General features: G+C 40.3%; 84 protein-coding genes, 3 tRNA genes, 1 other RNA gene and 2 riboswitches. Of the genes, 11 read left to right on the forward strand and 77 right to left on the reverse strand.

What is annotated here, in order from left to right:
- Positions 1–349 precede the first annotated feature (349 nt).
- From lysS to spoIIE, 15 genes are all read right to left on the reverse strand, one after another.
- On the reverse strand, positions 350–1,849 hold the full coding sequence (gene lysS / locus K3T81_RS15790; protein WP_238021003.1) for a lysine--tRNA ligase: 1,500 nt from the start codon (positions 1,847–1,849) through the stop codon (positions 350–352).
- Positions 1,850–1,921: 72 nt separating this feature from the next.
- On the reverse strand, positions 1,922–2,149 hold the full coding sequence (locus K3T81_RS15795) for a helix-turn-helix domain-containing protein (RefSeq protein WP_106895398.1): 228 nt from the start codon (positions 2,147–2,149) through the stop codon (positions 1,922–1,924).
- Positions 2,119–2,631 carry a 2-amino-4-hydroxy-6-hydroxymethyldihydropteridine diphosphokinase gene (folK, locus tag K3T81_RS15800; protein ID WP_238021004.1) on the reverse strand — a complete coding sequence of 171 codons (513 nt, stop codon included), beginning with the start codon at positions 2,629–2,631 and terminating at the stop codon, positions 2,119–2,121. Before folK ends, K3T81_RS15795 begins: the two co-directional genes overlap by 31 nt.
- A 1-nt stretch (position 2,632) precedes the next feature.
- Positions 2,633–2,992, reverse strand: coding sequence for a dihydroneopterin aldolase (gene folB / locus K3T81_RS15805; RefSeq protein WP_036578244.1), 360 nt, complete (start codon positions 2,990–2,992; stop codon positions 2,633–2,635).
- On the reverse strand, positions 2,985–3,815 hold the full coding sequence (gene folP / locus K3T81_RS15810; RefSeq protein WP_238021005.1) for a dihydropteroate synthase: 831 nt from the start codon (positions 3,813–3,815) through the stop codon (positions 2,985–2,987). The genes folB and folP overlap by 8 nt, the downstream gene beginning before the upstream one ends.
- 179 nt (positions 3,816–3,994) lie before the next feature.
- On the reverse strand, positions 3,995–4,927 hold the full coding sequence (cysK, locus tag K3T81_RS15815) for a cysteine synthase A (RefSeq protein ID WP_238021006.1): 933 nt from the start codon (positions 4,925–4,927) through the stop codon (positions 3,995–3,997).
- Between the two features lie 84 nt (positions 4,928–5,011).
- Positions 5,012–5,920 (reverse strand): peptidylprolyl isomerase, encoded by a 909-nt coding sequence (locus K3T81_RS15820; RefSeq protein ID WP_106895395.1) that lies wholly within the window; start codon positions 5,918–5,920, stop codon positions 5,012–5,014.
- Between the two features lie 31 nt (positions 5,921–5,951).
- Positions 5,952–6,821: an Hsp33 family molecular chaperone HslO gene (hslO, locus tag K3T81_RS15825; protein ID WP_106895394.1), complete on the reverse strand. Its 870-nt coding sequence runs from the start codon at positions 6,819–6,821 to the stop codon at positions 5,952–5,954.
- A gap of 22 nt (positions 6,822–6,843) precedes the next feature.
- Positions 6,844–7,617, reverse strand: a complete 774-nt coding sequence (locus tag K3T81_RS15830; protein ID WP_238021007.1) for a type III pantothenate kinase — start codon at positions 7,615–7,617, stop codon at positions 6,844–6,846.
- Positions 7,618–7,938: 321 nt separating this feature from the next.
- Complete coding sequence (gene ftsH / locus K3T81_RS15835) at positions 7,939–9,960, reverse strand: ATP-dependent zinc metalloprotease FtsH (RefSeq protein WP_238021008.1); 2,022 nt, start codon at positions 9,958–9,960, stop codon at positions 7,939–7,941.
- Between the two features lie 143 nt (positions 9,961–10,103).
- Positions 10,104–10,649, reverse strand: a complete 546-nt coding sequence (hpt, locus tag K3T81_RS15840; protein WP_106895391.1) for a hypoxanthine phosphoribosyltransferase — start codon at positions 10,647–10,649, stop codon at positions 10,104–10,106.
- 11 nt (positions 10,650–10,660) lie between these two features.
- Entirely contained in the window at positions 10,661–12,055 is a 1,395-nt protein-coding gene (gene tilS / locus K3T81_RS15845) for a tRNA lysidine(34) synthetase TilS (RefSeq protein ID WP_238021009.1), read from the reverse strand.
- A gap of 84 nt (positions 12,056–12,139) precedes the next feature.
- A complete protein-coding gene (locus K3T81_RS15850; protein WP_238021047.1) occupies positions 12,140–13,078 on the reverse strand; it encodes a protein kinase domain-containing protein in 939 nt (312 codons plus the stop codon).
- Positions 13,053–13,784, reverse strand: a complete 732-nt coding sequence (locus K3T81_RS15855) for a VWA domain-containing protein (protein WP_036578230.1) — start codon at positions 13,782–13,784, stop codon at positions 13,053–13,055. The genes K3T81_RS15850 and K3T81_RS15855 overlap by 26 nt, the downstream gene beginning before the upstream one ends.
- Positions 13,785–13,867: 83 nt before the next feature.
- A complete protein-coding gene (spoIIE, locus tag K3T81_RS15860; RefSeq protein ID WP_238021010.1) occupies positions 13,868–16,318 on the reverse strand; it encodes a stage II sporulation protein E in 2,451 nt (816 codons plus the stop codon).
- Positions 16,319–16,742: 424 nt separating this feature from the next.
- Here spoIIE and K3T81_RS15865 point away from each other — a divergent pair, with 424 nt between their 5' ends.
- From K3T81_RS15865 to K3T81_RS15875, 3 genes are all read left to right on the forward strand, one after another.
- A complete protein-coding gene (locus K3T81_RS15865; RefSeq protein ID WP_106895388.1) occupies positions 16,743–17,189 on the forward strand; it encodes a MarR family winged helix-turn-helix transcriptional regulator in 447 nt (148 codons plus the stop codon).
- Positions 17,186–18,721, forward strand: coding sequence for a DHA2 family efflux MFS transporter permease subunit (locus tag K3T81_RS15870; RefSeq protein WP_161464775.1), 1,536 nt, complete (start codon positions 17,186–17,188; stop codon positions 18,719–18,721). The genes K3T81_RS15865 and K3T81_RS15870 overlap by 4 nt, the downstream gene beginning before the upstream one ends.
- A gap of 284 nt (positions 18,722–19,005) precedes the next feature.
- Positions 19,006–19,079, forward strand: a tRNA-Met gene (locus K3T81_RS15875).
- 135 nt (positions 19,080–19,214) lie between these two features.
- On the opposite strand, the gene K3T81_RS15880 is transcribed toward K3T81_RS15875, so the two are convergent.
- From K3T81_RS15880 to yabG, 20 genes are all read right to left on the reverse strand, one after another.
- Positions 19,215–19,601, reverse strand: coding sequence for a S1 domain-containing RNA-binding protein (locus K3T81_RS15880; protein ID WP_036578227.1), 387 nt, complete (start codon positions 19,599–19,601; stop codon positions 19,215–19,217).
- Positions 19,602–19,721: 120 nt separating this feature from the next.
- A complete protein-coding gene (locus tag K3T81_RS15885; RefSeq protein WP_036578225.1) occupies positions 19,722–20,102 on the reverse strand; it encodes an FtsB family cell division protein in 381 nt (126 codons plus the stop codon).
- Positions 20,103–20,107: 5 nt separating this feature from the next.
- Positions 20,108–20,701: a spore cortex biosynthesis protein YabQ gene (gene yabQ / locus K3T81_RS15890; RefSeq protein ID WP_275949845.1), complete on the reverse strand. Its 594-nt coding sequence runs from the start codon at positions 20,699–20,701 to the stop codon at positions 20,108–20,110.
- A complete protein-coding gene (yabP, locus tag K3T81_RS15895; protein ID WP_036578223.1) occupies positions 20,698–21,000 on the reverse strand; it encodes a sporulation protein YabP in 303 nt (100 codons plus the stop codon). The genes yabQ and yabP overlap by 4 nt, the downstream gene beginning before the upstream one ends.
- Before the next feature lie 53 nt (positions 21,001–21,053).
- Positions 21,054–21,314 carry an RNA-binding S4 domain-containing protein gene (locus K3T81_RS15900; RefSeq protein ID WP_106895385.1) on the reverse strand — a complete coding sequence of 87 codons (261 nt, stop codon included), beginning with the start codon at positions 21,312–21,314 and terminating at the stop codon, positions 21,054–21,056.
- The gene (gene yabN / locus K3T81_RS15905; protein ID WP_238021012.1) at positions 21,311–22,765 is read right to left on the reverse strand and encodes a bifunctional methyltransferase/pyrophosphohydrolase YabN; all 1,455 of its coding nucleotides are present in this window, start codon (positions 22,763–22,765) and stop codon (positions 21,311–21,313) included. The genes K3T81_RS15900 and yabN overlap by 4 nt, the downstream gene beginning before the upstream one ends.
- A complete protein-coding gene (locus K3T81_RS15910) occupies positions 22,752–24,356 on the reverse strand; it encodes a putative polysaccharide biosynthesis protein (RefSeq protein ID WP_238021013.1) in 1,605 nt (534 codons plus the stop codon). The genes yabN and K3T81_RS15910 overlap by 14 nt, the downstream gene beginning before the upstream one ends.
- A gap of 205 nt (positions 24,357–24,561) precedes the next feature.
- The gene (spoVT, locus tag K3T81_RS15915) at positions 24,562–25,095 is read right to left on the reverse strand and encodes a stage V sporulation protein T (protein ID WP_106895382.1); all 534 of its coding nucleotides are present in this window, start codon (positions 25,093–25,095) and stop codon (positions 24,562–24,564) included.
- 228 nt (positions 25,096–25,323) lie between these two features.
- A complete protein-coding gene (gene mfd / locus K3T81_RS15920) occupies positions 25,324–28,845 on the reverse strand; it encodes a transcription-repair coupling factor (RefSeq protein ID WP_238021014.1) in 3,522 nt (1,173 codons plus the stop codon).
- A 67-nt stretch (positions 28,846–28,912) separates the two neighbouring features.
- Entirely contained in the window at positions 28,913–29,143 is a 231-nt protein-coding gene (locus K3T81_RS15925; protein ID WP_036578214.1) for an anti-sigma-F factor Fin, read from the reverse strand.
- A gap of 171 nt (positions 29,144–29,314) precedes the next feature.
- Positions 29,315–29,875, reverse strand: a complete 561-nt coding sequence (gene pth, locus K3T81_RS15930; protein ID WP_238021015.1) for an aminoacyl-tRNA hydrolase — start codon at positions 29,873–29,875, stop codon at positions 29,315–29,317.
- Positions 29,876–30,405: 530 nt separating this feature from the next.
- Positions 30,406–31,047 (reverse strand): 50S ribosomal protein L25/general stress protein Ctc, encoded by a 642-nt coding sequence (locus K3T81_RS15935; protein WP_238021016.1) that lies wholly within the window; start codon positions 31,045–31,047, stop codon positions 30,406–30,408.
- A 177-nt stretch (positions 31,048–31,224) separates the two neighbouring features.
- Complete coding sequence (locus tag K3T81_RS15940; RefSeq protein ID WP_238021017.1) at positions 31,225–32,178, reverse strand: ribose-phosphate diphosphokinase; 954 nt, start codon at positions 32,176–32,178, stop codon at positions 31,225–31,227.
- Positions 32,179–32,194: 16 nt separating this feature from the next.
- Positions 32,195–33,574 (reverse strand): bifunctional UDP-N-acetylglucosamine diphosphorylase/glucosamine-1-phosphate N-acetyltransferase GlmU, encoded by a 1,380-nt coding sequence (gene glmU, locus K3T81_RS15945; protein ID WP_106895377.1) that lies wholly within the window; start codon positions 33,572–33,574, stop codon positions 32,195–32,197.
- A 287-nt stretch (positions 33,575–33,861) separates the two neighbouring features.
- Positions 33,862–34,152, reverse strand: coding sequence for a septation regulator SpoVG (gene spoVG / locus K3T81_RS15950; protein ID WP_036578205.1), 291 nt, complete (start codon positions 34,150–34,152; stop codon positions 33,862–33,864).
- Between the two features lie 137 nt (positions 34,153–34,289).
- Positions 34,290–35,114, reverse strand: a complete 825-nt coding sequence (gene purR, locus K3T81_RS15955; protein ID WP_106895376.1) for a pur operon repressor — start codon at positions 35,112–35,114, stop codon at positions 34,290–34,292.
- A 63-nt stretch (positions 35,115–35,177) separates the two neighbouring features.
- Complete coding sequence (gene ispE / locus K3T81_RS15960) at positions 35,178–36,029, reverse strand: 4-(cytidine 5'-diphospho)-2-C-methyl-D-erythritol kinase (protein WP_238021048.1); 852 nt, start codon at positions 36,027–36,029, stop codon at positions 35,178–35,180.
- A 162-nt stretch (positions 36,030–36,191) separates the two neighbouring features.
- Complete coding sequence (locus tag K3T81_RS15965; RefSeq protein ID WP_036578199.1) at positions 36,192–36,374, reverse strand: small, acid-soluble spore protein, alpha/beta type; 183 nt, start codon at positions 36,372–36,374, stop codon at positions 36,192–36,194.
- Between the two features lie 164 nt (positions 36,375–36,538).
- Entirely contained in the window at positions 36,539–36,808 is a 270-nt protein-coding gene (veg, locus tag K3T81_RS15970) for a biofilm formation stimulator Veg (protein ID WP_036578197.1), read from the reverse strand.
- A 227-nt stretch (positions 36,809–37,035) separates the two neighbouring features.
- Positions 37,036–37,902: a sporulation peptidase YabG gene (gene yabG, locus K3T81_RS15975; RefSeq protein ID WP_238021018.1), complete on the reverse strand. Its 867-nt coding sequence runs from the start codon at positions 37,900–37,902 to the stop codon at positions 37,036–37,038.
- Positions 37,903–38,135: 233 nt separating this feature from the next.
- Between yabG and K3T81_RS15980 the strand changes: the two genes are divergently transcribed.
- Positions 38,136–38,363 carry a DUF3953 domain-containing protein gene (locus K3T81_RS15980; RefSeq protein WP_238021019.1) on the forward strand — a complete coding sequence of 76 codons (228 nt, stop codon included), beginning with the start codon at positions 38,136–38,138 and terminating at the stop codon, positions 38,361–38,363.
- A 551-nt stretch (positions 38,364–38,914) separates the two neighbouring features.
- On the opposite strand, the gene rsmA is transcribed toward K3T81_RS15980, so the two are convergent.
- The 5 genes from rsmA to metG all read right to left on the reverse strand — a co-directional run bounded on the left by rsmA (position 38,915) and on the right by metG (position 45,084).
- Entirely contained in the window at positions 38,915–39,793 is an 879-nt protein-coding gene (rsmA, locus tag K3T81_RS15985) for a 16S rRNA (adenine(1518)-N(6)/adenine(1519)-N(6))-dimethyltransferase RsmA (RefSeq protein ID WP_238021020.1), read from the reverse strand.
- Positions 39,783–40,352, reverse strand: coding sequence for a ribonuclease M5 (gene rnmV / locus K3T81_RS15990; RefSeq protein ID WP_106895371.1), 570 nt, complete (start codon positions 40,350–40,352; stop codon positions 39,783–39,785). The genes rsmA and rnmV overlap by 11 nt, the downstream gene beginning before the upstream one ends.
- A 353-nt stretch (positions 40,353–40,705) precedes the next feature.
- The gene (locus tag K3T81_RS15995; RefSeq protein ID WP_238021021.1) at positions 40,706–41,962 is read right to left on the reverse strand and encodes a G5 and 3D domain-containing protein; all 1,257 of its coding nucleotides are present in this window, start codon (positions 41,960–41,962) and stop codon (positions 40,706–40,708) included.
- A 270-nt stretch (positions 41,963–42,232) separates the two neighbouring features.
- Entirely contained in the window at positions 42,233–43,003 is a 771-nt protein-coding gene (locus K3T81_RS16000) for a TatD family hydrolase (protein WP_106898437.1), read from the reverse strand.
- Positions 43,004–43,122: 119 nt separating this feature from the next.
- Positions 43,123–45,084, reverse strand: coding sequence for a methionine--tRNA ligase (gene metG / locus K3T81_RS16005; protein ID WP_238021022.1), 1,962 nt, complete (start codon positions 45,082–45,084; stop codon positions 43,123–43,125).
- Between the two features lie 551 nt (positions 45,085–45,635).
- Here metG and K3T81_RS16010 point away from each other — a divergent pair.
- Positions 45,636–45,914 carry an AbrB/MazE/SpoVT family DNA-binding domain-containing protein gene (locus tag K3T81_RS16010; RefSeq protein ID WP_036578185.1) on the forward strand — a complete coding sequence of 93 codons (279 nt, stop codon included), beginning with the start codon at positions 45,636–45,638 and terminating at the stop codon, positions 45,912–45,914.
- A gap of 586 nt (positions 45,915–46,500) precedes the next feature.
- On the opposite strand, the gene rsmI is transcribed toward K3T81_RS16010, so the two are convergent.
- The 22 genes from rsmI to dnaX all read right to left on the reverse strand — a co-directional run bounded on the left by rsmI (position 46,501) and on the right by dnaX (position 63,604).
- On the reverse strand, positions 46,501–47,373 hold the full coding sequence (gene rsmI, locus K3T81_RS16015; protein ID WP_238021023.1) for a 16S rRNA (cytidine(1402)-2'-O)-methyltransferase: 873 nt from the start codon (positions 47,371–47,373) through the stop codon (positions 46,501–46,503).
- Positions 47,351–47,644 carry a GIY-YIG nuclease family protein gene (locus tag K3T81_RS16020; RefSeq protein ID WP_106895367.1) on the reverse strand — a complete coding sequence of 98 codons (294 nt, stop codon included), beginning with the start codon at positions 47,642–47,644 and terminating at the stop codon, positions 47,351–47,353. The genes rsmI and K3T81_RS16020 overlap by 23 nt, the downstream gene beginning before the upstream one ends.
- Complete coding sequence (locus K3T81_RS16025; RefSeq protein WP_238021024.1) at positions 47,637–48,377, reverse strand: tRNA1(Val) (adenine(37)-N6)-methyltransferase; 741 nt, start codon at positions 48,375–48,377, stop codon at positions 47,637–47,639. The genes K3T81_RS16020 and K3T81_RS16025 overlap by 8 nt, the downstream gene beginning before the upstream one ends.
- A gap of 214 nt (positions 48,378–48,591) precedes the next feature.
- Entirely contained in the window at positions 48,592–48,939 is a 348-nt protein-coding gene (yabA, locus tag K3T81_RS16030) for a DNA replication initiation control protein YabA (RefSeq protein ID WP_036578179.1), read from the reverse strand.
- 15 nt (positions 48,940–48,954) lie between these two features.
- A complete protein-coding gene (locus K3T81_RS16035; protein WP_106895365.1) occupies positions 48,955–49,779 on the reverse strand; it encodes a PSP1 domain-containing protein in 825 nt (274 codons plus the stop codon).
- Positions 49,780–49,783: 4 nt separating this feature from the next.
- Entirely contained in the window at positions 49,784–50,773 is a 990-nt protein-coding gene (gene holB, locus K3T81_RS16040; RefSeq protein WP_238021025.1) for a DNA polymerase III subunit delta', read from the reverse strand.
- A gap of 32 nt (positions 50,774–50,805) precedes the next feature.
- The gene (locus tag K3T81_RS16045) at positions 50,806–51,240 is read right to left on the reverse strand and encodes a YaaR family protein (RefSeq protein ID WP_238021026.1); all 435 of its coding nucleotides are present in this window, start codon (positions 51,238–51,240) and stop codon (positions 50,806–50,808) included.
- A 132-nt stretch (positions 51,241–51,372) separates the two neighbouring features.
- On the reverse strand, positions 51,373–51,702 hold the full coding sequence (locus K3T81_RS16050; protein WP_036578175.1) for a cyclic-di-AMP receptor: 330 nt from the start codon (positions 51,700–51,702) through the stop codon (positions 51,373–51,375).
- The gene (tmk, locus tag K3T81_RS16055; protein ID WP_238021027.1) at positions 51,702–52,352 is read right to left on the reverse strand and encodes a dTMP kinase; all 651 of its coding nucleotides are present in this window, start codon (positions 52,350–52,352) and stop codon (positions 51,702–51,704) included. Before tmk ends, K3T81_RS16050 begins: the two co-directional genes overlap by 1 nt.
- Before the next feature lies 1 nt (position 52,353).
- Positions 52,354–53,784: an aminotransferase class I/II-fold pyridoxal phosphate-dependent enzyme gene (locus tag K3T81_RS16060; RefSeq protein WP_238021028.1), complete on the reverse strand. Its 1,431-nt coding sequence runs from the start codon at positions 53,782–53,784 to the stop codon at positions 52,354–52,356.
- Between the two features lie 174 nt (positions 53,785–53,958).
- Complete coding sequence (locus K3T81_RS16065) at positions 53,959–54,150, reverse strand: sigma factor G inhibitor Gin (RefSeq protein WP_036578170.1); 192 nt, start codon at positions 54,148–54,150, stop codon at positions 53,959–53,961.
- Between the two features lie 79 nt (positions 54,151–54,229).
- Complete coding sequence (locus K3T81_RS16070; RefSeq protein ID WP_238021029.1) at positions 54,230–54,937, reverse strand: hypothetical protein; 708 nt, start codon at positions 54,935–54,937, stop codon at positions 54,230–54,232.
- Positions 54,934–55,641, reverse strand: a complete 708-nt coding sequence (locus K3T81_RS16075) for a fluoroquinolone export ABC transporter permease subunit (protein ID WP_238021030.1) — start codon at positions 55,639–55,641, stop codon at positions 54,934–54,936. Before K3T81_RS16075 ends, K3T81_RS16070 begins: the two co-directional genes overlap by 4 nt.
- Positions 55,638–56,495 (reverse strand): ABC transporter ATP-binding protein, encoded by an 858-nt coding sequence (locus K3T81_RS16080; protein WP_238021031.1) that lies wholly within the window; start codon positions 56,493–56,495, stop codon positions 55,638–55,640. Before K3T81_RS16080 ends, K3T81_RS16075 begins: the two co-directional genes overlap by 4 nt.
- On the reverse strand, positions 56,496–57,101 hold the full coding sequence (locus K3T81_RS16085; RefSeq protein WP_238021032.1) for a TetR/AcrR family transcriptional regulator: 606 nt from the start codon (positions 57,099–57,101) through the stop codon (positions 56,496–56,498).
- A 274-nt stretch (positions 57,102–57,375) separates the two neighbouring features.
- Positions 57,376–57,642: a pro-sigmaK processing inhibitor BofA family protein gene (locus K3T81_RS16090; RefSeq protein ID WP_106895356.1), complete on the reverse strand. Its 267-nt coding sequence runs from the start codon at positions 57,640–57,642 to the stop codon at positions 57,376–57,378.
- Between the two features lie 713 nt (positions 57,643–58,355).
- Complete coding sequence (gene glpT, locus K3T81_RS16095) at positions 58,356–59,720, reverse strand: glycerol-3-phosphate transporter (protein ID WP_238021033.1); 1,365 nt, start codon at positions 59,718–59,720, stop codon at positions 58,356–58,358.
- 495 nt (positions 59,721–60,215) lie between these two features.
- Positions 60,216–60,377, reverse strand: a complete 162-nt coding sequence (locus K3T81_RS16100; RefSeq protein ID WP_238021034.1) for a hypothetical protein — start codon at positions 60,375–60,377, stop codon at positions 60,216–60,218.
- 206 nt (positions 60,378–60,583) lie between these two features.
- On the reverse strand, positions 60,584–60,799 hold the full coding sequence (locus tag K3T81_RS16105) for a YaaL family protein (protein WP_106895355.1): 216 nt from the start codon (positions 60,797–60,799) through the stop codon (positions 60,584–60,586).
- Positions 60,800–60,815: 16 nt separating this feature from the next.
- Positions 60,816–61,412: a recombination mediator RecR gene (recR, locus tag K3T81_RS16110; protein ID WP_036578160.1), complete on the reverse strand. Its 597-nt coding sequence runs from the start codon at positions 61,410–61,412 to the stop codon at positions 60,816–60,818.
- A gap of 118 nt (positions 61,413–61,530) precedes the next feature.
- Positions 61,531–61,851: a YbaB/EbfC family nucleoid-associated protein gene (locus K3T81_RS16115; protein WP_036578159.1), complete on the reverse strand. Its 321-nt coding sequence runs from the start codon at positions 61,849–61,851 to the stop codon at positions 61,531–61,533.
- 55 nt (positions 61,852–61,906) lie between these two features.
- On the reverse strand, positions 61,907–63,604 hold the full coding sequence (dnaX, locus tag K3T81_RS16120) for a DNA polymerase III subunit gamma/tau (protein ID WP_238021035.1): 1,698 nt from the start codon (positions 63,602–63,604) through the stop codon (positions 61,907–61,909).
- Positions 63,605–63,894: 290 nt separating this feature from the next.
- Between dnaX and K3T81_RS16125 the strand changes: the two genes are divergently transcribed.
- Entirely contained in the window at positions 63,895–64,461 is a 567-nt protein-coding gene (locus K3T81_RS16125; protein ID WP_238021036.1) for a beta-class carbonic anhydrase, read from the forward strand.
- A gap of 51 nt (positions 64,462–64,512) precedes the next feature.
- On the opposite strand, the gene ffs is transcribed toward K3T81_RS16125, so the two are convergent.
- Both ffs and tadA read right to left on the reverse strand, forming a co-directional pair.
- Positions 64,513–64,778: signal recognition particle sRNA large type (ffs, locus tag K3T81_RS16130), an RNA gene on the reverse strand.
- 82 nt (positions 64,779–64,860) lie between these two features.
- Positions 64,861–65,346 (reverse strand): tRNA adenosine(34) deaminase TadA, encoded by a 486-nt coding sequence (tadA, locus tag K3T81_RS16135; protein WP_161464940.1) that lies wholly within the window; start codon positions 65,344–65,346, stop codon positions 64,861–64,863.
- A 76-nt stretch (positions 65,347–65,422) separates the two neighbouring features.
- Here tadA and K3T81_RS16140 point away from each other — a divergent pair, with 76 nt between their 5' ends.
- Together K3T81_RS16140 and K3T81_RS16145 are read left to right on the forward strand one after the other, a co-directional pair.
- Positions 65,423–65,956, forward strand: coding sequence for a cysteine hydrolase family protein (locus K3T81_RS16140; protein ID WP_106895351.1), 534 nt, complete (start codon positions 65,423–65,425; stop codon positions 65,954–65,956).
- A gap of 64 nt (positions 65,957–66,020) precedes the next feature.
- Positions 66,021–67,310, forward strand: coding sequence for a glycoside hydrolase family 18 protein (locus K3T81_RS16145; RefSeq protein WP_238021037.1), 1,290 nt, complete (start codon positions 66,021–66,023; stop codon positions 67,308–67,310).
- A gap of 188 nt (positions 67,311–67,498) precedes the next feature.
- On the opposite strand, the gene K3T81_RS16150 is transcribed toward K3T81_RS16145, so the two are convergent.
- The 3 genes from K3T81_RS16150 to K3T81_RS16160 form a co-directional block, all read right to left on the reverse strand.
- The gene (locus K3T81_RS16150) at positions 67,499–68,014 is read right to left on the reverse strand and encodes a type 1 glutamine amidotransferase domain-containing protein (protein WP_238021038.1); all 516 of its coding nucleotides are present in this window, start codon (positions 68,012–68,014) and stop codon (positions 67,499–67,501) included.
- 162 nt (positions 68,015–68,176) lie between these two features.
- A complete protein-coding gene (acsA, locus tag K3T81_RS16155; RefSeq protein ID WP_238021039.1) occupies positions 68,177–69,892 on the reverse strand; it encodes an acetate--CoA ligase in 1,716 nt (571 codons plus the stop codon).
- A gap of 236 nt (positions 69,893–70,128) precedes the next feature.
- Positions 70,129–71,358 (reverse strand): dicarboxylate/amino acid:cation symporter, encoded by a 1,230-nt coding sequence (locus K3T81_RS16160; protein WP_106895348.1) that lies wholly within the window; start codon positions 71,356–71,358, stop codon positions 70,129–70,131.
- Between the two features lie 316 nt (positions 71,359–71,674).
- On the opposite strand from K3T81_RS16160, the gene K3T81_RS16165 reads away from it, so the two are divergent.
- Positions 71,675–71,866 (forward strand): DUF6366 family protein, encoded by a 192-nt coding sequence (locus tag K3T81_RS16165; RefSeq protein WP_238021040.1) that lies wholly within the window; start codon positions 71,675–71,677, stop codon positions 71,864–71,866.
- 190 nt (positions 71,867–72,056) lie between these two features.
- On the opposite strand, the gene K3T81_RS16170 is transcribed toward K3T81_RS16165, so the two are convergent.
- Both K3T81_RS16170 and K3T81_RS16175 read right to left on the reverse strand, forming a co-directional pair.
- On the reverse strand, positions 72,057–72,824 hold the full coding sequence (locus tag K3T81_RS16170; protein WP_238021041.1) for a PAS domain S-box protein: 768 nt from the start codon (positions 72,822–72,824) through the stop codon (positions 72,057–72,059).
- Positions 72,825–73,074: 250 nt separating this feature from the next.
- Positions 73,075–73,147 (reverse strand) — tRNA-Arg (locus K3T81_RS16175).
- A 215-nt stretch (positions 73,148–73,362) separates the two neighbouring features.
- On the opposite strand from K3T81_RS16175, the gene K3T81_RS16180 reads away from it, so the two are divergent.
- Both K3T81_RS16180 and K3T81_RS16185 read left to right on the forward strand, forming a co-directional pair.
- Positions 73,363–74,007, forward strand: coding sequence for a deoxynucleoside kinase (locus tag K3T81_RS16180; RefSeq protein WP_238021042.1), 645 nt, complete (start codon positions 73,363–73,365; stop codon positions 74,005–74,007).
- Between the two features lie 36 nt (positions 74,008–74,043).
- Positions 74,044–74,727, forward strand: coding sequence for a deoxynucleoside kinase (locus K3T81_RS16185; RefSeq protein ID WP_238021043.1), 684 nt, complete (start codon positions 74,044–74,046; stop codon positions 74,725–74,727).
- A gap of 215 nt (positions 74,728–74,942) precedes the next feature.
- Here the strand turns inward: K3T81_RS16185 and proC are convergent, their stop codons facing one another.
- The 8 genes from proC to K3T81_RS16225 form a co-directional block, all read right to left on the reverse strand.
- Positions 74,943–75,758, reverse strand: coding sequence for a pyrroline-5-carboxylate reductase (gene proC, locus K3T81_RS16190; protein WP_238021044.1), 816 nt, complete (start codon positions 75,756–75,758; stop codon positions 74,943–74,945).
- Positions 75,759–76,267: 509 nt separating this feature from the next.
- Positions 76,268–76,360 (reverse strand) — tRNA-Ser (locus K3T81_RS16195).
- A 102-nt stretch (positions 76,361–76,462) separates the two neighbouring features.
- Positions 76,463–76,747, reverse strand: coding sequence for a hypothetical protein (locus tag K3T81_RS16200; protein ID WP_106895342.1), 285 nt, complete (start codon positions 76,745–76,747; stop codon positions 76,463–76,465).
- A 164-nt stretch (positions 76,748–76,911) separates the two neighbouring features.
- Positions 76,912–78,117 carry a M20 family metallopeptidase gene (locus K3T81_RS16205; RefSeq protein ID WP_238021045.1) on the reverse strand — a complete coding sequence of 402 codons (1,206 nt, stop codon included), beginning with the start codon at positions 78,115–78,117 and terminating at the stop codon, positions 76,912–76,914.
- Positions 78,118–78,167: 50 nt separating this feature from the next.
- Complete coding sequence (locus K3T81_RS16210; RefSeq protein ID WP_036578138.1) at positions 78,168–78,986, reverse strand: MetQ/NlpA family ABC transporter substrate-binding protein; 819 nt, start codon at positions 78,984–78,986, stop codon at positions 78,168–78,170.
- A gap of 185 nt (positions 78,987–79,171) precedes the next feature.
- Positions 79,172–79,822 carry a methionine ABC transporter permease gene (locus tag K3T81_RS16215; RefSeq protein ID WP_161464010.1) on the reverse strand — a complete coding sequence of 217 codons (651 nt, stop codon included), beginning with the start codon at positions 79,820–79,822 and terminating at the stop codon, positions 79,172–79,174.
- Positions 79,812–80,843 carry a methionine ABC transporter ATP-binding protein gene (locus K3T81_RS16220; protein WP_161464011.1) on the reverse strand — a complete coding sequence of 344 codons (1,032 nt, stop codon included), beginning with the start codon at positions 80,841–80,843 and terminating at the stop codon, positions 79,812–79,814. Before K3T81_RS16220 ends, K3T81_RS16215 begins: the two co-directional genes overlap by 11 nt.
- Before the next feature lie 81 nt (positions 80,844–80,924).
- A riboswitch (SAM riboswitch) is annotated at positions 80,925–81,027 on the reverse strand.
- 104 nt (positions 81,028–81,131) lie between these two features.
- A riboswitch (SAM riboswitch) is annotated at positions 81,132–81,238 on the reverse strand.
- Positions 81,239–81,425: 187 nt separating this feature from the next.
- On the reverse strand, positions 81,426–82,328 hold the full coding sequence (locus K3T81_RS16225; protein WP_238021046.1) for a glycine betaine ABC transporter substrate-binding protein: 903 nt from the start codon (positions 82,326–82,328) through the stop codon (positions 81,426–81,428).
- Positions 82,329–82,610: the final 282 nt, after the last annotated feature.

Consider the following 82,610-nt stretch of genomic DNA (forward strand, 5'->3'; position numbering starts at 1 on the left):
TAGTGAGTCGCTTATCAATTTGGCGACTTTATTAATATACCATGTTGAGAAGATTAAGTCAATGTTTTTTTGAAAATAATTTAACTGTTTATCTCTCAAAATGTTTATCTTGTTGCCGTCTGTTGAAGCAACGTTAATTAATTTACCACGATTCACTTTTGAATGCAAGTACATTTTAAAAAGAAATTAAAGGAAAGTATATTCATATTATTTAGCCAACTTTCCAACTTGCTTTTAAGTCCTTTTCACAATGGAATTTCACCTCTTCTTCTATAGTATATCCAACTATAGAAGTGTATATAAAAGCCCGCCGGAGTGTAACCTCCGGCGGGCTTTACCTATACTCATATTATCTATTACGCATTTGTGGAAACAATAGTACGTCGCGGATAGACGGCGCATTAGTTAGGAGCATAACTAACCTGTCGATTCCAATACCTAGACCACCTGTTGGTGGCATACCATATTCAAGGGCCTCCAAGAAATCGTCGTCCATAAGATGGGCTTCGTCGTTACCCTCTGCTCTTTCTTTCACTTGGGCTTCAAAACGTTCACGTTGATCAATTGGATCATTCAACTCACTAAATGCATTTGCATGTTCGCGTCCTACAATAAATAGCTCGAAACGGTCTGTAAACCGCTCATCTTCAGGATTTTTCTTAGCAAGTGGTGAAATTGCAACTGGATGTCCATAAACGAATGTAGGCTGGATGAGTGTTTCTTCTACCTTCTGCTCAAAAAACTCGTTTACGACATGGCCAAATGACATGGTCTCTTTTATCTCAATGCTATTTTCCTTCGCAAGCTCTCTCGCTTCTTCGTCAGACATTTCCTTCCAGAAGTCTACTCCAGTTGCCTCTTTAACAGCATCTACCATGTGCACCCTTCTCCAGGCTGGCTCAAGATCCACTTCTTCTTCCCCATAGGTCACTTTTGTTGTACCAAGAACTTCTTTGGCAATATGTGCAATTAAGTTCTCTGTTAAGGCCATAACATCCTTGTAATCAGCATAAGCTTCATACAGCTCAATCATCGTAAATTCTGGATTATGTCTTGTTGATACACCTTCATTACGGAATACGCGTCCGATTTCATAAACCTTTTCTAATCCACCTACAATAAGGCGTTTTAGATGTAGTTCAATCGCGATACGCATATATAAAGGAATGTCAAGCGCATTATGATGTGTCTCAAACGGACGAGCAGATGCCCCTCCAGGAATACCATGCATCATAGGTGTCTCAACCTCAAGAAACCCTTGTCCATCTAAATAACGTCTCATTGATTGAATGATTTTACTTCGCAATACAAATGTCTCTCTGCTATCCAGATTCGTTATAAGATCAAGATAACGCTGACGATAGCGTTGTTCAATATCTTTAAGGCCATGATATTTTTCAGGTAATGGGCGAAGTGATTTCGTCAGCAGTTGGAATTCAGCAGCTTTTACAGAAAGCTCCCCAACCTTTGTTTTAAACATAACACCAGTGATACCGACGATGTCTCCTAGATCAGTGGATTGGAATAATTCATATGCCTCTTCTCCAACAGCATCTTTTCGAATGTATAACTGAATTTGACCACTTAAATCTTGGATGTGGGCAAAACCTGCTTTTCCCTTTCCTCTTTTGGTCATCATTCTCCCTGCTATAGTCACTTGATCTGTCTTCTCTTCTAGTTCTTCTTTCGTAAATTGGTCGTATGAATCGAGTAATTCCTGCGCTAGATGCGTCCGCTCAAATTTACTGCCGAACGGATCAAGTCCTTGCTCTCTGTAATTATTCAACTTGTCACGTCTTACCCGCATATGTTCATTTAATTCTTCTGACACCACTATCACTCCTGTCATTAATATAAATCCATAATCTAATTTATAAAAGCCTGCAAATATTAAGCTAGCAGATCTATTTCTAATTCATTTTTATGGCCGGACATCTTCTGTCTCTTTATCCAGCACTAATTCTTCTCTTGTAATTTCAAGGAAATCTGTAATTCTTTTAAGTAATTCATCGTCTGCCTTCTTCGTTCCTCTTTCTACAGCCCCTATTACAGCAATAGGAACATCTGCCTTTTCCGCAAACGTTATTTGTGTGTACCCTTTTAACTTGCGAAAGGCCTTTATTCTTCTACCGATCCGCTTTGCATCCATATTCGTACATCCTTTATGTCTGTTTCTGGAAGTTCTCTTACTAATTCCTTCACATTTTTCCCAAGTGCCTGTATCAATATCGTTGGTGCAATTTCATATAATGGTATAAGAACAAAAGCTCGTTGATGCATTCTTGGGTGAGGAATTATTAATCGTTCCGTTTTACTATTTTCATGATTATAAAGCAAAATGTCAAGGTCTATCGTGCGAGGGCCAAAGCGAACTCCCCTCTTTCTACCGAGTTGTTGCTCAATTTCCTGGCACTTGTCCAACAACTCTACTGGAGAATCAGAGGTATGGACATGCACCACCATATTTAGAAAGTCTGCCTGATCGGTATAACCAACAGGCGCTGTTTCATAAATAGAAGAAACCTTCTCTATTGTTATCTCCGAATGAGCCATTAGCAACCGCAGTGCCTCTTTGAGATGGTCTTCTCTCGGTTCAATATTTGTCCCTAATGCAATATATACTGTGTTCATCCTATCTCTCCCTATATATTTCCACGGCAACAGAATGATAATGCCCTGGTATCGGCGGATCAGGCTTTATCACCTTCACCCTACAAGCCGTAAGCATGGAAAAGGAATGAAGCAACGTTTCTGCAATGCCCTCTGCAACGGATTCAATTAGGTTTTTTGCTTCTCCCTCAACAACTGCTTTGATCTTCTCATAGGCCTGTCCATAATGGATGGAGTCATGCATGTTATCTGATTGCCCCGCTTTCTGCAAACTAACGTATAACTCGACATCCACATTAAACCGCTGCCCGAGCTTGTTTTCCTCAGGGAGTAATCCGTGATACCCATAAAACTGGAGGTTTTGCAGAACTATTTTATCCAATTTCTTCACTTCCTGATCTAAGCATTGCATCCATCATTGTGGCCAATTCTTTGTTCATTCTTACATTGTGGACCCGTACAATCTTTATACCTTTCGTTATGCCGAGGCAGGTCGTTGCACCTGTCCCCACATCACGCTGCTTTGGCTCATTATCCAGTACATTTCCAATAAATCGTTTTCTGGAGGTACCTAGTAACATCGGAAAACCTAATTCACGGAATGCCTCAAGGTTATTCATCACCATAAGGTTATGGGCTCCTGTTTTCGCAAAGCCAACACCCGGATCCAATATTATATTCTCTTCCTTTACTCCTGCTGAGCGGGCAATATCAATGCTTTCTTTAAGGTCCTGCTTCATATCCTCGATGATGTCATCATAATCCATATTATCGCGGTTGTGCATCAAAATAATCGGCACATCATATTCTGCCGCAACTTGTGCAATTGCCGGTTCTTTTTTTGCTCCCCAAACGTCGTTAATCATATCAGCTCCGGCCTCTAGTGCTCTTCTTGCAGTTTCTGCCTTATAGGTATCGATTGAAATTGGTAACGATACCTTTTCCTTGATCGCTTTGATAGCAGGAATGACCCTATTTAATTCCTCTTCGAGTGCTACGGGATCATGGTCCGGCCGAGTGGATTCCCCGCCGATATCAAGGATGTCCGCCCCTTCGCCTTCCATAAGAATTGCTTGCTGCACCGCCTTATGAACAGAATCATAGCTACCTCCGTCTGAAAAGGAGTCTGGTGTTACGTTCAGTATTCCCATAATATGTGTTCGTTCTGTTAGATCGTATATAGTATGTTTTGTTTTAATTTTCAACTAAATCGGCCCTTCCTTCGCACCTTTAAGTCACCTACTATCGTACCATAAACCCGCATGGCAGGCGACCTGTTTCGCCATACGCTAAACATGAACCATCGTAAGCTAACCGGTATCCACTGTTCTCCCAGACAAAAGGCCAGCACCTCCGCAGGTGCTGGCCTTACATCAAAGAGTTCTTAGTTATTATCCTCTTCAAATTGGTAAAGCGGTGTAGACAAATAACGCTCTCCATTGTCAGGGAATACAGCTAGAACTTTTTTCCCTTTGCCAAGCTGTTTGGCAACCTTTTTGGCTGCTGCTATCGCGGCTCCAGCTGAAATCCCGCCGAGTATTCCATTTGTAGTAGCTACTTCACGAGAGGTAGCAAAGGCTTCCTCATTTGAAATACGAATCACTTCATCATAAATTTTTGTATCGAGTATTTGTGGAACAAAACCTGCTCCGATACCCTGAATCTTATGAGGTCCAGGCTTATCCCCAGATAGTACAGCAGAATCCTCTGGCTCGACTGCGTATACTTTAATCCCTTTAAAATGTTCTTTTAATACTTTTCCAGCTCCTGTAATTGTCCCACCTGTTCCAATTCCAGAAACAAACCCATCAAGTTCTTCTCCCATTTGCTCGACAATTTCTTTCCCTGTTGTCCGGGCATGTATCTCAGGGTTCGCTTCATTGTTAAATTGTTGTGGCATAAAATAGCCATTTTCTTTCTGTAATTCTGCTGCTTTACTAATAGCACCTTTCATTCCTTCGGCTCCTGGCGTCAGGACAAGCTTCGCTCCATATGCACGCAGTAGATTTCTTCGCTCTTTACTCATTGTGTCTGGCATGACTAGAATCGCACGGTACCCTTTAGCAGCTGCTACCATCGCGAGGCCAATTCCTGTGTTTCCACTTGTTGGCTCGATAATCGTATCGCCCGCTTTTAAAGCACCCTCTTTTTCAGCTGCCTCTATCATTGCTAATGCAATTCGGTCCTTGACTGAACTTCCAGGATTCATAAATTCAAGCTTTACATAAATGTCAGCACTGTTTTCTTCCGCAATCCCATTTAGTTTCACAATAGGAGTCTGACCAATCAGTCCAGAAATATTATCAGCTACTCTCATTAAAACCCCTCCTAATTCCTAGTCATTTTGTATGATTTAATTCTAATGTACGGTTTATCACAGTAAATGTCAACCTATAGTAGTTTATTCATCATACACCCATTCAATGTCCAGTTCCTCCCATAAAGGGTTCGCGTTTAGGGTTTGATCGAGTTCATGCATAGCTAGCTCACTTCTAATATATGGCTTCATTTCTTCATAGGTAAAATCGATTGCTGATAACCTTTTGTGCAGGTAAACAATGGCATAACCGCTCCCCACTTCGAAAGGTTCGCTATATGAATGTTCATCCATATCGGCAACTACATCTTCATAGCCTGCAGGGAAGAATTGACTAGTAGTAAAAATGTATCCCATATAGCCGCCATCATCCCTTGTTTCTTCATCAGTAGAGTACTCTTTTGCAAGCATGTTAAAAGAGGCTCCATTATCCAACTCTTCTACAACTTTATTAGCCGTTTCTTCATCCTCAACTACGATATGGGAAAGCTGCATAGATGGTGTAACATTATACTGGTTGCCGTAGGTTTGATAATGGCTCTCCATATCTCCCTCAGGGATTTCGGTTCCTTCCGTTAACAGCATTTCTAATTGGTAACGGTAACGGATATCCTTACGCCACCCTTCTTCTGCCTTATCAAGTTCTTCCTTGGTCATGACACCTTGCATAGCGGTCAACATTGCTACTTCTCGGTCTATTACTTTCTCGTCTATCTCAATTCCCTTTTCTTCCGCCAATTGACTTACAACCTGGTGGTCAATTAACGTTTTCAATTGTTTTTCTCCATGGTTGGAACGCAAGCTGCTCATCCAATTTTCGTAAGTGATTTCCACATCACCAACAGTTGCAACTGGCTTTTTCGCATCAATGGCAGGAACACCTTCATCCTCTTCACTTACAGATGTTTGCTCCCCGTTATTCCAAAAAGTTAAGGTAGCGATATTGGTGATGAGTAGGATAACGATGATGCTAAGCAATAATTTTTTGGACATTCCTCAATTCCCCCTGTGTACCTTGCTCGCTTTACTGCTTTAATGTCTTTAACTCTTCCTCAGTAAATACGTATTTCTCATTGCAGAAGTGACAACTTGCTTCAGCACCATGGTCCTCCTGAATCATGTTTTCTATCTCTTCATTTCCCAATCCAATGATAGCTTGTTCAAGTCTTTCTCTCGAACATCTACAACGGAATTCGATTGGTAGCTTTTCATGAATTTTTAGCTCTTCTTGACCAAGTAACCGTTCTAGTATTTCCTCTGGGCTATTCCCCTCTCTAATTAACGAAGAAATAGGTGGGATTGATTCAATTTGCTTTTCCAATCGTGTAATAATGTCATCATCCGCGCCTGGCATAATTTGAACAATAAAACCACCAGCAGCCAAAATAGTGTGATCAGGGTTCACAAGAACTCCTGCACCTACCGCAGAAGGGACCTGCTCTGAGTTAGCAAAATAATACGTGAAGTCTTCACTAATTTCCCCGGAAATAACCGGTACCTCTCCTGTGAAGAAATCTTTAAGCCCTAAGTCTTTAATAACGCTTAAGTTTCCTTCTGTTCCTACTGCCCTTGCTACATCGAGTTTTCCTTTATCATTTAAATCAAAATCCACATGCGGGTTCGATACATAACCACGGACATGGCCATTCGCGTCAGCATCTGCTATGATAGCGCCGATTGGTCCTCCACCTTCTACTTTTACAGTTAGTGAATCTTCACCTTTTAACATAGCCCCCATCATAGCTGTAATGGTCAACGTTCTCCCCATAGCAGCAGATGCAGTTGCCCAGGTATCATGTCTTCCACGAGCCTCTTCCACTGTTTCCGTAGATGTCGCAGCATATGCTCTTACTTTCCCCTGGTATGCCGTTGCTTTTATTAAATAATCCTTCATGCTGTTTTCCTCCTTTTGTACATTACGCTTTGTAATTCTTTTGATAGATCAGGTAAAGTCCTTTTAATGTTAAATGAGGGTCTACATGATCAATCGTGTCTGATTCATGGGAAATTAACGCTGCCAATCCCCCAGTGGCTATAACTGTTGCTTTTACATTGTGTTGTTTCTCAATACGTTTTACTATTCCATCGACTTGACCAACATATCCATAAAACACACCAGACTGCATTGCTTCCACTGTTGAAGTTCCTACTACACGCTCTGGTGGTACAATTTCTATTTTAGGCAACTTAGATGCTTTGCTATAAAGTGCTTCCATTGAAACATTTATGCCCGGGGAAATAACGCCGCCTACATATTCCTCGTCCTCATTAACATAGCAATACGTTGTAGCTGTACCAAAATCAATTATGATTAATGGTCCCTTGTATTCCGTGATGGCGCCCACCGCATTGACAATACGATCTGCTCCAATCTCATGTGGATTCGGGTACTGCATTTTAAGATGGGACTGAACATCTGCCTTCCCGATAACCAGGGGTTCTATATTAAAATAAAGCTTGCACATTTTCTCCAACGCAAACATTATCGGCGGAACAACAGATGAAATGATAACCCCATGTATATCTGAAAAGGCTATCCCTTTATGATCAAGTAAAGACTTAATTAGCATTCCAAATTCATCTTCTGTTTTATAACGGTCTGTCTTAATCCGCCATTCGTGTTTAAGCTCGTCCTGTTCAAACACTCCCAGAACCGTATTCGTGTTTCCTACATCCAGTACAAATAGCATAACGTATCCAGACCCTTCTATATAAAGTGAAACTTCATTTGGTGGGGGTAAGGCGGGATAAGCCTCTTAAATCCCAATTTCACCTTATAATATAACATAATTCAACATGAAATGTGCAATGTCTAGATTCGCTACCCCTGTTGGATAAGGCTTTCTTTTAGGCTCGCTAAAATATTTCTCCTCCTTGCCTAAAATCACCTCTTAGATAATGTGTTATAAATACTGCAAAACCATAAAGGGACCAGAACAAGAAAGGTAACCTAGATAAGCAAAAAGGCAGCCCTCCAATTTGGAGAACTGCCTTTCATTTATCAATTAATCTTATTTATTCTCTTTATCGTCATCATCACCGGAAGCAGGTTTGTTATCCTGCATAATCGGATCATTAATATAACGATCTTTTTCTTCTTTATGTTGTACCTCTTCCTTTGCTTCTGTGTAAGATTCCGGCTCTTCGTCTTTAGATTGAATGTTTACTTTCACATCTTTAGATTCCGTACCGTAATCTTCTGGCTCAGGAAGCGTGCCATCTTCAAAGAGTGCTTTGATTTGTTTCGCATCAAGTGTTTCTACATCAAGAAGCGTTTTGGCAACTAATTCAAGCTTATCGCGGTTTTCCGTAAGAATGGTTTTCGCGCGCTCATAACAATAATTGATGAAATTCTGCATTTCCTGATCAATATCATGTGCAATGGCATCACTATAATTCTGCTCATTGCCGATATCTCTACCAAGGAATACATCGCCACCGCCGCCACTAGTAAACTGGAGCGGTCCTATTTTATCACTCATACCGTACTCGGTGATCATCTTACGAGCAATTCCTGTTGCACGTTGGAAGTCATTATGTGCTCCAGTACTTGCTTCTCCAAAGATTAATTCTTCGGCAACACGTCCACCAAGTAGCCCTGTAATCTTGTCAAACAGCTCTGGCTTTGTCATGAAGTAACGATCTTCTCTTGGGAGCATGACAGCATATCCGCCAGCCTGGCCACGAGGGACAATGGTTACCTTATGAACCATATCTGCATCATCTAGGACCATCCCGATAATCGTGTGACCACTTTCATGGTATGCAACGATATTACGTTCTTTCTGTGAGATAACTCTGCTTTTCTTCGCAGGACCTGCGATTACTCTGTCAATCGCTTCATCGACATCAAGCATATTGATCTCCGTTCGGTCTGAACGAGCCGCAACAAGTGCCGCTTCGTTAAGAAGGTTTTCCAGATCCGCACCAGAGAATCCTGGGGTACGCATCGCAATAACTTTTAGATCCACTGTGCTATCTAGTGGTTTATTTCTTGCGTGAACTTGCAATACTTCCTGACGACCTTTTACATCAGGGCGGTCTACCGTAATTTGACGGTCAAAACGTCCTGGGCGTAAGAGGGCTGGATCAAGAATATCTGCACGGTTTGTTGCAGCAATGATAATGATACCTTCATTTACACCAAAGCCGTCCATTTCAACAAGTAATTGGTTCAATGTTTGCTCACGTTCATCATGACCACCGCCGAGTCCAGCACCACGCTGTCTACCAACAGCATCAATTTCATCAATGAAAATGATACATGGCGCATTCTTCTTCGCGTTTTCAAATAAATCACGTACACGGGATGCCCCGACACCAACAAACATCTCAACAAAGTCAGAACCACTAATAGAGAAGAATGGTGTTCCGGCTTCTCCAGCAACTGCACGTGCCAACAATGTTTTACCTGTACCTGGAGGTCCTACAAGCAGTACCCCTTTAGGAATTCTCGCACCAACGGCGGAGAATTTACGTGGATCCTTCAAGAAGTCCACTACTTCAACGAGCTCTTGTTTCTCTTCATCAGCACCTGCTACATCTTTAAAACGTACCTTTTTCTTTTCTTCACTGTACATTTTAGCTTTGCTTTTACCAAAGTTCATGACACGGCCACCGCCGCCTCCACCTTGTGCCTGGCTAAGTATAAATAAGAAGAACAGTCCGATAATTAGAAACGGTATCATAGTAGTTAGAAAAGTTACCCAAGCACTTGGCTGTTCCTCTTCTTCTACTTTAAGTATACTTTGTTCCTGAGCCTGATCTGTGATCGAGGCAACTATATCTGTATTATCTGGAACCTGTGCTACGAATTGTTTTTCTTCATCCGTAAGTGTTCCGGAGTAGCGGATAATACCATTTGCTGGCTGCATCGTCATCTCTTCGATTTCACCATTATTTAAAGCATCCGTAAATTGTTTTACATTAAATTCTTCTGCTTCTTCATTCTGTCCGTTAAATACTCCTATTACGCCGACAACGACAAAAAATATGAGTACCCAGAAGAATACATTGCGAAATATCCGATTCATTGCCTACCTCCTCCCAAGCGGGAAAAACTATATAACATCGTACCATAAGAAAAAGTTGGAATACAACTAATTTCCCTTATTCAACCAGTTTAATCCATGAATTGTTCTTAACGCTTTTAAATCCCTATTTTATTGAAGAAAAACTATTCTTCTCCACCATAAATTTTCGGCTTAAGTACACCGATATATGGAAGGTTGCGGTATTTCTCTTGATAGTCTAAACCATAACCGACAACAAACTCATTAGGCACTTCAAACCCAACTATGTCTGCTTTCACTGCTGCTGTTCTGCCAGACGGTTTATCAAGCAGTGTTACAATTTTAATGGACTTGGCTTTACGGTATTTAAACAGATCCACTAAATAACTTAAGGTTAAACCACTATCGATAATATCTTCAATTATCAGCAGGTCCCGGCCTTCTACCTTTGTATCAAGGTCTTTGACTATTTTAACTTCACCAGAAGATCTCATTTCACCCCCGTAGCTGGAAACATCCATAAAGTCCATTTCCAAATGAACCTCTGTGTAACGAAGGATGTCAGACATAAATGGCATTGCCCCTTTTAGGACACCAATTGCCAATGGGAATTTCCCATCATATTCCTTAGTCAGTTGTTCCCCAAGTTCTTTACACTTATTAGTGATATCTTCCTGGGAGATTAAAATTTCCTTAATATCGTCGTGCATGTTTGCTCCTCCTACATGTTGCCATTTTCATAGTGTAATTGAATATACGAAGCAGAGTTCGACTTTCTTTTGGGGTATCCCTTTTTAAGGCCGATAAGCCAGAGAATTTCCCCATTATTATCTGTTACAATTGGCCAGGTATCCCTCTCATTTCTTGGGATTTTTGCATCGATAAAGATGTCTTTTACTTTTTTACTTCCATTCAAACCTTTCCAACGCATCTTATCACCAAATTGCCGTGTTCTAATATGTAATGGTAAAGCTACCTGATCCATACTACAAAAATATGTAAGCTCGTCCTCCTCTGTACACTTATTAACGGACAAAGCCGTAACGGTCGATCCGTCTGGTAAGGAAACCTTCCCTGGTATCTCCATTATGTTATGAAACGTGTCGCCTTGCTCCTGTTGCGTTTCAAAATAAAACCGTACATTTGCATAGGACTTTTCCAACTTTAAATGGTGGGGGAAATCAATTTGGACATTGCTTTTTTCACTTTGTAATAATGAGAAAAAATGCGCTTCGTGTACATAAGATAGGTTCTTTGGCAAATCTTCATACAGATAATTTAATATTAGATGAAAGGCACGTCTTTGTAAAGCGCGGGGGTACTGCTTGAAGCTATTAATTTCAAACATGGCTTCACAATTGGAGAGATTAGTTCCAACCACAGCTTTAACCATATTTTTAGCTTCCATCTGGAGGAAGTTTTCATCCTCTTGAAGGGTTTCACTTAAGTGCTGCATTGTTGTATGTATATTACTGTTTTTTTCTTTTATTAATGGTAGAACTTGTTTTCTAAAATAATTCCGTGTGTAATTTATCTCATTGTTAGAAGGATCTATTCTCGGAACGATTTGTTCTGCAACACAGTAGGCTTCAATTTCTTTTTTGGTGACACAGAGAAATGGTCTAATAATTCTACCTGTCGCAAAGGTTCTTTTAACAGGAATCCCTGATAAAGTGTTTGAGCTTGCTGAACGGACAAATTCCATTAACATTGTCTCGACTTGGTCATCCCCGTGATGACCCAACGCTAGATAGGATGCATTAAAACGTTGCATTTGTTCAGCAAAGAACTGATAACGAAGCTCCCTCGCAGCAATTTGGGTTCCAAGGTGGTGTGTTTCTTTATACGCAGGAACGTCCAAAGAAGTTCCAACAAATTGAATATCCCACTGCTTGCACATTTCCTTTACATAGTGAAGGTCCTCCAAGGACTCCTCTCCCCGTAATTGATGGTCTACAGAAATTGCAATGAGTTTAAGCTGCCACTCCTTTCGCAAACTTTTAAGAAAGTGTAAAAGCGCCATGGAGTCAGGCCCCCCGGACACCCCTATAAGGACGGTAGCATTCATTGTAAGTAACTGTTTTCCCTTTATAAAAGAAAGGATTGTGTTTTTCATTATGTGCATCTCCAACTAACCCATTTTTGTTCATCCTATCACAGAATTAGCAGGGAATAAAGCAAGCTCCACTGCTGAACCAGACTATAAAAGCAGGGATAACAAATAGTAGCCAACAGCTAAGAAGGTTAAGCCGCCTATTTCCATTGCAACCGGTTTTGTCGATTTCGTCTTTTTCCTACTCTGGGTACGAGTTTGTGTTTGTTTATGGTGTTGAACCCTTTGTAACAGCTGTATTAGTTCTCTTTTCATATCAGCACTTGAAGTGTATTTGCCAATTAACGCTTTTTTCAATACATGACGATATGGTGTAAGTGCTTTTACCTCATTGATTTTTCGCATTAAAGTTGCTTCTGGGTTGGCCCCTTTTTCAAACCGCTTTGGATAATATACATGTAAGAACACCATCACAAAGGCGAATAAATCATAGCTCGGTTCAGCCTTTCTTGTCCCCATTCCCCAATATCCCCGATCATAAAACTCAGTGTACTCCTTAATTGCTCGACCAATTTGTGTGGTTCCTCCCACATCCACCCACCGAAGCCTTGGCGGTGTCTGGATGACCATCAAGTTCTCTGTCTTTAAATCACCGAAAACCCATCCAGACTGATGAAGTTTGTTTAGATCCTCCAAAAGCTGGAGCATGAAAACGCCAAGCCATTCTTTCCCCTGCTGTTGAATAAAGGCACCTAAGGGTTCTCCCTTTAAGTATTCCATGACATAAAAGGAATACTTTGCCCCAAGCGGGGATGCCCAATCATCGACATCCAATAAATAAGGCCCAAGACGAGTACCCTGGACCTTTTCAAGTGATTTTAGTACATTGACCTCTACCGTCATTGATGTGCTATTGTCACTAATTTTTAGTGCGGCAGGTCGTCCATTGACATCACATAAGTAGACGGAGCCGATTGCACCTGCTCCAAGCTTTTTCTTAATTAGATATTTCTTTTTGTGCCATTTACCTTCAATGAACATCCCTGGTCTAACTTCCGAATCATGCTTCTTCCAATCCTGCTTCATCATCCCTGAAGCTCCTTAATAAGGTTTTCTTTCCAAACTGATACATTGCTTCCCTAATCGCTGGACCTGTTGGTGTAATACCACCACTCGTTAGCTTTGGAAAGATAGTGGAAATGGAATCAAGTCTCGGAGACCAGTCAAATACTTTTTCCATATCCTTGCGTTTACCAGGGAAACTAAAAATGCTGAACCGATTCCGTCCGATTCTTGCATTTAAGCTGAGCGAAAGATCGATTAATGCTTCCTTCACTGTCTCAAGTTTATCATGCATACTGGCGCTTGTATCAACGAGTACAAGTACTTCCAGGTCACATGTCTCCCCCATATCCTCCACAACTTCCATAATTTCTCCTCGTTTTTCCGGATCAAGGTCTTCCATGGATTGCTCTGAGCCGAGTATTTGCTTTAGTTCCTTGTTTACAAAGCCTTGCAATGTTTGCGTCATAGCCTGTTTTGTAACCATCTGTACAGTTTGGGATAGGGATTGCTTATAGACAAGCTGACTTACCCCGCCGCCTGATTGCGCGATCTCCTCGACTTCTTGTAACCCTTCTGTCTCTTCTGTGTGTGTATCTTCCATAATCCCAATTACATTTACGGTGATACCTTGCTGATTTGCAAGCGCAGCAGTAGCAGCTGGGTCTTCCCCCTTATTAGAACATCCGTCTGTTATAAGTAATATTTGCTTTATCGTACCTTTTTTCAAAACCATCTACCTCCCGTTTATTCCAGTAACATCATCGCCAGAAAAAGGAAGGTTTATACATTTTCACAAGCCATATTCCTACTCTATTGCGCTTTGTCACGATAAACAGGAACTGCTGCCCATTCTGGTTTGTTCTCGGTAATCTTAGCCACAAGCACGGTCATATCATCTTCAATTTCACCAGCGCGTGTCCGAACAACCTCCTCTAGTAATAAATCAGCAATTTCTTGAGGATCCTCTGTCTTCATTTCACGGATTTTTCGTTTTAACCACATATCTGTGTTTTCCACATGCTTTGGACCATCAAATATTCCGTCACTCATCATAATAAGGACATCCCCCGCCATAAGCTGATCATTCACGATGTCTACATCGAACTCCTGAATAATTCCCATTGGTAAATTGCTTGCCTCCACGCGAATAAGCTTGTCTCCTCGTTTAATGAAACTTGGTGATGAACCAATTTTTAAAAAGCGAACAAACGCATTATGCAAATCGATCACTGCTAGGTCTAATGTGGCGAACATCTCATCCGTTGTTCTTAAGGAAAGAATAGAATTAATAGACTTGATAGCTACCTTCTCTGGAATACCGGTCTGCAAAATTTGCTGTAAGAGTCTTAATGTTTCCATGCTTTCCTCTCTGGCACGTTTTCCGTTCCCCATTCCATCGCTAATTGCCATAGCGTATTTCCCTGCACCAAGCTCTATTGTTGTAAAGCTATCACCTGATACAAGTCCTCCACCCTTCGCTGCATTGGAGGCACCTGTTTCCACAACAAACGCTTTTGCTGAGCCAAAGGAGATGTAACTATACCCATTTGGGAATGGCGAAATCTCCTCTTCCTTCACGATAATCATTTCGTTTAATATATCTGAGAGAACAGGTGCAATCAGCTTAGAGCCCTCTCCGTTATAACTATAAAAACTAACCGTCATATCGATGTCCACACTGCCTTTTTCAAGACGGTAGATGTCAAGCTTTTCAAGATCTATTCCCATATGCTTCAGTGCATTAATAATTTGCACCTCCTGCTGCTCATGCTGCTGCCTTTCTTTTAAAATCTCTTTTGCAAAGTCATCCATTACCTCCGAAACACCTTGTAATTGATCTGCTACCAACCGCTTGCTTCCCATTACTTGTTGTTTCAACCTTCTATTTGCTTCCAAGAAGGACGTTTCCTCTTTCATTGCTTCTACTACCTTCTTAGATTTGACACAGTAATTTTCAAACTCCCTGGCTACTTTTCGGTTTGGCTCATTTCCTTCCGCCATATCCTCTTTCATTTCTTCCATATAAGCATAGGTCTTATCAAACTGCTTCTGCCAGCAGCGTTCCTTCATAAAGCAGGTCTGACATGTTTTCTCTGTCACCTGGCTTAGAAAATAGTCTGTTTCTCGCTTTGAATCCTCTTCTTCCAGTTCGGGTGGATCCATGGTGTTAAAGCTTTTCGATAGGGCTTCAAACACATCGGAAAACTGCTCGACACGTTTTGCCGTCACATTGCGGACTTTTTGTAAATACTGTTCTTGCTCTTTCGTGTATTCTTCTGTTCCAGGGATATAGCGGGCAATCCGTTTAAAGATACTTGCTGGCGTTAGTAGGAATAAGACGATCGCCATAGATGACTCTATGATGGATGGTACAACATTGGCAGCATCACCATAAATGCCAATTAGAAAAGTACCGACAAGTAAACCAGCAGCCACCCCTGGCTTCTTCCCTTCCTTAAGTAAGCCACCAAGTAGGCCAGAAAATGCGAGCAAGCTCATCTGATAAAGATTGGCTACATTCGCAAGGGATAGAATTAGCCCCGCTACTACCCCAACGGTAGAACCAATCGCTGCACCTCCAACAAACGATAATAGCAATACAAAGTATCTAGACAAAACCTGCTCCGCCGAGGCACCATATAGCTCCCATCCAATTGTACCTGTGAGAATGGATGCTATAAGAATAATCACACAGACAATTTCTTCATTTTTCAAACTCGGTTTATAACGTTTAGGGGATAAAAGTGGGATACTCTGCATAAAGATTAATACAAGGACCGTTCCCAGAACACCCTCGACAAAGAGTAGCAACCATTCATAGGAGCTTAACTGCCCATTAAGAGAATATAGAAATAGACGGGTTGCCACTGTGGAAGAAAAGACAAATAGAGGAATAAGGATCTGCTGCCTTTTGACTTTCTTAAAAAACCCGGCCATTAAAATAAATAACAATATAGCAATAGAAAGAAAAATACTTTGCGGGATTGAATAAGTTAACGCACCCGCTAAAACAGCGAGAAGGGATCTGGCTGTTTTTTCTCGATGAACAAACCACATCGTTGCGAGAAACGCTACTGCAAAAGGCGATACTGCAGAAAGGATAACAGCTCGTCCCAACAGAAAGCCAACAATGTAGTAGAGTATCCCTTTATCCAAAAACAGCGTTGAAACTTTAGTATGGACCTTTCTTCGAAGCGCTTTCACCTTATTACCATTCTCTGCTCCATATACACCAGGATCTATCCCAGAAATTGAACTCATATAAAACCACTCCCGTCATTAGTGAGGTTAATTAAACCACATTATGACTTCTTTTTTTGTCAAAACAACAGAGCAGGTCCCATAAATCGTTCGACGTCTTTTTAGTACTTCAGCAGAGTTCTACATGGTAAGAAGTTTTTTGTCTGCAGGCAGTAACCCATTACATAGCGCAATTTAGTCGATAAACCACCTAATTATGATTTCGCTTTAAGAAAATTTCATTGCCGAATCAGCTGAGGTTATGGCGAAACGAAGTATTTATAACTTCACATGTTACATAAGCTGCGTAATTCCCTTTCACAGAAAATAATTACTTTTATATTTCTAGTAAAAACCCCTTGCCAAAGTATCCACTATTTCATATAATACTTCTTATGCCGAAATGTTCGTGCATGAACTAATTTACAACTAGGAGTTGAATTGCATGGATAACGAAGAAAAGATCAGGCACATTACGTATTCCTTTCGCAAGATGCACAATATCTTCCATAAGCAGATGTGGCATCATGCCAATGAGCTTGGTGTTACAGTAGTGCAGTTACAAATCCTTAAAATATTGGATGATGAACCAAACCTTAGTTTGGCTCAATTATGCGAACGAATGAATAGTGGAAAGAGCGCTGTTTCCACTACCGTTGATCGATTAGTAAAGGCAAATTACATCCAGCGAGAACATTCTAAAGCTGACAGAAGGGCCATTGTTCTGAGTTTAACCCCGCTCGGAAAAGAAAAAAAAGAGGAAACGCATGCATTATATTTTAAACGGCTGGATCCGTTAGGAGAAATTAGTGAACAAGACTTAGAAGAACTGTTGCGTTTGCATCAGTTAGTTCAAGAAAAAATGAAATTAATCGGAGATGATATACAATGAAAGATCGTTCAGCATATGTAGAGGCTTCAGAGGTACCTAAAAAACCCATAATATTCGTTATGGTCATGGGTGCATTTGTTGCTATCTTAAACCAAACACTTTTGAATATAGCATTACCAGTCATGATTGTAGATATGGATATGTCAGCAAACGCTGCACAATCCCTGACGACGATTTTCATGCTGGTTAACGGAATTCTTATTCCCATAACCGCTTTTCTTATGGAGAAGTTTTCAACAAGGCATTTGTTCCTTACAGCAATGTCCTTATTTGCTCTCGGAACACTAATTTGTGGATTATCATTTTCTTTCCCAACGCTTCTGGCCGGACGTGTCGTACAAGCATCTGGTGCTGGAATAATGATGCCACTCCTAATGAATGTCATCCTAAGCCTATTTAGTATTGAAAAACGTGGTGCAGCCATGGGATATATTGGTCTAGCAATGATGTTTGCCCCAGCCATTGGTCCAACACTATCAGGGATCATTGTGCAAAATTATTCTTGGCGTGTACTATTCTTTATTGTATTCCCAATTGTCGTAATCGATATTATCCTTGCCTATTTCTTATTACGAAATGTAACCAAACTATCTAATCCAAAAGTAGATGTTAAGTCCATCGTCCTTTCCACATTCGCCTTTGGCGGCCTGCTTTATGGGTTTAGTAGTGCAGGAGAAAAGGGATGGGGAAGTCTTACTGTTATTTTGACACTTGCAATTGGTGCAGCTATTATGTTTTTCTTTGTTCGAAGACAGCTTCGCATGAAAACACCAATGCTTGAGTTTCGCGTATTTAAATACAATATGTTCTCTCTAACTACAGTTATCAGCGTAGTAGTAACCATGGCCATGTTTGCAGCCATGATCCTAATTCCAATCTATTTACAAAACATCCGTGGTTTCTCACCACTTGAGTCTGGTCTATTGCTATTGCCCGGCGCTTTAATTTCAGCAATCATGTCACCTATTACTGGTAAACTATTTGATAAAATTGGCGCCCGTCCACTGGCTTTAGTCGGTTTATTCCTTACAGCAGTGACAACCTATTTCTTTGCAAACCTGACTGACAGCACAGGATATTATTCCATGATGGCATTATATACTGCACGAATGATCGGTATTTCCATGATTATGATGCCCATTATGACCGCTGGGTTAAATCAGCTTCCAAGACGACTTTATTCTCACGGTACCGCGATGGCCAATACCTTACGCCAAATGTCTGGTTCAATTGGTACAGCCTTTTTAGTTACAGTAATGAGTGCCCAAACAGCCAAACATATACCAGAATTTATGCCGGCTACTGGGATGCCTACAGAAAAACAAATGGGGGTTATCGAAAACCTTGCTACTATCGAAGGAATTAACGATGCCTTTACAGTGGCAACCGTCTTTGCATTAATTGGGTTCGCTCTCTCCTTCTTTATCAAAAAGACAAAACCAGTCGAAGAAGATGAAGCCTACAATAAGCAAATGGCAGATAAAACTGCAGCTAAAATGCAAACCCGTACGAATCTACAAACAGACAAGTAAGAAGGGAAATGTCAGCGTTGGCCGGCAAGGCCGGTTTTAGTCGACCTACCTTTATAGGATGAATCGATGATACGCTTTTCGCCGGGAATCCCCTTGCGATTTGAACGTCATGCCCCCGCCATGATGGGCATACGTGTTAAGGAGCAAAACCCTTATCAGGGAAGGGCGATGTGTGCGACATTGTAGGATGCCTCCTTCAAATGGGAGGCATCCTATCATTTTTTCTCAAAATCTATTGACACATGGGCTGTCCTGATGTATTATATTTTTTGTTGACTTATTTTGGCGGCGTAGCTCAGCTGGCGAGAGCGTACGGTTCATACCCGTGAGGTCGTGGGTTCGATCCCCTCCGCCGCTATCACTTACCCCTCTGCATGATGCAGAGGGGTTTTTATTTTGCCATTTCTAAGTTATAAATTAAAAAACAGGAATCACCACAGCTGGTGATTCCTGTTTTTTATCTTCATAGAGCATTGTCTATAGACAGCAACTGCTATCCTCTCTTAGCACCCCGTCCTCCGCGTTTGGATTCCGTGTGTTTCTTCAAAGAGGATAAACGGTCTTCAGAGTCTTTAAGGAAACGATTCATTTTAGATTCAAATGACTCTGTACGCTCCCTCGTATCACGTTGCGGACGCTTTGGTTTGTCTTTTGCTTTCTTGATCGACAGTCCAATCTTGCCATCCTTCCCGACATTAATTACTTTGACCGTAACTTCATCACCCACACTCAGGTGTTCGTTAATGTCTTTGACATAGTTATCGGCAACCTCACTAATGTGTACGAGCCCAGTAGTGCCTTCTTTCAGCTCCACAAAAGCCCCAAAATTAGTGATCCCTGTTACCTTTCCCTGCAACTTGCTGCCTACTTCGATTGACATAAAAAAATGCTCCTCCTTAAAATTTTAAAAAAAACGAGCAATCTTTCATCCTCGTTTTTAATGTGCTACATAAAACACAAATGCTTTGTATTATATTATAGCGAAGCTTTCAAAAGTGTGTCAATAAGAGGGGTCTTCCTCAGGTATCTTAAAAATAAGCTCTCCCTCTTTTGAGAAGAAGTAGTTCGTACGGGCTATTTCTAACACGTAATCCTCATCATTTAACAAGGATATTTCTTCTTTCAGGTTCACTTCTTTCTTTTCCAATACCGACAGTTCCTTTTCAAGCTCCTCATATTGGTCAAGCTTCTCCGCATAAACCGTTCGTTGTTTCACATGGTATGCAGCAATGCCTCCTATTACAATGGCGACAACAATAGAGAATAATACCAGCCTACGGACCAAACGTTGCTTCTTTCTCTTCTGTCTTTGTATGTAAACATCATATTGCTGCGTATAATTTGAATTTAGTTTTGCTACCGATTCTTTGTTAGAAGACAAAGCTTCTACCTCCTTTTCAGGCGTTTCATTAGCTTTATACATATATTCTTCATTTTACTATAAAATCCTGCAAGTTTGCGAATGTTTTTTTTAAAACCTTCTGGTAATAGCCGATAGATGAATCCGAATATCCAGCCAATCGGGGCTATGATAACGGTTAGTAAAAATAAAAGTACCGTCCCTAATAATTTAAATACATGAAAGGTAATCGTCCAGAGGAGTTTTAATATCCATTTAATGGGGGTAATTATCAACGCTATCACACAACGTTCAACGAAGCGATAGACAGCTGTCATGATACGAATAATATGCTCAAGAAGCTTTTTATAAGAGTCAGCGGCTAAGGCTTGATAGGTAGCAAAACCTAGCAAACAAGCTGCAAATATATAAAAGCGCAACTCTCCCCCGTTTACCCGAAATAAGACATAAAACACAATAAGCGTCTGGGTTAACCAAAAACTTATTTCCATGGTATAGGTGAGGACAACCCTCTTTTTCCAGTATGGTGTAAATCGACGAAAGGTGTCCTGTACTATACCCAGATAGAAACCGCTTGAAACCATTGTAAGCATTGTCAAGAACTGCGTGCTAAGGGTCATTTGAAAAGCTTGCTAAAGAACCCTTTAGCTTTCTCCTGCTGTTGCTCATCGACATAGGAAAGCTCATAAATTTTCCCCTTAATGGTAATCAGGCCTTCCCCTACATCAAGGTTTTTCAGCTGCAGGTTCTGCCCTCTTACAATCAAATACCCCATAACTGTTTCTAAAAGAAATTCCTCATTATCAAAGCTGTCCACTTCTTTTACACCACTGATCTCAAGGTTCTTCCGATTATTAATTTTCACCGCATGATCTGCTTGTACACGCGTAGTAGTTTCTTTATTTTCATAATAGTTCATTGTAAAACCCTCCTTATCATTATTACTTTATGACAGGAGGGACAAGGTTAGAACTAGCTGTTTACTTTCTCTTCTTTAATTACACTGTATAACATTTCCGCTTCATCTTTTCTCACGATTTCCTTTAACTCATTGACTTTTACGGTCACAAGCTTCTGGCCAAATCTAATAACCAGTTCATCACCTTTTGATAAAGTTGATGATGCTTTTGCCGTAACACCATTTATTGTAATACGTCCCTGATCAGCAACTTCCTTTGCCAGCGTCCTTCGCTTAATCAATCGAGAAACCTTTAAAAATTTATCTAGTCTCAATTCAATCCCTCTCTTTCCTTTGCTTTATCCCACAGTTCATCCATTTCCTGCAGGGTTGCTTTTTGAATATCTTTTTGTTGCTCCCCAAGCTGTTCTTCAATAAATGCAAACCTGCTAGTAAACTTCTCATTTGTGCGATTTAGAGCAACTTCAGGGTTTATTTTATAATACCTTGACAGGTTGGCAATGACAAATAGAATATCGCCAAATTCCTTTTCTATTTCTTCTTTATTGTCATCGGATATTGCTTCTTTTACCTCATCTAACTCTTCCGTCAGCTTAGCCCAGATGTCTTTTACTTCCTCCCAGTCAAACCCTGTTTTGGCAGCCTTTTTCTGTAGCTTTACGGCTTTTGCTAGAGATGGTAGATTCTTTGGAACGCCATCTAGAACGGAAGTGCGTTCCCCTGGTTTTTCCTCTTTTTTAAGCTCTTCCCAGTTTTTATATACCTCTTCAACAGAATCAACGTGACGGTCAGCAAATACATGTGGATGGCGGTGTATCATTTTATCTGTAACAGCTCGAATTACATCATCTACTGTAAAGTATCCATCATCTTCCCCAATCTGGCTATGAAGCATCACTTGAAGGAGAATGTCGCCAAGCTCCTCAATGATATTTTCATCATCTTGGTTGTCGATCGCATCAATTAGCTCATACACTTCTTCTATAGCATATTCCCGCAAGCTTTCATGGGTTTGCTTACGATCCCACGGACAGCCTTCAGGACTTCTTAATACAGCAATAACCTCACGAAGTCTATTGAAGGTATGATTTAATAACGTTTCTGACACTGGCGGTACATACACACTTGTTAGGTTACTAATTTCCATCGCATGATCGAGTTCTTCCAGTGGAACTTGGCGAATCTGCTCTGCCTCGCTGCCTGCTGCTTCCATGATAGTCACCATATAATCGGCAGGCAAATCCTCTAATAGACTTAACTTTACTTCCGAAGCAATGAAACGATCATACACCTGACAAAAAATCAGATGCTGCTGATAGTTTAAATCACTTCTTGAAAAAGCCGTTCCATCGACAAATTGAAACCCTTCTATCGGGTCAATTCGTAGTGCTGTGAATAGATCATCAAGATAGCTTTGGCCCCCTAAGACATTCACCTCTACTTCCTCTTGTTCAAGGAGGAGCTGGACGGTTTTCTCTGCTAACATCGGATGGCCTGGCACCGTATAAATGAGTGATCGATGCTTTGCATGCTCAAGCAGGGCATCTACTATGTTTTGATAAACCTCTTGAAATCGATCCTCTGCCTCATAGAGCTGATCAAAGGCTTCAAAGGACACACCCTCTTCTTTTAGTGAACGTATCACGGGATGGTCTATTGTGCGGGTAAAAATTGTTTGATTTTCTTGTAGTAACTTTTTGTAGAGTCCAAGCTGGAGCTGATCAATATCTCCAGCACCTAGACCAATAACATCAATTCTGTTCATTTTTTTCCCTTCCTTTATAAAAACGTAATAAATAGGTGGAAAATGGCAGCATACTCAGTTCACTTTTGTTAAATGCCCGAAAGCGTAACAAACAAAATAAGTACAATCCTCCCCCAGTAAAGGCGATAAATATAACATAAAGCAGCAAAAGCCATCTGCTTGATTGAAATAGGTCTGCTAGCAATGCATGCATGCCGAGCACATAAACAATCATCGCTCCAATCGCAGTCAGCATTGCCCGTAGATTCACGACTTTCATAAAGTTCAACTTTGGAAGCTTGCGCTTTAATTCATATAAGGTAACAGCACACAGCAGGAGCAGACTTAAGACGGTGGCCAATGCACTACCCGTAATACCAAGGGGAGGAACCAACAGTTGATTGGCAATCCACTTGATAAAAAATGCTCCAAGGATAAAGCCTGCTGTCCTTTTCACATGTCCAAGACCTTGTAAAATAGACGCCGCCGTAACGGATAACGAGCAAAGAAGGATCGAAACGACTAATAGTCGTAAATCAGCCGTTCCTTGTTCATTTTGAAACAATAATACATTCACTTCTCTAAAAATAAGAACCAAACCGATGGTAGCTCCCAATGCTAAATAAAAGCTAAAAAGAAGGGCCCCTCTCATATATTGGTAAAATAAAGCTGGCTGTTGTTTTAGACGTTCCTGAGAGATAGTTGGCAGGAGGGCCAAAGCAAAAGAAGAGCCGAGGACCGTTCCTAATTGAATTAAGGGTTGGCCCCGATCAAATACCCCCTTTGCCTCCATTGCCTCCTGTTTAGCAAGACCAGATTCAATTAACCCTGGGAGCAATGTAAAGGTATCAGCAAACTGTATCACGAGAAGGACCATATGGTTTAGCGCCGCGACTGCTCCGAACAATAACATTGTCCGGACATAATAGTTCCAGGGGATTTCTATTATTTCTTTTTCCCGACTCCTTGGCATGTCCTTCATAAAGAGCACAAATAATACAGCTGTGCCCGCTAAAGCCCCTACAATGGAGGCAATTGCCGCTGCATGTCCTATTTCATAAATATCAAGTTGTTTTACACTTATTACGATAGCAGCTGTAATAAGTAGCGTGACGCGTATTAATTGCTCCGTTACTTGTGAAATGGCCGTTGGGGCCATTCGTCGCTCCCCTTGAAAGCTCCCCCGCAAAAGCGCCAAAAAAGGGACAAAAAGAAAAATAATTGCCGTTACGCGGTATGTACTTACAAGTTCAGGGTCCCCAATCCATCTTGCCAGATTTGGTGCATTAATAAATAAGAAAAGGAACAAAGAACCGTTCAGAATAACCAATATAAGGAACAATGGAAAATAAAAATTACGTATTGTTTGCACGTCCGCTTTGCCAGCAGTTTCGGACCGTATCTTTGATATAGCGGCAGGAAATCCATACAAGGATAGTACCATAACTATTCCAAGTATCGGGTAAACCTGTTGATACACATAATACCCTATGTCTCCCGTGAGGTTTTGCAATGGGATTCGATACCCCGCACTTAACAGCTTGCTGAGTATACCAGCTGCCGTCAGCAGAAGAGCACCCTTTAACAGCTGATTTGTTTCGTTCCTGCTCATGACTAACGCCCTTTAATTCCGTTAAATTTGTCTCTATTATAGCACACCTGTCAGGCTGATAATAACCACCTCTCCTAAGCGCTTTAGCCTGTCAAACCAAAGCCGTATACACAAAAGTACCCTATAGGAGACATCGTAACCTGTCCACTCTATAGGGCCTTTTCCGAGATAGTTTTAGTCACCTGTATCTGGTGCCTCTGCTCTATTACTCCATTTGCCTGGCCAGAAAGCTTGCAGCTGTTTCAATTGATTTTTGTTCTACTTTAGTTAATTTCTCTTCCTTGGAAAAGACCATCACACAACCGATTGGATCCCCATTTGCAATAATGGGGCTTATACAATAGGAATGTAGTTCAAATTCTTTTCCATCAATAACTTCCATGTTTCCTTTTTCTGTTTCAAAGACCGGGGAGCGATTTTCAATAATTTTTGTAATATCAGGGCTAATATTTTTGTTAAGATAATCTTTTTTCGATTCTCCTGCTACCGCGATAACTTCATCCCTGTCACAAATTATAACTGGTGAATGTAGGGAATCAAATAGCGCTTCAGCATATTCTTTGGCAAATTGTCCAAGTTCATTAATAGGAGAATATTTCTTTAAAATAACTTCGCCTTCTCGATCCACAAAAATTTCAAGTGGGTCGCCTTCCCGGATCCTTAGAGTTCTTCTGATTTCTTTGGGAATAACTACTCTTCCAAGATCATCAATACGACGAACGATACCTGTTGCTTTCATTCTCAGTAGCCTCACTTTCCTTTGGTGAAAATTGGTGATAGTAAATTTCTTTTTTCTGTTAATCCTTTTCTCACGGGGTCATCATTCACCAACTGTGAACTTAGTATGAATCAACTTAGGAAGACTATACATGATGAACCAATTTTTCACAGCTACAGGAAAAAAAGTATAGGAATTTTTAAACTTACTGCATGGGTATAAAAGCATTCGTCGCCAAATCGTAGTCCATTATTCCCGATCAAGCTTATTTAGCTCTTGAATAAATTTTGAAACGATCTCATACCGTTGATGTTTTGAGTCCTGTGTGCTTTTAAAGACGATTTTCAGTTTATTACTTTCTGTTCCTAACTGGACATTCCTGCCATAATTATTTGCAAGCTCAAATAATTTGGCACCGTCAATTTGTTGACTGCGGTTCTCTTCAACAAGTAACTCAATTTTGGTATTTTTTTCGCTAATCGATTCGACTCTTTCCTGCTTCGCACTCATCTTGAGCTTCGTTACAGTAAATAAATTCTCTACTTCTTCAGGATAGTCACCAAAACGATCCATTAATTCATCTGTTAACTCTGTAATATCCTCTGATTCTTCAATGGTTTGGAATTGCTTATAAATATCAATTTTTTGCTTCTCATCAGGGATGTACGTTTCTGGAATGTAAGCATCAAGATTTAAGGCAAGCTCCGGCTCAAATGGCGTGATATCCTCAAGTTCCTTACCTGCTTTTCTTGCATCAATGGCATCTTTTAACATTTGTGAATACATATCAAAACCAACAGAATCAATGAAACCATGCTGCTGAGAGCCTAGCAAATTACCAGCCCCACGAATGGATAGGTCGCGCATAGCAATTTTAAACCCGGATCCAAGCTCGGTAAACTCTTTAATTGCCTGAAGCCTTTTTTCTGCTACCTCTGTAAGTACCTTATCTTTTTTATAGGTAAAATACGCATAAGCAACACGATTAGAACGTCCGACTCGACCACGCAGTTGGTACAGCTGACTTAGTCCCATACGGTCTGCATCGTTTACAATTAAGGTATTCACATTCGGTATGTCCACACCTGTCTCAATGATGGTTGTGCTTACCAATACATCATATTCTCCTTCTAAAAAGGCAAAAATAACGTTCTCCAGCTCCGACTCATTCATTTGACCATGTGCCACAGCAATACGCGCATCTCCTACAAGTGTACCTAAATCTCTTGCTACCTTATCGATATTCTCCACACGGTTGTATAGGAAGAAAACCTGTCCACCTCGGGCCATTTCTCGCTCAATGGCTTCTCTCATAAAGATTGGATTATATTCCATAACATAAGTCTGGATTGGAAAGCGATTCTCGGGTGGTGTTTCAATAACAGAGAGATCTCTAACACCAAGCATCGACATATGAAGCGTACGTGGAATTGGAGTAGCCGTAAGCGTTAAGACATCCACATTTGTTTTCATTTGTTTTATCTTTTCCTTATGCTTTACTCCAAAGCGCTGTTCCTCATCAACTATTAATAGTCCAAGATCACGGTATTCCAAATCCTTGGAAAGAATTCGATGTGTTCCAATTACAACGTCAACCGTACCCTTTTTTAATCCTTTTGTTGTTTCGGTTTGTTGTTTTCGCGTGCGGAATCTACTCATTAATTCAATGTTAATGGCATGGTCCTGAAATCTTTCCCGTATTGTTTCATAGTGCTGCTGGGCAAGAATCGTTGTTGGTACAAGGATAGCAACTTGTTTGCCGTCAGCCACCGCTTTAAAGGCAGCACGGATTGCCACCTCTGTTTTACCATAACCAACATCCCCACAAAGCAAGCGATCCATTGGTCTTTCTCGCTCCATATCAACTTTAATTTCTTCAATACATCTTAATTGATCCTCTGTTTCCTGATAAGGGAAGGACGCTTCGAATTCACGCTGCATCTCCGTATCCCCGGAGAATGCATAACCTCTTTGTGCCTCACGCTCAGCATAGAGTTTAATTAAATCATCCGCAATATCCTCGACAGAAGACTGTACCTTACGTTTAACCTTGGACCATTCACTCCCACCAAGCTTATATAACTTAGGCTCCTTACCTTCTGAACCAACGAATTTTTGAACCTGATCAATCTGATCTATTGGTACAAACAGCTTGTCATCACCGGAATACTTAATAAGCATATAATCCTTATGCATATTGTTTAATTCCAATGTCTCAATACCAAGATAGCGGCCAATCCCGTGATTGGCGTGCACCACGTAATCGCCTACCTTTAACTCTTGGTAGTTTTTGATCCGCTCGGCATTAGATATCTTCTGCTGTCTTCTTTTTCGCTTTGTCTGCTTTTTAAATAATTCCTTCTCGGTAATTAAAACAAGCTTATGCATAGGCAGTTCAATACCGCCATTCATATTTCCTACCGTTATAACGGGCTTTTCAGCAGGCAGTTCAAGGTTCTTCGTTACAGACGCCTCAATGTCATAGTCTGTAAGGATGGAATGAATTTTCTCTGCCCGTTTTTCATTTGGTGCCAGAATAACAACTGAAAATTCACCTTTTTCCCAGCGAAGCAATTCATTCTTAAATAAATGCATTTGCCCATGGAATTCCTGCATCGCCCGTGATGACAGATTTATAATGTTTTGTGGTTGCGTGTTTGGTATATGTCGCAGGAAAACAGACATGTAGAGACGTTGGTGCTCTAGATGGTCCCAAACCTGGTTCCAGTCAAAAGAGAACTTACTGTTTTTCACCATCCTGTTCGTCTCCAGGAGGCTGCTATACCATTCTCCTTCTTCCGTATCAAGGTTTATTGCTGTTTCCTGAATACGGCTCATTTCATCCATGATAATCAAACCATTATCTGGTAAGTAATCTAATAAACTAGCAGGTTCTTGATAAAGATACCCAATATATTTGTACATTTCCTGAAAACGTTCAAGGTTTTTTAATCGATCAATATCATGAGATAGGGATTCATTGAGTGTTTCCTTTGCTTCAGAAGACTTAAGACTCTTCATGCTAACTGCCAGGGCTTCTTCGAGGCGTTCCCCTCCTGATAGAATATCCTCTTGTGTGAGCAATAACTCTGTTGCCGGGCCAACCATTACCTCCTGTAATGTATCCAACGAACGCTGTGTCCCTGCATCAAAATAGCGTATTGAGTCAATTTCCTCATCAAATAACTCAATACGAATAGGATGCTCTTCTGTTATAGGATAAATATCAATAATACCGCCACGTCTACTAAACTCTCCTGGTGAAGCAACCATGGAAGCGTGCTCGTAGCCCATATCAATTAAAGAGGACAGATAGTTATCGATCTTTATCTCTTCACCAAGCTTAAATTCGAGCTGGTAGTTTTCCCAGTAGTGTGTGGGCGGGAGTAAGCGCTTCAATGCGGCTACTGGCGCAATCAAAACTCCTGTCTCACGGTTTGCCCAAGCTGTTAGAGATTCAATTCGCTGACTCCTCAGCTCTGGGCTGGCAATCGCTATCTCGGAGGCTATTAACTCGTTAACAGGATAAAGATGGACAGTATCTTCTTCCATGATTTCGGATAAATCATCATATAATTGCTGGGCCTGGACAAGCTGATGGGTTACTAATAAAACAGGCCGTTTTGTCGATTCGTTTAAGATGGACACAAGAATACTCCGCGCAGAGCCAGAGAGCCCTGCTACGAGCTGTTCCTTCATGCCACTTTCTATTCCACTTATAATAGATTGGATATCTTCTTTAGATTTTAAAAACTTATTAATACCTTTCATTCCTAAACCTCCGCCTGCTGAATAAACGCAAAAATGCTTTGGCTTGAGCACCAAAGCTTTATTGCTTCTACTGTATAAAAAAGTCTAGCTCATGATAATGAGGATTGTGACCTAATGTATCTTCACAACTTTCACATATGGACGTTATCTCGACGTCACCGTTCGTCTTGTATTTTATCATATCTTCTTTTTCCTTTGTGGTTAATTGATCAAAACCAAGCATGGTTGACTCGACGATTTGATGATCTAACCTTCCAATCTCCTTCGTGCAATGTCTACACTTATAAATAATAGGCACCTTTTAACCTCCTTGGAAACCAACAAGATGTCTTGTTTAGTTTAACCCCAAGGCTGTTTCCTTATACCTATGTAAGAATAACACCAACTAGCACAATAAAGTGAAACTTCAATTGGTGGTGTGCCTACTGCAAGTTATGGCGGAACAAACTCGTCCTAACTGATACAGGTGTCAACTATTATAGTCATTCATTACCTCTAAAAATGGCTTATCTAGCCAAAGTTCGCATGCATCAGCAGCTTTCTCAATACTTTGCTGTACATCGCTTTGCTCTGCTTTATGAAATTGTCCTAGCACGTAATCTACTACGGGTACAGGTGTAGTTGGTCTGCCTACACCAATTCGGATTCGCTTAAATTCTTTGGTTCCTAAATGAGAGATAGTCGACCTAATACCATTATGACCACCATGTCCACCTTTTTGCCGTAATCTTATCTTCCCTGGGGGCAAGTCAAGATCATCATAGATAATAAGCACATCTTCAACACCAATCGAATAATAATCAAGCAATGGTCTAATTGCATCACCGGATAGATTCATATATGTCTGTGGTTCGACAAGAAGCATTTTACTTCCGTTAAGCGTCTCCATCGCATAATCAGCATTAAATTTGGATTTATTTAAAGACCAGCCGTGGCGGCGTAGCAATTCATCTATCACCATAAAGCCAGCATTATGCCTGGTATCTTTATACTTTTTCCCTGGATTACCCAGTCCAACGATACACTTCATTTACACTCGTCCCTTTTTAAATTATATACGTGCGCTCTTCGCTTTTGTTTCGGCTAGCTACGAGCACACAGCGACTAGCGCAACTTCCTTTACCTCCGTACAATAAAGAAGACTTGCCGATTGGTGTTAACCAGAGGCTTAGTCGCACTTATACCCGGAGGGTGAAAGTCATCATCGATTGCAAATTAAGGTAGGTCGACTTAGTTCGGCCTTGCCGGCCAACGTCGACATACCCCTTTTGCAGGGGCATGATTCCTTTAACGTGCGCTCTTCGCTTTTGTTTCGGCTAGCTACGAGCACACAGCGACTAGCGCAACTTCCTTTACCTCCGTACAATAAGTCATCATCGATTCGTACCTCATCGTGATTCCTTTATCTCCTACGGCTCAGTCCAGTTCGTACGTCGCTAAACGTGCGCTCTTCGCTTTTGTTATAAAATACAACAAACCTCCCTCTTTGGAGAGGGAGGGTCTATATATTTTTTCTATTAATATTAAAATTAAGTTTAGCAATGCCTAACGATAGACGTACTACTTATTCTCTTTGTTTAGAGTCTCTGCTTCAGGATCAACTAGTTCAGGCTTGTCGCCCTCTTCTGGTGCTTCTTCTACATCATCAAGCGTATCTGGAGCAACGATCGTTGCAACCGTAGTATCTTGCTCATCTAGAATTTTGTAGCTACCAGATGTTGATAGGTCTGCAACTGTTAAGCTATCGCCAATTTCAAGGGAGCTTACATCAACTGTAATCTCTTCTGGAATACTGCTAGGCTTAGCACGAACCTGTAATGTGTATAATGGCTGTTGTAGTACACCGCCGTCTTTAGCGCCTTGTGCCTCTCCTTCAAAGCGTAGTGATACCTCTACATCCATCTCTTCAGACATATTTACAACATAGAAGTCAGCATGGATGAGCTCGTCCTTAATCGGATCAATCTGATAATCATGCAGCATCACATCGACAGATTCACTATTCTCTAAGTCGAGTGAAATGATAGCATTTCTACCTTCATCGCGAACTGTCTTCACAAGCTCAATGCTATCAACAGATATAGACTTCGGTTCTTTACCTTGACCATATACAACAGCTGGGACTCCCCCACTGTTTCTCACTTGTTTTGTAGCTGATTTTGTAAGATCTTCTCGGTTTGTTGATTTTAGCTTTACTGCCATATTCATCACCCTCCAAATTAGTTAAAAAACTTAGCCGTTTTCTCTCTTTTATGTTTCGTGTGTATATTCTACGCAGTGTCTAGCAAAGCCTTCTCATCAGTTTCATGTGACACTCTACTAGTATTTCTAAAATACGCTCCATTTAGATATTACCCATTAAATCAGTCTGCTAAACATTTAATCAAATAAAATACTTACCGATTGTAATTCGTGAACTCGAATAATTGCTTCCCCGATTAACGGTGCAACAGATAGTGGCGTGATCTTATCACTCTTTTTATCTTCGGTTAAAGGAATTGAGTTTGTAATAACTAATTCCTTAATCTTTGAGTTATCAATCCGTTCAATTGCCGGACCGGAAAGAACAGGATGTGTACAGCATGCATACACTTCTTTCGCTCCATTTTCTATTAAAGCATTTGCAGCAAGTGTGATGGTACCAGCTGTATCAATGATATCATCAATTAATATCGCCGTCTTGCCTTCAATGTTACCTACAATATTCATTATTTCAGCAACGTTTGGACGCGGTCTACGTTTATCAATAATTCCAATTGGTGCTTTTAAACGATCAGCCATTTTACGGGCACGCGTAACTCCTCCATGGTCTGGGGAAACGACAATGATATCCTCTAAGTTTTTAGTCTCAAAGTAGTCAGATAGGATAGGGACCCCTTGTAAGTGGTCAATCGGAATATCAAAGAAACCTTGAATTTGCGGTGCATGGAGATCAAGTGTGATCACCCTTGTAGCACCAGCTCTTTCCACAAGGTCTGCTACTAATTTCGCAGCGATTGGTTCACGGGATCTTGCTTTACGGTCCTGACGGGCATAACCATAGTAAGGCATCACAATATTGATAGATCTTGCTGATGCACGTTTAAGCGCATCAATCATAATTAATAACTCCATTAAATGTTCATTTACAGGGGAGCATGTTGACTGGACAACATAAACATCACAGCCACGAATACTTTCTTCTAGGTTGATTTGAATTTCTCCATCACTGAATCGTGTAACCGAACATTTACCTAAAGTAGTGCCAATGTGATTAGCGATATCTTCCGCCAATTTAAGATTTGAGTTTAAAGAGAATACTTTCAAAGATGAATCTTTGTAAGTAGATGCCATGAGTTAGAACCCTCCGTTAATCTTTTTGTCTGTTTTTGATTTTTGATGCGTACCCTTCTTTATTCGTTTGTCTGGCACGCGCGACAGACAGCGAATCCTCAGGGACATTTTTGGTTATAGTAGAGCCAGCAGCGACGTAAGAACCTTTGCCAATTGTGACCGGTGCAATTAAGTTGGAGTTACATCCAATAAATGCATCGTCCTCTATCGTTGTCAAAAATTTATTCTTTCCATCATAGTTCACTGTAATTGTACCACAACCAACATTAACATTGCTTCCAACATGCGCATCGCCAATATAACTAAGGTGAGAAACCTTGCTACTATGCTCAAGGGTGGTTTTCTTTATTTCAACAAAGTTACCGATCTTCGCTTCATCTCCAATAGAAGATTCAGGACGAATATGGGCAAATGGTCCAACCTTAACGCGGTCGCCTATATGGCTGTCAGACGCAACGCTTTGTTTAATAACCGTATTCTCTCCAATATAACAATTCGTTATTTCTGTGAAGGGACCAATCTCAGCATCGCTTTTAATGGTAGTATTTCCTTTAATTACCGTTCCTGGGTGGATGATAGCATCCGGTTCAATTACAACGTCAGGATGAATGTACGTATTGCTTGGATCAATGATTCCAACTCCATTACGTAAGTGCTTTTCATTAATTCGTTGTTTCAGAATTCCCTCCGCTTGCGCTAAGGCAACTCTGTCATTAATCCCAAGTGTTTCTTCAAAATCTGGCGTTAAAAATCCACTTACTACGTCAGACTGTTTGCGAAGGATTTCAATGACGTCAGGCAAATAGTACTCTCCTTGTGCGTTATCATTTGAAACATGCTCAAGCGCTGCAAACAAGGCCTGATTATCAAAGCAATAAGTACCTGTATTTATTTCATCTACCATAAGCTCCTGTTCACTTGCATCTTTATGCTCGACAATTCTTTCTACTTCGTTGTCTTCATTTCGAATGACCCTTCCATATCCAGACGGATTTGGTGCCTTGGCTGTAAGAATCGTTGCCTTTGCTCCTGTGCGCTCATGGTGTGCAAATAATTCCATGTACGTTTCACCTTTAATTAAAGGTGTGTCACCACACACAACAATAGTAGTTCCCTCTTTATCTCTTAGGCGTTCCTTTGCCTGAATAACGGCATGTCCTGTTCCTAATTGCTCTTCCTGTACTACTAATTCACTTTCATGTCCTATGTATTCCGCAACTTTGTCTGCCCCAAAGCCAACCACAGTAACGACACTTTCAAGGTTGACCGCCTTCACTTGTTCTAATACATGCTGAACCATAGGGCGGCCCATTACAGGATGAAGTACTTTATATAACTTTGATTTCATTCTAGTTCCCTGACCCGCTGCTAGGATTACCGCATACCGATTTGTCATTAAGGAGACCTCCATGTTTGTATTAAGCTCTATTATTCATTCATTACGATATTAAGAATAAAAATTGTACGTTTATAATTTAATCCATAATGAATATATCCTAAATAGCCATGGATTTCAACACTAATTGCTCTACTACCTGCATATAGAGAGGAATTGATAATGAAGGGTGGAAAGGGCGGGGAACATTCACATAGATCTTCCATTTCAGCCCCTTTTTCGCAAAAAAAGAAGGCTAACCTGTTGTAAGATTAGACCTCTAGTTGTGATCATGCAGGATTAACGATTTAGGAAGCGCCCGCTTCTTCATACTCTACATCTTCTTCCCCTGCACGACGATATTCTTCTAATACAGCATCTTGAATCTTTCCACGCGTCCCGGAATTAATTGGGTGTGCAATATCTCTGAACTCTCCATCCGGAGTCCGCTTGGAAGGCATTGCTACAAATAAACCGTTGTTTCCATCGATGACACGGATATCATGAACGACAAACTCTTGATCCAGTGTAATCGACGCAATAGCACGCATTCTTCCTTCTGTATTAACGCGGCGTAATCTAACGTCTGTTACTTCCATGATGTTTCACCACCTTTTCCCATTAGAACTTAATTAACAAGTTCAACAAATAAAAGGAAAATCCTTCTTTTTCTTAGAAAAAAATTTATTATTTTCAAAAAAAGTGGGAAAAGAGGCTTTGTTTGTTAAAAAAATCGCTACTCAGAGGACTTTTCTCCTATGTTTCCAGCCTGTACTTCGATCTTTTTACCCTTAATATCTACATGGGAAATTTTAATTAAGGAAGTGTAGTTGTCTACAACCCGTTCCTCTTCCTCGTCATCCGCTTCTGCAAGTACTCCAATAGCTTTTACATTGGCATTAAACTCTTCAAGCAGGCTTACCATGCCGGTAATAGTTCCGCCAGCTTTCATGAAATCATCAATAATACAGACATTGGCACCTTCCTGAAGACTTCTTTTTGGCAGGACCATTGTTTGTATCTTACGTGATGATCCAGAAACATAATTAATACTTACAGAAGATCCTTCTGTTACTTTCGGGTCTCTTCTCACAATGACAACAGGGACATCGAGAAATGAAGCTACCGCATAAGCTAGGGGTATTCCTTTTGTCGCTACCGTTACGACCACGTCTATGTGAGACTTTGAAAATACCGAAGCAAAGACACGACCAATTTCTTTTACTGTTTTAGGGTTTCCTAAGAGGTCGCTCATATATAAATATCCACCAGGGAGAATTCTACTTGGATCCTCGAGTTTTTGTCTTAGCTTTTCAATAAACTGAAAGCTTTTCTTTTGGGAAAATTCAGGTATAAACTTCACTCCGCCAGCAGCTCCAGTAGTACGATTTAAATAGCCCAAACCTTCTTGCTGAAATACTGCATCAATTATATCCATATCCTCACTGACAGAAGCTTTCGTTGTTTGCAGAAGCCGGACAAAGTATGGTAATTGTACATGCTCTCTAGGATTTTCCAAAAAAAAGTTAGTCAATGTAACCAAGCGATTGCTTCTTTTCATTTCCACACCTCAAAACCGAATATTTGATACATATTATAACATTAATATATGCATTTAGGAAGATCATCCTAAAAGTCGTACTAAAAAGACCTCCTCACAAAATCCACGCATCCCGTTATATATACGTTGCGCTTTACTTTCTTGCATCGCAAGTCCATAAACAGTCGGCCCACTTCCGCTCATCAAGGTCCCGGTAGCACCTGCTTGCATCATCGTCTCTTTAATATGACGAACTTCTGGATGTAACGCCATCGTTATACTTTCTAATGCGTTCCCCAAATGGGCACAAATCATGGAAAAGTCATTTTTATCCAATGCTTTCATTAGCTTCTCGATATTTGGATGTTCAATCTCATGCAACTTAATTTGTTGGAATACCGCACCTGAAGAGACGCCAATATTTGGCTTAGCAAGCACAACCCAACAAGCCGGGGCCGTTTTAAGCAGTTCCACGTTCTCTCCACGTCCAGTTGCAATCCCAGTACCTCCGTAGACACAAAAAGGGACATCCGTACCAAGTTCAGCTCCAAGACATGCTAATTCCTTTAAGGATAAATTCTTTGACCAAAGCCTATTCAATCCCCGCAATACTGCAGCAGCATCTGAACTGCCACCACCAAGTCCTGCAGAAACTGGTATATTCTTTTCAATTTTTATATGCACCCCAGCTTTAATGCCATAACGTTCCTTAAACAAAGCCGCGGCTTTATATGCCAAGTTCCGTTCGTCACTTGGGACAAACCTGCTTTCAAGGGAAATGGTTATCCGATCCTTTTTCAATTCATGAAACTCAATCCGATCAGAAAGGTCGATGGTGGTCATAATCATTTCAACATTATGGTAGCCATCATCTCGTTTACTTAACACATCTAGTGATAAGTTTATTTTGGCGGGAGCTTTCTCAAAAAGTACCAACACCGTCACCTTCTTGTACATAGATAAACAAATTGTAACATATTCAAAAAACAGTGGCGACCTATGCGCCAAGCACCTATAATGTGAAAAGGAACCAGCAAATTGATTCGGCAACGAATGTAATATTATATATTGAACAAAAAAACCAAAAGGCAAACCCTATTAAGGTCTGCCTTTGGTTTGCATATTCTGTTCGGCCATTTCAATTGCACGTTTCACCATATTACCGGCATCCCTTGCCTTGATACCGCCCCAGCCCTCTTGCTTTACTGTGTCGTAAAATCCTAACTCTTTTGCAATTTCTTCTTTCAATTGGTCTGACATCATCCCTCTACGTCTAGCCATGAAAGAACAACCCCCTTCTGCATGAGTTTTTACGACATCTATAGTTTATGCCAAAAGGTCAACTCAACACCAAGCAGAAGTATGTAAAAAAGGAAAATAATACGCTGGGTTTTCCTTCCATTACTCGGGTTGCTTGTAAAAAAATAAAAGCAGTAAACGAATGTCTACTGCTCCATGATTGATGCTATTGCTGCTCGTTCTTCTGCAAAACTTAACTCTACTGTCTCTGTTAACACGTCCGCATAGCTGTATGAAACACGTTCGAATGCATTTTCTTCTTGGTCCAGCTCCACAATAAAAACTGAAGGATACGTCTCTGCTAGTACTCCGGACCGTTCAATCGTTTTCCTTCTACCACCGTTGGCTTTAAGCTTTAATCGCTTTCCAACGTGACCTTCAAGACCTTGCTTAATTTCGATTAATGTTTTAGCCACTATACTCCACCTCACTGTTAACATCGTAACATAAGCTTGTTTAATAGTCAAATAAAACTTTTTATTATAACAAGATATCATTTTTAATGTCAACAATTTATTTTGTCGATTTTCAGTATTATTTGTAAAACTTAACAATTTATGTACTGTTTTTTGAAATATATTACTTTTATAGGTGCATGTCCTACTGCCAAGAGGAGCACACTTACCCTTAGGTAAGGAGCTCCTTACATTTCATCATCCTCCATATATGGCATACCTGTTCTGAGCAAACCTCTTGTTTCCACACCGCCCATTCCTTTTTCTCCACTTAAAGTGTTCCGCAAAGCTTCCCATACGCTTACCTTCTCCATAAACGGCGTGTAAGCGATTCTTGCAGCGATATAGACAGGATCTAAGGCATGTATGTTAACTCGCCGTGGCGAGCTCGCAAAGTTGGCTCCAGCCCTTATTAAGGATTCAAAGTGTGACTGACATGCGCCAGCAAAGATAACGAGTTGGTCTAAATTAGGGTTACTTCTCCTCGCCTCTCTTACTGTCTCCACAAAATACTTTGAATGCCTGTAGGCTCGTAGGTCATTTTTTATCCCTTTATTTTTCGAGAAGGAATCGTGTCCCGTGATCACGAGGATATCAGGCTGTATTTTATCAATGAGCTGCCCGATTTCATGTGGCATGTCTTTTTCATTTAAATGAATACCATGCACTTGAAGCCCCATTCGTTGATAAAGCTCAATACATTTCTGTAAATACATTTGATCCCCATCTAAATGAAGCACTTTTGCGGGCAGTTGAAAGATTTTCGCTTCATATTGGTAGCCATCTGTTGATTGATATTCTCGTTTTTCCTTTAAAAGTTGATAGTCCTGGCGAAACAAACGATAGGAAAACTCCTCTTGCTCTTTGCCTTTCTTGCGGTGCTTTTCCAGTTCTCTCTCTGCCACAATAGTAAGATCATTGACTGGTGCGTCTGCCTCGAGTCGGATATCTTCGCCGAACAAAGCCGCCACCCCTTTTTCCACCTTGTCGACCCGAAAGAGAAGATCATGGTTATATGACTTTCTTGTTACTAGTCCGCCTTTCCTTAAATCCATTTCCTTCACAGCCTTCCGTTATCCAAAGCATTGCTTCTATAGCCTATGAAGCAATACCGAGAACCGTGCGGAGGCAAAGTGGGCTAACGGGCAATGTGTTACACTGGAACAAAAAGGAAAGACGGCAAATACACGTTAAAAAGGGTTAACTTGGTTTGTATTCTTAGCACACCACTCTAGGCACTGAATTAGTTTAATTATCGAGCGATGATCATTTATAAGGGGGGCTTTCTTTGCTAACAGTATTCCGTTTCATTTTTGCGACTGTAGCTATATTATTTGCAGTTTATGGGTTAATTACGGGGGATTTTAAATTTCAGCCTTACATGGTGTTCTTTCTAGGTTTAATGATGTTGGTAATGGGATTAGAAGAATTCAAGAATGAACGAAAATCATATGGTGTGTTACTCGTTATTATTTTTTTATTATTACTATTTGTTTCAGTAAAAGGGTACTATTAATTTAAGGTTTTCACATTAGAGGGGATAAGGAGTATGTAGCTTCTTACTAAAAATTGTCGTCCCTTGTTTTAATGCATTAACTATAACAAAGGGCTGAGACATAACGTCTCAGCCCTCTATTAAGACAAGCAAAAATAAATATGAAAAAAGACTGCTCAATTACCGCTACTGAAAATACTCCACTTTCCGTGGGCACGGCCTTAGTCTCGGGCCAACAGGATGTTGGTCACGAAGGCGTTGCCACAGGACGTGGCGCCCTTAGCCTTTGTTCCTTTACCTACCTTACGGGGCCTTCGGACTCGTGCTGTTTCCACTGGACAAGTAAGGCTTCGTCAGCGATTCATCGCACGCAGAAAATGCGAATGCATTTTCAAGGAGTTTCCGCATTTTCCTTCGCTAAATTGTAATTAGATACAAAGAGATTAGGGACTATCCGAATTTATTTGGATTTTTTACAATAATTCGTTTGAGCATCCGACTTTTTGTTTAATTCTCTTTTCTCTCACCCTATGTTTAAATTTACCTCACCTAACTTCAAGGTGTGTCTTTCTCTATCCTAATCTATAGAAGGCATTAGCTAATGTAGCGAATTCCTGGATATCTAGAGATTCACCACGTCTTGTTCCATCAATGCCGATGCTTTCTAATGTCTGATTAATTGCTTCTTTATCTATTGCACCATTGAAATAGCTCGTTAGGTTATTTCGTAGCGTTTTACGACGTTGAGCAAAACTTGCCTTAATTAACGCAAAGAAGTATTTTTCATTATCCACTTCTACTGGGGGCTTGTCCCTTTTTACTAATCGCAAGATGCTTGAGTCAACATTCGGCTGTGGCATAAAGACCTGCTTGGGAACATCCATCACGACAGCAGCCTCTGTGTAATATTGAACAGCGATGGTTAAAGATCCATAGCTTTTATTATTCGGTCCTGCTGCCATCCTCTCTGCAACCTCTTTTTGGATCATTACGGTTAGACTTGTTACAGGAAGATCTTCATGAAGCAGCTTTAACAATATAGGAGTCGTAATATAATATGGTAAGTTAGCTACAACATGGACAGGTTGCTTTTTCGGGAAATTAGCTGCAATGGTTTCTGCCACATCTGCCTCTAATATGTCTTCATTTACAATTTGTACATTGTCATAATCGCCAAGTGTGTCTTGAAGAACCGGCATCAATCTTTGATCAATTTCAAAGGCAACGACTTTGTCTGCATGTATTGCAAGTTGTTCCGTTAAGGCGCCAATTCCCGGCCCAATTTCAATCGCTCCTGCCTGTTTATCAATTCCAGCATGCGCAATAATATTTTCAAGGACATTGCTATCAATAAGAAAGTTCTGTCCAAGGCTTTTTTTGAACGTAAATTTATATTTATTTAGAATCTCTTTCGTGCGGGTGGGTGTTGCGATATATTTATTATTTGTCATGACGATCCTCCTGTTGCAGTTGCTTCATAGCTTCTTCAAATTGTGCTTTTGTAATTTGAAACATGGTCAAACGTTTTAAGAGTTGTTTTCCATTAGTATGCCCTATTTGTAAAAGCTCACCAAGTCGCTTCCGCCTATTACTTGCGCCTGCGCCTCCGATAAGTCCTTCTTGCACAAGATCTTCCTTTGTTATGTCACTTTGTTCTACTTCCTTTAATTCATACACATCTGCTAATGCTTGTTGAATTGCGTCTAGAGAAGCATGTTCAATCCCTAAACTGCGTCTCCGAATAGAGTTGGCTCTAGCCTGATCTGGAGTTAAGAATGCATGCTTACAGCCAGGTACAGCCTGGTTAACGATGTGACGGATTCGTTCACCGGGATAATCCGGGTCTGTAAAAATGATGATGCCCCGTTTTTCTTGTGCATGTCTGATCTGCTCAATAGTCGCGCTATTAATGGCAGATCCATTTGTTTCAATTGTATCGGCATTGACAGCCTGCGAAATCTTGGCTGTGTCATCTCTACCTTCCACAACAATGACTTCTTTTATTTTCATTATATTCCTCTTTCTTCTAACAGTATCTCTTCACGGAATAGAGGTAAAGCGCCATCTCCGCTCCGGACAGTCGCTTTCCGCGGGCGGCTGGTGAGCCACCGTGTGCTCTGCACTCCGGGGTCTCACCTATGCCTTTTCTCCCGCAGGAGTCGACGGTCCTCCGCTTCAACTAATGTAATATCAGGCTAGAATGACGCAATCCTAGAAAGGATTTACTCCTTTCTATTCTGCCATATCCATTCCATTTTGCTTCATTTGGTAGGGTTTACTGCCAGTTCAGGCAGGATATGCTTTTAATTATCGCTCTATATAAATAATGCTCTTACCACTATACCATGGTAAGAGCATAAATATTAATCAAGAACTTTTACTGTTACTGTTTTTCTTCCCCAGCTATATGCTGCGCTTTTGCTTGGAACGTGGACATCAATCCGATTTCCGACGATGTGGCCACCTGTGTCGCCTGCTATGGCTTCTCCATAACCTTCAACCCAAACCCTCGTGCCTAATGGAATGACGCTTGGATCTACAGCAATTACTTTCATGTTCGGATTTGCATTTAGGTCAATTCCAGTAGATGTATGGCCAGAACAACCACTACATCCTGCTGTATACGCGCTTGCAGTCATTGTGAACACTTTGCCATTAGAGCTTGGTTTCTTGCTCTCTTTCGGCTCCTCTTTAGCTAAGGTAACTAGGTTGCCTTCGCTCTTTGATTCCTGCTTTTTCGCTACTTGTGGCTGTTGCTCTTTTGTACCGATCGCAACAACACGATTTTTGGATTCTTTCGTTACTTCTTCACTGAGTAACGCGCGACTTGCTTCTTTTCCGTTCTCTTTGACAATCTCGTATACCTTTTTAATCGTTCCTTCTTCACCTTCAGAAACAACACGCTCCTCCCCTTTTGGGAGGCTGCTATCCTCTTGTTTCTCCGTATCAAAGGCAACCGTCTCATTTACTTCTTCTTTATCTTTTTCAACACGAACGATGGATATGGAAGTTTCTGCAGAAAGCGCTTCGTCTAGCTTTGGTTCAATTCGATCATCGCTTTCTGGATCGAATGCAATGCCAGCTTCATTAAGCAAATCTTTTACATTTCCGCCAGTAGTCCATTCTTTTACTTCTTTCTCGCCGTCATGAATAGTAACTTGGTATGCTTGCGTTACGTCAATATGTAGTCCATCTTCTAATGCTGTCTGCGAATCATGTGATACATCATCACGATCGGCAAAGGAGAGATCGTTCTCCTCTAAAAATTCATCTATTGTGTCCGCAGTTGTATAATACTCCTGCTCTGCTCCATCTATTGTAACGATTATCTGTTTAGCTGTTTTGTAGTTGATTTCCATACCGTTTTCAATAGCCGTATCTGTTTTATGTGACAACAGATCATGTTCCCCAACGGTAATCCCTGTCTCTTCTAACAGTTGGTCAATCGTTGTTGCATGTGTTCTCACTTTCTGTTTTTCCCCATTATCATTTAGTACAACTTCTGCCTTTGTGGCATCAAATAGCACTAAACCTGAAAATACTACAAGTGCTAAAACACCAATGCTTGAAATAACCAGCTTCATTTTCGATGCCGGCATTAGCTTTGAAATAATTCGCATGCTTCTGCCCCCTCTCAATGCATTTTTGATTATAGATACAGTTATATGCAAAGTCAAAGTAAATCCGATTACGGTTAAGTTACAATTAGATTACAACTATATCTGGCATGGGATGTACGAAGCTTACAAGCAGCCACAAACCTTGGTATATAAGAGATTATCCTGTTTATCCTTTTCATAAAAAAAAGCCTGGCTCTTGTGGCCAGGCTCTCTTGATAATTCCATACTTTTCCTATATTTTAACATATTATGTTATTTGTTTTACAACCCTCATAATTCGAGTTTGAAGAGAGAAAAGGCATTTTGTGTCGTAAGTTTACTAAGTTCCTCTAAACTTACTCCTCTTAAATCTGCAATTTCCTCTGCAACCAATTTTACATAGGCAGGCTCATTTCGCTTTCCCCGGTTCGGGTGTGGAGCAAGAAATGGGGCATCTGTTTCCACAAGTAATCTATCCCCTGGCACCTGTACTGCCACTTCCTTGGGAAGGGGGGCATTTTTGAATGTTACAGGACCTCCAAGCGAGATATAAAAATTCATATCTAAGCATGCTTGGACATATTCCACTGAATCGTTGTAACAGTGCATAATACCGCCAACGGCTTGAGCATCTTCTTCCTGTAATATCTCAATAATATCCTCCGTGGCTTCCCTGTTATGAATGATAATGGGCAGCTGTACTTTTTTCGCGAGTTGGATTTGTTTACGGAATACTTCTTTCTGAATGTCCTTAGGAGACTTGTCCCAGTGATAGTCCAAGCCCATTTCGCCAATAGCGACAACTTTGGGATGTGCAGATAATTCCTCAATCCATTTTAAATGGTCCTCCGTCATGTCAATGGCGTCAACGGGGTGCCAGCCTACCGCTGCATAAATCGTGTCATATTGTTCAGCGATTTCGATTGCAAGCGGGATTGTTTCACTGTCAAACCCGACTACAACCATGTATTTTACTCCGGCATCAAAAGCTCGTTGGATCGTTTCTTCACGGTCCTCCATAAATTGTCGGGCATTTAAATGGACATGTGTATCAAACAACAATTCTTTCATCCTCCTTAACAACGTAACAGTTTTCTGGCATTGCTATCGTATTAGCTATGCTACGATAACAGAAAAGGCCACCTCCCAATAACGGGACCTGACCTTTCCTCTTTTGTTTATTATTTTACAACGGAGCCATTCGGTAAATCTTGTTCTACAGAGGCAAGGACTAGTTTTCCTTCTTCGTCTTCCCCACATAGAATCATACCTTCAGACATTTCACCCCGAAGTTTTACCGGTTTTAAATTAGTGACACAAATTACTTTTTTACCTTGTAATCCCTCTGGGCTATAATGCTGTGCAATACCAGAAACGACTTGGCGCTTTTCTGATCCAAGATCCAGTTGCAATTTCAACAGCTTGTCTGCTTTTTTAACTGGCTCTGCCTTCACCACTTCTGCTACGCGCATATCTAGCTTCATAAAATCATCAAAAGCAATTTGCTCTTTCGCTTCTTCTTCTTGTTTGGCAGGCTTTTTCTCTTCTTCCTGTGCTGGGCCTTGCATCATCGCTTTAATAGAAGCTACTTCTTTTTCTACGTCAAGTCTAGGGAAGATAGGCTCCCCTTTTTGTACCTTGGTTCCTGCAGGGATATTGCCTTCTTCATAGACACTTTCCCATTCATGCAAGGAATCGTCAGCTACATTCAACTGACGGAAAATTTCAGTCGGTGCTTCTGTTAAGAATGGTTGAAGCATAACAGCAGCCTTACGCAGATACTCTGCTAGATGTGCCATCACATTGCCTAGCCGCTCTTTTTGAGATTCATCCTTCGCCAATACCCATGGCGCTGTTTCATCAATATATTTGTTTGTGCGGCTAATCATCTGCCACAAGGACGATAATGCCACAGAGAACTGCATGTCCTCTAATGCATCCTCTACTTTTTTAATCGTTTCTTTTCCGAAAGCTTCCAGCGATGCATCCACTTCCGTCTCGCTTGCCTTATAAGCAGGGATTTCACCATCAAAGTATTTGGTAATCATAGCAATTGTACGGTTTAGTAAGTTCCCTAAATCGTTTGCTAAGTCATAGTTTGTTCTTTCCACAAACCCTTCTGGTGTAAAGACACCATCTGAACCAAATGGCACTTCACGAAGCAAATAATAACGTAATGCATCTAGACCATAGCGATCTGTCAAACTTACTGGGTCTACTACATTCCCTTTGGATTTTGACATCTTGCCGTCCTTCATCAGGATCCAGCCATGCGCAAAAACTTTTTTCGGCAATGGCAAATCAAGTGCCATCAGTAGAATTGGCCAGTATATCGTATGGAATCTGACAATCTCCTTACTCATTAGATGTACATCTGCTGGCCAGTATTTTTGGTACTTTCCTTCATCATCTGTACCATAACCGAGTGCTGTAATGTAATTAAACAATGCATCAACCCATACGTAGATAACATGTTTAGGGTCTCCTGGAACCTTAACTCCCCAATCAAAGGTTGTTCTTGATACAGCAAGATCCTCAAGACCCGGTTTTATGAAGTTATTCAGCATTTCATTCTTACGACTCTCAGGCTGAATAAACTCCGGATTCTCATCATAGAATTGGACAAGTCGATCAACGTATTTACTCATTTTAAAGAAATAAGATTCTTCCTTAACTTTTTCTACAGAACCGCCACAATCAGGACAATGTCCATGGTCTAGCTGTCTTTCTGTGAAAAAGGATTCACACGATGTACAATACCAGCCTTCATATTGATCAAGATAGATATCTCCCTGCTTTACAAGCTGATCAAATAGCATAGCTAGTACTTTTTTATGTCGTTCCTCTGTAGTTCGAATAAAGTCATCATTTGAGATCTTTAACTTTTTCCAAAGTTCTTGAATTCCTCCAACAATTTCATCGACATACTCCTGAGGAGTCTGTCCATTTTCCTCAGCCTTTTTTTGGATTTTCTGCCCGTGCTCATCCGCACCTGTTAGATACATTACATCATAACCGCGCATTCTTTTATAACGGGCAATTGCATCTCCAGCTACTGTCGAATATGCATGCCCAATATGCAAATTACCACTTGGATAATAGATTGGCGTTGTTATATAAAATGTCTTTTTATTTGATGGCATTATGTTACCTCCTTCAATTGCTAACATCTATTATTAAACTATTCCTATTGTAGCTTTTCTTACGTATTTTGCCAAACCCCTTGCAAGATTCAGTATAGCCATGTTCTCAATTCTTCATTAAAAAACTAGCATTCGCTCGTCTTTTACCAAATGTGTATGTATTTCTTATACTTGGTACTTCAAAATTTTAACTATATCGTAAATGCTCCCTGGCTAAAATTTTACATTCCGAACGTGTAAAAAAGTTTATTTTGTCGAATTATGTCGAATAATTTTAAGTTGATTTTCCTTCGGTACATGGAGTCACTTGCTTATTAGGTTAAGGCAAAGTAGTTGACGACTTTGCCTAATGGCTAGTTTATAGGCGGTTTATCAAATTTTCCCACTAATTTTATTTTTAGGTAAATATATATTGACAGGCGTGAAAATCGTTGGTATTCTATTGCTTAGAAACATGTCGAAATATGGCGATTTATTTTACGGAAAGTTTGTTCAACACAATACATCCCATTGTGATTGAAGATACTTTCCAACCTATGAGGGGGAGAAAAATGAAGTCTACTGGAATTGTACGTAAAGTCGATGAGCTTGGTCGTGTTGTAATCCCTATTGAACTCCGTCGCACACTTGATATTCATGAAAAAGATGCAATGGAGATCTACGTGGACAACGATAAAATTGTCCTTAAAAAGTATAAACCAAACATGACTTGTCACCTAACTGGGGAAGTATCGGATGACAACCTTTCTTTAGCTAACGGAAAACTAGTTCTAAGCCAAGAAGGCGCTAAAGAACTTGTGAACGAAATACAATCACGTTTTAATAAGTAATCGCTTCTTTAAGAAGTGTTATAAAGCTTGGTAATTATAAGTTTAAAAAAGGGCTGACGCTTGCATATGCACGTCAGCCCTTTTTCCTTGTATTGCTTTCCGGTATTCTTGTCTAGCTCCAAGCGCCAAAAACTAGGTGACTTCGCACATCGCCCTACAATAAAGAATACTTGCCGACTGGTTTTAACCAGAGGCTTAGTCGCACTTATACCCGGAGGGTGAAAGTCATCATTGATTCATCACATAAAGGTAGGTCGACTAAAATCGGCCTTGCCGGCCAACGCCGACACACCCCTTTTGAAGGGGCGTGATTCCTTTATCTTGGTTGATTCACTCCAGTCCCTACGTGGGCCCGGAGGATCCGGGTCATGCCGACGTTGATCCAGGACGGAGCGTTTTTAGTCGGCGTTCCCTAGTAGAAGCTTTCCACTTTTCTCTTATCTAGCTCCAAGCGCCAAAAACTAGGTGACTTCGCACATCGCCCTACAATAAGTCATCATCGATTCGTTTCCTCATCGTGATTCCTTTATCTTGGTTGATTCACTCCAGTCCCTACGTTTTTAAACAGGCGCTTTCCGCTTTTCTCTTAATCAATGTGATAGGTCTGATAAACGTCGCGCTTTGGCATCTGCCTTTCCGAAGCTACCTTTTTTATCGCCTCTTTACTCGGAAAATTTTCTTCTTCTATATAATAGGTGACATGATCTCGTACTGGAAGATGGCTCCACCATAGTACAGTGTTTTCCTCTATATCACTACTACTACCTTCCACCACAATACAGCATTCTCCCTTTAGCTGATTTTCAGATACATATGTCAGCAATTCTTCTGTTGTACCACGACTATATTCTTCGAAACGCTTTGTCAGTTCTCTGGCAATCACAGCTTGCCTTTGCCCCAACTGGTCTCGCAATGCTTTTAAGGTGTCCTTCAGTCTATGAGGAGATTCGTAAAACAGCAAGGTGTCTTGTAGACCCTTTAACCGCTCAAGCTCTGCTTCCTTATCCTTCTTTTTCCTTGGCAGAAAGCCGTAAAAATGAAACGTTTTGGCAGATAGGCCCGAACCTACTAGCGCACAAAGCGCTGCATTGGCACCAGGAAGGACGACAACTGGTAGGTCGTTTTCAATGGCGGCCTGTACGAGCTCATAGCCAGGGTCGGAAATGGCCGGCATTCCAGCATCACTTACTACCGCAATGGATTCCCCATCAATCATTCTTGGAAGGAGTTGCTCCTCCCGTCCCAGCTTATTATGTTCATGATAACTAATCAATGGTGTATTTATTTCAAAATGGTTCATTAGCTTTTTCGTGTTTCTCGTATCTTCTGCTGCTATCACAGCAACCTCTTTTAATGTTCTAAGTGCGCGAAATGTGATATCTTCCAGGTTACCGATTGGGGTAGGTACCACGTAAAGCGTTCCGCCCGATCCATCTTCATAGCTCTTTTGTACTTTCACCTTGCACCCCTTCTTTCATCCTGTCCCGTATTAAGACATCCTTTTCCTTACGGGGCAGTTGTTTTATCCGATACTCTCGTTGCATTGCCTGTTCCTTTGTTGGAAAGCGTTCCATATAAACGACTTCAAGCGGCCCTCTGCCACGGGTGTACTTAGCACCCTTGCCTTCTCGATGCATTTGAAGACGTTTTGTTAGATTGTTAGTATACCCTGTGTACAAGGAACCATCTTTACATTTTAGTATATAAACCGTGTGCTTGGCATCATCCATAAATAATCTCCGCCGCTTCTTCCGTATACATACCGTCTTCATTATATATATACAAGGGTGGTAGAAATTTTAAGCCTGGCTTCCCATCCCGCGTTCCTTCTACAAGCAGCATGTTCGCTTCCTTACCGTTTTTAGGATAAACCAATTGTATCCGTTTCGGCTCCAGTCTATACTTCCGGAATAATTCAATAATGTCGACAAGCCTGTCCGGACGGTGAACCATGGCCACTTTACCGCCTGGGCGAACGTATAGCTTACATGCTTTGACAACATCTTCTAACGTACAATAGACCTCATGCCTAGCAATTGTGAGGTATTCATTATGGTTATGTTCATTTTTAGAGGGGGTTTTAAAATAAGGTGGATTACATGTCACAACATCAAAACTGCTCTGTTGCAAAGTTGGTCCTACATCCTTTAAATCAGCATGAAGCACCTCTAACTTTTCACCCAGTTCGTTCAGCTCAATATTTCGTTGTGCCATTTGGAAAATGCGTTCTTGTATCTCTACCCCTGTAATTTTTGCCTGTGACCTTCTGGATAAAAGCAGAGGAATTACCCCATTTCCTGTGCATAAATCCAAAATTGCTCCTCGTTTAATGGGAACATAGGCAAATTGTGCAAGTAGTACGGCATCAAGAGAGAAGGAAAATGCTGTTGGGCTCTGGATAATTTTCATACTCTCATCTGCCAGTAAATAATCGATTCGTTCATCATCAAATAACGCTACCATTGTCTTACCCTTTCTATGTAAAAAATCCCGCAGGAGTCTTCGTGTATTTTCTACGCTAAGTTAAAATATTACTAAAAAGCAGGAATGTTAAGTGTTTCTTATACTTGGAACTTTAAAATTTCACAGCGTCGACTATGCTTCCTTTGCTCAAATTTTATCCTTTCCTAACTTGTAAGAAAGGCTGCCCCGTGATTGGGACAGCCGCTCTTGTGTGTTATTTTTTCTTGTTTAGGAAGTCGAGGCAAAAGATGCAGTCTTCATTTTGCCGTGGACTACCAAATTCAAGGTTACATATATGAAATCCTTCTTCATACAGCCTCGCCAGGTTATCATAACCTTCTCCAGGAAAACTCTTGGAAGGCTTGTCCTCACCTGATTCTGTGTCTTTCTGCTTATCCGTTTGTTCCAAATGATTGCGTAAATTATGGTTCTCTGCAGCAAGCCTGTGATTCTCTTCTAGCAAATCACGTAAGCGACCCTTTAAATCGCCAAGCTGCTCATATAATTCCCCAATTTGCTGCTCCATATCCGATACCTGGTCAAAAATCTGTCTCTTCTTCACGCCTAACTCACCCCATTATTCTGTGGCTTGCGCTAATATACCTTCATCAATTAGTTCGTCTAAAGTATATTCAATGACACGTTCTTTTTCTGGAATTTCGATCTGGATAAGTCGTTCCAGAATGTTTAAACCGACTACTTTCCCTTTACCATGTGGTGTCTTTATAGATTGCCCAATATCAGGAAGTTCACGCTTGGCCGTTTCATAATCGTCGTTCTCATATTTCAAACAGCACATAAGCCTTCCGCATAGCCCGGAGATCTTTGCCGGGTTAAGGGATAAGTTTTGGTCCTTCGCCATCTTAATGGAAACTGGTTCAAAGTCACCTAAAAAAGTAGAGCAGCAGAGCATTCTGCCACATGGACCAATCCCACCAAGCATTTTTGCCTCATCACGCACACCTATTTGTCTAAGTTCAATACGTGTTTTAAACATAGCTGCTAAATCTTTTACAAGATTACGGAAATCAACCCTGCCATCTGCTGTAAAATAAAAAATAATTTTATTACGATCAAATGTATATTCTACCTCTACTAGATTCATATCAAGCTTATGTTGAATTATTTTATCTGAACAGGTTTGAAATGCTTTTTCAGCATGCTCCTGATTTTCCACAACGTTTAATTTGTCCTTTTCGTTCGCTACACGAATTACCTGTTTCAGTGGAAGCACAACATCTTCCTCATCCACTTGTTTCTTAGCAATTACCACTTTCCCGAACTCTATTCCTCTCACTGTCTCGACAATGACATAACTGTCCAGGGAAATGGTATGTTCTCCAGGATCAAAATAATATATTTTACCCGCTTTTTTAAAACGGACTCCAATAACATCTATCACATAATCACCTCTGAATATGAAGTGTAAGTTGTTCCATCACTAATGTGGGATTAACATTTTGCTTCAATTTTCTTTTTGCCTGCATAATCGTGTTTAAATGTGTTAATAGTTCTTCCTGCGAAAAGGAAAGGGCCGCTTTTTCGAGCAACTGGTCCTGATTCGTAAAGAAGACCATCTCCGTCTCATTTCCAATATGGTAATAAAGTACATCTTTAAACGCTAATAGCAGTAAATCAAGTCCTTCTTCTTGCTCGTTTCTTTCTTTAAAATGTACCACCCAATGGTTATGAATAAATAAGTAAACGTCTTGTGGGTTATCGGCAAACATTTCTATCAATTGTACCACTATCTTTCTAGCAGTGGCAAACCACTCATCATTGCTTCGAGCGATCGCATCGTCCAAATTATTCGTTAGGGCCCCCATCAATTTGGCCGTACTTTCACTCAAGCCATTCTCCACTAATTTCCGCTCAAATTGAACAATATTCAGGGGCTTTAAGTCAATAATTTGGCACCTAGAACGAATGGTTGGCAAAATAGCATGGCTATTCTCTGTAAGCATGATGGCCGTTGTTTGTTTACTTGGTTCCTCTAAAAACTTTAAAATACGGTTGGCTGCATTAACGGTAAGCGTCTCAGCACCCTTTATGACATATACTTTACGAGTTGATTCCATACCAGAATAGCTGAATTCCTTCTGTAAATTACGGATCTGCTCTATTTTAATGGACTTCCCTTCTGGTTCTACCCAATGAACATCAGGATGGTTCCCAGAGGCAATTCTTCTACATGCATTACACTGATTACAAGGTTCTACCCCTGCCAGCTTTTCACAAAATAAATTTTTGGCAATCAATTGTGCAATTGCTTCTTTACCTGTCCCACGTGCCCCGTGAAGCAAATACGCATGAGAAATACGGTCTTTTTTTATGCTGTTGGTAATAATTCTGCTAGCCAGTGGCTGTACTTCAGCAATTTCAGACCAGTTCATCATTGTATTCACTCCCTCATTTACGGCATACCTTGTTACGTATATATATTAATCAATAGTCCTTTAATTTCTCCGATTAAGCCAAGGATATCTACTGTCTTTTTTTCCCGATTCATTATTTCTTCTGTTAGCTCTAATAATTTCTCATCTACTTGCTTCACAATAGCCAGTTTACGGCTTTGGCCATCTAGACTGAAGCTGTGAGAATGTTCAAGGTCAAGTCCATTTGACACGGTCTCTTGCAAAAAGCTTTTCACCATTCGCCTAAACTTTGCAAGATCACGAAAGGACCGAAACCGCGCTAGCTTATTTCCCTGAAGCGTTATATTTTTCATTAATTGCTGTAGTTCCTGCTGTTTCAGGCTTTGAGTTTGGGACCGCAGGTTTTTTTGAAACGAATTAGATTCGACTACATTCGTCCTGGTATAATTCGGCTCTGTTTGTGTCCGTATTTCCTGGCCAATTTTCATAAAATCAGTCCCTTAAACGATTTTCCTTGGAATGCGTGTTTGAACAATATCTTAAGAATAAGGACGACCAGCATCAACATTTCATATCTGCTGGCCGCCTTTCCCTCATTGTATATCTAAGACGAGAGCTTTCTAAAATTGATAGAACGACTCGATTGGCAGAATAAAGACGGTTGCGCCACCAACTTCAACTTTAACTGGCTTCGGAATATACGAATCAGCATTCCCTCCCATAGGGGAAATGGGTGCTACCATTTGCTCACGGTGAGAGCAATTGTCTTTAATAATTTGTAATGCTTCGTCTATATACTCGTCCTGACAACCAATCATAAGCGTCGTATTACCTTCTTTTAGGAATCCACCTGTAGTAGCGAGTTTGGTTGTTTTAAAGTTCTCTTCTCCCAATGCATCTACTAGACGATTGGAATCTTTATCCTGAACGACAGCGATAAGCAATTTCATTATACGTAACCCCCTTTACGCTTTATTTTTAGTAACGTGACAATGCGATCCATCGCCTCATTCTCAACAGCTTCCATAGGCTGGTCCGCATTGATCGCCTGAATTCGGCGAGGAAATCTTTTCACTAGAATATGATAGGCATCATAAACCTGTTCATGAAAATGGAGATTTTCCAAATCCAGACGATTTCGTTCTCTATCTTTATTCGCCGCGATCCTTGCCAATCCCTTGTTTGGCTCTATATCAAAAAATAAAGTTAAATCAGGCATACAGTCACCAATGGCAAATTGATTGATAGAGAATACTTCATCGATGCCCAATCCTCTAGCATGTCCCTGGTATGCGAGGCTGCTATCAATGAAACGATCACATAGTACTACTTTCCCCGCTTTGAGAGCAGGTAATACTTTTTCAATTAAATGTTGGCGTCTAGAGGCTGCATACAATAAAGCCTCTGTGCGCTCTTCCATTTCCGTATTGGCAGGATCGAGTATAACCTTCCTGATCTGTTCCGCAATCTCAATGCCTCCGGGCTCTCTTGTTGCTAGAACGTCATAACCCTGGTCACGTAAATGCTTGCTTATACGATGAAGAAGAGAGGTCTTACCAGCACCCTCACCGCCTTCAAATGTTATAAAGATTCCGTCCACGTCATTCTTCTCCTTCTGTTGACCCTATAAAGACAGCTACTCTTTCAGGGTCCCTTTGTTGCAATCGCACTCCATTACCCTGGAGTTGCGTTATATGTTCAAGCTGTTTCTCTTTAATACGCTCTCCCTTAAGTATAAGCGGTATTCCCGGCGGATATGGGATAACGGCCTCTGCCGCTATATGTCCCGCTGCCTCGGTGATAGGCACATGCCTTGTTTCCAACTGATCCATTTTTGCATAAGGAATAGCCAGCTCTGTTATGGATTCAAGCCCCGTTAAAAACGGTACTATATCTATTGTATCATGCATTCGACTATTTTTTAATTGCTCATTCACTGTTTTTATTGCTTTTTTCAATGTTCCTGTTTGACTAAAAGGAGACAGCCCGTGAATAAATAAAATTTGATTGTCTGTTTGAAGCTCTGGGTAAATATTTTGTTCTTCAAACAGTTTTGCTACTTCATTGGCAGAATGTTTCACGTGTAACGTTATTTTTAATGGATCCTCTGCAGGGACAATGGACCAGTTTTCCGAATCCCCAAATAGTCTCTTTACTTCTTGGACACTTTTCATAACAGCGTCCACATTTTCTCTGGGCATAGTCGCTAGAAATGCTCTTGCAATATCTAGTGAGGCCATCAACGGGTAGGATGGGCTACTTGATTGCAAGAGTTGCAAGTAATGAGATAATCTCCCTCGCGACACCAAGGAAGAGTTGTGATGCAGGAAGGATGCCATCGTCATGGCTGGTGCCATCTTGTGTGCCGATTGAACAACAACATCTGCTCCTAAGCTAATAGCGGAAGCAGGAAAAGGGTTACCTAGAGAAAAATGCACGCCATGCGCCTCATCTACGAGTACAGGGATTTGATAATCATGTGCAAGTTCAATCATCTCTTTTAAGGGGTACGTTCCTCCGAAATAATCAGGGTATGTCAGCACCACTGCCTTCGCATCTGGATGTCTTTTCAAAGCTTCTTGTAATGTATCTTGCTCGGGGTTGGTGAAGCGACCGACACTTTCCTCATATGCGGGAGAAATAAAAATCGGATTAGCTCCCCTTAACTCTAAACCATTCATAATAGATTTATGGCTGTTTCGCTGAACAATAACTTTATCCCCGCGTGAACAAGCTGCCATAATCATGGCCAAATTCCCCGCTGTACTCCCTCCAACAAGGAAGTAGGTATGTTCCGCCTGAAAATAATCTGCAGCAAGACGTTCTGCTTCTGCGATAGGGCCTTCTGGGGCATGCAAGTCATCCAGTCCAGTCAGTTCTGTCATATCGAATTTTAATATTTCATTATAAAAGTCACTTGCCTTCTCTGGAAAAATGGTTCCATTTTTATGCCCTGGCACATGAAAGGAGACAGGGCTGTTCTTAGTGAATTGTTTTAATGCTTGGAATAAAGGGGTCAATTGCTGATCCATGATGAGATGCTCCTTCTTTTATTGTTTATGTAGGCCGAAAATCATTTCTATTTGTTCATGCTATTTTACTATAACAAAATGGCAAGCGCCTGTTTTTATGGAACGACGATTACCCCTCTAGTTAAACCATTAGGAAATAAAAAAAGTCTCTGCAAAAAGCAAAGACTTAGGTATCTATGAATATAGTTTTGGTTTGGTTGCATTCTTTAATTTTCTCACATAATAATTGTACTTTTCTTCTCGTGGCTCTGTATGAATCATATTATGCTCGCACTCTGTACAAATGAATGTCGTGTACAAATGGATCCCTCTAGCCTTTTCTTCCTCACAGATCCCACATCGTTGCGAATATGTTGTTTGTTCCATCTCCCCACCTCCGTTAGAAACTAGTATCTCCCAATCTAACGAAATATATACGAAAAATCTTTGAAAAAATGCGAAGCTATTAATCTGTTTTTCTAAGGAACCGTTTGGACAATTGAATGATATAGAAGATGTGAATACCTGCTCCCAAAACCCCAATAAAGAGGCTATTCATCAAATGGACGCCCTCTATAAGAAATAGCTTTGCCGGCCAAAAAGTTGGCAAGATACCACCAGCCCAGTTCCAGGGCTCTGAAACAAAATAGATGATGAATGGGACAAATACAACAAGACCGACACCTTTAGAGAGAGCTAACCCTTCTATTTTATTGGCAGCAATGGCAACAAGAAACAAACAGATAATCGGAGCCTCCATTGCCAGCATTACTGTTACCAACAGCTTATCTAAAATGGGTAAAGCAACAGGACTCGCCCACTCCAGATAAATATATCCATACAACACGGTTAACACTCCTGGTAATAACAAGCGATACAACAGGTAGCCCTGTTTGCTCAACGGCGTCACAGCAAAGTAGTCTATCATTTTGTCATCTCTTTCATCAAGCATAATAAAGCCTGCCATGATGCCTAGTAATAATGGAATTAATAGAATAAAGAAGCTCGCCAAGAGTCCATTATAGGCTCCTAACGCAAACTGTGCAGTAGCAAACGGCAATATGAAGCGAACAAGTAAGATGAGTAAGAGGGGGCCAATCAAGGAAATCAAAAGCATTGGATCCCTGTATATTTGCTTCATGTCCCCTTTTATTAAATGGAAGACGGACTTCATAATGTTTTCCCCTCACTTGCTTTACGTATAATCATGTTATAAAAAGATTTCCTTGCCCAAATAAATGCTATGACACCCCATGATAATAGCATTACCACAGAATATATTGCCTCCCACGTAGTAATCGAATGAAATCCTGAGCTGATCAAAAGAAGAGCACCTTTTGTTGGCAAAAGCATAAAAAGGAAATGGTCCATCCCTGTTATTTCTAGTAACGGAAGTAAAAATATCAGGCTGTAGATAGAGGACAGGAAAAAGAATCCATTTAGCGTATGGCAACGCACCGCTACCCCTAAACCAAAAATAGTGAAAAACATGGATGTTAAAAACACACCGACCAGAAACAGCACCAGATAATGAGATACACCAAAAACACTGATATGAATGATATAACTTGTTAGAACAGATAACACCGTTAGTGAAAGTGCTTTGGAGAAGATGTACTCTTCCACTTTGTACGGCGTAATGAATAGATTGTCTAAAATATTCTGGTTCTGTTCTAAAAGGACGAGCCCACCGATAAAGAAAAATCCTAATACACCAGGATCAGAAAATGTAATGAAGATCCCAGCAATTTCTCTATACTGTTCCGGGATCTGATGGAGCGCAATAATGTAAAACAGACTGACTAACATATAGACTGCATACAGTCCGTGACGAAATTGAATTTTTATATCATATAGAAAGGCTGCAGGAAATCTCATTTCAATCCTCTCCCTGTAACATTAATAAAGATGTCTTCGAGTGTTGCCTCCTGGGTATGGATCGTCTCCACATTATGTGTTTGGAGAATACCTAAAAAATCATGATTTGTCCCGATTCCTTGTAAGTCAAATTCACTTGTTACTAACTGATGATCCTTTCTGCGATACTCCAAGCGGACTTTTCTTTTATTATGAAGCACCCGTAAATTTCTAGGGGAATTAATCAATTCGATCTTTCCATCTACTATAAAAGCAACCCGATCACAAATCTCATCAGCAGTGCTCATATTGTGTGTGGTAATTAAAATCGTTTTCCCTTCTTCTTTTAAGCTTATAATTTTATCTTTTACTTTCTTAGCGTTAAGTGGATCCAATCCTGAAGTCGGCTCATCTAGAAAGAGGATATCCGGATTATTTAATAATGCACGACATAAATTCAACCTCATTTTCATTCCTTTAGAGTAAGCGGCCACTTTCATATGAGCGGACTCCATTAATCCCATTTCTGTAAGCAACTGCGCTGGTACAGCAGTATCCCCTGCATAGAGATTGCGGAATAAGGAGAGGTTTTCTATTGCCGTAAGCCGCTGATAGAAATTAGGAAATTCAAAAGCTACCCCAATCCTTTCATAATAGGAGCGCCTTACCTGGCTTACTTCCTGGTCAAAAATGTGAACCCCGCCCTGATAGTTTTTCAGCATTCCAATTAGTATTTTTTGGGCCGTACTTTTTCCCGCACCAGATGGACCAAGAAACCCAAAAATCTCCCCTTTCTTTATTGTAAAATCCATCCCTTTTAGGGTAGGCTCTTTACGACCTGGATAGGTGAAAAACAACTTTTCTACTTTTATCATCTAATCCACCTTCTTAATTAAGCCATTAGATATAAAGGTAAGGAGTAAGTCCATGGATTCTGCAAAATGCTCCTCACCAATCTGTTGCTTTTGGAGAAATAATAAGAAAACCATGCGCAGTAGTTGGATTACAACCTCAGATTGTTCCTCTACTATGACGTTTTCTCTTTGCAATTTTTCAACTAATGGTGTGAAGAAATCCACATCACTATTAACAAGGTGGGCTACTTTCTCCTCTGGTAATTTTCTTAATAGCGATTCCATGATTCCCTCGTCAAATAACTGGCGAATAAATGCATTAGTCTCCATTACAGAAAAAGCCTCCATTAAAAAGGATTTAAAGCTTTCTCTCGTGACATTCCCCGACTGGAAAAATGGTAGCACAAGTTGTTCTCTAATCTTTTCTTCTTCCTGCTCCAAGATCTCTAAATAAAGCACTTCTTTGCTTTCATAAAAATTGTAGAAAGAACCTTGCGCTATCCCGACTGATTTCGTGATATCCGAAATACTCGTTTTCTTCAGTCCTTGTTTCACAAACAAGTCCCTTCCTTTTGTAAGAAGATCTTGTTGAATCCATTCCTTTTCCCTTTGCCCAAACTTTGGCATCCCAACATCTCCTTGTTTTTGAATATATGAATAAAATTATTTTATATTCATATATTAATCAAAATCGTTACGTTGGTCAAGCCATTTACGGCATTAAAAAACTCGCATTCGCTTGTCTTTTAGAGAATGTGTACATTTTTTATACTTGGGTCTACAAAATTTTAGCTACGTCCCCATTGCTTCCTAGCTGAGATTTAATAGTTTCCTACAGTGAAATAAAAACTGCCATAGGGGATAACTCGTCCCAATGGCAGTTTTTTATATGTGGTAGGCATTATGGAAGAATAAATAAGTGAATAGCTGCTAGGGAGGCCATTCCAAACAATCCTAAAAATCCGGATACAACTACTGTGAATACGTTAATTGGAATGTGTAACCCCATTGCTCCACCGAACACATTGAAAAAAAACAAAAATAAAATCCCAATTCCTAATTTTACTGTCCCCTGCGCCAAAAAACGCATTGGCTTAATGGGGGCCCCTACCAGTAACAAAACAATGATAAGTGCAATCATTACTGTTATAACCACTGTAGAACTCATCCAAATCCCCTCCTTGTCCCCTTTCTTGAAATGCAAGAAAGTATAAAATAAACGCCGTTATCTAGCTCGCTACTACACCAAATACTCGGCGCCCCCTAATTGCCTGCGATAAAGAAGACTTACCGACTGTCCTTCGCCAGAGTTTCCGTCGCCCTAATGCTTGTCTGGAAGGCGAAAGTCATCATCACTTCGTTTCCTCTCACTTGGACTCTGCGCTTTTCTTATTTTTATGAAGAAAAGAAAGAAAAAAGAACATTAGTTAGAAAAACTCATGTTTGCTCGTCTTCCAAATATGCGGATGCGCTGGATTTTCTGAGTCGGATAGTCATGAACACTTGTTGTGTCGTGGCACGATGAGGGCACCTGTGGGGCTCTATTTCTTTCTCCAGAAATAAGCGATAAACTCATCAATTTCTTCTGTATTCTGAACCGTAAACTCTTCAAATCCTGGAAATTTAATGGTAGGAATTCAATTACACGCATCTCCTTTTTGTTTGGTTGTTTGAACTGCACCCAGTTTAACAAATAATGAGCTTGCGTGATTTTTTTTATATTCAGAAGATTATCCTCTCCCCAACAAATATTTTAGAGCCATATTTTCCGAAACATTGAAGAACCCCAACATACATTAGAAACTCAAAATAAAAATACCTGCCATTGTGGAATGGCAGGTATTTCGTCTTTTAATAAATTCGAAGGTTTCCTAGCATGAATTAATGATTTTTTACAACTTCATGACCTCGGACATTCCAAGTGATTGCAAACAATACTACTGCAAGCGCACAAGAAACTGTTAATAACATGAAACCAGCATCCCAGCTGAAGTGCTGAACTACAAAGCCCATAATTGCATTTGCTGATACAGCACCACCGATATAACCAAAGAAGCCAGTTAATCCAGCAGCAGTACCAGCAGCTTTTTTAGGTACAAAATCGAGAGCTTGTAAGCCAATTAGCATAACAGGACCATAAATCAAGAAACCAATGGCGATTAATGCAATATTGTCTACAAGTGGGTTACCAGCAGGATTGAACCAGTACACAAGAACTGCGACTAGCACGCCGATCATAAACACAACACCAGCTGGTCCGCGACGGCCTTTAAAGACTTTATCGGAAATATAACCACATAACAGCGTACCAGGAATTCCTGCCCACTCATATAGGAAGTAAGCAATTCCGGACTCACTCATATTAAAACCTTTTTCTTCACTTAAATAGGTTGGAGCCCAATCCAACACGCCATAACGTACAAAATAAACAAAAATATTAGCAATAGCAATAGCCCAAACCCATTTATTATTTAGTACATATTTGAATAGAATTTCTTTTGTAGTTAGTTCTGTTTCAAATATTTTTTTGGATTTACTTGGATAATCATCTCGATGTTCTTCAATTGGAGGCAAACCTTCTGATTGTGGAGTATCTCGAATCAATGCAAAAGCAATAATTGCAACTACGACAGCGACTAACGCTGGTAAAATAAATACTCCTTCATAGCCTATAAAGGTTGCACCAAAATAGGTTGTGGCAAGCGATACACCACCAATAGCCAATGGAGCCATAAGTCCTCCACCCACATTGTGTGCCACATTCCAAATAGCGGTCTTACCACCACGTTCACTCACACTAAACCAATGTACAAGAACACGTCCAGAAGGCGGCCAGCCCATCCCTTGAACCCAACCGTTAAGGAATAACATAATAAACATAATGGTGATGGTTGATGTGAAAAAAGGAATAAATCCCATTAATAAATTTATAATTGCCGACAAAATTAAACCAGTGACTAGAAAAACTCTAGCATTACTTCGATCTGAGATCGTTGCCATAACAAATTTACTTATTCCATAGGCAATGGAAATAGCAGATAAAGCTAGACCTAATTCACCCTTTGAGAAACCTTCTTCTGTAAGATAAGGCATAGCAAGTGAAAAGTTCTTCCGAATTAAATAATAAGCTGCATAACCAATGAATATTCCCATAAAGACTTGAAATCTAAGTTTTTTATACTCAGCATCTATCTTATCCTCTGGTAATCTTTCTTTGGCTGAAGCAGGTTTAAAAAATTTCAACATAAAAGCCCCTCCTTGTTGTATATAAAAATAGAAAACAAACTCTCAAAAAATCCATTAAAATAATGGTTAACTAACCCTCCTTCGTTAGTAAAGCTGAAGTCGCTAGATAAGTAGATAGGATTTCACACAAAAAAGCCATACTAAAACATATACATCCCAAAAGGAATGTATATAAATAGTATAGTCTCCTCGTCTCCGCCACCTCTTAACTTGTAGAATTAAGAATAAATGATTTTTTAAAAAATGTCAACGCTTACAATGAAACATTATAAATAGAAATAGAATTCCTTCTTGATAGACATAGATTCATTGTCTACACTAAAAATCAGTCTATAAATCTATAAAAGCATGCACCCTTCTGTATATAGAGTAATAAATCAACTAGGTTATAGAATGGTTTTGTAGAATGAGAAAAATCTCTTTACAAAAAAAGATACTAGTCTTCATAATTAGTCTAATTTTATTTGTTATTATTGCTATTACAGCCATAAATAGCTATCTTGAGTCTAAGGAAGTAGAGGAACAAATGGGGGAAAGAGCTATACAGGCTGCTCGAACTATTTCTTTCAACACAAATAAGCGATAAACTCCATCTATTTCTTCTGTATGCTGAACCGTAAACCCTTCAATTCCTGGTAATTTAACGGTAGAATTCAATTACATGTTTCTCCTTTTTGTTTGGTTGTTTGAACTGCACCCAGTGTAACAAATAAGGAGCTTGCGTGCTTTTTATTTATATTCAGAAGATTATCCTCACTCCACCAAATATTTTAGAACCAAAAAAGGCAAGGGAACACAATAGGTTCCCTTGCCTTTTTGGAATAGAAATGTAAAGAAATTTTGCTCTTAGAAATTCTCTGTGGTTAGCGGAAACTCATGGCACTAACTTTACGATGCCTTGCCTCACGGAGTAAAAATAAATAATTCGCTTGAGCAAGTGCTTCTCTATTTACCGCGTGTACCGGTCGATCAATGCTTTGTTCTAGCAAAGAAGAGATGTGCTTCCATTCGTTTTCCAATTTGAATATTGAATCTAATAATTGCTCATCCATATCGCTTTTTTTAATTTTTTTGGCCATGTGTCCCACCTAATCCCTACAAATCTCTTCTACCTTCCAACGCTTTTGATAGTGTTACTTCATCTGCATATTCCAAATCCCCACCGACTGGAAGACCGTGCGCGATACGAGTTGTTCGTACCCCTGATGGCTTTACTAGACGGGAGATATACATCGCCGTTGCCTCTCCCTCGATATTTGGGTTAGTGGCAAGAATCAGTTCTTTTACCTCTTCGTCTTTAAGGCGATTAATTAAATCTGGTACGTTAATATCCTCTGGGCCAATTCCGTCCATTGGAGAAATAGCGCCATGAAGGACATGGTATTTACCGTGGAACTCCTTCATCTTTTCCATTGCTATCACATCTTTAGGATCTTGAACTACACAGATGATGGACGCGTCCCTTGATGTATCCTGACAGATGGAACATGGATCTTGATCCGTAATATGCCCACACACAGAACAATGCGTTAGTTCACGCTTGGCATTTACGAGAGCCTTGGCAAAGTCCATTACGTCGTCCTCTTTCATATTCAAAACAAAAAATGCCAGTCGGACAGCAGTCTTAGGTCCAATCCCCGGCAATTTTGTAAAACTGTCAATAAGTTTAGATATTGGTTCTGGATAGTACATCATTTTCCTCCTAGAAGCGACACAAGCAAGGGCCTAGACTAACATTGCTATCCACCCACTTGCTATTAAGCCCAGCATGCTGCCTCCCCGCTTCACAGGTGGCAGCGCTGATGTGAAACTAGAACATTCCTGGCATATTCAACCCTTTGGTGAATTGTCCCATCGTGTCATTCGTTTTATCTTCAATTTGCTTAATTACATCGTTTGTTGCTGCAAGGATGAGATCTTGTAGCATATCAATATCATCTGGATCTACAACTTCTTCCTTAATCTGTACATCCGTAATTTCTTTTTTACCATTTGCAGTAACAGTAACCATTCCCCCACCTGCTGATGCCTCAAACGTCATTTCATGGAGTTCATCCTGTGCCTGCATCATTTTTTTCTGCATTTTTTGCATTTGTTTCATCATTCCGCCCATATTTCCCATACCTTTCATGGAAAACGCCTCCTTTAAATTAAACTTAGCATTATTTTACCAAACTTTAGTAAAGCTAATCATGTATTTCAATCAGATCATCTCCAACAAGCTTTCGTGCCTCTTCCACCAGTGGATCAACCTGTTGTTCCTCAGACTCGTTGCTTTTTTCTTGGTTATTTATATAATCTGTTCTAATTTCCGACCAATTCAATTCGGGAATAGGAATAATAGTCAGCTGCTTGTTCAGTACACTTGCAAGTACTGATTCGACCGTCTCCCGGTTATCAAGAAATAAGGAACAGTGAATCTCATACTTAAATGCCACAATTATCGCCTGATCTGATGCTGCTACAGGCTTACTATCCTGTATTGTAGCATGTGCAGGAGCATTTGATGACTTAAGCTTCGAAAGAAAGTTTGCCCACTGACCGTGCACATTTTTCAATGCGGCTTTTTCCGCCTGCTTTAACACATCACGAATGCGCTCATTCGGAATTTTATAGCTATTTTTCGTTGCCCTTGCCTGTGGTCTGCGCTGCTCTCTTGGAGCGGCAGCTTGCACAGCTGCTTGTGGGTTTTGTTTTAAAGCAGCTACTTCTTTTTCTAGCGCTGATAGCTTACTGGTCAGTTTCATGACGGCTTCGGAATCCTCGTTTCTTTCCGTTACCGTTGCTGCTTCAGTTTGCTGTTGTCCGTTTGTAAGAGACAGGACTGCTATTTCAATAAACACCTTGGGACTGTTCGTCCACTTCATCTCTTGCTGGCATTGATTTAGTTCCATGATTGCCTGTTGTACCCATTGGACCGACACAGCTTCTGCCAAAGAAGTAAAGCTTTCATCTGTCCTCGCCCTCTCCAGTAACCCTTCAAGCGATGGAGCACTCTTAAATAGCAGGAGATCACGCAAGAAGTAAATCATGTCATAGACAAAACGGCCTGGATCTTTACCACGACTTATCAATTCATCCAATTGTTTTAATGCATGTTGGACGTTTTTTTCGTGCATGGATTGTACCATATCCGTTAAAATCTGTTGCGAAACACCGCCAGTAACTGCGAGGACATCCTCCAGTTCAACCTTTTCTTCACTATAGGAAATTGCCTGATCTAGTATACTTAGCGCATCACGCATTCCGCCTTCTGCTGCAAGTGCCACTGTTTCCATTGCTTCCTGAGAAACAGAAATACCTTCTGCATCGATAATCGACTGCATACGCTCCACAATCGCTGCATTGGAAATTGGCTTAAAGTCGAACCGTTGGCACCTTGAGAGAATCGTTAATGGAATCTTATGTGGCTCTGTTGTCGCAAGAATAAAGACAACGTGCTTTGGTGGTTCTTCCAATGTTTTCAATAAGGCATTAAAAGCATTCGTAGAGATCATATGCACTTCATCAATAATATATACTTTATAGGGAACAGAGCTGGAAGCGTACTTCACCTTATCCCGTATGTCACGAATATCCTCCACACTTGTGTTGGAGGCCGCGTCAATTTCAATTACATCCGAAATCGACCCATCCTGAATTCCGCGGCATGCCGCACATTCATTACAAGGTTCCTTTGCGGGCGCTTGTTCACAGTTTATCGTTTTGGCGAAAATTTTTGCAGCACTCGTTTTCCCCGTTCCACGTGGGCCCGAGAATACATAAGCATGCGAAAACTTCTCCTGGACAATCGCATTTTGCAATGTACGTGTAATATGTGTTTGTCCGACTACGTCCTGAAATTTTCTAGGACGCCAAACGCGATATAATGCCTGATAGCTCATAATACAAAATCCCCTCTATGATCTCTTTCTAATTATACTCTATTTACAGGGTGAATGTGAACCGTAGCTTGTTACAGTTTTAACAAAAATTATGTGTGCAAGACAAAAGGTTATACTGTCTAGCCACAAGCCTCCCGGTTACTGCATGATTGAAGTTCTTCTGCCCCCTAATAATAGGGAACAAAAAAGATTAGTGCGTACGTAAATTCTCTATATAAAGTCTATTCTGTTTTGCCTGCTTGCTATTTTCCTTTATAATAAATAAGAAACAAGTATGAAGGAGAATTGATATGAGTCTATTAAATGATATCTTATCCTATAATGAAGAATTTGTAGAAAAAAAGGAATATGAAGCATACCAGAAAGGCAAGGTTCCCAATAAACGCTTACTAATCTTATCATGTATGGATACACGATTAGTCGAACTTTTACCAAAGGCAATGAATGTTGGGAATGGGGACGTGAAAATCTTAAAAACAGCAGGCGCGCTTGTCTCCCACCCCTTCGGCAGTATTATGCGGAGTATTTTAGTTGGTGTCTATGAACTTGGCATTGACGAAATATGTGTAGTAGGACACCATGATTGCGGGATGTCCGGGATCAAAGTAGACGCTACACTACAGAAAATGAAAGAGCGTGGTGTGACAGAAGAGAAACTGGATACACTCGCATTTTCCGGTATTGACTTTGAACAATTCCTACAAGGTTTTGATAAAGTAGAGGACAGTGTTAAACACAGTGTTTCCACTGTACATAACCATCCACTGCTGCCAACTGATGTACCCGTACACGGACTTGTAATCAATCCGGATACAGGAAAGCTTGATCTTGTCGTTGATGGATATGCAACTAAATAAAAAGAAAAGCCTTCAGCCCTTAATGGACTGAAGGCTTTCTTTATATGTATGCCGTGCACCCACCGTCGATTTGACGGCCCTATGCGTTACCTAAGTTCATGGCTCGGCCCAGGCTTCCCCGCGGCACACGGAGATAACCACTTACTGCTGCTTCCTTCCGGACCTGACAGAATTCATGGGTCTCTGTTGCGCAGGACCTGGACGTCAACACCACTCCCTTAGGGCAGACCATAAAGTCGCCAAACCTTGGGTGGGAATTCGGCCTCGCTATAGCGGATTGCGAGTACAGGGCACCGCTACCTCCCCGCTTAGCACGACATTAACTATTATAACGACTTTTTTAGTAGAATGCAATGATTGTCCCATACAAAAATATGGGAATAAAAGCTGGAGGCGGTTTTAGTCAGACAACGACCCATCCCCAATTTTTCTTTGCCTCCGTAGATCACGAAAGAAATCACGTAAAAGGGAGCCACATTCCTCTTCCAAAATACCACCTGCCACCTCGACTTGGTGGTTAAATCGTTTTTCATCTAATAAATTCATAAGGGTTCCAGCACATCCCGCCTTTGGATCTGGCGCCCCATATACCACTCGCTTTATTCTTGATTGTACAATTGCCCCAGCACACATCGGACATGGTTCTAACGTGACATAGAGTGTGCAGTCCTCTAGGCGCCAGCTCCCTATCTTTTTATTCGCTTCCTCAATCGCAAATAATTCTGCATGCGATAGCGTAGTTTGGGATGCCTCCCGTTCATTATAACCAGTGGCAATGACTTCATCTCGAAAAACAATTACAGCGCCGATCGGAACTTCTTTTTTCGCACCTGCTTTTTTCGCTTGTATAATTGCCTGTTTCATAAAATGATCGTCCATCTTCATACATGACACCTTCTTAAGTTTGAATTAGTTCAAATAGGTAATAAATAGAATATGACGTTAAAAAGGAGCTGCTAGCATGGAAACGCCACAAAATGATACTGCTGTATTATTTGTAGATATTATAAATCATTTTGATTTTGATGGTGGAGATGACTTACTCGCCAATACTAAAGAAATTTTACCGAACATGAAAAGGCTTCGTCAATATGCGAAGGATCATGACTTGCCTCTTATTTATATAAATGATCACTATGGCTTATGGCAGGCTGACTTTAAAAAAGTAACAGACTACTGTAAGAATGAGAAGAGCCAAGAAGTGATTGATGCGATTGGTCCAGATGATGACGACTATTTTCTTATTAAACCACAGCATTCGGCCTTTTTCCAAACCCCTCTCCAATCGCTTTTAACAGAGCTCGGAAAAACCAAATTAATTATATCCGGTATTGCAGGGGATATTTGTATTTTGTTTACAGCCAAGGATGCCTATATGTATAAATTTGATTTAAAAATACCAAAAAATTGTATGGCCTCTGAGAATAAGCAAACAAACGACTATGCCCTTTACCTCATGGAGTCTGTAATGAAAGCAGATATTGATACTTTCTAATGACATAAAACGAACCCTTCCTTCATAATTTGTAAGTAGGACATCTATGAAGGAGGGATTTTTTATGCAAATTCACGTGGTCGAACAAGGACAGACCTTATACGAAATAGCAAATACATATAGTACTTCTGTAACTGCAATTTCACAAGCGAACGAACTAGACGCTCCAGATAGCCTTGTAGTAGGTCAGGCATTAGTCATTCCTATTATAGGTCGATTTTATTTTGTACAGCAAGGTGACAGCTTGTACTCGATCGCACAGCAATTCAATATGTCACCAGAGGAGCTAGCACGTATTAACCAATTTCCAATTGGAAACATTCTCCCTGTTGGGTATCGACTTTACATCCCCCAGCAGCCTCGAAGATCCATTCAATCCGCTGCATACATTGAGCCAATGGGCGACACAGTTTCACAGACATTAAAAAATGCCGCAACTAAAAATTCTCCATACCTAACATACCTTTCTATTTTCAGTTATAACGTGAATCGAGATGGAACGCTAACACCCCCGCCACTTAATGGGCTAGCAGCAATTGCGGAAGAAAATAATACCGCACTCATGCTTGTTTTAACCAATCTTGAAGAGGGATCATTCAGCGCGGAGCTTGGTCATATTATTTTGACAGTGCAGGCAGTGCAAAATACCTTACTGGATAACATTATGAATGCTGCTGAAGAAGGTGGATATACGGATATTCACTTTGATTTTGAATTTCTCCGTGCAGATGACAGGGAAGCATATAACGCCTTTTTAAGAAAGGCAAAGGAGCGCTTCTCCCAGGCTGGCTTAATGCTATCTACAGCCCTTGCACCCAAAACCAGTGGAACACAGTCAGGGCAATGGTATGAAGCCCATGATTACGCTGCCCATGGAGAAATTGTTGATTTTGTTGTTCTCATGACTTATGAATGGGGATATAGCTATGGTCCTCCACTAGCAGTTTCACCACTCAACGAAGTAAGACGTGTGGTAGAATATGCCCTAACTGTAATGCCCTCTGAAAAAATTATGCTCGGTCAAAATTTATATGGGTATGACTGGACACTTCCTTATGAAGAAGGGGGAGAAGCAGCTCGCGCTGTAAGTCCGCAACAAGCTATAACCATCGCGCGGGAAAATAATGCTGAGATTCAATTTGACTCGGGTTCCCAGGCTCCATTTTTCATATACACAGATGGCGAGGGAAATCAGCATGAGGTGTGGTTTGAGGACGCTCGATCCATTCAAGCAAAATTCAACTTAATTAAAGAACTAAACCTACGAGGAATCGCATATTGGAAACTAGGGCTAGCATTCCCGCAAAATTGGTTGTTACTAAACGACCAATTCGAAGTAGAAAAGCTCGTTTAGGTATAGTAATGAAAATGTGCCAACTAAGCAAAGACTTTTTTACATTAAAAAGCCGAATGGTCATTCGAATTTTGGATAGATATCGAATGCCTCATTCGGCTTTTCCTTATATTTAGAAGTTTTTAAACCCAATTCAGCGTCTTTTCTGTAACGCTAAATTAGTACGTCGTTTCTAATATCCCATTACCTTATTTTAAAAGATTTAGGGATTCACGGTTAAATGCCGGGATATCATCAGGCTGACGGCTTGTTACAAGCTGATTTTGGCAAACTACTACTTCTTCGTCAACTACTGTTGCGCCAGCATATTCCATATCAACTTGAATGGATTTAAAGCCTGTCGCTTTACGTCCCTCTAAAGTCTTCGCTGTAATAAGCAACTGCGGACCATGACAGATTGCAAATACTGGTTTCTTTTCATCCATAAAATGCTTCGCAAACTTCACAAAGCGATCATCTGCACGTAATTGGTCTGGTGAAAAACCACCTGGAATGAATAACGCATCGAAATCACTTGGGTTTACATCATCAATACCATAATCAACGCTTAAGCTTTCTTTATTATTCTTTCCTGTTACTTTTGCGCCTTTTTCTTTTTCAATGGTAACCACTTCATGGCCAGCATCTTTAAATGCTTTAGCTGGATCTGTATATTCTACATCCTCAAACATGTTTGTAATCACTGTTGCGATTTTTTTACCCATGAAATATCCGCTCCTTTTAGTAGTATTACATAAATAAGTGTTCCCACTTTCCAGAAAATAAAACATCCTAGTCCTTCTAGGAAAAATTGAAAAGACCACGAAACGTTACTGCTTCGCGGTCTTTTCTGCAAAGATGCCTTTTAAAAGCTATCTTTAAATAGATTATTCTTCTAAGGTTGATGTGTCCCCTGTTGGAAGACCCAGTTCCCAAGACTTCAGAAGTCGACGCATAATTTTACCGCTTCTCGTTTTAGGGATAGCATCCTTCACTTCTATTTCTCTTGGTGCAGCATGGGCACTTAGCCCATTTTTTACAAATTTACGAATGTCTTCAAGCAATTCGTCCGACTCCGTATAGCCATTGTTCAACGTGATAAAGGCTTTAATTATCTCTCCACGTTCAGGATCTGGTTTCCCTATTACGCCTGCTTCCGCAATCGCCTCATGTTCAATGAGCTTGCTTTCTACTTCGAATGGTCCAACGCGTTCACCCGAGGTATTAATCACATCATCCAAGCGACCTTGGAACCAGAAATAGCCGTCCTCATCCTTATACGCACTATCCCCGGAAACATACCACCCATTTATAAAATAGCTTTCATACTTGCTTTGGTTATTCCAAATTGCCCGCATCATAGATGGCCATCCTTGTTTAATCGCAAGGTTGCCCATTTGTTTTGGTGGGAGCTCATTCCCTTCGTTATCGACAATGGAAGCTTCAATTCCTGGTACAGGTTTACCCATCGACCCTGGTCGGATTTCCTCTGATGGAATATTGGCAACCAACATGGCACCCGTCTCTGTCATCCACCATGTGTCGTGAATCCGCAGGTCAAATGCCTTGAGCCCCCATGTAACAACTTCAGGGTTTAGCGGTTCACCCACACTTAAAATATGACGCAGCGAGGATAAAGCAAACTTATTGGCTACCTCTGCTCCTGCACTCACAAGCATGCGCAGAGCTGTTGGGGCAGTATACCAGACACTCACTTCATGATTTTGAATTGTTCCATACCAATCCTCTGGGGAAAATCTCCCTCCCCTAATAACATTGGTAACGCCATGTAGCCATGGTGCAAAGATGCCATAGCTTGTGCCTGTAACCCAACCAGGGTCAGCCGTACACCAGTATATATCATCCTGCTTCAGATCAAGCACCCATTCTGCCGTAGCGTAATGTTGAATCATGGCATTATGCACATGGTAGACCCCTTTTGGCTTACCAGTTGATCCGGAGGTGTAATGCAATAGCATGCCATCCTCTAAATCTACCCACTCAATTGAAAATTCGTCAGATGCTTGCTTCATTTCTGCCTCGTAGTCAACAAATACAGAAGAGCTTTCTTTACCATTGCCTACAAGCACAATTTTTTCCAAGCTCGGTAAATCATCCTGTGGAACACGTTCCAATAAATCAGGCGTCGTAATCAATACCCTCGCTTCACTATCTTGTAGTCTATCCCGAACAGCTTGCTCCATAAATGCTTCAAATAAAGGTCCTGCTATTGCACCAACCTTCAAAATACCGAAGAAAGCAGCATAAAATTCAGGACTACGCGGCATAAAGAGAAAGACGCGGTCTCCTTTATTAACATCATGTTTTTTCAGGACATTTGCAAAACGGTTACTTTGATTACGTAAATCTTGAAAGGTTAACTTCTCCTCCCTGCCCGGAGCAGAATATAAAAGAGCGGTCTTGTTTTTCTTTTCTGGGTTCTCCGCATGACGATCAATGGCTTCATAAGCTGCATTGACCTTACCCGTTTCATTCCAGGAAAAGTTCTCTTTTACCTTATCCCAAGAAAAATTTTCTTTCACCTGCTTGTAATCTTTTAAATTGTGATCCCCTTCTCTTGACGGTACTTTCTGCATATCCATCCAATCACCTCAGCATTCTGTTTTTTGTAAACGATTGCATTTTAACGATCCGAATTGTTCAAAGATTTAGGTAACTAATCCTATTTTAGACTATATGGAAAAAATTTTAAAGTGATTAGATATAAGAATACGAGAATTAGTCCAGAAGAAGGAGAAACTTGTGTATAAGCAAGATAATATAGCAGCACTCTTTGTAAAAAAAGCATCTATCGCGATTGCGATAGATGCTTCTTTCGTCAGGTAAGATTAGCCTTTTCTTCTTTTCTTCGTTCATTCTCGGAAATAATGTAGGCACACGCTGCATCACCTGTAATATTAAGCGATGTCCGTAACATATCAAGTAGACGATCAACTCCAATTATGAGAGCAATCCCTTCTACAGGAAGGTTGACTTGGTTTAAAACCATCGCTAACATGACAAGCCCAACGCCCGGCACACCAGCTGTACCGATGCTTGCCAGTGTTGCTGTTAAGATGATCATTACAATATCACTTACACCAAGCGATGTTGCGTAAACCTGTGCGATAAACACTGTAGCTACTGCCTGCATAATCGCCGTGCCATCCATGTTTATTGTTGCACCTAATGGCTGGACAAAGCTACTGACAGATTTTCTAACACCTAGGTTTTCCTGAGCAGTCTTCATGGCAACAGGTAGGGTTGCACTGGAGCTGGATGTACTAAAACCAAGAGACATCGCAGGGAAAAATCCTTTATAAAATTTCAACGGACTTCCCTTTCCAATCCCCCAAATAGCAAGACTGTAGGTAATTGCGCCATGCAGTATGAGTGCGAGAATTACAGCGACCATATACATGACCATTGGCCCAAGAGCATTCAGTCCCGCATCCCCAATGGCAGAAGCAATAAGAGCAAACGCCCCATATGGAGCTAGTTTCATAATCGCATTAACAAGAAAGATTAATAGATCGTTAGCCTGTTCAAACAGACGATAGATTCCAATTGTTTTCTCACCCAATACTGCAAGTGCCACCCCGATGAAGATAGCAAATGCGATAATCTGCAGCATATTCCCTGAGGTCATCGCTTCTATTGGGTTCTGAGGGATAATGTTAACCAATGTATCCATAATTGGTGGTGCTTCCTGAGACTCGTACTCTACATTACTCGTATCGAACGTCCCAGCTTTTCCTGGCTCCAGAATATAGGCGATACCAAGCCCAATAATTAAGGCGATAGCTGTTGTAACCATATAGAAAAGAATTGTCTGTATACCAATTTTCCCTAACTTTGCCGGATCACCAAGACCAGCAGTACCTAGTACAATGGACACAAATACAATTGGAACGACAATCATCATAATTAAGTTTAAAAATATTTGACCTACAGGGCCTAATAAGTAAGTATCTAGTGGACCATATAGAGATGATGGTGCAAAGCTTAGACCAATTCCCGTAATAACACCGAGAATAAGCGCAATAATAATTTTTTTTGTTAGACTCATAGCCTTAATTCCTTTCTATGTTTTATTCTTTTGTTGTATAACTTGGAATGTTTAGGTCTGTGTGGGAGATTGCTAGAAATGATAAAAATAGATTTGGAATACATGTGCAGGATTGAACCTATTGTATAAAGCATAGACTACCAGTATATGTTATTTTATCATATTTTTATTCAATCGAAAATGGTAATATAACCCCATATTTCGTAACGAAAATGTAACGAATTGGTGGGTGAAATTAAAATGCCCGGAATAACTTTATGCAAAGAAGGCACTTGTATATGTTAGAATTATTAGATAATAAGAGGGGGGGATGGGAATGAGTGATGATAAGGAAACTCCTGAAAGAAGGAGAGAAAGAATAAGACAGGAAGAATTAAAGAGACCTTCTAGCAGTATTCATGGAAGTGTTCTTTCAGATTTAGTTGGTGCTCTAGGCTGGAAGGGGACTTTACTCCTCATCATCCTGATGATAATTGGCTTTTTCGTCGTAGCGATATTTGTTAATTAATACCTTCATTATCTTATGTTAAAAGAGATGATCTATTACGTGCTTTTAAAAGAAAAGAAGATAAACATACCTGTCCACAACAAAGCGAAATCTCCATCTTGAATACTCATAGAGAGCAAGGAATGGAGATTTAACCAAATTAGTGTTCTAAGTAGGAATATCTTTATGAATTAATTCTCTTCAAAAAGAATTAATTATTATTCTTAAACTCTATACCCAAGTATGAAAGTGCATCCTTTACTGTAGTCATTACTGGAATAGAGGCCAAATTTAGATTAAGATTTGTTGCTAACATGGCTAACTCAGGTCGTAGCCCTGTGATAATGGTTTGCACGCCAAGCAGAGATAGTACCTTGTTTATTTTAAAAAGTTGATCTGCCACCACATTATCAAGATTATAGATACCAGAGAAATCAATAATTAAAGAACTTATATTTTGATCTTGAACCTTTGATGGTACAATATCTACTAGCTGTCTTGCTCTTTGGTCATCAAAACTGCCTGCTAATGGGAGAATTGCTAATCCGTTAAGTAATGGTACAAGGGTTGCAGATAATTCATTTACTTGTGCCGTCATTTCTATTTGCCTCTGATCAGCTTTTTTTCGTTCTGTAATGTCTCTTACATATGTTTGTATAGCTCTTTTACCCTCGACTACTATAGGGTGACAATATAGTTCAACCTCCACTGTCGTTCCGTTATTTCTATAAACAGTTTCCTCAATAACATCTGCCGGGCGCCCATAGGCAGATTGTATTCTATTTCTAATCGAGTCCTTTGAAGTCTCTTTGAATATGTCTAACGGACTAGACCCGATAATCTCATTTTTAGTGGCACCGAAAAGTTCTGCTGCCGCTCGATTTATGTACATAATTTGATAATCAGTATGGATGATAAGAGGATCCAAAGAGTACTCTATCACCTCAAGATAGTCGATTTCTGATATTTTGTTACTCATGATATTCCCTCCCAAAACAACTGCTTTTAAATTTAGCCAAGTACTATAATGAATCTGTTCATTATATCAAAGAATATTTACTAATGACATTATTAGAGAGCGTCTGATTTAATAGAAACATACTAAATTCCTAAGCCCTAGGCTCTCTATGCTTATATTGCTTAATGCGGTTTACCTTGTTTAGAAAACACAAAAACCCCCTTTCCATTAAAAACGGAAAGAGGGAGCTAAGTATCCATTAAACTAGTAATGCCCCCGGCAGGATTCGAACCTGCGACACACGGTTTAGGAAACCGATGCTCTATCCCCTGAGCTACGAGGGCCCGGTGGACCCGGGTCATGCCGATGTTTCCCCATGACGGGGCGTTCTTAGTCGGCGTTCCTTAAAACGGGCGCTAAGTTTTACACGGTACAAATCATTATACAAAATGGAGGGCAATTTGAAAAGCATAACATTTTTTTCACATGGTATGGGCTACCGTTGTGTGGTAAAATATAATACATCTTGTTCAATGGAATATGGATTGGAGGAATAGCCATGTCAGGAGTTCCTTTTATCGCAATAGAAGGACCAATCGGGATTGGAAAGACATCCCTAGCTAAAAAACTTTCTGTTCATTATGACTTTCACTTATTAAAGGAAATTGTTGAGGAAAACCCTTTTCTCGGTAAATTCTATGATGATATTGACGAGTGGAGCTTTCAAACAGAAATGTTTTTTTTATGCAATCGATTTAAACAGCTCGAAGATATCGAGAAAAAGTTTTTAAACCAGGACAAAGCCGCTGTAGCGGATTATCATATATCGAAAAACATGATCTTTGCAAAGCGTACTTTACAGCCAGATAAGTTTGAGAAATATGAACAAATATATCATATTTTGACTCGCGATATGCCTGTGCCTAACATGATGATTTATCTGCATGCGAGTTTGGATACCATTCTCGAACGTATCCGGATGCGTGGACGGGATATTGAACAGAACATTAAAGCATCCTATCTTGCACAACTTGCACAGGACTATGAGGACTATATGAATGAATTTGAAATACTTCATCCAGATATCCCCGTGATTCGAATTGATGGAGACAAGGTTGATTTTGTAAAGCATCAGCATGATTTGGATGGAATTATAGAGCAGGTCGATAAACAACTGCAGAGCTTCCGTGCAATGAGACGATAGGTGAACAGCGTAAATAAGAAAAAAGGGGAACTACCAATGAATTTAAGAGAAAAATACCTTATACCAAATGACAGCATTATAACGATTGCCGGTACAGTTGGTGTCGGGAAATCGACGATGACAAAGGCCTTGGCGAATGCATTACAGTTTAAAACATCCTTTGAAAAAGTGGACACAAATCCATATTTGGAAAATTTCTATGCAGACTTTGAGCGTTGGAGTTTCCATTTACAAGTCTACTTTCTAGCTGAGCGCTTCAAAGAACAAAAGAAAATCTTTGAATACGGCGGTGGCTTTATCCAGGATCGTTCTATCTATGAGGATACTGGTATATTTGCTAAAATGCATTACGAAAATGGAACGATGTCAAAAACGGATTATGACACCTATACAAATCTATTTGAAGCCATGGTGATGACCCCTTACTTCCCACACCCTGATCTACTTATTTATTTAGAAGGTTCATTTGACGAAGTCGTGGACCGTATTCAAGAACGTGGTAGGGAAATGGAGAAAAGCACACCTAATTCATATTGGGAAGAAATGTACAACCGTTATTCCAATTGGATTGATAACTTTAATGCCTGCCCAATTTTGCGCATTAATATCTCAGATTATGATCTAATGAAAAAAGAAGATTCCATTGAGCCAATCCTTGAAAAAATTGGCCATTTTATTCAGCAGTCCAGACGCTGGAAATCCAGAGAAATTATAAAATAAAACCAAACTATTAATTGAAAACACCCTATTGTAAAAGAGTGCCAATCTGGCTTCTTCACATAGGGTGTTTTATATGACGATGGCAGGCTCAACAGTTAAATAAAAATCCAGATGGCAACCAAAACAATAGCGAGTATAGCCCAAAAGAAAAATTGCTTGTTAAATCCTTTACTCTTTTTTCCCATTCAGCCTTCCCCCTAATCATTTATTGCTCATTAGCCATTCTTTTTACCAAGCTCTATCGAACGATCTCTTGCACTCTCGACACAGTTCCTTACAATCCGGTCAAAGTCATTCTCTTTTAATGCTTCGATACCTGCCTGTGTTGTTCCTGCTGGACTAGTGATTTTCTCTCGTAATACTTCTGCAGAATCACCTGACTGCTTCAACATTTCACCTGCTCCACGTACGGTTTGAGTAATTAAAGCCTTTGCTATTTCCTGATCAAGCCCAGAGTCGATAGCGGCCTTTTCCATTGCTTCTACCAAATAGTAAATGTAGGCAGGGCCGCTTCCAGAAATGCCCGTCACAATATGCATATCCTCTTCTTCTACAATAACGGTCGTACCAATTGTATCAAACAGCTCCTGTGCCATTACAATATGTGCTTCTTTCGCAAACGCACCCGCCGAAATGGCTGTTGCAGAGTATCCAATTGAAGCAGAGGTGTTTGGCATGGCGCGAATGACTGGAATGTCTTGACCAGTAAGGGAGGCGATATAGTCTGTAGAGATTCCGGCAATCACAGAAACAAGCAACTGATCTTGCTTGATATGTTCCTTAATAGAGTTTACTGCTGCCTCTAGATCGTAAGGCTTTGTTGCTAAAACCACAACATCAGCATCCCTCACAACATCCGCTTTATCTTGCATGCTTGTAATTAAATACTTTTCCTCAAGACGTTCTACTCGTTCTTTATTACTCTTATTCGTTACGATAATATCATCGTTTTCCAATACATTGGCCTGAACAATCCCAGAAATAATGGATTCTGCCATAGAGCCTGCTCCGATAAAGGCAATCTTCTTCATTTTCTATTCCTCCTTTTTATTTCAAAACATCTAATAAAAAAACTCACTCCATCCTGAATCATCTCAGGACGGAATGAGTTTCCGCGGTACCACCTATATTGGCATATTTATGCCCAGCTTTTATTGTCAACACAGTTCCACTGCGGTTAGCTTTTTACTAACTACTCTCAGGCAGGTTCATATACGCTGTCCCCAATGGAATTTTTCAGCCGGTGAATTCCAATCTCTTTCAGGCGCTTATATACTACTAGTCTGATCAACGTCTTATTATTAATTTTTATTACTATATGTCTTCAAAGCAAAAAAGTCAAGATATAATGTTAGAAAACTCGCATTTGCTCGCCCTTTAGCAAATGCGTACTTTTTTTTATACTTGGAACCTCAGAATTTCAACTGCGTCGACTTTGCTTCCTTGCTGAAATTTTATACTTTCCTAACGTGTAAAGAAAAAAACCGCTACTAAGTAACGGTTTTTTTTATCTCCAAATTTTATGCGCTATTTAAATTAATGGAGGAGGTAGAGGGATTCGAACCCCCGCGCGGTTTGACCCGCCTGTCGGTTTTCAAGACCGATCCCTTCAGCCAGACTTGGGTATACCTCCGTGGCAACAGAATATAATATATCATGCTCAAAAAAAGATGTCAATTATTTTTCTACAAAAAATTTAAAGATGTCGAATAACATGAAAGAAGACTAAATTAGTTTAACCAAAAAATAGATTCTCCAACAATGCTAAGAACACGATTGAGCCAAGAGCAATTGGAATAGAAATGAATAGTTTAGTTCGAAACCTAATACCTTCAAACCTTTTATACACCTTGTTTACTATACGATAACCAATTATAAGCAATAGTATAGCGACAATCGTGGCTAGAAAGTCAACATAGGTAAACGGTTTACTAATAAATCTATCAAGGGGGAAGTTAATGGCAAAAAGTAAAGAAAACAAGACAAATTGATACATAGTAAACCTAACAATATTTCTCATCGGTAGTTACCTCTATTCATGCTTTTATCGACAACTATCCACCATTGCTTACCTTCTCTCGAATACTTGTGACTATGAAATTATACTTCAATTACCAGCCCTAGTCTTTAATTTAGAAACATGAAGACAGCTAAAGGGTAATAAACCCTCTAACTGTCTAAAGATTATTTTCCTGTCCGCTCTGTAAACTCTTGTTTGATCTCCTCAAACAACGTACTATTTGTCAGAAGCTGTAGCGCAGTGAATGCTGACGCCTTCGCTCCTTTAATAAGTGCTTCATCGCCCTGTTCGGAGCGTGCAGCTTCTCGAAATGCTACTGTATGACCTATTAGATCGCTCGAGCCGATTTTGATGTGCGGATGGATGGTTGGTACCACCTGACTGACGTTTCCTGCGTCTGTGGAGCCTAAAGCCTTTCTTTCCTCCGTATTTACTACCTCTCCTAATTCTTCAGCTATTTCTTTAAATACTTGGTCAAATCGTTTGTTGACGACAAAGTTATCTACTTCATTTTGGAAAGCGATCACTTTCACATCAGCGCCTGTAGCTAATGCTGCTCCTTCTGCAATACCCTTTACTTTTTTCGTTACTTCGTTTAAAAGTTCTCGAGAACTAGCTCGGATATAAAATCTTGCTTTGGCGTAATCTGGTACTACATTCGGTGCATCTCCGCCATCTGTAATGATTCCATGAATGCGAACATCTGACGGAAGATGCTGTCGTAATGCATTAATGCCATTAAATAGCTGAATGACACCATCTAGAGCATTAATTCCTTTATCTGGATGGGCGGAAGCATGTGCTGGTTTTCCATGAAAAGCGAAATCAAGTGGATCTACCGCGAGACTCGGACCAGTTAAATTGGTCTCAGCACCTGGGTGTATCATAATCGCTGCATCAATATCTTCGAGCAATCCTGCCTTTACAAAGCTCCCTTTCGCACTTCCATTTGGGCCGCCTTCTTCTGCTGGGGTACCTAATACGACTAGTTCTCCTCCTACTTCGTCCAATACTTTACTAAGTGCAATAGCAGCTGCAGCACTTGTAGTACCAATTAAGTTATGCCCACACGCATGACCGATTTCTGGTAAGGCATCATATTCTGCTAAAAAGCCAATTCTTAAGCCCTCTTTTTCGCTTTTCTTTTTCGCAACGAATGCTGTTTCATGTCCTGCTACCCCTTTTTCTATTAAAAACCCTTCCTCTACAAGCAACTCAATTAAGCGACCAGATGCATAGTACTCTTGGTTTCCAATTTCCGGGTTATCATGAATATCATGACTTGCTTGAATGTATTTCTGTTTATTTTCTTCTATATTATCAACAATGATCTTCTTCACTTCTTCTAAACTTTTGGCAACAACACTCATTTTCTCCACCTCGTTTTTTTATTTTTATCTTATACATCTTACTCTCTCTTTTAATGACCAATTTCACTTAATGGTACAAATGTTGGAATGGAGTTTCCATCGCGTTCTTCAATAATAAAGTCTGCTACGTCATCAGACTGATAAATCTCTGCTAGTTTATTTAATGTTTCATCATCTTTGTCTTTCTCTTGTACGGCGATAATATTAATATACGGGGTAGCTGTTTCATCCTCATGGTAAATGGAATCATCCAGTGGGCTGAATCCTGCGTCCACTGCAATACCGTTATTGATGAGTGAGGCGTCTACATCAGGCAACACCCTTGGAGTCTGACCCGCTACAAGCTGTTCAAATTTAAGGTTTTTCGGGTTTTCTACGATTTTATCGACAGAGCCATTTCCGTCAAAGCCTTCTTCCAATTTAATTAGTCCTGCTTCTTCAAGAAGTAAAAGTCCCCGGCCCATGTTCGTTGCTTCTTTAGCTAAGGCAATCGTTCCACCTTCAGGGATATCTTCTACAGAATCATGCTTTTCAGAATAAAGACCCATTGGCGCGATAACCGTTGTTGCAATTGGAGTCAGGTCAAGGTCATGCTCCTCGATAAAGGCGTCAAAATATGAAACAGTCTGGAAAGCATTCACATCGATTTCTCCCTCAGCTAATGCTAGGTTCGGTTGCACATAGTCAGAAAAGCGAACAATCTCAACCTCTATTCCTTCTTCCTTGGCCTTTTCTGCTACATAATCCCAAATCGTTGTGTCAGATCCACTAATTCCTACTTTGACCTTCGTTGCAGCCTCCCCATTAGAACAAGCACTAATCACCAAACTCAAACTAACTAATAACAATAATAGACTTAACTTTTTCATGCTGTATCTTCTCCTTTTGTTTTGATTTTTGTATACGTCTAGCTCCAGCTCCCAGCGACTAGCGTGACTTCTTTCTCCTCCGTGCGATAAGTCAATATCAGCTCCCTTTGGTCGCTTTATTTCCTTTATCTCCTTTGGAGAAATCCAGTCCGTACGTCGCTAAACGGGCGCTGTCGCTTTTGATTTTATCTTCTTCTTATTTTTTTGGATAAAATATTTCCGGTGGATTGTAATCCCTGAACCATGACGACGAGTATTCCTACTGTTATTAGCATTACCATGGTGTCGAACCGCTGATAACCAAAGGTAATGGCCAGGTCTCCTAATCCGCCACCACCAACTGCTCCTGCCATGGCTGAGGCTCCAACCAATCCAATTGTTGCAATGGTTGCCCCTAACACGAGGGAACTAAGAGCTTCTGGTATAAGAAAGCGAATAATTATTTGCCAAGGTGTTGCTCCCATTGACTGGGCAGCTTCCATCACACCTGGATCTACTTCTAAAAGAGAATTCTCTATTAATCTTGCAATGTATGGTCCTGCAAATAACACCATTGGTACAATAGCTGCGGCGGTGCCTATTGAGGTTCCAACAACTAATCTCGTGAATGGAATAACTGCGACCATTAAGATGATAAACGGAATAGAACGAAATATGTTTACTATTGCATTTAAGACCGTAAAAATATACTTGTTTTCCCATAAGTGCCCTTTACGTGTTACAACAAGGACAATTCCTAATACCAACCCTATAATCATAGAGAAAAATAGGGCGACTGCTACCATTACAATGGTTTGCCATAACGCCTCTGTTATTGTTTGCCAATCAACCAACATCTGCTAACACTTCCTTTACACTTACTTTTTGCTGATGAATATGCATAATGACACGGTTAATCTCTTTTTCTTCCCCTTCAAATTGCACGATAAGATTTCCAAATGGTACGCCCTGTAATTCTGTGATACTACCAAACAGAACATTTACCTCTACCTCGTATTGCTTTGCAATTTGCGACAACAACGGTGTTCCAGTAGACTCACCAACAAAGACAATCCGATAAATTTGGTTATGTGCGTCTTGTTTTCTTACTAACTCATATACGGAATCTGGGATTTGATCATGCATCACCGTACTGACAAAGTTATGAGCTGTGGTCGTTTGCGGCTGAGAAAAGACATCAAATACAGAACCAGATTCGACTACTTTTCCATCTTCCAGCACAGCAACTTTATCGCAAATTTCTCTAATTACGCCCATTTCGTGCGTGATAATTAAAATGGTGATATTGTATTCCTGATTAATTTTCTTTAAAAGTTTTAAAATGGCATTTGTTGTATCTGGATCAAGGGCTGATGTTGCCTCATCACATAAAAGAATGGATGGCTGGGTTGCAAGAGAACGGGCAATCCCAACTCGCTGTTTCTGTCCCCCAGAAAGTTGATCTGGATAACTGTCAGCCTTGTCACGCAAGCCGACAAAGTCAAGTAGTTCATAAACACGCTTGGTTACTTCCTTTTTTGGAGTTTTGCTTAACAGTAAGGGCATTGCGACATTGGTAAACACGGTTTTCGAATTAAGTAAATTAAAATGCTGAAAGATCATCCCTATGTTTCGCTTTGCCTCCCGTAGTTCCTTAGGTGAAAGTGCTTGTAAGTTTTGCCCATTTACGGTTACTGTTCCGGATGTTGGCTGTTCGAGTAAATTAACACATCGAATGAGGGAGCTTTTTCCAGCACCACTAAACCCAATCACACCATATATCTCTCCCTCTTCTATGTGGAGATCCACATTATCCAGTGCTTTTACACCTTCTGCCTTTTCGCCGTATACTTTTGAAACCTGATCAAATGTAATCATCTACTTCCTCCTGCTCGTTATAGTTTCAAATTAAAAAGCCCCTTCTTATAAGTTAAGAAGAGGCAATAAACTAGTATCCTCCTCTTATCTTTACAGACCTTCGTCTGTTGGAATTGGCACGTTGCTTTAAAAGCACGTTGCCGAGGTATCAATGGGCCAGTCCCTCCACCTCTCTGGATAAGAAGTAATGCATATTTAATTTTGTCGTGTAGAAGAGTTATTTCGTGTGAAACGAAAAAATCCCTTCTTATAAAAATAAGAAGGGATCAGCTATGTACGATCATCCTCTTCTTATTTTTCAGGCTCGCATCGCCTGTTGGATTTAGCACAGTACTATTAAAAGTCCGCTGCCGAGATATCAATGGGCCAAGTCCCTCCATCTCTCTGAATAAGAAGTAATGCATATTTAATTTGTTGTTGCTACTTACAATACTACCAGCCTTGCAATCTGTCAACAGTTTTTTCTAATAAATTATTCAATTTCATTTTTTTACTTTTTAGCATAAATAAAAGATTACTAAAAAATAAAGAACCCTATCCTTTGAGTTACCACAAACAGATAGGCTTCTTTCTATGCAAGAGTTATTCCTTTGGTTCTAGATCTTCTAGAGAGTCAATATCCATATAAGCTGGTACTGCTAACCCAGTTTTGGCTCCCTCTAAGTTTGGTCCCAAGTCATCAAAATCATCTTCATATTGCTTATATAATTCTGCATGTGTTACTGGCATCCATACTGCTAATGATGCATCAGCACTCCCAGTTGCTATAGCCTCAAACATAATAGCTGGGTCAACTTGGGTAAGTGTCACATCAAACCCTTTTTGTTCTAATGCATTTTTTGCAACATTTGCTGTAAAAATTGCATCATCCCAAGGTAAAAGAGCGATTTCAATAGAAGTGCCATCCACAGAGTCTACACCTTCCGTCCATTCTGCAACTGTTTCTTGATTTTCCTTAGCCCAATCCTTTACTACTTCAGCATATTCCTTTTCCTGAGCCTCTAATAATGCTTCTTCTACATCTGGAAGCTCCAATTGTATGCGATCAATAATTGTGTAAGCTTCAGGCATTTCATCCTTTAGGCCTTTTCTAGCAATCGTTGTAATCTTTTCCTCATCACCATGAATACCTTTGGGATCCTTTAAATACTTTAAATCCCACTTGGCAAATTTATAATGTGGAGACCATGCACTAAAAATAATTGGTTCTTTATTATCAATAGCCTTACTTAATTGGGATAACATTGCTCCTGCCGAAGACAATTCCTGTTCCCAACCGGCAAGATTATCGTACGAATCTAAAACTTCTTCATTCTTCTTAGTTTGTCCAGCACCAGGCTCTGTACCAGTAATAGTATAATCTAATTCTTCACTAACACTTCCTTCTGCTTGTGCATCCTCATTACCTGATCCACAACCTGCTATCATAAGAGATAAGATTAAAACAATAAATATTCCTACTATTTTTCCTTTGAAATTCATCATGTTGTAAAAAATAACCTCCATTTTATCTACTATAATTTCAATATATTTGATGGTACGATCCCCGGCATGTTAGATCGCAAGCATGCAAGTTTAATGTTATACCTATTGGAGGATTGATTCAAAGTCTATAATCAGTTATTTCTGTATAAAAAGTTTGTAAAATTTTAATTTAACAGAGATTTCTTTGAGACATGCTTTTATTACGTCGTTTTACTCCGACTTACGCCTTTTTTGTACAATTTTGCTATAAAGGGAGTATCGATCATAGAGATACGAGGGAAA

This window comes from Oceanobacillus jordanicus (assembly GCF_022095695.1).
In the GTDB taxonomy this organism is placed as follows: Bacteria; Bacillota; Bacilli; order Bacillales; family Amphibacillaceae; genus Oceanobacillus_B; species Oceanobacillus_B jordanicus.

Excerpts from the sequence above, each read along its gene's own strand:
- lysS (WP_238021003.1), bottom strand. The coding sequence starts at position 1,849 with ATGACAGGAGTGATAGTGGTGTCAGAAGAATTAAATGAACATATGCGG.
- K3T81_RS15795 (WP_106895398.1), bottom strand. The coding sequence starts at position 2,149 with ATGGATGCAAAGCGGATCGGTAGAAGAATAAAGGCCTTTCGCAAGTTA.
- folK (WP_238021004.1), bottom strand. The coding sequence starts at position 2,631 with ATGAACACAGTATATATTGCATTAGGGACAAATATTGAACCGAGAGAA.
- cysK (WP_238021006.1), bottom strand. The coding sequence starts at position 4,927 with ATGAGAGTAGCTGATAATATTTCTGGACTGATTGGTCAGACTCCTATT.
- K3T81_RS15820 (WP_106895395.1), bottom strand. The coding sequence starts at position 5,920 with ATGTCCAAAAAATTATTGCTTAGCATCATCGTTATCCTACTCATCACC.
- hslO (WP_106895394.1), bottom strand. The coding sequence starts at position 6,821 with ATGAAGGATTATTTAATAAAAGCAACGGCATACCAGGGGAAAGTAAGA.
- K3T81_RS15830 (WP_238021007.1), bottom strand. The coding sequence starts at position 7,617 with ATGCTATTTGTACTGGATGTAGGAAACACGAATACGGTTCTGGGAGTG.
- ftsH (WP_238021008.1), bottom strand. The coding sequence starts at position 9,960 with ATGAATCGGATATTTCGCAATGTATTCTTCTGGGTACTCATATTTTTT.
- hpt (WP_106895391.1), bottom strand. The coding sequence starts at position 10,649 with ATGCACGACGATATTAAGGAAATTTTAATCTCCCAGGAAGATATCACT.
- tilS (WP_238021009.1), bottom strand. The coding sequence starts at position 12,055 with ATGAAAAACACAATCCTTTCTTTTATAAAGGGAAAACAGTTACTTACA.
- K3T81_RS15850 (WP_238021047.1), bottom strand. The coding sequence starts at position 13,078 with ATGAAGCAGGATTGGAAGAAGCATGATTCGGAAGTTAGACCAGGGATG.
- spoIIE (WP_238021010.1), bottom strand. The coding sequence starts at position 16,318 with ATGAGTTCAATTTCTGGGATAGATCCTGGTGTATATGGAGCAGAGAAT.
- K3T81_RS15865 (WP_106895388.1), top strand. The coding sequence starts at position 16,743 with ATGGATAACGAAGAAAAGATCAGGCACATTACGTATTCCTTTCGCAAG.
- K3T81_RS15870 (WP_161464775.1), top strand. The coding sequence starts at position 17,186 with ATGAAAGATCGTTCAGCATATGTAGAGGCTTCAGAGGTACCTAAAAAA.
- K3T81_RS15880 (WP_036578227.1), bottom strand. The coding sequence starts at position 19,601 with ATGTCAATCGAAGTAGGCAGCAAGTTGCAGGGAAAGGTAACAGGGATC.
- yabQ (WP_275949845.1), bottom strand. The coding sequence starts at position 20,701 with ATGACCCTTAGCACGCAGTTCTTGACAATGCTTACAATGGTTTCAAGC.
- yabP (WP_036578223.1), bottom strand. The coding sequence starts at position 21,000 with ATGAACTATTATGAAAATAAAGAAACTACTACGCGTGTACAAGCAGAT.
- yabN (WP_238021012.1), bottom strand. The coding sequence starts at position 22,765 with ATGAACAGAATTGATGTTATTGGTCTAGGTGCTGGAGATATTGATCAG.
- K3T81_RS15910 (WP_238021013.1), bottom strand. The coding sequence starts at position 24,356 with ATGAGCAGGAACGAAACAAATCAGCTGTTAAAGGGTGCTCTTCTGCTG.
- spoVT (WP_106895382.1), bottom strand. The coding sequence starts at position 25,095 with ATGAAAGCAACAGGTATCGTTCGTCGTATTGATGATCTTGGAAGAGTA.
- mfd (WP_238021014.1), bottom strand. The coding sequence starts at position 28,845 with ATGAAAGGTATTAATAAGTTTTTAAAATCTAAAGAAGATATCCAATCT.
- pth (WP_238021015.1), bottom strand. The coding sequence starts at position 29,875 with ATGAAGTGTATCGTTGGACTGGGTAATCCAGGGAAAAAGTATAAAGAT.
- K3T81_RS15935 (WP_238021016.1), bottom strand. The coding sequence starts at position 31,047 with ATGGCAGTAAAGCTAAAATCAACAAACCGAGAAGATCTTACAAAATCA.
- K3T81_RS15940 (WP_238021017.1), bottom strand. The coding sequence starts at position 32,178 with ATGGCATCTACTTACAAAGATTCATCTTTGAAAGTATTCTCTTTAAAC.
- glmU (WP_106895377.1), bottom strand. The coding sequence starts at position 33,574 with ATGACAAATCGGTATGCGGTAATCCTAGCAGCGGGTCAGGGAACTAGA.
- spoVG (WP_036578205.1), bottom strand. The coding sequence starts at position 34,152 with ATGGAAGTAACAGACGTTAGATTACGCCGCGTTAATACAGAAGGAAGA.
- purR (WP_106895376.1), bottom strand. The coding sequence starts at position 35,114 with ATGAAAAGAAGCAATCGCTTGGTTACATTGACTAACTTTTTTTTGGAA.
- K3T81_RS15965 (WP_036578199.1), bottom strand. The coding sequence starts at position 36,374 with ATGGCTAGACGTAGAGGGATGATGTCAGACCAATTGAAAGAAGAAATT.
- yabG (WP_238021018.1), bottom strand. The coding sequence starts at position 37,902 with ATGGATTTAAGGAAAGGCGGACTAGTAACAAGAAAGTCATATAACCAT.
- rsmA (WP_238021020.1), bottom strand. The coding sequence starts at position 39,793 with ATGACAAATAATAAATATATCGCAACACCCACCCGCACGAAAGAGATT.
- rnmV (WP_106895371.1), bottom strand. The coding sequence starts at position 40,352 with ATGAAAATAAAAGAAGTCATTGTTGTGGAAGGTAGAGATGACACAGCC.
- K3T81_RS15995 (WP_238021021.1), bottom strand. The coding sequence starts at position 41,962 with ATGCGAATTATTTCAAAGCTAATGCCGGCATCGAAAATGAAGCTGGTT.
- metG (WP_238021022.1), bottom strand. The coding sequence starts at position 45,084 with ATGCCATCAAATAAAAAGACATTTTATATAACAACGCCAATCTATTAT.
- K3T81_RS16010 (WP_036578185.1), top strand. The coding sequence starts at position 45,636 with ATGAAGTCTACTGGAATTGTACGTAAAGTCGATGAGCTTGGTCGTGTT.
- K3T81_RS16020 (WP_106895367.1), bottom strand. The coding sequence starts at position 47,644 with ATGGATGATGCCAAGCACACGGTTTATATACTAAAATGTAAAGATGGT.
- K3T81_RS16025 (WP_238021024.1), bottom strand. The coding sequence starts at position 48,377 with ATGGTAGCGTTATTTGATGATGAACGAATCGATTATTTACTGGCAGAT.
- holB (WP_238021025.1), bottom strand. The coding sequence starts at position 50,773 with ATGATGAACTGGTCTGAAATTGCTGAAGTACAGCCACTGGCTAGCAGA.
- K3T81_RS16045 (WP_238021026.1), bottom strand. The coding sequence starts at position 51,240 with ATGAAAATTGGCCAGGAAATACGGACACAAACAGAGCCGAATTATACC.
- K3T81_RS16050 (WP_036578175.1), bottom strand. The coding sequence starts at position 51,702 with ATGAAATTGCTTATCGCTGTCGTTCAGGATAAAGATTCCAATCGTCTA.
- K3T81_RS16060 (WP_238021028.1), bottom strand. The coding sequence starts at position 53,784 with ATGGATCAGCAATTGACCCCTTTATTCCAAGCATTAAAACAATTCACT.
- K3T81_RS16065 (WP_036578170.1), bottom strand. The coding sequence starts at position 54,150 with ATGGAACAAACAACATATTCGCAACGATGTGGGATCTGTGAGGAAGAA.
- K3T81_RS16070 (WP_238021029.1), bottom strand. The coding sequence starts at position 54,937 with ATGAAGTCCGTCTTCCATTTAATAAAAGGGGACATGAAGCAAATATAC.
- K3T81_RS16075 (WP_238021030.1), bottom strand. The coding sequence starts at position 55,641 with ATGAGATTTCCTGCAGCCTTTCTATATGATATAAAAATTCAATTTCGT.
- K3T81_RS16080 (WP_238021031.1), bottom strand. The coding sequence starts at position 56,495 with ATGATAAAAGTAGAAAAGTTGTTTTTCACCTATCCAGGTCGTAAAGAG.
- K3T81_RS16085 (WP_238021032.1), bottom strand. The coding sequence starts at position 57,101 with ATGCCAAAGTTTGGGCAAAGGGAAAAGGAATGGATTCAACAAGATCTT.
- K3T81_RS16090 (WP_106895356.1), bottom strand. The coding sequence starts at position 57,642 with ATGAGTTCTACAGTGGTTATAACAGTAATGATTGCACTTATCATTGTT.
- glpT (WP_238021033.1), bottom strand. The coding sequence starts at position 59,720 with ATGTTGAAATTTTTTAAACCTGCTTCAGCCAAAGAAAGATTACCAGAG.
- K3T81_RS16105 (WP_106895355.1), bottom strand. The coding sequence starts at position 60,799 with ATGGCCAAAAAAATTAAAAAAAGCGATATGGATGAGCAATTATTAGAT.
- recR (WP_036578160.1), bottom strand. The coding sequence starts at position 61,412 with ATGTACTATCCAGAACCAATATCTAAACTTATTGACAGTTTTACAAAA.
- K3T81_RS16115 (WP_036578159.1), bottom strand. The coding sequence starts at position 61,851 with ATGAAAGGTATGGGAAATATGGGCGGAATGATGAAACAAATGCAAAAA.
- dnaX (WP_238021035.1), bottom strand. The coding sequence starts at position 63,604 with ATGAGCTATCAGGCATTATATCGCGTTTGGCGTCCTAGAAAATTTCAG.
- K3T81_RS16125 (WP_238021036.1), top strand. The coding sequence starts at position 63,895 with ATGAGTCTATTAAATGATATCTTATCCTATAATGAAGAATTTGTAGAA.
- tadA (WP_161464940.1), bottom strand. The coding sequence starts at position 65,346 with ATGAAGATGGACGATCATTTTATGAAACAGGCAATTATACAAGCGAAA.
- K3T81_RS16140 (WP_106895351.1), top strand. The coding sequence starts at position 65,423 with ATGGAAACGCCACAAAATGATACTGCTGTATTATTTGTAGATATTATA.
- K3T81_RS16145 (WP_238021037.1), top strand. The coding sequence starts at position 66,021 with ATGCAAATTCACGTGGTCGAACAAGGACAGACCTTATACGAAATAGCA.
- K3T81_RS16150 (WP_238021038.1), bottom strand. The coding sequence starts at position 68,014 with ATGGGTAAAAAAATCGCAACAGTGATTACAAACATGTTTGAGGATGTA.
- acsA (WP_238021039.1), bottom strand. The coding sequence starts at position 69,892 with ATGGATATGCAGAAAGTACCGTCAAGAGAAGGGGATCACAATTTAAAA.
- K3T81_RS16160 (WP_106895348.1), bottom strand. The coding sequence starts at position 71,358 with ATGAGTCTAACAAAAAAAATTATTATTGCGCTTATTCTCGGTGTTATT.
- K3T81_RS16165 (WP_238021040.1), top strand. The coding sequence starts at position 71,675 with ATGAGTGATGATAAGGAAACTCCTGAAAGAAGGAGAGAAAGAATAAGA.
- K3T81_RS16170 (WP_238021041.1), bottom strand. The coding sequence starts at position 72,824 with ATGAGTAACAAAATATCAGAAATCGACTATCTTGAGGTGATAGAGTAC.
- K3T81_RS16180 (WP_238021042.1), top strand. The coding sequence starts at position 73,363 with ATGTCAGGAGTTCCTTTTATCGCAATAGAAGGACCAATCGGGATTGGA.
- K3T81_RS16185 (WP_238021043.1), top strand. The coding sequence starts at position 74,044 with ATGAATTTAAGAGAAAAATACCTTATACCAAATGACAGCATTATAACG.
- proC (WP_238021044.1), bottom strand. The coding sequence starts at position 75,758 with ATGAAGAAGATTGCCTTTATCGGAGCAGGCTCTATGGCAGAATCCATT.
- K3T81_RS16200 (WP_106895342.1), bottom strand. The coding sequence starts at position 76,747 with ATGAGAAATATTGTTAGGTTTACTATGTATCAATTTGTCTTGTTTTCT.
- K3T81_RS16205 (WP_238021045.1), bottom strand. The coding sequence starts at position 78,117 with ATGAGTGTTGTTGCCAAAAGTTTAGAAGAAGTGAAGAAGATCATTGTT.
- K3T81_RS16210 (WP_036578138.1), bottom strand. The coding sequence starts at position 78,986 with ATGAAAAAGTTAAGTCTATTATTGTTATTAGTTAGTTTGAGTTTGGTG.
- K3T81_RS16215 (WP_161464010.1), bottom strand. The coding sequence starts at position 79,822 with ATGTTGGTTGATTGGCAAACAATAACAGAGGCGTTATGGCAAACCATT.
- K3T81_RS16220 (WP_161464011.1), bottom strand. The coding sequence starts at position 80,843 with ATGATTACATTTGATCAGGTTTCAAAAGTATACGGCGAAAAGGCAGAA.
- K3T81_RS16225 (WP_238021046.1), bottom strand. The coding sequence starts at position 82,328 with ATGATGAATTTCAAAGGAAAAATAGTAGGAATATTTATTGTTTTAATC.